Annotated in this window: 108 protein-coding genes and 2 tRNA genes (2 of these 110 running past the window's edge); 49 read left to right on the forward strand and 61 right to left on the reverse strand. The window is 66.8% G+C overall.

Annotated elements, in window-relative coordinates; genetic code table 11:
- From spt to hrpB, 4 genes are all read right to left on the reverse strand, one after another.
- Positions 1 to 834: the 5' portion of a serine palmitoyltransferase gene (gene spt / locus SCLO_RS16655; protein ID WP_066518238.1), read on the reverse strand. The gene continues 399 nt to the left of window position 1, outside the view; 834 of the gene's 1,233 nt are visible here — the first part of the coding sequence; the start codon lies at positions 832 to 834; the stop codon falls past the left edge of the window.
- Between the two features lie 22 nt (positions 835 to 856).
- Entirely contained in the window at positions 857 to 1,102 is a 246-nt protein-coding gene (locus SCLO_RS16660) for an acyl carrier protein (protein WP_066518075.1), read from the reverse strand.
- Between the two features lie 123 nt (positions 1,103 to 1,225).
- Complete coding sequence (locus SCLO_RS16665) at positions 1,226 to 1,504, reverse strand: ETC complex I subunit (protein ID WP_066518240.1); 279 nt, start codon at positions 1,502 to 1,504, stop codon at positions 1,226 to 1,228.
- 130 nt (positions 1,505 to 1,634) lie between these two features.
- A complete protein-coding gene (gene hrpB / locus SCLO_RS16670; protein WP_066518077.1) occupies positions 1,635 to 4,082 on the reverse strand; it encodes an ATP-dependent helicase HrpB in 2,448 nt (815 codons plus the stop codon).
- A gap of 113 nt (positions 4,083 to 4,195) precedes the next feature.
- Between hrpB and SCLO_RS16675 the strand changes: the two genes are divergently transcribed.
- Entirely contained in the window at positions 4,196 to 4,630 is a 435-nt protein-coding gene (locus SCLO_RS16675) for a hypothetical protein (protein WP_066518078.1), read from the forward strand.
- A 1-nt stretch (position 4,631) separates the two neighbouring features.
- Here the strand turns inward: SCLO_RS16675 and SCLO_RS16680 are convergent, their stop codons facing one another.
- The gene (locus SCLO_RS16680) at positions 4,632 to 5,411 is read right to left on the reverse strand and encodes a TSUP family transporter (protein WP_066518080.1); all 780 of its coding nucleotides are present in this window, start codon (positions 5,409 to 5,411) and stop codon (positions 4,632 to 4,634) included.
- Positions 5,412 to 5,451: 40 nt separating this feature from the next.
- The gene (locus tag SCLO_RS16685) at positions 5,452 to 6,480 is read right to left on the reverse strand and encodes a polyprenyl synthetase family protein (protein WP_066518081.1); all 1,029 of its coding nucleotides are present in this window, start codon (positions 6,478 to 6,480) and stop codon (positions 5,452 to 5,454) included.
- Between the two features lie 101 nt (positions 6,481 to 6,581).
- Between SCLO_RS16685 and SCLO_RS16690 the strand changes: the two genes are divergently transcribed.
- The gene (locus tag SCLO_RS16690; protein ID WP_066518082.1) at positions 6,582 to 6,860 is read left to right on the forward strand and encodes a chorismate mutase; all 279 of its coding nucleotides are present in this window, start codon (positions 6,582 to 6,584) and stop codon (positions 6,858 to 6,860) included.
- 14 nt (positions 6,861 to 6,874) lie between these two features.
- Here SCLO_RS16690 and SCLO_RS16695 read toward each other — a convergent pair whose 3' ends face one another.
- From SCLO_RS16695 to rplU, 8 genes are all read right to left on the reverse strand, one after another.
- On the reverse strand, positions 6,875 to 7,804 hold the full coding sequence (locus SCLO_RS16695; protein ID WP_066518084.1) for a cupin-like domain-containing protein: 930 nt from the start codon (positions 7,802 to 7,804) through the stop codon (positions 6,875 to 6,877).
- 54 nt (positions 7,805 to 7,858) lie between these two features.
- A complete protein-coding gene (locus tag SCLO_RS16700; protein WP_066518241.1) occupies positions 7,859 to 8,755 on the reverse strand; it encodes a DMT family transporter in 897 nt (298 codons plus the stop codon).
- 296 nt (positions 8,756 to 9,051) lie between these two features.
- The gene (locus tag SCLO_RS16705; protein ID WP_066518087.1) at positions 9,052 to 9,966 is read right to left on the reverse strand and encodes an NAD-dependent epimerase/dehydratase family protein; all 915 of its coding nucleotides are present in this window, start codon (positions 9,964 to 9,966) and stop codon (positions 9,052 to 9,054) included.
- Positions 9,967 to 9,971: 5 nt separating this feature from the next.
- Positions 9,972 to 11,111 (reverse strand): glutamate 5-kinase, encoded by a 1,140-nt coding sequence (gene proB / locus SCLO_RS16710; protein WP_066518089.1) that lies wholly within the window; start codon positions 11,109 to 11,111, stop codon positions 9,972 to 9,974.
- Positions 11,096 to 12,190, reverse strand: coding sequence for a GTPase ObgE (gene obgE, locus SCLO_RS16715; protein ID WP_066518243.1), 1,095 nt, complete (start codon positions 12,188 to 12,190; stop codon positions 11,096 to 11,098). Before obgE ends, proB begins: the two co-directional genes overlap by 16 nt.
- 205 nt (positions 12,191 to 12,395) lie before the next feature.
- The gene (locus SCLO_RS16720; RefSeq protein WP_066518094.1) at positions 12,396 to 12,971 is read right to left on the reverse strand and encodes a GNAT family N-acetyltransferase; all 576 of its coding nucleotides are present in this window, start codon (positions 12,969 to 12,971) and stop codon (positions 12,396 to 12,398) included.
- A gap of 528 nt (positions 12,972 to 13,499) precedes the next feature.
- Positions 13,500 to 13,769, reverse strand: a complete 270-nt coding sequence (rpmA, locus tag SCLO_RS16725) for a 50S ribosomal protein L27 (protein WP_066518095.1) — start codon at positions 13,767 to 13,769, stop codon at positions 13,500 to 13,502.
- Between the two features lie 34 nt (positions 13,770 to 13,803).
- Positions 13,804 to 14,103: a 50S ribosomal protein L21 gene (gene rplU / locus SCLO_RS16730; protein WP_066518098.1), complete on the reverse strand. Its 300-nt coding sequence runs from the start codon at positions 14,101 to 14,103 to the stop codon at positions 13,804 to 13,806.
- Between the two features lie 180 nt (positions 14,104 to 14,283).
- Between rplU and SCLO_RS16735 the strand changes: the two genes are divergently transcribed.
- From SCLO_RS16735 to ybaL, 3 genes are all read left to right on the forward strand, one after another.
- Positions 14,284 to 14,688: a hypothetical protein gene (locus tag SCLO_RS16735; RefSeq protein WP_066518101.1), complete on the forward strand. Its 405-nt coding sequence runs from the start codon at positions 14,284 to 14,286 to the stop codon at positions 14,686 to 14,688.
- Between the two features lie 71 nt (positions 14,689 to 14,759).
- Entirely contained in the window at positions 14,760 to 14,885 is a 126-nt protein-coding gene (locus SCLO_RS24220) for a hypothetical protein (protein ID WP_255210246.1), read from the forward strand.
- 69 nt (positions 14,886 to 14,954) lie between these two features.
- Positions 14,955 to 16,589, forward strand: coding sequence for a YbaL family putative K(+) efflux transporter (ybaL, locus tag SCLO_RS16740; RefSeq protein ID WP_066518103.1), 1,635 nt, complete (start codon positions 14,955 to 14,957; stop codon positions 16,587 to 16,589).
- A 120-nt stretch (positions 16,590 to 16,709) separates the two neighbouring features.
- Here ybaL and SCLO_RS16745 read toward each other — a convergent pair whose 3' ends face one another.
- The 11 genes from SCLO_RS16745 to SCLO_RS16795 form a co-directional block, all read right to left on the reverse strand.
- Entirely contained in the window at positions 16,710 to 18,446 is a 1,737-nt protein-coding gene (locus SCLO_RS16745; RefSeq protein ID WP_066518105.1) for a DEAD/DEAH box helicase, read from the reverse strand.
- A 259-nt stretch (positions 18,447 to 18,705) separates the two neighbouring features.
- Positions 18,706 to 19,404, reverse strand: coding sequence for a 50S ribosomal protein L1 (rplA, locus tag SCLO_RS16750; RefSeq protein WP_066518106.1), 699 nt, complete (start codon positions 19,402 to 19,404; stop codon positions 18,706 to 18,708).
- 4 nt (positions 19,405 to 19,408) lie between these two features.
- Positions 19,409 to 19,840 (reverse strand): 50S ribosomal protein L11, encoded by a 432-nt coding sequence (gene rplK, locus SCLO_RS16755; RefSeq protein ID WP_021238463.1) that lies wholly within the window; start codon positions 19,838 to 19,840, stop codon positions 19,409 to 19,411.
- Positions 19,841 to 19,960: 120 nt separating this feature from the next.
- Positions 19,961 to 20,497, reverse strand: coding sequence for a transcription termination/antitermination protein NusG (gene nusG, locus SCLO_RS16760; protein ID WP_066518109.1), 537 nt, complete (start codon positions 20,495 to 20,497; stop codon positions 19,961 to 19,963).
- 34 nt (positions 20,498 to 20,531) lie between these two features.
- The gene (gene secE / locus SCLO_RS16765) at positions 20,532 to 20,738 is read right to left on the reverse strand and encodes a preprotein translocase subunit SecE (protein WP_021247338.1); all 207 of its coding nucleotides are present in this window, start codon (positions 20,736 to 20,738) and stop codon (positions 20,532 to 20,534) included.
- 169 nt (positions 20,739 to 20,907) lie between these two features.
- Positions 20,908 to 20,983 (reverse strand) — tRNA-Trp (locus tag SCLO_RS16770).
- 54 nt (positions 20,984 to 21,037) lie between these two features.
- A complete protein-coding gene (locus SCLO_RS16775) occupies positions 21,038 to 21,955 on the reverse strand; it encodes a YihY/virulence factor BrkB family protein (RefSeq protein ID WP_066518111.1) in 918 nt (305 codons plus the stop codon).
- 90 nt (positions 21,956 to 22,045) lie between these two features.
- Positions 22,046 to 23,269: a dihydroorotase gene (locus SCLO_RS16780; protein WP_066518244.1), complete on the reverse strand. Its 1,224-nt coding sequence runs from the start codon at positions 23,267 to 23,269 to the stop codon at positions 22,046 to 22,048.
- Positions 23,266 to 24,261, reverse strand: coding sequence for an aspartate carbamoyltransferase catalytic subunit (locus SCLO_RS16785; RefSeq protein WP_066518113.1), 996 nt, complete (start codon positions 24,259 to 24,261; stop codon positions 23,266 to 23,268). Before SCLO_RS16785 ends, SCLO_RS16780 begins: the two co-directional genes overlap by 4 nt.
- A gap of 64 nt (positions 24,262 to 24,325) precedes the next feature.
- A complete protein-coding gene (locus SCLO_RS16790) occupies positions 24,326 to 25,723 on the reverse strand; it encodes a glycosyltransferase (RefSeq protein ID WP_066518115.1) in 1,398 nt (465 codons plus the stop codon).
- A gap of 152 nt (positions 25,724 to 25,875) precedes the next feature.
- Positions 25,876 to 25,950 (reverse strand) — tRNA-Gln (locus SCLO_RS16795).
- A 126-nt stretch (positions 25,951 to 26,076) separates the two neighbouring features.
- Between SCLO_RS16795 and SCLO_RS16800 the strand changes: the two genes are divergently transcribed.
- The gene (locus SCLO_RS16800; RefSeq protein WP_066518118.1) at positions 26,077 to 26,589 is read left to right on the forward strand and encodes a MarR family winged helix-turn-helix transcriptional regulator; all 513 of its coding nucleotides are present in this window, start codon (positions 26,077 to 26,079) and stop codon (positions 26,587 to 26,589) included.
- Between the two features lie 72 nt (positions 26,590 to 26,661).
- Positions 26,662 to 26,973 carry a hypothetical protein gene (locus SCLO_RS16805; protein WP_066518120.1) on the forward strand — a complete coding sequence of 104 codons (312 nt, stop codon included), beginning with the start codon at positions 26,662 to 26,664 and terminating at the stop codon, positions 26,971 to 26,973.
- Positions 26,974 to 26,976: 3 nt separating this feature from the next.
- Here SCLO_RS16805 and SCLO_RS16810 read toward each other — a convergent pair whose 3' ends face one another.
- On the reverse strand, positions 26,977 to 27,738 hold the full coding sequence (locus tag SCLO_RS16810; RefSeq protein WP_066518122.1) for an enoyl-CoA hydratase: 762 nt from the start codon (positions 27,736 to 27,738) through the stop codon (positions 26,977 to 26,979).
- A 92-nt stretch (positions 27,739 to 27,830) separates the two neighbouring features.
- Here SCLO_RS16810 and SCLO_RS16815 point away from each other — a divergent pair, with 92 nt between their 5' ends.
- The gene (locus SCLO_RS16815) at positions 27,831 to 28,820 is read left to right on the forward strand and encodes a bile acid:sodium symporter family protein (RefSeq protein ID WP_066518125.1); all 990 of its coding nucleotides are present in this window, start codon (positions 27,831 to 27,833) and stop codon (positions 28,818 to 28,820) included.
- 99 nt (positions 28,821 to 28,919) lie between these two features.
- Here the strand turns inward: SCLO_RS16815 and SCLO_RS16820 are convergent, their stop codons facing one another.
- Together SCLO_RS16820 and SCLO_RS16825 are read right to left on the reverse strand one after the other, a co-directional pair.
- On the reverse strand, positions 28,920 to 29,546 hold the full coding sequence (locus SCLO_RS16820) for a peroxiredoxin (RefSeq protein WP_066518132.1): 627 nt from the start codon (positions 29,544 to 29,546) through the stop codon (positions 28,920 to 28,922).
- Between the two features lie 83 nt (positions 29,547 to 29,629).
- Complete coding sequence (locus SCLO_RS16825; RefSeq protein WP_123905533.1) at positions 29,630 to 29,950, reverse strand: hypothetical protein; 321 nt, start codon at positions 29,948 to 29,950, stop codon at positions 29,630 to 29,632.
- 129 nt (positions 29,951 to 30,079) lie between these two features.
- Between SCLO_RS16825 and SCLO_RS16830 the strand changes: the two genes are divergently transcribed.
- Both SCLO_RS16830 and SCLO_RS16835 read left to right on the forward strand, forming a co-directional pair.
- Positions 30,080 to 30,928: a LysR family transcriptional regulator gene (locus SCLO_RS16830; protein WP_066518142.1), complete on the forward strand. Its 849-nt coding sequence runs from the start codon at positions 30,080 to 30,082 to the stop codon at positions 30,926 to 30,928.
- Positions 30,925 to 31,413 carry a DUF6306 domain-containing protein gene (locus SCLO_RS16835; RefSeq protein WP_066518143.1) on the forward strand — a complete coding sequence of 163 codons (489 nt, stop codon included), beginning with the start codon at positions 30,925 to 30,927 and terminating at the stop codon, positions 31,411 to 31,413. The genes SCLO_RS16830 and SCLO_RS16835 overlap by 4 nt, the downstream gene beginning before the upstream one ends.
- Positions 31,414 to 31,462: 49 nt before the next feature.
- On the opposite strand, the gene SCLO_RS16840 is transcribed toward SCLO_RS16835, so the two are convergent.
- From SCLO_RS16840 to SCLO_RS16855, 4 genes are all read right to left on the reverse strand, one after another.
- The gene (locus SCLO_RS16840; protein WP_231923266.1) at positions 31,463 to 32,587 is read right to left on the reverse strand and encodes a BaiN/RdsA family NAD(P)/FAD-dependent oxidoreductase; all 1,125 of its coding nucleotides are present in this window, start codon (positions 32,585 to 32,587) and stop codon (positions 31,463 to 31,465) included.
- 67 nt (positions 32,588 to 32,654) lie between these two features.
- Positions 32,655 to 33,083 carry a TIGR01244 family sulfur transferase gene (locus tag SCLO_RS16845; protein WP_066518155.1) on the reverse strand — a complete coding sequence of 143 codons (429 nt, stop codon included), beginning with the start codon at positions 33,081 to 33,083 and terminating at the stop codon, positions 32,655 to 32,657.
- A gap of 60 nt (positions 33,084 to 33,143) precedes the next feature.
- Positions 33,144 to 34,916: a DNA helicase RecQ gene (gene recQ, locus SCLO_RS16850; protein ID WP_066518157.1), complete on the reverse strand. Its 1,773-nt coding sequence runs from the start codon at positions 34,914 to 34,916 to the stop codon at positions 33,144 to 33,146.
- A gap of 105 nt (positions 34,917 to 35,021) precedes the next feature.
- Complete coding sequence (locus SCLO_RS16855; RefSeq protein WP_066518159.1) at positions 35,022 to 35,339, reverse strand: hypothetical protein; 318 nt, start codon at positions 35,337 to 35,339, stop codon at positions 35,022 to 35,024.
- 126 nt (positions 35,340 to 35,465) lie between these two features.
- On the opposite strand from SCLO_RS16855, the gene SCLO_RS16860 reads away from it, so the two are divergent.
- Positions 35,466 to 36,593, forward strand: coding sequence for a serine hydrolase domain-containing protein (locus tag SCLO_RS16860; RefSeq protein ID WP_066518162.1), 1,128 nt, complete (start codon positions 35,466 to 35,468; stop codon positions 36,591 to 36,593).
- A 3-nt stretch (positions 36,594 to 36,596) separates the two neighbouring features.
- Here SCLO_RS16860 and SCLO_RS16865 read toward each other — a convergent pair whose 3' ends face one another.
- The 6 genes from SCLO_RS16865 to SCLO_RS16890 form a co-directional block, all read right to left on the reverse strand.
- Positions 36,597 to 37,382: a PhzF family phenazine biosynthesis protein gene (locus SCLO_RS16865; RefSeq protein ID WP_066518165.1), complete on the reverse strand. Its 786-nt coding sequence runs from the start codon at positions 37,380 to 37,382 to the stop codon at positions 36,597 to 36,599.
- Positions 37,383 to 37,458: 76 nt separating this feature from the next.
- On the reverse strand, positions 37,459 to 39,240 hold the full coding sequence (locus SCLO_RS16870) for an SLC13 family permease (RefSeq protein ID WP_066518167.1): 1,782 nt from the start codon (positions 39,238 to 39,240) through the stop codon (positions 37,459 to 37,461).
- A gap of 290 nt (positions 39,241 to 39,530) precedes the next feature.
- Positions 39,531 to 40,604 (reverse strand): chorismate synthase, encoded by a 1,074-nt coding sequence (gene aroC, locus SCLO_RS16875; RefSeq protein ID WP_066518169.1) that lies wholly within the window; start codon positions 40,602 to 40,604, stop codon positions 39,531 to 39,533.
- Positions 40,605 to 40,635: 31 nt separating this feature from the next.
- Positions 40,636 to 41,442 (reverse strand): enoyl-ACP reductase FabI, encoded by an 807-nt coding sequence (fabI, locus tag SCLO_RS16880; RefSeq protein WP_066518171.1) that lies wholly within the window; start codon positions 41,440 to 41,442, stop codon positions 40,636 to 40,638.
- A 2-nt stretch (positions 41,443 to 41,444) separates the two neighbouring features.
- Positions 41,445 to 42,398, reverse strand: coding sequence for a YihY/virulence factor BrkB family protein (locus tag SCLO_RS16885; protein WP_066518174.1), 954 nt, complete (start codon positions 42,396 to 42,398; stop codon positions 41,445 to 41,447).
- 197 nt (positions 42,399 to 42,595) lie between these two features.
- Positions 42,596 to 43,519, reverse strand: a complete 924-nt coding sequence (locus SCLO_RS16890) for a DnaJ C-terminal domain-containing protein (RefSeq protein ID WP_066518177.1) — start codon at positions 43,517 to 43,519, stop codon at positions 42,596 to 42,598.
- A gap of 133 nt (positions 43,520 to 43,652) precedes the next feature.
- Here SCLO_RS16890 and pdxH point away from each other — a divergent pair, with 133 nt between their 5' ends.
- Complete coding sequence (gene pdxH, locus SCLO_RS16895) at positions 43,653 to 44,228, forward strand: pyridoxamine 5'-phosphate oxidase (RefSeq protein ID WP_066518179.1); 576 nt, start codon at positions 43,653 to 43,655, stop codon at positions 44,226 to 44,228.
- Between the two features lie 10 nt (positions 44,229 to 44,238).
- Here the strand turns inward: pdxH and queF are convergent, their stop codons facing one another.
- On the reverse strand, positions 44,239 to 44,697 hold the full coding sequence (queF, locus tag SCLO_RS16900; protein ID WP_066518182.1) for a preQ(1) synthase: 459 nt from the start codon (positions 44,695 to 44,697) through the stop codon (positions 44,239 to 44,241).
- A 104-nt stretch (positions 44,698 to 44,801) separates the two neighbouring features.
- On the opposite strand from queF, the gene SCLO_RS23465 reads away from it, so the two are divergent.
- The 7 genes from SCLO_RS23465 (at position 44,802) to SCLO_RS16935 (ending at position 52,681) form a co-directional block, all read left to right on the forward strand.
- Positions 44,802 to 46,106 carry a hypothetical protein gene (locus tag SCLO_RS23465; RefSeq protein ID WP_157080315.1) on the forward strand — a complete coding sequence of 435 codons (1,305 nt, stop codon included), beginning with the start codon at positions 44,802 to 44,804 and terminating at the stop codon, positions 46,104 to 46,106.
- 65 nt (positions 46,107 to 46,171) lie between these two features.
- On the forward strand, positions 46,172 to 47,017 hold the full coding sequence (gene sseA / locus SCLO_RS16910) for a 3-mercaptopyruvate sulfurtransferase (RefSeq protein WP_066518188.1): 846 nt from the start codon (positions 46,172 to 46,174) through the stop codon (positions 47,015 to 47,017).
- A complete protein-coding gene (metC, locus tag SCLO_RS16915; protein WP_066518193.1) occupies positions 46,972 to 48,228 on the forward strand; it encodes a cystathionine beta-lyase in 1,257 nt (418 codons plus the stop codon). Before sseA ends, metC begins: the two co-directional genes overlap by 46 nt.
- The gene (locus tag SCLO_RS16920; protein ID WP_066518195.1) at positions 48,225 to 49,487 is read left to right on the forward strand and encodes a mechanosensitive ion channel family protein; all 1,263 of its coding nucleotides are present in this window, start codon (positions 48,225 to 48,227) and stop codon (positions 49,485 to 49,487) included. Before metC ends, SCLO_RS16920 begins: the two co-directional genes overlap by 4 nt.
- Positions 49,488 to 49,677: 190 nt before the next feature.
- Entirely contained in the window at positions 49,678 to 50,427 is a 750-nt protein-coding gene (locus SCLO_RS16925) for a TorF family putative porin (RefSeq protein WP_066518197.1), read from the forward strand.
- Between the two features lie 327 nt (positions 50,428 to 50,754).
- A complete protein-coding gene (gene lgt / locus SCLO_RS16930; RefSeq protein WP_066518246.1) occupies positions 50,755 to 51,621 on the forward strand; it encodes a prolipoprotein diacylglyceryl transferase in 867 nt (288 codons plus the stop codon).
- Positions 51,611 to 52,681, forward strand: coding sequence for a class I SAM-dependent methyltransferase (locus SCLO_RS16935; RefSeq protein WP_066518199.1), 1,071 nt, complete (start codon positions 51,611 to 51,613; stop codon positions 52,679 to 52,681). The genes lgt and SCLO_RS16935 overlap by 11 nt, the downstream gene beginning before the upstream one ends.
- Positions 52,682 to 52,687: 6 nt before the next feature.
- On the opposite strand, the gene gmk is transcribed toward SCLO_RS16935, so the two are convergent.
- Complete coding sequence (gene gmk / locus SCLO_RS16940; RefSeq protein ID WP_066518205.1) at positions 52,688 to 53,353, reverse strand: guanylate kinase; 666 nt, start codon at positions 53,351 to 53,353, stop codon at positions 52,688 to 52,690.
- A 97-nt stretch (positions 53,354 to 53,450) separates the two neighbouring features.
- Here gmk and SCLO_RS16945 point away from each other — a divergent pair, with 97 nt between their 5' ends.
- Positions 53,451 to 53,984: a DUF2585 domain-containing protein gene (locus SCLO_RS16945; protein WP_231923423.1), complete on the forward strand. Its 534-nt coding sequence runs from the start codon at positions 53,451 to 53,453 to the stop codon at positions 53,982 to 53,984.
- On the opposite strand, the gene SCLO_RS16950 is transcribed toward SCLO_RS16945, so the two are convergent.
- The 4 genes from SCLO_RS16950 to SCLO_RS16965 all read right to left on the reverse strand — a co-directional run bounded on the left by SCLO_RS16950 (position 53,981) and on the right by SCLO_RS16965 (position 57,605).
- The gene (locus SCLO_RS16950; RefSeq protein ID WP_066518210.1) at positions 53,981 to 55,033 is read right to left on the reverse strand and encodes an acyltransferase family protein; all 1,053 of its coding nucleotides are present in this window, start codon (positions 55,031 to 55,033) and stop codon (positions 53,981 to 53,983) included. The two genes, SCLO_RS16945 and SCLO_RS16950, sit on opposite strands and share 4 nt — an antisense overlap.
- 124 nt (positions 55,034 to 55,157) lie before the next feature.
- Entirely contained in the window at positions 55,158 to 55,514 is a 357-nt protein-coding gene (locus SCLO_RS16955; RefSeq protein ID WP_066518212.1) for a hypothetical protein, read from the reverse strand.
- A gap of 49 nt (positions 55,515 to 55,563) precedes the next feature.
- On the reverse strand, positions 55,564 to 56,949 hold the full coding sequence (gene fumC / locus SCLO_RS16960) for a class II fumarate hydratase (RefSeq protein WP_066518214.1): 1,386 nt from the start codon (positions 56,947 to 56,949) through the stop codon (positions 55,564 to 55,566).
- Positions 56,950 to 57,161: 212 nt separating this feature from the next.
- On the reverse strand, positions 57,162 to 57,605 hold the full coding sequence (locus SCLO_RS16965; RefSeq protein WP_066518251.1) for an Rrf2 family transcriptional regulator: 444 nt from the start codon (positions 57,603 to 57,605) through the stop codon (positions 57,162 to 57,164).
- Between the two features lie 243 nt (positions 57,606 to 57,848).
- Between SCLO_RS16965 and SCLO_RS16970 the strand changes: the two genes are divergently transcribed.
- The 8 genes from SCLO_RS16970 (at position 57,849) to fghA (ending at position 65,683) form a co-directional block, all read left to right on the forward strand.
- The gene (locus tag SCLO_RS16970) at positions 57,849 to 59,651 is read left to right on the forward strand and encodes an assimilatory sulfite reductase (NADPH) flavoprotein subunit (RefSeq protein WP_066518216.1); all 1,803 of its coding nucleotides are present in this window, start codon (positions 57,849 to 57,851) and stop codon (positions 59,649 to 59,651) included.
- Between the two features lie 8 nt (positions 59,652 to 59,659).
- A complete protein-coding gene (locus SCLO_RS16975; RefSeq protein ID WP_066518218.1) occupies positions 59,660 to 61,375 on the forward strand; it encodes an NADPH-dependent assimilatory sulfite reductase hemoprotein subunit in 1,716 nt (571 codons plus the stop codon).
- Positions 61,368 to 62,537 carry a cystathionine gamma-synthase gene (gene metB / locus SCLO_RS16980; protein WP_066518221.1) on the forward strand — a complete coding sequence of 390 codons (1,170 nt, stop codon included), beginning with the start codon at positions 61,368 to 61,370 and terminating at the stop codon, positions 62,535 to 62,537. The genes SCLO_RS16975 and metB overlap by 8 nt, the downstream gene beginning before the upstream one ends.
- A 21-nt stretch (positions 62,538 to 62,558) precedes the next feature.
- Complete coding sequence (locus SCLO_RS16985) at positions 62,559 to 62,804, forward strand: hypothetical protein (protein WP_066518224.1); 246 nt, start codon at positions 62,559 to 62,561, stop codon at positions 62,802 to 62,804.
- Positions 62,805 to 62,816: 12 nt separating this feature from the next.
- Positions 62,817 to 63,173, forward strand: coding sequence for a DUF488 domain-containing protein (locus SCLO_RS16990; protein ID WP_066518226.1), 357 nt, complete (start codon positions 62,817 to 62,819; stop codon positions 63,171 to 63,173).
- Positions 63,174 to 63,320: 147 nt separating this feature from the next.
- Entirely contained in the window at positions 63,321 to 64,430 is a 1,110-nt protein-coding gene (locus SCLO_RS16995) for an S-(hydroxymethyl)glutathione dehydrogenase/class III alcohol dehydrogenase (protein WP_066518229.1), read from the forward strand.
- Between the two features lie 14 nt (positions 64,431 to 64,444).
- Positions 64,445 to 64,828: a VOC family protein gene (locus tag SCLO_RS17000; protein ID WP_066518231.1), complete on the forward strand. Its 384-nt coding sequence runs from the start codon at positions 64,445 to 64,447 to the stop codon at positions 64,826 to 64,828.
- Between the two features lie 12 nt (positions 64,829 to 64,840).
- A complete protein-coding gene (fghA, locus tag SCLO_RS17005; RefSeq protein ID WP_066518234.1) occupies positions 64,841 to 65,683 on the forward strand; it encodes an S-formylglutathione hydrolase in 843 nt (280 codons plus the stop codon).
- 31 nt (positions 65,684 to 65,714) lie between these two features.
- Here the strand turns inward: fghA and SCLO_RS17010 are convergent, their stop codons facing one another.
- The 8 genes from SCLO_RS17010 to SCLO_RS17045 all read right to left on the reverse strand — a co-directional run bounded on the left by SCLO_RS17010 (position 65,715) and on the right by SCLO_RS17045 (position 76,876).
- On the reverse strand, positions 65,715 to 66,584 hold the full coding sequence (locus SCLO_RS17010; RefSeq protein WP_066518253.1) for an FAD:protein FMN transferase: 870 nt from the start codon (positions 66,582 to 66,584) through the stop codon (positions 65,715 to 65,717).
- A gap of 415 nt (positions 66,585 to 66,999) precedes the next feature.
- Entirely contained in the window at positions 67,000 to 67,878 is an 879-nt protein-coding gene (locus tag SCLO_RS17015) for a DUF4198 domain-containing protein (protein ID WP_066522133.1), read from the reverse strand.
- Positions 67,879 to 67,889: 11 nt separating this feature from the next.
- Positions 67,890 to 68,426 (reverse strand): DUF2271 domain-containing protein, encoded by a 537-nt coding sequence (locus tag SCLO_RS17020; protein WP_066522131.1) that lies wholly within the window; start codon positions 68,424 to 68,426, stop codon positions 67,890 to 67,892.
- Between the two features lie 17 nt (positions 68,427 to 68,443).
- Entirely contained in the window at positions 68,444 to 69,091 is a 648-nt protein-coding gene (locus tag SCLO_RS17025) for a PepSY-associated TM helix domain-containing protein (protein ID WP_066522124.1), read from the reverse strand.
- Positions 69,092 to 69,295: 204 nt separating this feature from the next.
- On the reverse strand, positions 69,296 to 73,960 hold the full coding sequence (locus SCLO_RS17030) for an NAD-glutamate dehydrogenase (protein ID WP_066522122.1): 4,665 nt from the start codon (positions 73,958 to 73,960) through the stop codon (positions 69,296 to 69,298).
- Positions 73,961 to 74,198: 238 nt separating this feature from the next.
- Complete coding sequence (locus SCLO_RS17035; RefSeq protein WP_096362068.1) at positions 74,199 to 75,158, reverse strand: IS481 family transposase; 960 nt, start codon at positions 75,156 to 75,158, stop codon at positions 74,199 to 74,201.
- A 138-nt stretch (positions 75,159 to 75,296) separates the two neighbouring features.
- Complete coding sequence (locus SCLO_RS17040; protein WP_066514329.1) at positions 75,297 to 75,980, reverse strand: GntR family transcriptional regulator; 684 nt, start codon at positions 75,978 to 75,980, stop codon at positions 75,297 to 75,299.
- 110 nt (positions 75,981 to 76,090) lie between these two features.
- Complete coding sequence (locus SCLO_RS17045; RefSeq protein WP_066514331.1) at positions 76,091 to 76,876, reverse strand: hypothetical protein; 786 nt, start codon at positions 76,874 to 76,876, stop codon at positions 76,091 to 76,093.
- 453 nt (positions 76,877 to 77,329) lie between these two features.
- On the opposite strand from SCLO_RS17045, the gene SCLO_RS17050 reads away from it, so the two are divergent.
- Complete coding sequence (locus SCLO_RS17050; RefSeq protein WP_066514333.1) at positions 77,330 to 78,628, forward strand: helix-turn-helix domain-containing protein; 1,299 nt, start codon at positions 77,330 to 77,332, stop codon at positions 78,626 to 78,628.
- A 75-nt stretch (positions 78,629 to 78,703) separates the two neighbouring features.
- Here SCLO_RS17050 and SCLO_RS17055 read toward each other — a convergent pair whose 3' ends face one another.
- Both SCLO_RS17055 and SCLO_RS17060 read right to left on the reverse strand, forming a co-directional pair.
- Positions 78,704 to 80,251 (reverse strand): alpha/beta hydrolase domain-containing protein, encoded by a 1,548-nt coding sequence (locus SCLO_RS17055; RefSeq protein ID WP_231923268.1) that lies wholly within the window; start codon positions 80,249 to 80,251, stop codon positions 78,704 to 78,706.
- A gap of 1 nt (position 80,252) precedes the next feature.
- Positions 80,253 to 82,625 (reverse strand): TonB-dependent receptor, encoded by a 2,373-nt coding sequence (locus SCLO_RS17060; RefSeq protein ID WP_231923269.1) that lies wholly within the window; start codon positions 82,623 to 82,625, stop codon positions 80,253 to 80,255.
- Positions 82,626 to 83,323: 698 nt separating this feature from the next.
- On the opposite strand from SCLO_RS17060, the gene SCLO_RS17070 reads away from it, so the two are divergent.
- Positions 83,324 to 84,469, forward strand: coding sequence for a cupin domain-containing protein (locus SCLO_RS17070; RefSeq protein WP_066514341.1), 1,146 nt, complete (start codon positions 83,324 to 83,326; stop codon positions 84,467 to 84,469).
- A 9-nt stretch (positions 84,470 to 84,478) separates the two neighbouring features.
- On the opposite strand, the gene SCLO_RS17075 is transcribed toward SCLO_RS17070, so the two are convergent.
- Complete coding sequence (locus SCLO_RS17075; RefSeq protein ID WP_066514344.1) at positions 84,479 to 85,033, reverse strand: pseudouridine synthase; 555 nt, start codon at positions 85,031 to 85,033, stop codon at positions 84,479 to 84,481.
- A 330-nt stretch (positions 85,034 to 85,363) separates the two neighbouring features.
- Between SCLO_RS17075 and SCLO_RS17080 the strand changes: the two genes are divergently transcribed.
- The 6 genes from SCLO_RS17080 (at position 85,364) to SCLO_RS17105 (ending at position 91,715) form a co-directional block, all read left to right on the forward strand.
- Entirely contained in the window at positions 85,364 to 86,074 is a 711-nt protein-coding gene (locus tag SCLO_RS17080; protein WP_066514351.1) for a response regulator transcription factor, read from the forward strand.
- Positions 86,075 to 86,189: 115 nt separating this feature from the next.
- Positions 86,190 to 86,888 (forward strand): carbonic anhydrase, encoded by a 699-nt coding sequence (locus tag SCLO_RS17085; RefSeq protein ID WP_066514352.1) that lies wholly within the window; start codon positions 86,190 to 86,192, stop codon positions 86,886 to 86,888.
- Between the two features lie 3 nt (positions 86,889 to 86,891).
- Positions 86,892 to 88,388, forward strand: a complete 1,497-nt coding sequence (locus SCLO_RS17090; RefSeq protein ID WP_066514353.1) for a SulP family inorganic anion transporter — start codon at positions 86,892 to 86,894, stop codon at positions 88,386 to 88,388.
- A 293-nt stretch (positions 88,389 to 88,681) separates the two neighbouring features.
- Complete coding sequence (locus SCLO_RS17095; RefSeq protein WP_066514356.1) at positions 88,682 to 89,518, forward strand: TorF family putative porin; 837 nt, start codon at positions 88,682 to 88,684, stop codon at positions 89,516 to 89,518.
- Between the two features lie 173 nt (positions 89,519 to 89,691).
- Positions 89,692 to 90,402, forward strand: coding sequence for a response regulator transcription factor (locus SCLO_RS17100; protein WP_066514358.1), 711 nt, complete (start codon positions 89,692 to 89,694; stop codon positions 90,400 to 90,402).
- Positions 90,403 to 90,464: 62 nt separating this feature from the next.
- On the forward strand, positions 90,465 to 91,715 hold the full coding sequence (locus tag SCLO_RS17105; RefSeq protein WP_083948983.1) for an ATP-binding protein: 1,251 nt from the start codon (positions 90,465 to 90,467) through the stop codon (positions 91,713 to 91,715).
- A gap of 13 nt (positions 91,716 to 91,728) precedes the next feature.
- On the opposite strand, the gene SCLO_RS17110 is transcribed toward SCLO_RS17105, so the two are convergent.
- A complete protein-coding gene (locus SCLO_RS17110; RefSeq protein ID WP_066514747.1) occupies positions 91,729 to 93,396 on the reverse strand; it encodes an alkaline phosphatase family protein in 1,668 nt (555 codons plus the stop codon).
- Between the two features lie 76 nt (positions 93,397 to 93,472).
- Between SCLO_RS17110 and SCLO_RS17115 the strand changes: the two genes are divergently transcribed.
- The 9 genes from SCLO_RS17115 (at position 93,473) to SCLO_RS17155 (ending at position 103,286) form a co-directional block, all read left to right on the forward strand.
- Positions 93,473 to 95,500 (forward strand): protein-disulfide reductase DsbD family protein, encoded by a 2,028-nt coding sequence (locus SCLO_RS17115; RefSeq protein ID WP_066514363.1) that lies wholly within the window; start codon positions 93,473 to 93,475, stop codon positions 95,498 to 95,500.
- A complete protein-coding gene (locus SCLO_RS17120) occupies positions 95,500 to 96,240 on the forward strand; it encodes a TlyA family RNA methyltransferase (RefSeq protein ID WP_066514365.1) in 741 nt (246 codons plus the stop codon). Before SCLO_RS17115 ends, SCLO_RS17120 begins: the two co-directional genes overlap by 1 nt.
- Positions 96,241 to 96,308: 68 nt before the next feature.
- Positions 96,309 to 97,355 carry an efflux RND transporter periplasmic adaptor subunit gene (locus tag SCLO_RS17125; RefSeq protein ID WP_066514368.1) on the forward strand — a complete coding sequence of 349 codons (1,047 nt, stop codon included), beginning with the start codon at positions 96,309 to 96,311 and terminating at the stop codon, positions 97,353 to 97,355.
- Between the two features lie 12 nt (positions 97,356 to 97,367).
- Complete coding sequence (locus SCLO_RS17130; RefSeq protein ID WP_066514369.1) at positions 97,368 to 100,472, forward strand: efflux RND transporter permease subunit; 3,105 nt, start codon at positions 97,368 to 97,370, stop codon at positions 100,470 to 100,472.
- Positions 100,473 to 100,495: 23 nt separating this feature from the next.
- On the forward strand, positions 100,496 to 101,044 hold the full coding sequence (locus SCLO_RS17135) for a TspO/MBR family protein (protein WP_066514373.1): 549 nt from the start codon (positions 100,496 to 100,498) through the stop codon (positions 101,042 to 101,044).
- 46 nt (positions 101,045 to 101,090) lie between these two features.
- The gene (locus SCLO_RS17140) at positions 101,091 to 101,390 is read left to right on the forward strand and encodes an accessory factor UbiK family protein (RefSeq protein ID WP_066514375.1); all 300 of its coding nucleotides are present in this window, start codon (positions 101,091 to 101,093) and stop codon (positions 101,388 to 101,390) included.
- Between the two features lie 51 nt (positions 101,391 to 101,441).
- On the forward strand, positions 101,442 to 101,948 hold the full coding sequence (locus tag SCLO_RS17145) for a type III secretion system chaperone family protein (protein ID WP_066514378.1): 507 nt from the start codon (positions 101,442 to 101,444) through the stop codon (positions 101,946 to 101,948).
- A 2-nt stretch (positions 101,949 to 101,950) separates the two neighbouring features.
- Positions 101,951 to 102,766 carry a pyrroline-5-carboxylate reductase gene (gene proC / locus SCLO_RS17150; RefSeq protein ID WP_066514381.1) on the forward strand — a complete coding sequence of 272 codons (816 nt, stop codon included), beginning with the start codon at positions 101,951 to 101,953 and terminating at the stop codon, positions 102,764 to 102,766.
- 19 nt (positions 102,767 to 102,785) lie between these two features.
- Entirely contained in the window at positions 102,786 to 103,286 is a 501-nt protein-coding gene (locus SCLO_RS17155; RefSeq protein ID WP_066514383.1) for an asparaginase domain-containing protein, read from the forward strand.
- Between the two features lie 9 nt (positions 103,287 to 103,295).
- Here the strand turns inward: SCLO_RS17155 and SCLO_RS17160 are convergent, their stop codons facing one another.
- The 5 genes from SCLO_RS17160 to secB form a co-directional block, all read right to left on the reverse strand.
- Positions 103,296 to 103,622: a YnfA family protein gene (locus SCLO_RS17160; protein ID WP_066514385.1), complete on the reverse strand. Its 327-nt coding sequence runs from the start codon at positions 103,620 to 103,622 to the stop codon at positions 103,296 to 103,298.
- A 171-nt stretch (positions 103,623 to 103,793) separates the two neighbouring features.
- Entirely contained in the window at positions 103,794 to 104,444 is a 651-nt protein-coding gene (locus SCLO_RS17165) for a DUF4136 domain-containing protein (RefSeq protein ID WP_066514389.1), read from the reverse strand.
- Between the two features lie 237 nt (positions 104,445 to 104,681).
- Positions 104,682 to 105,686, reverse strand: coding sequence for a tryptophan--tRNA ligase (gene trpS / locus SCLO_RS17170; protein ID WP_066514391.1), 1,005 nt, complete (start codon positions 105,684 to 105,686; stop codon positions 104,682 to 104,684).
- A 7-nt stretch (positions 105,687 to 105,693) separates the two neighbouring features.
- Positions 105,694 to 107,280 carry a murein biosynthesis integral membrane protein MurJ gene (gene murJ / locus SCLO_RS17175; protein ID WP_066514398.1) on the reverse strand — a complete coding sequence of 529 codons (1,587 nt, stop codon included), beginning with the start codon at positions 107,278 to 107,280 and terminating at the stop codon, positions 105,694 to 105,696.
- A gap of 41 nt (positions 107,281 to 107,321) precedes the next feature.
- The gene (secB, locus tag SCLO_RS17180; protein ID WP_066514399.1) at positions 107,322 to 107,822 is read right to left on the reverse strand and encodes a protein-export chaperone SecB; all 501 of its coding nucleotides are present in this window, start codon (positions 107,820 to 107,822) and stop codon (positions 107,322 to 107,324) included.
- A 199-nt stretch (positions 107,823 to 108,021) separates the two neighbouring features.
- Between secB and SCLO_RS17185 the strand changes: the two genes are divergently transcribed.
- The 4 genes from SCLO_RS17185 to SCLO_RS17200 all read left to right on the forward strand — a co-directional run.
- The gene (locus SCLO_RS17185) at positions 108,022 to 108,678 is read left to right on the forward strand and encodes a Tim44/TimA family putative adaptor protein (RefSeq protein ID WP_066514403.1); all 657 of its coding nucleotides are present in this window, start codon (positions 108,022 to 108,024) and stop codon (positions 108,676 to 108,678) included.
- Positions 108,675 to 109,955: a murein transglycosylase A gene (mltA, locus tag SCLO_RS17190; protein WP_066514406.1), complete on the forward strand. Its 1,281-nt coding sequence runs from the start codon at positions 108,675 to 108,677 to the stop codon at positions 109,953 to 109,955. The genes SCLO_RS17185 and mltA overlap by 4 nt, the downstream gene beginning before the upstream one ends.
- A gap of 9 nt (positions 109,956 to 109,964) precedes the next feature.
- Positions 109,965 to 110,501, forward strand: a complete 537-nt coding sequence (locus SCLO_RS17195) for a Smr/MutS family protein (protein ID WP_066514408.1) — start codon at positions 109,965 to 109,967, stop codon at positions 110,499 to 110,501.
- A 98-nt stretch (positions 110,502 to 110,599) separates the two neighbouring features.
- A protein-coding gene (locus SCLO_RS17200) for a putative bifunctional diguanylate cyclase/phosphodiesterase (protein WP_066514409.1) crosses the window boundary here: on the forward strand, positions 110,600 to 112,188 show its 5' portion. It continues 91 nt past the right edge of the window; the window shows 1,589 of its 1,680 coding nt (coding positions 1–1,589); the start codon lies at positions 110,600 to 110,602; the stop codon falls past the right edge of the window.

Below are 112,188 nucleotides of genomic sequence, written 5' to 3' on the forward strand. Positions count from 1 at the left end.
GCAGACCAGCCGCATCACCTCGAACTTGGGATGGTTGGACACGCAGAAGCCACCCACCGTGCCGACCGACTTGGAAAAGGTGCCGACGACGAAATCCACGTCCTTCTCGACGCCCTGCTCCTCATAGACGCCGCGGCCATTGGGGCCGAAAAAGCCCATGCCATGCGCTTCGTCGACCAGGATCATGCAGTTGGGATGCTTGCGCACGGCGGCCACCATGTCGGGCAGCGGCGCGATGTCGCCCAGCATCGAATAGACGCCCTCCAGCACCACCAGCTTCAGCGCGTCGGCGGGCAGGCGGCCCAACCTCTTGTCCAGATCCTCGACGCTGTTGTGGCGGAACCGCACGATTTCCGCGTCGCCCAGGAAGCAGCCGTCATAGATGGACGCATGGCTGTCCGCGTCCAGCACGACATAATCGCCCTTGCCCGCCAGCGTGGAGATCATGCCCAGATTGGCCTGATAGCCCGTCGAAAAGACCATGGCGGACGATGTGCCGTAAAATTCCTTGAGCGCGTCCTCGACTTCCCTGTGGCCCTGATAGGTGCCGTTGAGGACGCGGCTGCCGGTCGTGCCCGCGCCGAACTCGTCCAGCGCCTTCTTGCCCGCCGCGACCACGTCCGGGTCGAAAGTCATGCCCATATAGTTATAGGTGCCGAGCAGGATCGTCTCCTTGCCCTTGATGATCGCGCGGGTAGGGGACAGCACCTCGTCCATCACGATCGAGAAGGGGTCGCGCACGCCCGTCGCCAGCAGCGCCTCGCGCTCCGCGATCAGGGGGTCGAACTTGGAAAACAGGTCGCGCGCATTCTGCGTGGCGGGCGCTTGCGTCATGGTCATGTCCCTCAACCTGAAATCAGGCCGCTTTCAGCTTCGCGACGGCGTCGACCAACTGGCCGACGGTTTCGATTTCCGCCTGCATGTTCATGGTGATGAGGATGTCGAACTCGTCCTCGATCGCGGCGACGAAATCCATCACGGTCAGGCTGTCCCATTCCAGATCGCCCGCGAAGGTGGTGGCTTCGGTCAGCTCCACGCCCTTCTTGTTGAAAGGCGCGATCTGCGCGGCGATGCTGTCGAAAATCTGCTGGCGATCCGTCATTGATCTCTTCAATCCGTCATGAGAAGCCACGGCTATTGCCGCCCCGGCCCGCTCTTTGGCAAGGGAATAAGGCGTCAATCGGGCAGCATCTGGCCCGAAAATATTCCCGCCGGGCGGCGCGCCTTAGCGGAAATTGTCAGCGTAAGCCTGAATTTTCAAAGCCTTGGGTGCCGTCGGAATGACGGTATAGGCGACCCCTTCCCGCTCCGCATAGGCGCGCGCCGCTTCCTCGGAAGGGAAGGTCAGCTTGAGTTGCTGCTTCATGTCGCCCGAACCGGCCCATCCGGTCAGCGGATCGGGCTTCTTCGCTTCGGCGGGGGCATATTCCAGCACCCATTTACGGGTCAGCGCCTTGCCGGATTGCAGGGCGTTCTTCTGGATCTGGTAGATGCGCGCGCTCATCGCGAAAGACTCCGTGAAATCGTGCAGCCGCGTTGCACCAGCGAGCGGCCTTTCGTCAAGGCTTTGGCGATTGCGCGGCTTGCAAACCCGCCGTCCAACGATGGCGGTTTCGCAAGCGACGCAATCCAGGTCAGGGCTTGCCACGCCGCGCATCGGCGCGCTTGGTGCGCAGCGTCGCCGACGCGCCCGCCGGATCGTCGGGCCAGGGATGCCGGGGATAGCGCCCGCGCATCTCCTTGGCGACCGCGCTCCAGCTTCCCGCCCAGAAGCCCGGCAGGTCGCGCGTCGTCTGGATCGGCCGCCCGGCGGGCGAGGTCAGCGACAGCACCAGCGGAATGCGCCCGCTCCCCACCACCGGATGCTCGGCCAGCCCGAACAGCGCCTGCACCCGCAGTTCGACGCGCGGCCCGCCCTCGGCGGCATAGTCGATCTCATGGCTGCTCCCGGCGGGCGAACGGAAGGCGGGCGGGGCGAGCCGGTCGAGCTGCTGCTTCCCCTCCCATCCGATCAGCCCTTCCAGCACGCCCGAAAGCGGCCCCTTGTCGATGTCGGACAAGCGCCGCTTCCCCGCCAGCAGCGGCGGCAGCCAATCGTCCAGCGTCTCCAGCAGCGCCGCGTCCGACAAAGCCTCCACCCCCGCGAACCCCGCCCGCATCCGCAACGACCGCGCCGCCTCCGACCATGGCAGCAGGCTGAGGCCACCCTGCCGCACGCCCTCCACCAGCGCCGCCGTCACCGCCTCCGGATCGGGCCGGTCGTCGGAGCCGGAGGAAAGCCGCACCGCGCCCAGCCGCCGCTCGCGCAGCGCCTCGATTCCGCCATTCTCCGCGCGGAAGCGCACCGTCCGATGCTCCGCCACCCGCCCGCCGAACAGCGCCAGCACGTCGCTCTCGCTCAACGGCGCGGCGGACAGGATGCGCGCGCCCGCCGCGCTGCCCTGCACCGCGCCGACCGCCAGCCATTCCTCCCGCGCCAGCGACGACAGGGGATCGAGACGGAATCCGCGCCCGCCCACGCTCGCCCAGTCGGCTCCGTCGCCCGACCGCCGCTTCGCCACCCGGTCGGGAAAGGCAAGCGCAAGGCACAGGCCGACCGCATGGTCCCCCGCCGCGTTCGAGGGCGCGCCGGACGCCAGCTTCGCCCACCGCTTCGCCAGCGCGCGCGCCGCATCCGCGCGCTTGCCGCTCTCGCGCCGCCAGCGCATCCGCCGCTGCGTAAGGTCGATGTCCTGCCCGCCGATCCCCCGCTCGCCCAGCAGCACGGCGACCTCGGCGGCGACCTCCGCCAGGCCCATCTCCCCCGCGCACACCAGCATATGCCCGATGCGCGGTTCCACCGGCAGCCGCGCCAGCGCCTTGCCATGCGCCGTGATCCGCCCGTCGCCGTCCAGCGCCTCCAGCACCGTCAGCCGCCCCCGCGCTTCCGCCACCGCGGCGGCGGGCGGCGCGTCCAGCCAGCGCAAGGCCCCCGGATCGTTCACCCCCCACAAAGCGCAATCGAGCAGCAGGCTCGACAGATCGCTCTCCAAAATCTCCGGCGGGTCGAAGGGCGGCATCCCCGCCGTCGCCGCCGCTTCCCACAGCCGATAGGCGACGCCCGGCCGCTGCCGCGCCGCGCGGCCCGCGCGCTGGGTCGCCGCCGCCTGACTCGCCCGCTCCGTCACCAGCCGCGTGACGCCTGCCGCCCGGTCATAGCGCGGCCGCCGCGCCAGCCCGCTATCCACCACGATCCGCACGCCGTCGATGGTCAGGCTCGTCTCCGCGATGGAGGTGGCGAGGATCACCTTGCGCCGGCCCGCGCGCGAAGGCCGGATCGCCGCGCGCTGCGCCGCCGGGTCGAGGCTGCCGTGCAGCTTGTGGATTTCCACGCTGAGGCCCTCCAGCCGTTCCGCCGTCCGCTCGATCTCCGCCACGCCGGGGAGGAAGGCGAGCACATCGCCCTCCGCTTCCTCGCCCAGCGCCAGCCGGATCGCCGCCGCCATCCCGTCCTCGATCCGCTTTTCGGTGGCGCGCCCGACATGCCGCAACTCCAGCGGCTGGATGCGCCCCTCGCTCTCGATCACCGGCGCGTCGTTCAGCAGCGCGGCAAAGCGCCCCCCGTCCAGGGTCGCCGACATCGGCACGATCCGCAAATCGGGTCGCAGGGCTCCCTGCGCGTCCAGCGCCAGCGCCAGCCCGAAATCGCTGTCGAGGCTCCGCTCATGCACCTCGTCGAACAGCACGGCCGACACGCCCGACAGCTCCGGATCGTCCTGAATCCGCCGCACGAAAATGCCCTCGGTCAGCACCAGCAGGCACGTCCCGGCCGACTGGCGGCTATCCATCCGCGTCGCATAGCCCACGGTGCCGCCCACATCCTCGCCCATCAGCTCTGCGATCCGCTCCGCCGCCGCCCGCGCCGCCAGCCTGCGCGGCGAGAGCAGCAGCACCTGTCCCTCGCACCACGGCTCGTCCAGCAGGGCAGGGGCCACCGCCGTCGTCTTGCCCGCGCCTGGCGGTGCGACCAGCACGGCATTGCTCCCCGCCCGCAGGGCGGCCAGCAGGTCGGGTAGCACGGCGTCGATAGGCAGATCGGTCATCGCCTGATCCTCTCGCGCCGATTCGTTCGGCCCGCAAGAGTGGCGTGTCGCCTTTCGCTTGTCCGTTCCGCGAATGTGGGGCACTCACCCCCTGTCACAGGGGAGGATGTGGAATGTCGGTTCGGTTCTTGTCATCAGGCGCGGCGCTGCTCCTGGCGCTTTCCCCTATGCCTGCCCACGCCGCCGCCTGCTCCAGCCTTCCTGCCGAGGCGGGAGCGCAAGTGGACGGCTTCTTCGCAAAGCTGAAAGCCGACCGGGCCGAAGCGGCGCTGGACGGAATCCTGCAAACGTCTCCCTTGTGGAACAACCGGGCGGGCGCGAAGGAGCAACTGCTGGCCCAGATGCAGGCGGCGCTCAAGGTGTACGGCGCCGTGACCGGCGTGGAATGCGTGTCCGAGGACAGCCAGGGGACCATGATTGTCCGCCAATATTGGCTGGCCCAGCATAAGGATATGGTGACGCGCTGGGAGTTCGACTTCATGCGCGCCGCGAACGGATGGCAGATCGGCTATTTCGGTTTCAGCGATCAACTGCCGACATGGTTCTGAATCAGCCGAACAGGTAAAGATGGATCGGATTTGCCGGATCGACCAGCATCTTCGCCGTCAGCGCCAGCGACATGACGATCAGCAACGGCCGGATCAGCCTGCTGCCAAAGCGCATCGCCAGCCGCGCCCCGATCTGCGCGCCCACGATATTGGCGGCCGCCATGGCGAGCCCCGCGATCCACAGCACATGCCCGCCCGCCATCATCGTCAGCAGGCCCGCAAGGTTGCTCGCGAAATTCGCCGCCTTGGTCTGCGCCGTCGCCCGCAAGAGGCTGAGCCCACCCAGCGCGAGGAAGACGGTGGTGTAGAAGGCTCCCGCGCCCGGCCCGAAAAAGCCGTCGTAAAATCCGATGCCCCCGATCAGCAGCCCCAGCAATCCCATGCCGACCCGCTGGTGCCGGTCCATCTCGCTCACCTTGGGCGAGAAGGTGAAATAGGCCGCGATGGCGATCAGCAGCGCGGGCATCAGCCCCGCCAGGATCGACGGATCGACCCGCTGCACCAGCCACGCGCCGCCCACCGATCCCGTGAAAGCGGCGATCACCGGCCAGCGATAGCTTTTGAGGTCCATATGCCCCGCCCGCGCATAGGCGACGCACGCCCCGAAAGTGCCGAGCGAGGATTGCAGCTTGTTGGTGGCGACCGCGCCCACCGGCGGCACCCCGGCCGCCATCAGCGCGGGGAGGGTGATAAGGCCCCCACCGCCCGCCATGGCATCGATCAGCCCCGCCATCAATCCGGCGGCCATCAGAAAGGCGATGGTTTCGGGAGACAGGATCATCGGGCCGCACCCCGCCCGTCAGCCAGTCGGGGCCGGCGCCTCAATAGGCCCGCGCGATGGCGAATTCCACCGCCTCCACCAGCGCCGCCTTCGCCTTGCCGCCGTCGAACATGCCGAGCGCGTCGATGGCCCGCTGCCCGTAATGCCGCGCGCGCGCCAGCGTGTCGCCGATGGCGCCCGTCTGCCGCAGCAGCGCCGTCGCATGGGCAAGGTCCTCGTCGCTCACCCGGTGCCCGGCGATGGCGGCTTTCCAGAAGGCGCGGTCTTCCTCCGACCCGCGCGCATAGGCGAGGATCACCGGCAGCGTGACCTTCCCGTCGCGAAAGTCGTCGCCCGCATCCTTGCCCATGGTCGCGCCGTCCGATTCATAATCGAGGGCATCGTCGATCAACTGGAAGGCGATGCCCAGATTGCGGCCATAGACATCCAGCGCCTGCTCCTCCGCTTCGTCGCGCCCGGCGACCACGGCGGAAATGCGGCAGGCGGCGGCGAACAGCGCGGCGGTCTTCGCCACGATGATCTCCAGATATTGCTCTTCGCTGGTATCGATCTTGCGCTGGGCGGTCAGCTGGTTGACCTCGCCCTCCGCGATCACCGCCGACGCGCCGGACAGGATCTTCAGCACCTTGAGCGATTCGGCCTCGACCATCAGTTCGAAGGACCGGGAGAAGAGGAAATCGCCCACCAGCACGCTGGCGCTGTTGCCCCATATGATGTTGGCGGTCTTACGGCCACGGCGCAGCCCCGACCCGTCCACCACATCGTCGTGCAGCAGCGTGGCGGTATGGATGAACTCGACCGCGGCGGCGAGCTTGTAGTGCCGGGTCCCCGCATAGCCCACCAGATCGGCGCAGGCCAGCGTCAGCATCGGCCGCATCCGCTTGCCCCCGCCCGCGATCAGATGGCCGGCCAGTTCGGGGATCAGCGGGATGCGCGACTGCATCCGGTCGAGGATGACGGCGTTCACCTGGTTCATCCCTTCCGCCACCAGCTCCATCATGGGCGTGAGCGAAGGCGCGCTGCTGGCGCGGCCGATGGGATGAACGTTGCCGGAAACAGGTGCAGTCATGACAGGGGCCATGTGGCGGGGCAAAAAGCTAAACGCAAGCGGGAATAGCTTGCGCGACGCCGCGTAAGGCGCAAAAAGCGCCGGATGAACGGAGGAACGGCGTGGACGACACATTGAAGCGGTATCGCGAGAGCATCGACAATATCGACGCGGCGCTGGTGTTCATGCTGGCCGAACGCTTCAAGATCACGCAGGCGGTGGGCCGATACAAGGCGGAGCACAAGCTGCCCCCCGCCGATCCGGGCCGCGAGGACAGCCAGATCGCCCGCCTGCGCCAGTTGGCGCTGGACGCCCATCTGGACCCCGATTTCACCGAGAAATTCCTGCGTTTCATCATCGACGAGGTGATCCGCCACCACGAACGGCTGCGCGAGGGCTGACGGGAAGCGCTTGCCTATCCCGGATAATTTTCATGACCCGCATTGGGCCAGCGGAAATTGGTGTAGGTCAGCATCGCGCTGAAGCTTTCCGACCGCACCTGATGCCACCAGCCGATCGGGATGAACAGCAGGTCGCCCGGCGTCAGCACCAGTTCGTAACGCAGCACGTCCCGCGCCGCCGGATAGGCGTCCAGCCGCCGGGGGTCCGTCACGTCCTGCACGTCGCTGAACACATGGCGGCGATGGGCCAGCCGCCCTGTCTGGGACGGGGGGATGAGGATGATCCGCTTCGTTCCCGTCACCTGCGCCAGCAGATTGTTGGTCAGGTCGAAATGCAGCGGGGTGAAGGCGCCTTCCCCGCCCAGCCACAACATGCCGTGGGCGCGCGTCAGATAGGCGTCCAGATAGCCCAGGTCAGGCTCCAGCCCCTTGAACGCCGCTGCATTGGCCGCGCTGTTATAGGCGGTGATATAGGCGTCGTTGCCGCCGTCGCGCACCAGCTGGATGAATCGGGAAAAGGGGGCGGTGCGCTTGTGCCGGTCCTTCATCAACTCATAATCGGCTGCCGCGTCCCGCCCGCCCTGATATTCCACCATGGCCTCGCCCACCGTCGCGGCCAGATAGTCGGGCGTCCACCTGTCCAGCGCGGGCCAGCCCGTCATCGCGCCCTTGATGATGACCGGCCGTCCCGGCGCATAGAAATGGTGCAGGAAATCGTCGCCGGAGGGATGATCGGCCGTCAGCAGCCCCGCGGCATAGGGCGAAAGCGCGCGCTGCCGCTCCATCACGTCGAGCAGCCATTCGCGCCGCCGCAGGGCCATGCCCGTCTCGTCGTCCCGCGCGGCGGGCATGAAGTTCATCTGGCGCAGGGCCATGCGCATCTGCATGTCGGCCGTCGCCGCCGTGAGGGAAAGGTCGGGAGCGTTCTTGCCTGACTTGCGCATAGACCCCCTTATCGCCGCAAGATGACGAAGATGTTGCAGCCGGGATTTGTCGTTTCAGGCCGGCTCCGCCACCGCGTCCGCGCGCTGTCTGGCGCGCGCCCGGCCCAGCAGCACGCCCCCCAGCGCCAGCGCGAAGCCGGTCAGTTGCACCGGCCCCAGCCTTTCCCCGAAGATCAGCCACGCCTCCACCGCCGCCAGCGGGGGCACGAGCAGCAGCAGCATCGACATCCGCGTCGGCCGCTGATGCCGGACCAGCCACACCAGCAGCGACAGGCCCGCCGCCGACAGCCCCAGCACCGACCAGCCCAGGCCCAGCCACAGCATCGCGCTATTGTCCCAATGCGCTTCGCCCATCAGCAGCGCCGCCGCCACGGCGACCAGCGCGCCGCCCGCATTCTGCACCGCCCCTGAAATCGCGATGCCGTCCCCCGCGATGGCGCCCCGCTGGATCAACGTGCCCATCGCCATGCCCATGATCGAGAGCAGCGCGGCGACGGCCGGCCATAGGGCGATGGAGCCCGCGCCGGTCCGCTCGATCGCCGGCATCAGCACGCAGCCCACGCCCATGATCGCGATGCCCATGCCCGCCCAAGCCCGCGCGGGCAGATGCTCGCGCAGGAACAGGACGCTCGCCGCCGCGACCATCAACGGTTGCAGCGCGCCCAGCAGCGCCATGATCCCGGCGGGCATGCCATGATCGACCGCCCACCAGCTGAGCGTCAGATAGACGCCATGCAGCATTGCTCCCGCCGCCAGATGCAGCGCCAGACGCTTGCCCCGCGGCAAAGCCTGCCGCGCATGGAGCGCCGCCGCGCCGAGCAGCAGCGTCACCAGCGTCAGCCGCACCGCCAGCACCAGTTCGGGCGACCCATGCGGCATCACCGCCCGCGCGACGATGAAGCCGGTGGACCAGATCAGGACGAACAGAAGGGAAGCGAGAAAAGCCAGCATCGGACCGCGCCTTTGGCCCAGCCACGCCCCCATGTCGAGGGCCGCTTGCATGATTCCAGGGCAGATGCCATCATCCTGCGATCCGAAAACCCGCATTCTTATGGCGGGTTGGGGCAGGAGGGGATATCCAATCTCCGCTCGGCCTGAGCTTGTCGAAGAGCTCCACTAAGCAGAGCGAAGTGGCCTCCCTATAGTCGGCCGTGCCCTTCGACTTCGCTCGGGACGAGCGGCGGCTGGCGTCTGGGATCACCCATAATGCAAAGCACGGCCAAGCAGCACGCCGCCCGCACCAAACCCTACAACCATCCCTTCGCCCGATAAGCCTCGACCGTCGCCTTCAACCCGGCCTCAGTCGCCACTTCCGGCGCCCACAGCGCCCTGGGCGGGCATTGCCCCGTCGCCGCCACCCAGTCGGGATGGCAGAAATAGCGCACCCGGTCGGGGGTCAGCTTCGCGCCCTTGCCGCGGAAGAAGCGGTCCATCCGCGCCCCCGCGCCCAGCAGCCATGCGGGCGTCGCCATGGTCCGCACCGGCCGTCCGACCGCGCGCCCGATCGCCTGCCCGAAATCCTGATGGTCCCAGCCGCCCGCCGTCCCGTCATCGACCTCATAGGTCTGCGCCAGGCTCATCTCCGTCTCGCCCGTCAGCGCCAGCAGCAGCCGCGCCAGATCGCTCACCTCGATCACCGACAGCCGTCCTCCCGGAGGCAGCAGCATCACGCCGCGCTTAGCCATGCGGAACAGTTCCAGCATCTCCCGGTCGCCCGGCCCGTAGATCGCCGGCGGCCGCACGATCGTCCAGTCGAGCCCGCTCGCCTTCACATGCCGCTCGGCCAGTTCCTTGGACCAGCCATAGTCCGACAGCCCCGGCTCCCGCGCGGCGAGCGACGACACATGCACCAGCCGCCGCACGCCCCGCTTGCGCATCGCATCCACGACCGCCATCGTCCCGCGCGCGTTCCCCGCCTCGAACCCCTCGCGGTCGGGCGCGTTCACCACGCCCGCGATGTGGATCACCGCATCGGCGTCGCGCACCAGCGTATCGAGCGCGGCGGCATCGTCCAGCGCCCCCGGCACCCATTTGAGGCGCGCGCGCGGCGGCTGCGCCCGGCGGGTGAGGGCGCTCACCCCATGCCCCGCCGCCAGGGCCCGCTCCAACGTCTCGGCGCCCACGAATCCCGTCGCGCCCGTTATCGCAATCCGCAAGGCCATGGCGCTCAGACCATCGCCAGATGATCGCGGTGGACCAGCACCGACCGGGGCAGGTGGCCCAGCAGCGCGGCGATGTCCTCGCTCCGCTTGCCCGCGATCCGCGCCGCTTCCTCGCTGTCATATTCGACGAGGCCGCGCGCGATCACGCGCCCGTCCTCCGCCAATATGTCGACCACGTCGCCCCGCGCGAAGACGCCTTCGATCTTCGCCACGCCCGCGGGCAGCAGGCTGTTGCCGCGCCCCAGCGCCTTCTCCGCGCCCGCGTCCACGAAGATCCGCCCGCGCACCGTCAGCCGTCCCGCCAGCCACCCCTTGCGCGCCCGCCTGGCCGGAGCGGCGAGGAAGATCGACCCGCGCCCGCCCTTCGCCCAATGGGATAGCGGCGCCTCCACCTTGCCCGAAATGATGGCGAGATGCGCGCCCGCGCCCGTCGCGATCCGCGCCGCCTCGATCTTGGAAGTCATCCCTCCCGACCCCATGCCCGAAGCGGAATCCCCATCGGCCATGGCCGCGATGCGCGCGTCGATGCGCTCGATTGTCTCTATCAGCATGGCGCTCGCATCGGCATGCGGGTTGGCGGTGTAAAGCCCGTCCACGTCCGAAAGCAGCACAACCGCGTCAGCCCGTGCCGCCTGTCCGATGCGCGCCGCCAGCCGGTCATTGTCGCCGAAGCGGATTTCCGCCGTCGCCACGCTGTCATTCTCGTTGACCACCGGCACGACGTTTAGCTGCATCAGCCGCTCCAGCGTCGCCGAGGCATTGAGATAGCGCCGCCGGTTCTCCAGATCGTCCAGCGTCACCAGCATCTGCGCGGCGGTGATGCCCTTTTCGTGCAGCAGTCCCGCCCAGCATTGCGACAGCGCGATCTGCCCGGCCGCCGCCGCCGCCTGCGCGTCCTCAAGGCTGCCGCGCCCGCCCTTGGGCAGCTTCAGCCGCCGCGCGCCCAGCGCGATCGCGCCCGACGACACGATGATGATCTGCTGCCCCGCCGCGCGCCGCTCCGCCACGTCGGCGACCAGCGTGCGCAGCCAATGCTCACGCACCTGGCCCTGCGGATCGACCAGCAGCGCCGATCCGATCTTGATGACCAGGCGGCGGATCTGGGCGGGAGGAAAGCCGGGAAGGGGCGCTACAGCGGCGACCATGTCCCGTCGCCTTCCGCTTCGCCCGCCTCCGCCTCATCCGCCGCGGGCTGGTCCAGCAACGGCAGCACCGCGTCCAGCAGCGCGCCCACGCCCTCGCCGGTCGCGCCGGAGATCAGGAACACATCCTCCACGCCCGCCTCGTCGCGAAGCTGCGCGGCGATGTCCTCCATCAACTCCTGCCCCAGCAGGTCGCCCTTGTTGAGCGCAACCAGCTGCGGCTTCTCGTCCAGCCCCGCGCCATAGGCGGCCAGCTCATCCTGCACGATGCGGAACTGCTCGACCGGATCGTCCCCCGTCGCGTCGATCAGGTGGATCAGCACGCCGCACCGCTCCACATGCCCCAGAAAGCGGTCGCCGATCCCCGCGCCTTCCGCCGCGCCTTCGATCAGGCCCGGAATGTCGGCCAGCACGAACTCCCGGTCGCGGTGCAGCACCACGCCCAGTTGCGGCTTGGTGGTGGTGAAGGCATAGGCCCCGACCTTCGCCTTGGTATTCGTGACCTGGTTGATGAAGGTCGACTTGCCCGCATTGGGCATCCCCACCAGCCCCACATCGGCCAGCAGCTTGAGGCGCAGCCACACCCACATTTCCTGCCCCGGCCATCCGGTGCCATGCTGGCGCGGCGCGCGGTTGGTGCTGGTCTTGTAGGACAGGTTGCCCCGGCCCCCGTCGCCCCCGCGCAGCAGCACGATGCGCTGCCCGACCTGCGTGAAGTCGGCCAGCACCTCCTGCTCATATTCCATGCTGCCGTCCTCGTCCTCCGTGCCCTCCACGGGCGTGGGATCGGACAGGATCTGCGTGCCCACCGGCACCTTGATGACAAGGTCCTCGCCACCCGCGCCATAGCGGTTCTTGCCCATGCCGGGCATGCCGCGCTGCGCCTTGAAATGCTGGGTATAGCGAAAGTCGATCAGCGTGTTGAGGCCCGCGACCGCTTCGAAGATGATGTCGCCGCCCTTGCCGCCATTGCCGCCGTCCGGCCCGCCATATTCGACATATTTTTCGCGCCGGAAACTGACCGCGCCGGGACCGCCCCAGCCGGACTTGATGAAAATCTTGGCCTGATCGAGAAAATGCATCGCGCGCCCATAGAGCATTTCGGGTCGGGTGTAATCACCTGACGCCCCGAAAATGCGAAAAGCGAAGAAAAGCCCGGCACCGCTTCATCGCGGCGGACGAAGCCCGATCGCTCATGCGGGAGGATGAAAGCGGCGGGGTAGCGTTGCCGCATGGGGTGGGACCGGGAGGCGGAGGGAGAAGCGCCTCCCGGTCCGGGGCGCGCCTCTACGCCGCCAGGGCGGGCAGGGCGTCGCCATAGATGTCGAGCGCCGGGTCCACCGGCATGAGCGCGCCTTCGCCTTCTTCGAAGACCAGGCAGTCGGCGGCGTTGTCGCGGCCGGGGCTGCGCCGCTTTTCGATGCGCCCGGTGAAATGGAACCCCAGCTTCCGCAGCACATGGCCCGAAGCGGGATTGTCCGCGAAATGGGCGGCGCGCAGGTGGCGCAGGCCGTTGGCGCGCGCCATGCCCAGCAGCGCGCGGGTCGCTTCCGTCGCGAAGCCCAGCCCCCAATAGGGGCGGGCGATCCAATAGCCCAGTTCGGGCGCATCGTCGGCGGCGCTGTGGATTCCGCATCCGCCGACCAGACGCGGCGCGCCTTGGGTGCGGGCGAAGATCAGCAGGCGCGGCTGGCGCGAATCCTGCGGCATCGACAGGAAGGATTCGGCATCCTGCGGGCCATAGGGGCTGGGCGCGCGGGTCAGGTTCCGCAGGATGGCGGCATCGCCGATGGCGTGGGCCAGGGCGGGCGCATCCTCCTTCCAGCCGGGCCTCAGCAGCAGGCGGGGGGTACGGGCGAACATGATAGGTCTCTCCTCGATTCTGGACATGCCCTTGGCCGATGAAAGTTACGACTTGGCGACGGTCTCGGCTGGCTGCCCCGGTTGCGCGATGGACGCACGAAAATGTCTTTGGTTCCAGCGCTTTGACGGAAAAATATGGCGATGGCGCAACAGGCGAATCCGCCGTCCAGCGATGGCGGGTTTCGGCCAGGGGCGGACATTCCTCCATCCGTTTCGGCTGAGCGAAGTCGAAGCCTTCCACTGAGCGGAGCGAAGTGGCCTCCCTACGGTCGGCCGTGCCCTTCGACTTTGCTCAGAGCGAACGGAATGAGGAAAGCGGACCGTCACCAATCCACCCAAACCGTCCTCCGGCGCTGCCTCCGCAAACTCCGCTATCTCCAAACCAACCGGGGGAAACCCCACAAACGAAACAAGGGGCGCTCCCGGATGGGGCGCCCCTTGTTTCCCTCGAAACACCGGCAGTCCGCCTGATGGCTTTCTACCGGGAGGATCGCCCCTGCGAAGGACGATCCGTCATCGATCGTCCGATTATTCGGCGGCTTCCGCCATGGCGTCGACCGACACATATTTGCGGCCGAGCTTGCCGGTGTGGAATACCACGCGGCCTTCGCCGAGCGCGAACAGCGTATGGTCCTTGCCCATGCCGACATTGCGGCCCGGATAGACGCGCGTGCCGCGCTGGCGGATGATGATGTTGCCGCCGATCACGTCCTGACCGCCGAACTTCTTCACGCCAAGGCGCTTGGATTCCGAATCGCGACCGTTGCGCGACGAACCGCCAGCTTTCTTATGTGCCATGACCTAACTCCTTGAAATCTTTTGCTGCTGGGGCTCAGGCGCCGATCGACACGATCTTCAGGATCGTGTGGTTCTGGCGGTGGCCGTTCTTGCGGCGGTAATTGTGGCGGCGGCGCTTCTTGAAGACGATGACCTTCTCGCCCTTCGCCTGCGCGATGATCTCGGCGGCGACGGTCAGCTTTCCGGCGTCCTGCGCCTTGCCGCCTTCACCGGCGAACAGGACATCGTCCAGCGTCACCTTGTCGCCGGCCTCGCCGGCCAGCTTTTCGACGACGATCTTGTCTCCGGCGGCGACGCGATACTGCTTGCCGCCCGTGCGCACGACTGCGAACATGGCTTTTCTCTTCTCGTTCAAATCTGCTTTACGCAGATCATCAAGGACGAACGTCCTGCCGACCCGCGCGGGAATGTGGCCCGGTAAGGGAATGACTCGCCGATGTCAACCGATATGGGCGGGAATCGAAACTGGCATTCGGCGCTTATACCTCCTATTTGCGGTAGAGAAAGGAAGCGCATGCCGCAGCGACGCCACAGCCGGGGATCAGGGAAGGGCCGTCCGCTCTTCCTCGCGACCCTGTGGATGGCGATCTGCGTCGCGCTGCTCTGCGCCATCGCGCCGCTGGGCCTTCCTTCCAGCAAGCTGACCGGATCGGCCTTCAATCCCGCCACCACCAGCGTGGTGCTCAAGGCCCGCTCCCCCGCCGCCCCCCAGGCCAAGCGCCTTGCAGGCCCGGACGGGGCGGGCCTCGTCCCGCTCCCCATTCCCAATCCCTTTCACTTCGCCATCTCGTTCATGGTTTTGCCGGTCCTGTGCTGGCGCCTTCGCGCCGCCGCCGCGCCTTTGTCTTCTATCGCCCGGGCGGTCCTCTCCGTCGCTCCCGCCCATCTTCCGCCCGCCAGGGCCCCGCCGCGCATCTGACGGAAAGCTTGCAGCCGGTTCGCGTCGCCAACGCCGGCCGGTCCGTTTCTTCCCGAACAAGGAGTGCGCTCATGTCCCGCAGAAGAGCGCGGCGCGGCGACCGCCGTCCGCCCTGGTGGTTCATGCCTGCCGTCATGTCCGGCCTTGGCGCGGCGGCGGCTCTTTTGTCCGCCGCCTTGCTGACGGCTATCGAATAAAGCGATCATCCTGCCGGTGGAAGCGGCGGCTTCGCCGCTCTCCGCCGGCAGGCGTAACAAAGGATTTCTATGCCCCACCACACGCCGCTGATCGGCACCATCGTTGCAGGTCTTGTCGTCGCGTTCATCCTGGGCGCCCTCGCCCATCGTCTCAAGCTTTCCCCGCTCGTCGGCTATCTGCTCGCGGGCATCATGGTCGGCCCGTTCACGCCCGGTTTCGTCGCGGACGCCAATCTGGCGAACGAACTGGCGGAGATCGGCGTCATCCTGCTGATGTTCGGCGTCGGGCTCCACTTCTCCCTGCGCGACCTGCTGTCGGTCCGGAAGATCGCGGTGCCCGGCGCCATAGGCCAGATCGCGGTCGCCACGCTGCTCGGCATGGCCCTTGCCTGGACGCAGGGCTGGTCGATCATGGGCGGCCTCGTCTTCGGCCTGGCCTTGTCGGTCGCCAGCACGGTCGTCCTGCTGCGGGCGTTGCAAGGCGCGAACCTGATCGAAACCCGGCGCGGGCGCATAGCGGTGGGCTGGCTGATCGTCGAGGATCTGGTGATGGTGCTGGCGCTCGTCATGCTTCCGGCTCTGGCGGGGGTGATGAACAGCGCCGAAGCGGGCGTCGGCATGGAAGCATTGCTGGCGCCGCTTCTGGGCACGATGCTGAAGGTCCTGGGTTTCGTCGCGCTGATGCTGATCGTCGGTCGTCGGGTCATTCCATGGGCGCTGCACTGGGTCGTCCACACCGGATCGCGCGAGCTGTTCCGTCTCGCCGTCCTTGCCATAGCGCTCGGCGTCGCCTTCGGCGCGGCCGTGGCGTTCGACGTGTCCTTCGCGCTGGGCGCGTTCTTTGCGGGCATGATCCTGGGCGAAACCCCCCTCAGCCGCCGCGCGACGGAGGAAACCCTGCCGCTTCGCGATGCCTTCGCCGTGCTGTTCTTCGTGTCGGTGGGGATGCTGTTCAATCCCGCCGTGCTGGTGCAGCAGCCCCTGCTTTTGCTCGCGACCGTCGCGATCATCATCGTGGGCAAGACGATCGCGGCCTTCTTCATCGTGCGCGCCTTCGGCCATCCGACGGACACGGCGCTCACCATTTCGGCGAGTCTCGCGCAGATCGGCGAATTTTCTTTCATCCTGGCGTCGCTCGGCACCGGCCTTGGCGTCCTGCCGGCGGAAGGACGCGACCTGATCCTCGCGGGTGCGATCGTGTCGATCCTGCTCAATCCGATCATCTTCTCGCTGGTCGTGCGCGCCCGCAGGGAAGAGGAAGGGGAGGAGAAGGAGGAGCCGGCCACCGAAAAGCCCCGGATGGGCCATGTCATTCTGGTCGGCTATGGCCGGGTAGGCAAGATGATCGCCTCGCGCCTCAAGGAACGCAATGTGCATTTCGTCGTGATCGAAGGGGATGCGGAGCGGGCGGAGGAGGCTGAGGAAGCTGGCCTGTCCGTGGTGCGCGGCAGCGCGCTGGAGGACCGGCATCTGATCGCCGCGGGTATCGGCAAGGCGCGCCGCCTGCTCATCGCCGTGCCGGAAGGCTTCGAATGCGGCGCGATCCATCAACATGCGCGCAACCTCAATCCCGACATCCAGGTCATCGCGCGCGCCCACAGCGATGCCGAAGTGGCTCATCTGGAAGGGCTGGGCGTTCCTTATGTCGTCATGGGCGAGCGGGAGCTGGCGTCGCGCATGTTGATGCTCTGCGGCGCAGGGTGACCGGCTTCAGGACGCCGGCGGGATCGGGGTCCGATCCGGCCAGTTGTCCTGTCCCGGTTCCATGCCATCATCGATCATCGATCCGTCCATGACGAACCGATGATGGAGAGGTGTGCGTGACTACCCGCGCGGCTTGCGTGGGGCGGGACGTTTTGGCCCTTTGAACGGACGTGCGCTATGCGGCGCTCCGCTGCGGGGGCGGTCGCCATTGCCGGGCCGTCCGCCAGCTTTGCGATGTTCGCGCGCCTGTTCGCGCGGCTTGCCCTCGATCTGCTCGATGGCAACGTCCGCGCCCTCATCGCTTGCCTGCCCCGTCCGTTTCACCGCCGCCATGAAGCGCGAGGCGATGGCGGAGGGAATCTCGAACAGTGTTTCGTTGGCGGCGATGCGGATCGCGCCGATCTCGCCCCGGCTGACATGGCCTCGGCGGCAGATCAGAGGCAATATCCAGCGCGGATCGGCATTTTGCCGCCGCCCGATGTTCATCTGGAACCAGGTCGTATCCTCGAAGCCGGGGCGCGGCCCGTCCCGTCGTGGCGGCGCTTCGCTGGCGTCGAGCAATTCCTCCGGCGCGGGGAGCGAGGAGCGGGCGCTCCGCACCAGCATCGCCGCGATTTCCTTCGCGCTCTTTTCCGCCAGCAGTTCCGCACCCAGCGCCCAGTCCGCTTCGTCCAGTTCGGCCCGTGCCATCAGCGTGGCCCGCAGACGCGCATTATCCTGTTCCTGAATGGCCTCCCGGCTGGGCGGCGTGCCCCATTCCACGGGGATCTTCGCGCCGCGCAGCATGGATTCGACGCGGCGGCGTCGCGGATAGGGGACGATCAGCACCGCCGTCCCCTTCTTCCCTGCCCGCCCGGTGCGACCCGACCGGTGCTGCATCGTTTCGGCATCGCGCGGCAACTCGACATGGATGACGAGGCTGAGGTTCGGCAGGTCGATACCGCGCGCCGCCACGTCCGTCGCTACGCACACCCGCGCCCGTTTGTCGCGTAGCGCCTGAAGCGCGTGATTGCGCTCATTCTGGCTATGTTCGCCCGACAGCGCCACGGCGGCAAAGCCCCGTTCGGTCAGGCTCGCGTGGAGATGCCGCACATTGTCGCGCGTCGCGCAGAACAGGATCGCCGTCTCCGCCTCATGAAACCGCAGCAGGTTCACCACGGCATTTTCGATGTCGGCGGGTGCGACCGTCACCGCCTGATAGCTGATGTCGCCATGGCCGCGATCTTCGCCGACGGTGGAAATTCGCAGCGCATCCTTCTGGTAGCGCCGGGCGAGCGCCACGATGGGCTTGGGCATGGTCGCGGAGAACAGCAAGGTCCGCCGCTCCGCCGGCGTCGCGTCGAGAATCTCCTCCAGATCCTCGCGAAAGCCCATGTCGAGCATCTCGTCGGCTTCATCCAGCACGACCGTGCGCAGGTTCGACAGGTCGAGCGCCCCACGCTCCAGATGGTCGCGCAGGCGTCCCGGCGTGCCGACGACGATATGCGCGCCGTGGGAAAGCGCCCGTCGTTCCTTGGCTGCGTCCATGCCGCCTACGCAGGTAGCGATCCGCGCCCGCGCAGCCCCATAGAGCCATTCCAGTTCCCGGCTGACCTGCAACGCCAGTTCGCGTGTCGGCGCGATCGCCAGCGCCAGCGGAAGGCCCGGGACAGGCAGCTTTCCCGCCTCGCCCAGCAATTCGCCCGCCATGGCAAGGCCGAAAGCCACGGTCTTGCCCGATCCGGTCTGCGCCGAAACGATCAGGTCGCGGCCTTCCGCTTCGGCCTGCGTCACTTCGGCCTGGACCGGGGTCAGGCCCTCATAGCCCTTCTTGGCGAGCGCGTCGGCGAGCAGGGGAGGGAGGTGTTCGAATGTCATTTATGTTCCATCGGATAAAAGCGACCCGCCCTTGTCCGACGGTTCCCTGTGAGAGGCTTCGTCCCGCCTCATGAATCCGTTCGTTCTGAACCTGCGCCTTTGTAGCAAGGCGCGGGGCCTCGACATTTGGATGAGACGAGCGGCTCGTCCAAACAGCCGAACGGTTGATGGCGGATAGCGCTGGGCCACCGCCAAAAAGCGAAAGCCTCCTTCCCCCGCGCGGAGGAAGGAGGCTCCCCTATACATTATACGCGTCCGGTCAGGCGGCAGCGACTTCCGCCACGTCGACCTTCACGCCCGGACCCATGGAGGAGGACAGGGCGATCTTGCGGACATATTTGCCCTTGGCGCCGGCGGGCTTCGCCTTGACGATCGCATCGACGAAGGCGTCGAAATTCTTGCGCAGATCGTCCTGGCTGAAGCTGGCCTTGCCCAGGCCCGCATGGATGATCCCCGCCTTTTCGACGCGGAACTCGATCTGGCCGCCCTTGGCGGCCTTGACCGCTTCGGCGACGTTCGGGGTCACGGTGCCCAGCTTCGGGTTCGGCATCAGGCCCTTGGGGCCCAGCACCTTGCCGAGGCGGCCGACCAGACCCATCATGTCCGGGGTCGCGATCACGCGCTGGAAGTCGATATTGCCGGCCTGGATCGATTCCAGCAGGTCTTCGGCGCCCACCACGTCGGCGCCAGCGGCGGTCGCAGCCTCAGCCTTGTCGCCACGGGCGAACACCGCGACGCGCACGGTCTTGCCAGTGCCCGCGGGCAGGGTGACGACGCCACGGACCATCTGGTCGGCGTGACGCGGATCAACGCCCAGGTTGATCGCGATCTCGACGCTTTCGTCGAACTTGGCGGTCGCGTGGGTCTTGATGAGGCCCAGCGCCTCGTCGACGCCGTGCAGCTTGTCCCTGTCGACGGCAGCGGCCAGGGTCTTCGCCTTCTTCGTCAGCTTTGCCATGGTCTTAGCCCTCCACCACTTCGAGGCCCATCGCGCGGGCGGAGCCTTCGATGATCTTCGTCGCCGCGTCGATGTCGTTCGCGTTGAGGTCGGCCATCTTGGCCTGCGCGATCTCGGCGAGCTGCGAGCGCTTGATCGTTCCGGCGGTGACCTTGCCCGGCTCCTTCGAACCGGACTTCAAATTCACGGCCTTCTTGATGAGATAGGTGGCGGGCGGCTGCTTCGTCACGAAGCTGAAAGAACGGTCCGCATAGACGGTAATGATGGTCGGCAGCGGCGTGCCCTTTTCCATCTTTTCCGTCGAGGCGTTGAATGCCTTGCAGAATTCCATGATGTTCACACCGCGCTGACCCAGCGCCGGACCGATCGGCGGCGAGGGGTTGGCGGCTCCAGCGGGCACCTGGAGCTTGATATAGCCCGTAATCTTCTTGGCCATTGTTACTCACTCTGTTGCTGGGAGATAAGGCAAGCCCGTCTCCCGGTTCAAGTTTAGCGGTCTTGACGGATCGCCGAAGCGACCCTCCCGCAACATTTCCGGGCCAGAGCCCGAAAATCCTTACTTCGACAGTTCGACCTGTTCGAAATCCAGTTCGACCGGCGTGGCGCGGCCGAAAATCGACACCGACACCTTGACCCGGTTCTTCTCGAAATCCAGTTCCTCGACCACGCCATTGAAGCTGGCGAAGGGACCGTCCAGCACCTTGACGCTGTCGCCGATCTCATAGTCGACATTGACCTGATGCTTGGGCGCGGCGGCGGCTTCCTGCTGCGCGCCGAAATAGCGGGCGGCCTCCGATTCGCTGATCGCCTGAGGCTTGCCGCTAGCGCCCAGAAAACCCGTCACCTTGGGCGTGTTGCGGATCAGATGGTAGATGTCGTCATTCAGGCTGAGCTTGGCGAGGACATAGCCGGGCATGAACTTGCGCTCGACCTGCACCTTCTTGCCGCGCTTCACCTCGGTGATCGTCTCGGTGGGCACCTCGACCTGCTCGACCAGTTGGGAGAGGCCCATGCGCTCGGCTTCGGAGAGGATCGATTCCTTCACCTTGTTCTCGAAGCCCGAATAGGCGTGGATGATGTACCAGCGCGCCATGTTACCGTCTCAAACTCCCAAAAAAGCCGAAAGCTCAGCCCTGACCCGATGCGAAGCCCAGCAGCCACTGGACGATCGCGCCGAAGAAGGTGTCGATGCCGAAGAAGAAAAGGCCCAGCAGCGTCGTCATGATGACGACCATGACCGCCGTCATCACCGTTTCGCGGCCGGTGGGCCATACGATCTTCGACGCTTCGGTCTTCACCTGATTGACGAATTCGCCCGGGGAAACCTTCGCCATCGCCTGCCTCAAAACCTTCGTGTCAACGCCAATTCGCGAAGCAACAGTCCGCCCTCCGGACCCCGCCATATCAGCGTCCCGGGGTGCGGCCGCCGCTCCGCGACCCAATTCTTCACCCGCGCACCTAATCGCAATTCCCTGTAAAAACAAGGAACGACGGCGGTTCGCATGGCAGGAGTGGAGGGACTCGAACCCCCGGCATTCGGTTTTGGAGACCGACGCTCTACCAGCTGAGCTACACTCCTGTACTGGCGAAGGAGGGCGCTTTAGCGTGGGCAGGCGGGCAGGGCAAGCGGGATTTAAGCCGCTTGCTCCATCGGTTCGCCCACGCCGGTTTCCGCGCTGGTCTGCCGTTCGGCCTCCGCATTGATCTGCGCGCCCAGCAGCACCACGAAGGCGGAGACGAACAGCCAGAGTTGCAGCACGACCACCGCGCCGAGTGAGCCATAGGTCTCGTTATAATTGCCGAATTGCGAGACATAGATCGATACCGCCAGCGTCGCGCCCAGCCAGCACAGCGTCGCGGCCACCGATCCCACCGTCAGCCATTGCCATTGCACCTGCCTGCGATTGGGGCCGAAGCGGTAGATGAGGCCGAAGATCAGGCTGGCGAGCAGCCCGGCGGAAATCCACGTCACCGCCTTGATCGCGAACAGCACGCCCGGCCCCCATCCAGTGAGCAGCTTTTGCAGGAGGCCGATGATCGTCGCCGTAAAGACGCCTGCGACGACGACCAGCACGGCAGAAAAGGTGATCCCCATCGATACGCGGTAGAAGGAGAAGAAACCGCGCCCTTCCTTCTCTCCATAAACGACGTTCAGCGCCTCCATCACCGCGGAAGCCGCGCGCGTGGCGCCATAGATCGCCAGCGCGAGGGCTACGGCAAGGCCGATGCCCGCCACGCCCTTGGCGGTGGAAACGACGCCCAGCAACTGATCGTTGATGAGCGAGGCGGCGTCGGCCGGAACCACGGTGATGATCGCCTGCATGTGGCGGCTCACCAGCTGCGGATCGCCGAACAGGCCATAGGTCATGACGACGGCCGCCAGCAGCGGCGCGAGGCTGAGGAAGGCATAATAAGCGACGCCCGCCGCCAGCAGCGAAAGATGATTGCCCGATATCGCGGCATAGACGCGTTTCAGGATTTCCCACCAGGCGCGGGGCGGAATCTTCCACGGCGCATCGACATGGACTTGCTGCGCGACCTGTTCTCTCATCGGCTCCCCCTTCTTGTGGCCCTCACAGGCAAGCGCGCGAGAAGCGCAGGGAGTTCCATCCGCACCGTCGAAAGGACGGCAAGCGAAGGTTTACAGAAAAGTCCCGCCCTTCATGATCCGCCGCACCCGACCTTGCACCGGCATTCGGTCGAAGGGCGTGTTGCCTGCCTGCGCCGCCATCTTGCCGGAATCCACGATCCATGGCGCATCGGGGTCGACAAAGATGAGGTCCGCCGCGCTTCCCGTGGAGAACCCGCCCGCATCCACGCCCAGAATCCGGGCAGGATTGGCGCTGAGCAGCGTCATCAGCCGGTTGATGGATAGCAATCCGTCGCGCACCAGGTTGAGCGACAACGCCAGCAGGGTTTCCGCGCCTGCCATGCCCGGCGCGGCATCGGCGAAGGGCAGGCGCTTGTCCTCCGGCCCGCGCGGGTCGTGGCTGGAGGTGATGACGTCCACCGTTCCGTCGCGCACCGCGTCGAGCGCCGCCTTGCGGTCGTCCTCCGCGCGCAGCGGGGGAGACAGCCGCGCGAAGGTGCGGAAATCCGTCACGGCCTGATCGTTGAGGAAGAGATAGGCGGGGCTGATCCCGCATGTCACCTTCAACCCCTCCGCCTTGGCCGCGCGGATGAGGTCGAAGCCCGCTTTCGTCGTCACCAGCCGGAAATGCAGCGCGGCGCTCGTTTCCCGCGCCAGCATGATGTCGCGCACGATCGCCAGCGCCTCGGCGCAGGCCGGTGCATGGGGCAGGCCCAGCCGCGTCGCCGTTTCTCCGCTGGTCGCGACCGCCTTCCCGGCCAGCCCGCCATCCTCTGCATGGCTGATCACCGTCAGCCCCAGCCCCGATGCATAGGACAGCACCCGCAGCATCATCCCCGAATCCGCGATCCACTGACGTCCGGTGCCCACGGCTTTCGCGCCCGCCGCCTGCATCATGCCGATCTCGGCCAGTTCCGCGCCCTTGAGGCCGCGCGTCGCCGCCGCGATGGGGTGGACCCAGAAATCGGGTTTGCCCGCTCGCGTCGCCTGCTGGATCAGACCCACATCGTCGAGCGGCGAGGACTGGTCCGGCATCAGCGCCGCCCGCGTGATCCCGCCGAAATGGAAAGCAGGCTTGTCCGTTGCAAAGACGCCGAGATCGACAAGCCCCGGCGCGACCACCAAGCTCTTGGCATCGACTGTCTCGGCATCCTTCGGCACCGCGACGTCGCCCGCCGCCACGATCCGGTCGCCTTCGATCAGGATCGTGCCGGCAACAAGGTCAGATCCAGCCGGATCGGCCAGCTTCCCGTTGACGATGGCGAGTTTGCTCATGCCCATCCCTCCATGCCGCGCGCGCTTCGCGTCAGCACGTCCAGGCAGGCCATCCGCACCGCCACGCCCATTTCCACCTGTTCGGTGATCGCCGAACGATCGGGATCGTCCGCGACATTGCTGGAAATCTCCACGCCCCTGTTCATGGGACCGGGATGCATCACCAGCGCGTCGGGCTTCGCGATCGCGAGCCGTTCCGGCGTCAGCCCGTAAAGCATGTGATATTCGCGCGGGGAGGGGATGAAGGCTCCATCCATCCGCTCATTCTGGAGCCGCAGCATCATCACCACGTCCGCGCCGTCCAGCCCCTCATCCATGCGGTAACAGGGTGTCGCGCCCAGCATCTCGACCTCCGGCGGCATCAGGGTCGGCGGAGCGACAGCCCGCACCTGCGCGCCCAGCGCGGCAAGGCTCAGCATGTTGGAGCGCGCCACGCGGCTATGGAGAATGTCGCCGCAGATCGCGACGATCAGCCCTTCGAACCCGCCCTTTCGCCGCCGGATGGTGAGCGCGTCGAGCAGCGCCTGCGTGGGATGCTGGTGCCATCCATCGCCTGCGTTCAGCACCGGGCAGTCCACTTTGTCCGCGATCAGCGCCACCGCGCCCGAACTGGCATGGCGGATCACGATCACGTCGGCGGCCATGGCGTTCAAGGTCATCGCCGTGTCGATCAGCGTCTCTCCCTTCTTCACGCTGGATTGGCCCGCATGCATATTCACCACGTCCGCGCCCAGCCGCTTGCCCGCGATCTCGAACGACAGCAGCGTGCGGGTGGAGTTTTCGAAAAAGGCGTTGATCTGCGTCATGCCCGCCAACCGGCCGTCATGCTTGCGCGCATTGCCGCGATTGGCCTTGGCCCATTGCTCGGCCTCGTCCAGCAGGAAACGGATTTCCCAGGGTTTGAGGTCCGCGATGGAGAGCAGATGGCGATGCGGAAACAACGCCCGGCCGGTCAGTTCGGACGATGCGGAAGGAATAGTGGCTTCGGGCATGAGCCGATGCTTTAGGCGCGGGAAGATAAGAGGGCAAGGCGCTCCTGCGCGCCGTGGATCGCAATCAACTGGAAGGGGGAAAGGCGATGATGTTATCAGCCGCCGGAGCGTTGGCCCCGCTATTCCGTTTCGCTGAAGCCATGCGGAACCATCGCGGCTCGTCGGCGAAGGCGATGCCGTCTTCCGTCAGGGCGCGCGCTTCTTGCTTCTTCAGCCTTCTCCGCATCCGTCTTTCCCGATAGTTGCGGAAAAACCCGCCCGGGAACCGCCCTTGTTCCTGCCGCACCCTCTCATAGATGCCCAGCATCGCCTCTACATTGTCCGACCATTCGTAAAGCCGGGCCACTCGCGCGCGCCCCGCCTCGCCCAGCTTTGCCCGCAAGGCGGGGGCCGCGGCAAGCTGGCGCAGCCGCTCGCCCAGGGCGGCCGGGTCGTCGCGGGGAATGACGAAGCCCGTCACCTCCTGCTCGACGACTTCGGGAAGCCCTCCGGCATCGGAGACCACGACCGGCAAGCCGCAGGCGCTCGCTTCAATGATGGCGACGCCGAAGCTTTCGCTATCGTCTCTGCTGAGCGCCGCATAAATGTCGAACCCATGGAGGGTGGCGGGAACATCCCTATGCCTGATCGGGCCAAGGAAGGTGACCCGATTGCCGATTCCCAGGCACTTCGCCAGCAGTTCATAGCTTTGCCGTTCGGGTCCGCCGCCCGCGATCCGCAGTTCCGGATCGAGCGCCAGGAAGGCGGGATCATGCAGCGCGCCGGCGAAGCCGCGGATGAGCGTATCGATGCCATATTTGCGCTTGAGGGTCTTGACCGTTCCCACGACGAACCGACCGTCTCTTTTCGCGCGGGGCTGGAACGTCCCGGTGTCCACGCCGAATGGCACGACATCTATTGGCGTGGATACCCCTAGCCGCTTCACCTGCGTCTTCATCACATGGCTGGTGGAGGTGATGCGGCTGGCTCTCCCCAGCGCGCCGATGACGGCCATGCGATGCAGCCGGCTTCGGAAGGGCACTTCATAAACGTCCCCGCCCCATACGGAAATCAGCGGCCGGGTGACACCGGACAGCCAGACCGTCGCGCCATATCCGCCCGCATAATGCACATGCAGGAAGTCCGCGCCCGATCGGTGATAGAACCAGCGCACGAACGGCGCATTGAACAGATAGGCGAGGCGGCCTCGAAACGGCAGAAGCGCGAAATGCACGGCAGGGTGATAGTCACCCGGCAATGGTGGCTGCTGCGTGATCACCAGAATATCCAGCCCCCGTTCCGCCAGCGCATTGATCCAGCGAATCGCATGGATATTGCTGGCCACCGTCAGGATGGCGATCTTCATGCGGGCTTGTGCTTCATCCTTCATGGGACGCCCGCCGATCATGTGCAGGCCGTTTGCGTCGATACGGGGGATGGCCGGATCCTGCCCTCCTCCAAACAGATCGGGAATATATTGCATCCGTCCCTCCGCGCCCGATGCCCGCAAGGGGGAAGCTAGGCAGTTTTGGGACAAACCGGAATCCGCCGATCAGCATAACCCTTATGGCTTGTCATAAAGGCGGTAACGGCATGAAAAGTGCGGAACGCGTCGTGGACAAGTCCGCTAAGTCCTGGCTGGGGCGGCAGGATTCGAACCTGCGCATGGCGGTACCAAAAACCGCTGCCTTACCGCTTGGCTACGCCCCATCGGATCGCCGGAAATGGCTGATGCGGATCGCATATAACGCCTGATCCGCGAAAGGAAAGCCTAGTCATGGCGATCATTGCGCGGCAAGATGACGGGACCGAACGAGCCCGAGGAAATCGCTGGCCATGCCCGCAAACAACAGCCTGACCGCATCGCAGATTTCCCCGGCATCCCCGCTTTTCCTGCGCGAGGATGAGATACGGCGCGGCATCGAGATGCTCTATTTCGGCTATTCCGCGCTGACCCGATCCATCGATGAAGGGTTGGCGGCGCAGGGACTGGGGCGCGCGCATCATCGGGCGCTTTATTTCATCTCCCGACAGCCGGACCTGACCGTCAAGGATCTGCTTCGGCTGCTGGCGATCACGAAACAGTCGCTCGGGCGTGTGCTCACCGACCTGATCGAGCGTGGCTATATCGAAACGCGGCAGGGCGCGAGCGACAGGCGGCAAAAGCTGTTGCGGCTCAGTCCGGCGGGCGCGGCGCTGGAGGCGGAACTGTTCCGCGCGCTGCGGGAGAAGATGGCGACCGCCTATGCGCAGGCGGGGCAGGGATCGGTCACGGGCTTCTGGCGCGTGCTGGAAGGGTTGATCCCTGATGAGGACAAATCCATGGTTCTGGGGCTGCGAAGCCGCTGAACCTTTCCGCGCGCAACCTTCTGGCGGCTGATGCGCTTATTACCGGTTCATGGGTGAAACGAGGGAGAGATCATGAGGAAATCCTTTCTGGCGGTTGCCGCCATCATGTCCGTCGCGGGCTTGTCGGCCTGTTCGGAGAAGGCGCAGGACAGTCTGGAGAATAGCGGTTCCGCGATCGGGAATGACATCAGCAGTTCCATGGAAAGCGCGGGCGACCGGATCGACAATGGGCTGGACCGCGCGGGGCGCGCCATCGATGAAGGCTCCGACAAGGTCGGCGCGGCGGCCGACAACGCCGCCCGTGATGCGCGCCGCGAAGCGGGCGAGGCGAAACGGGACGTGGGTGAATCGCTGGAAAAAGCGGGCAATGATTTGAAGAAGTGACCGTCAGGACGGTCGGCGGAAGACCGGGGCGCGCTTTTCGAAGAAGGCCGTGAAAGCCTCCTGCGCCTCGGCGGATTGCATGGCTTCCATGAACAGGCGGCCTTCTTCGTCGATGCGGGCGCGTAGTCCGTCGAGATCGCCTTTTAGCAGGCGGCGGGTGGCCGCGAGCGCCTGAGGCGGCTTTGACGTCAGGGCGGCGGCCTTCTTCCGCGCATGGTCGAGAAGGACGTCATTCGGAACGACGGCGCTGACCAGTCCCGCCCGGTCCGCCGCTTCGGCATCCATGGGTTCGCCCAGCAGCAGCATGGCGGCGGCCTTGGCGTGGCCCATGATCGCGGGCGCCAGCAGGCTGGAGCCGGCTTCGGGCACGATCCCCAGATTGACGAAGGGCATGATGAAGCGGGCGTCGGGCGCGGCGTAGATCAGGTCGCAATGGAACAGCATGGTGGTGCCGACGCCCACCGCCAGACCCTGCACCGCCGCGACGACGGGCTTGTCGAAGACCGCGATGGCGCGGATGAATGCGAAAGCCGCTTCGCCGCCCTGCGGGCCTGCCAGGAAATCCTTGAGGTCGTTCCCGGCGCAGAAATCGCTTCCCTTCCCGGCGATCAGGACCGCGCCCACATCGGAGCGGCGGGAGGCATCGGCCAGCGCGGCGGTCATGGCGTGGTACATGGCGGCGGTGAGCGCGTTCTTCTTGTCGGGGCGGTCGATGTGGATTTCGATGACGCCTTCGCTCTCCGCCAGATTGATGCCTTCGCTCACGATCCTGCTCCCTGAAACGGCCAAGCCGGATTGTTGGCCGATGACGGCCTTCCCGTCTATCCTTTGCCGTCTCTTTTCAGCACATAGGCTGCATGAGTCGGCTGAGATTGATCCTGGACCCCTTCCTGCTGCTGTTGATCGCCATGGTGGTGCTGGCGTCGCTGGCCCCGGCGCATGGACGGGGCGCGCGGGTGGTGGACATGGCGGCGGATGTGGGCATCGTGCTGCTCTTCTTCCTCCATGGCGCGAAGCTGTCGCGGGAGGCGATCTGGAACGGGGCGCGGGCGTGGAAGCTGCATCTGGCGACGCTGGGAACGACCTTCGCCGCCTTCCCGCTGCTGGGGCTGGCGGCGCAGCAGATCGGGGCGCTGCCCGCGACGATGCGGGCGGGATTGCTGTTCCTGACATTGCTGCCTTCGACGGTGCAATCGTCCATCGCCTTCACCGCCATCGCGCGGGGCAATGTGGCGGCGGCGGTGGTGAGCGCGTCCTTTTCGAACCTGCTGGGCATATTCCTGACCCCGGTGCTGGTCGCGCTGCTGATGGGGAGCGGCGGGACGGCGGGGATGATCTCGCTCCATTCGATCGAGGGGATCGTGCTGCAATTGCTGCTGCCCTTTGTGGTGGGGCATTTGCTGCGGCCGTGGATCGGGGGCTTTGTCGGGCGGCACCGGACGATGCTGGGGCGGGTGGACCGGACGTCGATCCTGCTGATCGTCTATTCCGCTTTCAGCGCGGCGGTGGTGGAGGGGCTGTGGCACAAGATGTCGCGGGCGGAACTGGCGCTGCTGGCGGGGGTGTGCGTCGCGATGCTGGTCGTGGTGCTGCTGTTCACATGGGTGCTGGGACGGGCGCTGGGCCTGGCGCGGGAGGATGCGATCGTGCTGCAATTCTGCGGGTCGAAGAAAAGCCTGGCGTCGGGCGTGCCGATCGCGGGCGTGCTGTTTCCGGCGAGCGTGGTGGGGCCCTTGATCCTGCCGCTGATGCTGTTCCACCAGATGCAGCTGATCGCCTGCGCCCTGCTGGCGCGGCACTATGGGGCGGAGGGGGAAGGCGAAACCATGAAGGAGATGGCGAAGTGAACGCGTTCCGGATTTTCGTTTCGATATTGTAACGAAATTGGCGCGAGGATCATGGGGGGAGGAGGAGGCGCCGGACGGGCCTCCTCCTCCGCGTGCGCCTTACAGGTCGACCAGCCGGAGATAGGGCTTCAACGTCCTGTAGCCCTGCGGGAACTGGCGGTTGGCCTCCTCTTCCGACAATTTGGGGGAGATCACCACGGACTGGCCCGGTTCCCAGTTGACGGGCGTGGCGATGCTGCGCGCGTCGGTCAGTTGCAGGCTGTCGATGGCGCGCAGCACCTCCGCGAAATTGCGGCCCGTGCTGGGCGGATAGGTGAGGACCAGACGGACCTTCTTCTGCGGATCGATGACGAAGACGGAGCGCACGGTGACGGTCGGATCGCTTTCCGGGTGGATCATGCCGTAGAGGCCCGACACGCGCCCGTCGGGGTCGGCCAGCATCGGGAAATCGAGCTTGTGCTTCTGCGTTTCCTCTATGTCGAGTTCCCATTTGCGATGGGCTTCCACCGGGTCCACCGACAGACCGATGGGCTTCACGCCGCGCTTGTCCCATTCGGGACGCAGGCGCGCGACTTCGCCCAGTTCGGTGGTGCAGACGGGCGTGAAATTCTTCGGATGGCTGAACAATATGCCCCAGCTCGATCCCAGCCAGTCGTGGAAGCGGATGGGGCCGTGGGTGCTGTCCTGTTCGAAATCGGGCGCGATCTGCCCAAGCTGGATGGTCATGGGAACTCCTTCATGCAGACGCGCCTACTGTGCGGCAGTCTCCATCCATGAACAAACGAATGTTATAGAGAGTTCAGCGCATTTTATTTGCTGTTATTCCGCCCCTTGCCGCGCCGCTTGCGCCGGTTGTCGGGCCGGGGCGGCCAGACGGAGGCGATGTCGGGGGGCGGCGGCACTTCGTGCCAGGGCGGCGGCTCCACGTCGATGAGGATGAGATAGCCCATCGGGATCGCGATGACGAGCATGAGCAGGGGATAAAGCGTCTGCGCGGTGATCGTGCCGGCCATGAACAGGCCGAGGAGCAGCGTCGCCAGCGCCATGGCGACCGCGCCGGGCCAGAAGCTGGCCGGGCGGCGGTTCGGGCCCCGCGGCGGCTCCGCCTTCCATGGGTCCATGGGCTTCATGGCGTGGGACCGCTTCGGGTTTCGGCATCGTCGGACATGGGCGCTCTCCCTTGCGAGGGCATCATCCGTCCGCTATGATGCAACAAGCAAATGAATATAATTGTTATTTGAAATGAAAGAATTTTATTGATGGATATTAGCGTCGCGCGGACTTTCCTGGAGGTCGTGAAGACCGGCAGCTTCGTGAGCGCGGCGGCCAACCTCAACCTGACGCAGACGGCGGTGAGCGCGCGCATCCGGGTGCTGGAGGAGCAGCTCGACCGGCCCGTCTTCATCCGCAACAAGGCGGGGGCGAAGCTGACCCCGGCGGGCGAGCAGTTCCTGCGCTTCGCCACCACCATGGTGCAGGTGTGGGAAAGGGCGCGCCGCGCCGTGGCGCTGCCGCCGGGACGCGAGACGGTGGTGACGGTGGGCGCGGAGCTCAGCCTGTGGAGCCCGCTGCTGCGCCACTGGCTGCTGTGGATGCGGCGCGAATGTCCCGAAATCGCGGTGGCGACGCAGATCGCGGCGTCGGACCGGCTGATGGAGCAGGTGCAGGACGGATCGTTGGACGTGGCCATCCTCTATGCCGCGCCCAGCCGCCCCGGCGTGATCGCGGAACTGCTGTTCGAGGAGAAGCTGGTGCTGGTGCGGACGACGCCCGCCAACCGCCCGCTCGGCCCGGAGGACCATGTGCAGATCGACTGGGGCGAGGAGTTCGCGGCAAGCTATCAGGCGGCCTTTCCCGACCAGCCCAATGCGGTGGTGTCGATCGGCTATGGGCCGCTGGCGCTGGACTATATCCTGGCGGCGGGAGGCAGCGGCTATTTCCGCAAGGGGTTCATCCGATCCTATCTGGAGGAGGGGCGGCTGGCGCTGGTGCCCGACAGCCCGGAATTCTCCTATTCCGCCTATGTGGTCCATTCGACCAAGGCCGATCCGGGCGTGATGGACCGGATACGCAGCGGGTTGCGGGCGGCGGCGGCGATTTCGGCATGACGCACGAGCCTGCCTCGCCGCCTTGCTATGCCGCCGGGGTCGACGGGGCCTATATGGGCCATGCCGGGCGGGCGGAGATCGTGGCGGCGCTCGACGAATTGCTGGAGGCGGAACGGGCGGGCGCGCGCGTGGCGCTGGCATCGGCGAAACAGGGGCCCGCGCCGGATTATGGGACGCTGATGGGCGACGTGCGCGCGGACGAGGCGCGATGGTGCGCGATGTTGTCGCGGCATCTCAGGCGGCTGGAGGCCGCGCCGTCGCGCCGGACCGGGGCCTTTTACGGCAAGGCGATGGCGATCGCGGAGCCCTGGGAACGGCTCGCCTTCCTCAATCGGGGGCAGGCGTGGGTGGTCCGCAAGCTGGAGACGCTGACGCCGCGCGTGCGGGATGAGAGGCTGCATGCCGACTTGAAGGCGATGCTGGAGAGCCACCGGGAGAATATCGCGCGGGCGGCGGCGTTGCTGGAGAGGGAAGGCGGGCGCTGATGCCGGCGGCGTGCGCCCACCCTCTCCCGCAGCGCCGCCGCCGTTCCGATCAGACGGCCTGACCGGCCGCGACGCCGCTGGCCCAGGCCCATTGGAAATTATAGCCGCCGAGCCAGCCGGTGACATCCACCGCTTCGCCGATGGCGTAGAGGCCGGGGGCGTGGCGCGCTTCCATGGTGCGGGAGGACAGGCCGTCGGTGGCGATGCCGCCGGAGGTGACTTCCGCCTTGGCATAGCCTTCGGTGCCGTTGGGGAGGAAGGTCCAGCCGGAGAGGCGGCGTTCGGCTTCGGCGAGTGTCCTGTCGGGAAGGTTGCCGAGATCGCCGGAGAGCGCGAGGCGGTCGGCCAGCGCGTCGGCGAGGCGGTCGGGAAGGTGGGCGCGCAGCGTCTGGGCCAGCGTGGCGCGGGGCTTGTGGCGCTTGGCTTCGATCAGCCAGCCTTGCGGGTGATCGGGGAAGAAGTCGAGGTCGATGGGCTGGCCGTGCCGCCAATAGGAGGAGATTTGCAGGATGGCGGGGCCGGACAGGCCGCGATGGGTCAGCAATGCGGCTTCGCGAAAAGCGGTCTTGCCGGTGCGGGCGATCACTTCGGCGGAGACGCCGGAGAGGGAGCGGAAGAGGAGGTCTTCGCCGCCCAGCGTCAGCGGCACGAGCGCGGGGCGCGGCTCCACGACCTTGAGGCCGAAACGGCGGGCGAGGTCATAGGCGAAGCCGGTCGCGCCCATTTTGGGGATGGAAGGCCCACCGGTCGCGATCGCCAGCGCCGGGGCGCGGGCGATGCGGTCGCCATGGGTGACGCGATAGTGGGCGTCGGCATGGTCGACGGCGGCGATCGCGTGGCCGAGGCGGATGTCGACGCCGCCCGCCGCGCATTCGTCCAGCAGCATGGCGACGATCTGGCGCGCGGAGCCGTCGCAGAATAGCTGGCCGAGGGTCTTTTCATGCCAGGCGATCTTGTGGCGCTCCACCAGCGCGAGGAAATCGGACGGGGTGTAGCGGCCCAGCGCCGACTTGGCGAAATGGGGATTGGCGGAAATATAGCGGTCCGGCGCGGTGTGGATGTTGGTGAAGTTGCAGCGGCCTCCGCCAGAGATGACGATCTTCTTTCCCGCTTCGGGGGCGTGGTCGATCACCAGCACGCGCTTGCCGCGTTGCCCTGCGGTGGCGGCGCCCATCAGCCCGGCGCCGCCTGCGCCGAGGACGATCAGGTCGTAAAGGTCGCGATCGTGGGAAATCGGTCGGTCAGCCTGCGGCGAGGGCGTCCATGATCTGGCGCACCGGCGTCACGTCATAGCCTGCATTGGCGGCCTGTTCGGTCAGCGCAGCGGGATGGTCCCCGGCGCGCGCGCGGGTGAGCGCCCAAAGGAGCGTGCTGCGCGTGCCGGAGCGGCAATAGGCGAGCACCTTACCCTCCCTTGCCTGCGCGAGGGCGGCGGCCATGCCGTCGAGCTGCCATGGGGCAAAGCCGCCATGGGCGACGGGGACGGCGGCATAGGCGATGCCGGCGGCGGTCGCGGCGGCTTCGATTTCGGGGCCGTTCACCTGACCCGGTTCCTCGTCATCGGGGCGGTTGTTGATGATGACGGTGATGCCCTGCGCCTTGGCCTGTTCGACGTCCGCCACGCTGATCTGCGGCGACACGAGGATGTGAGGGGTAAGCTGGCGGAACATGGGCGTCTCCTTCTGCGGCCCTCCTTGCGCTCTGGACGGGCGGGATTCAAGGGGGAAGGATCAAGCGAAGGGCCGGATCGCGGCGAGGAAGGCGTCGCCCCAAGCGTCTAGCTTGCGCTGGCCGATGCCGCTGATGTGCCCGAGTTCGGCGAGGGTCGTGGGGCGCTGCTCCGCCATCTCGCGCAGGGTGGAATCGTGGAAGATGACATAGGGCGGCACCCCCGCCTCCTGCGCCAGTTCGCGGCGGCAGGCGCGCAGGGCCTCGAACAGCGGATCGCCGACGGGGTTGGCTTCGCTGCCGGTGCGGGCGCCCCGCTTGCGGCGCTCGCGGCGGGGCGGGAGGACGATGCGGACTTCCTCCTCGCCGCGCAGGATCGGGCGGGCGTGGGGGCCGAGCATCAGGCCGCCATGCTCGGTGGTTTCGAGCGCGTCGCGGACGAGCAGCGCGCGGGAGACGGGGCGGAGGAGCGCGGTTTCCTCTCCGTCGACGATGCCGTAGACGGAGATTTTGTCATGGCCGCGCTCGCGGATCTTGTCGGTGACCGCGCCGGTCAGGACCGATTCGATGTGGCCCGCGCCGAAGCTCTGGCCGGTGCGGTAGACGGCGGAGAGGAATTTCCGCGCCGTCTGCGTCGCGTCGAGGCTGGCGGGCGGAGCCAGGCAATTGTCGCAATTGCCGCAGGTGGCGGGCGGGTCTTCCCCGAAATGGCGGAGCAGGATGGCGCGGCGGCAGGTGCCGGTTTCGACCAGCGCGCCCAGCGCCGCGATGCGGGCGCGCTCGCCCTGCTGGCGGGCGGGGTCGAGTTCGGCGATGCGCTGGCGGGCGCGGGCGAAATCCTCCGCGCCCCAGTAGAGATGCGCCTGCGCCGGTTCGCCGTCGCGGCCCGCGCGGCCCGATTCCTGATAATAGCCCTCGATCGACTTGGGCAGGCCCGCATGGGCGACGAAGCGCACGTCCGGCTTGTCGATGCCCATGCCGAAGGCGATGGTGGCGATCATCACCATGTCCTCGCTGGCGATGAAGGCGGCCTGGTTGGCGGCGCGGACCCTGGGGTCGAGGCCGGCATGGTAGATGCTGACCGGCCGGCCGGCGCGGGAGAGGCTTTCGGCCAGTTTCTCGGTCGCGGCGCGGGTGGGGGCGTAGACGATGCCCGGGCCGGGATTGGCGGCGACGAGATCGGCCAGCTGACGCGGCAGGCCGTCGCGGGGGTGGACGGCGTAGCGGATATTGGGGCGGTCGAATCCCGCGATGATCATGCCTTCGCGCGGGATGCCGAGCTGGACGAGGATGTCCTCGCGGGTGTGGGCGTCGGCCGTGGCGGTGAGGGCGAGGCGGGGAACCTGGGGAAATTCGTCGAGCAGGGGGCGGAGCAGGCGATAGTCGGGGCGGAAGTCGTGGCCCCATTCGGAGACGCAATGCGCCTCGTCTATGGCGAAGAGGGCGACGTTCGCGGAGCGCAGGAGGCTGCGGAAGCCTTCGCCCGTGGCGCGCTCCGGGGCGACGTAGAGGAGGTCGAGATCGCCGCCCCGCAGGCGGTCCTGCGTCTCGCGCCAGTCGGTGTCGACGCTGGTGAGGCTGGCGGCGCGGATGCCGACGGCCTGCGCGGCGCGAAGCTGGTCGTGCATCAGGGCGATGAGCGGCGAGATGACGACGCAACAACCCTCCAGCGCGACGGAAGGCAATTGGTAGCAGAGCGACTTGCCCGCGCCGGTCGGCATGATGGCGAGCGTCGCCTGCCCCTCCATGATACGGCCGACCACCTGGTCCTGCACGCCGCGAAAGCCGGGGAAGCCGAATATGTCGTGCAGCAGCGCGGGGATGTCGGGACGCATGGGGACTGCCTTAGCGGGCGGGGGCGCGCAGGCAAGGAGGGAATGCGGCATTTTTCGGTGCGCCGACGCCCCTGCGCAGGCAGGGAGGCAAGGACAGCGGCCCGTTCAAGGCCGGTCGAGCAGGCAGCCCCAGCCGGGGCGGTAGCGGGCGGTGCGGGTGGCGATGAGGGGGACGCTGGCGCTGACGGCGCGCGCTTCGGGGCGGTCGGTCAGGCTGACGATGCCCATGCCCGGTTCCTTGTCGGTCTGGCAGGCCTGGAGGGGGCGTCCTTCGACATAGCGGCAGGAACAGGCGATGCGCGCGCCATAGGCCGCGCCGAGCGCCGCGCGGGCGTGGAGCGAGCGCCAGTGCCACGCCAGCAGGGCGAGCAGCACCACCAGCAGCGCGGTCAGTCCGTAAAACCATTTGCGGCGTGTGGACATGCTCCCCTTTCCCGACAGCCGATGCAGGGCATTTGCCGGCCGACCCGTCGCGGGTGGCGATTCGGAAAATGCGCAAAAAAAATCAGAGCATTTTCACCGCGCGGGAAAAGGCTCTATGCGCGGCTTATGAAGCTCTGTGGGATCAGCGTAAAGCGCCTTGGCGCGGGGGTGGCCTTTTTGTTGCTGGCGGGCGCGGCGGGGGCCTGGGCCGTGCATGCGCAGAATGAGGACGCGCCGGTCTATCGCGTCGCCAGCGATGGCGATGTGAGCGAAAGCGCGGTCCGCGCCGCCGTCGATCCGCTGTTCGAGGATGCGGCGATGGGCGAGACGCGGGCGCTGGTGGTGATGCACCGGGGGCGGATCGTGGCGGAACGCTATGCGCCCGGCTTCGGGCCGGAGACGAAGCTGCTGAGCTGGTCCATCGCCAAGAGCGTGACGGCGGTGCTGGTGGGCCTCATGGTGTCGGACGGGCGGCTGGGCCTCGATTCGCCGGTGCCGGTCGATGCGTGGAGTCAGCCGGGCGACCCGCGCGGGCGGATCACGCTGCGGCAATTGCTGACCATGACGGCGGGACTCGACCATGTGGAGGAGATGAAGCCGGTCGAGCGCGGCGACACGGCGCGGATGCTGTTCACCGACGGGGCGCGGGACATGGCCGCCTATGCCGAGGCGAAGCCGCTGGCCCATGCGCCGGGTTCGGTTTTCTCCTACAGCACGGGCAGCACCATGATCCTGTCGGAACTGATGGCGCGGCAATTGACCAACAGCCACGATCCCGACGCGCGGCGGCGGGCGATGCAGATGTTCATCGACGGCCGGCTGAAGGCCCCCGCGCGGCTGGACAGCCTGACCGTCGAATATGATGCGGCGGGGACGATGGCGGGGGGCAGCTTCCTGCATATGACGGCGCGGGATTATGCGCGCTTCGGGGAGCTGCTGCGCCAGCGGGGGCGCTCGCCCAACGGGCACCAGATCGTGCCGGAGAAATGGATCGACTTCATGCGCACGCCCTCGCCGCGCAACCCGGCCTATGGCGCGCATCTGTGGCTGAACCGGGCGAGCGAGGAAAGCGCCCTGATGCCGGGGATGGCGCCGCAAAGCCTGTTCGGCTGCGTCGGGCATAACGGGCAATATGTGCTCGTGTCGCCGGGGCAGAAGCTGACGGTGGTGCGGATCGGCATGTCCCCGCGCAAGGAACAGCGCGAGGCGCTGAAGGCCGGGCTGGCGCGGTTGATGGGGGCGTTTCCGGGTTAGAGGCTAGAGGAAATAGCGGCCCTCGATCACCGTGCGGCACGCGCCGGTGAGCGTCACCCGGTCGCCTTCCAGCGCGCAGCCGATGCGCCCGCCGCGTGCCGACGCCTGGAAGGCCGTGATGCGGTTCCGGCCCAGACGCTTCGCCCAGAAGGGGGTGAGAAGGCCATGCGCCGATCCGGTCACGGGGTCTTCATCCACGCCGCCGCCGGGCACGAAGACGCGGCTGACGATATCGCTGTCCTCGCCGGGAGCGGTGGCGATCAGCATGATGTCGCCCAGCGTCTTCAATTGCGCGAAATCGGGGGAGAGCGCCCGCACGGCGGCGGCGTCGGGAAAGAGGAAAAGACTGTAGCCGCCGTCGCGCCAGTGGCTTTCGGCCGGCGCGCCGCCAAGGCCCGCCGCCAGATCCGGGAGCGGGCGCGGCTCCATGGTCCAGGCCGGAAGCGAAAGGGCATAGCCCTCCGCCGCGCGCGTGACGGTGAGGACCCCGGCATGGCGGGTGCGGAAGCGGACGGCGCCGCGTTCCATCAGCACATGGCCGCTCGCCAGCGTCGCGTGGCCGCAAAGCTTCACCTCGACCGTTGGGGTGAACCAGCGCAGGGCGTAATCGGCGTCCGGATCGTCGGGCGTCGGCACGGTGAAGGCGGTTTCGGACAGGTTGTTTTCCGCCGCGATCCCCTGAAGCACGTCGTCGGGCAGCCATTGGCCGAGCGGCAGCACGGCGGCGGGATTGCCGGTGAAGGGCGCGTCGGCAAAGGCGTCGACCTGAACGAAGGGCAGGGTGGTCATGGGCGTTCTCCTTGCCCACGGCCTTGCCCGAGCGCGGCGCGGCGGGACAGGGCCGACCGGCGGAGATTGGCCGTGCTCAGTTCAGCAGCACCAGCGTGGTGCACACCGCCAACCCCACGGTGATGTTGAGCGGCACGCCGATGCGGACGAAATCGGCGAAGCGATAGTCGCCCGCGGCATAGACCAGCGCATTGGTCTGATAGCCGATGGGCGTCGCGAAACAGGCCGACGCGCCGATCATCAGCGCGATCACCAGCGGCAGCGGATCGACGCCCAGTTGCCGGGCCAGCGCGATGGTGATCGGCGTCATCAGCGCCGCCACCGCATTGTTGCTGAGCAGTTCGGAGAGCAGCAGCGCGAAGAAATAGATGACGAACACCAGCGACCAGGTGGGCGCGACTTGCAGCAGCGGGGTGATCCACCCGACCATCAGCGCGACGCTGCCCGCCTGTTCGAGCGCGAGGCCCACGGCCAGCATCGCGAAGATCAGCACCAGCACGTCGCCGTCGATGGCGCTCCATGCCTCCTCCGCGTCGATGCAGCGGGTGACGAGGATGACGCCCACGCCCAGAAAGGCGGCCAGGCCGATGCTGATGACGTCGAGCGCGGCGAGGATCACCGCGGCGGCCATGGCGAGGATCGCGATCCACGCCTTGTTGCGGCGGAAGGCGCGGGTGCGGCTGATGTCCACGCCCATCAGGTGCGGATGGTTGCGCAGGGACCGGACCGCGTCGTCGCTGCCCGCGATCAACAGGCGGTCCGCGCCCCGGATGCGGGCATCCGTCAGATCGGGGCCGGGCAGATGGCGGGCGCGGTGCATCCCGATGATGCGGACGCGCAACGCATGGAGGAAGGGAATGTCCATCAGCCGGTCGCCGGTCGCCGGGTGGCTGGGCGCGACCATCGCCTCGATCACCGTGCCTTCGTGCGAGGAGGTTTCGGAATCGGCCGCGATGCCCAGTTCGAAGCGGCCCGATTCGCGCAGGGTCATGATCGCGGTGCCGTCCGCGCGGACGATCAGGCGGTCGCCCGCCTTCAACTCTTCCTCGTCCAGATCGGCGCGCCGGATCTCCCCGGTGCGCTTGAGGCCGAGCAGGACGATGGAACGGCCGAACAGGCTGAGCGATCCGATCTCCCGCCCGATCAGGTCGCTTTCGTGCGGGACCACCAGTTCGGTCAGATATTCCTGCACCGTGCCGCCGTCCTCGCCGCCGATGGCGGGTTCGTCGCTGGGCAGGAGGAAGGACAGGCAGGCCAGCGTCACGATCCCCGCCAGCGTGCCCGCTATGCCATAGGGGGTGATGGTGAAGATGCCGATCGGGTCCATGCCCTGTTCCGTCGCGATGCCCGCGACGATCAGGTTGGTGGACGTGCCGATCAGCGTGATGCAGCCGCTCATCACCGCGACGGCGTTCATGGGGATGAGCAGCTTCTTGACCGGGATGGCGGTCGCCTGCGCCAGCTTGAAGACGATGGGGATCAGGAGGACCACCACCGGCGTGTTGTTGAGGAAGCAGGAAATGACGATGGTGCCCGCCGTCACTTCGGCCAGGGCGAGCCGGGGATGCTGCTTCGCGCGGGTCATGATGATGTCGGCTACGCGGTTGATCGTGCCGGTGCGGATCAGCGCGCCCGACAGCACCAGCATCGCCGCCACCGTCAGCGGCGCGGGATTGGCGAAGACGGAGAAGAGGCTTTTTTCGTCGAGCAGGCCCAGCACCGCATAGGCGCAGGCCCCCAGCACCGCGACGACGCTGGCGGGATAGCGTTCCCGCAGGAACGCGACGAACATGCAGGCGAGGATGACGAGGCCGATCTCCGCGCGATAGACGCCCAAAAGCGCCGTCACCATGTGCATATGAAGGCCAGTCCCCTGTTGCTCGCGCGGTCGCGTCGCTTCGCGGTCTTTAGGGGGTGAAAACGAAATGGGCCAGCCATGGTTGCATGGCTGGCCCGTGGTTCGCGGCTTGAGGGGACGTTTTATCGTCATGCCCGCGCAATGCGGAGACCTTCCCCATGCTTACGCTCTGCCGCTCGCCCTCCCGCGGGCGATCCGTAAGGGAAGTGTAACGCAGATTGCGCGAGTCGTCTTGCCTTATGTGCGGCTTTATCGGCTAAATCGCGCCGTTCGCCGCTGGAAAAGGGGTTTCAGCGTGCCCCGCACTGGGCACGGTCGAGCAGATACTGGTCGGCCAGCACCAGCGCCATCATCGCCTCCACCACCGGGACGCCCCGGATGCCGACGCAGGGGTCGTGGCGGCCCTTGGTCACGATGTCGGACGCGGCGCCTTCGCGGGTCACGGTTTCGACCGGGATCAGGATGGAACTGGTCGGCTTGAAGGCGACGCGCAGCCTGACCGGCTGGCCGGTGGAAATGCCGCCCGCGATGCCGCCCGCATGGTTGGCGAGGAATTGCGGGCCATCCGCGCCGGGGCGCATCGGGTCGGCATTCTGCTCGCCGCGCAGGCGCGCCGCGTCGAAACCGTCGCCGATCTCCACGCCCTTGACCGCATTGATGCTCATCATCGCGGCGGCGAGCTCGCTGTCGAGCTTGGCATAGAGCGGCGCGCCCCAGCCGGCCGGGACGCCCGCCGCCACGCATTCGACCACCGCGCCGAGCGAGGAGCCGTCGAGCCGGGCTTCGTCGACCAGCTTTTCCCAGCGCTTCGCGGCTTCGGGATCGGGACAGAAGAAGGGATTGTTGTCGATTTCTGCCGCGTCGAAGCGGGCGGGGTCGATGGCGTCGCCGCCGATCTCGCTCACCCAGGCGAAGATGTCGACATCGGGGATGACGAGCCGCGCCACCGCGCCCGCCGCCACGCGGCTCGCGGTTTCACGCGCGGAGGAACGCCCGCCGCCGCGATAGTCGCGCAAGCCATATTTGGCGTCATAGGCATAGTCGGCATGGCCGGGGCGGTAGGATTGGGCGACTTGCGAATAATCCTTCGACCGCTGATCGGTGTTTTCGATCATCAGGCTGATCGGCGTGCCGGTGGTCTTTCCCTCGAACAGGCCGGAGAGGATGCGCACCTCATCCGGTTCGCGGCGCTGGGTGGTGAATTTCGACGTGCCGGGCCTGCGCTTGTCGAGGAAGGGCTGGATGTCCGCTTCGCTGAGCGGCAGGCCGGGCGGGCAGCCGTCCACCACCGCGCCGATGGCGGGCCCGTGGCTTTCCCCCCAGGTGGTGAAGCGGAAAACGCGGCCGAATGTGTTGAAGCTCATTGTCCGTTCCTGTCCGGCCGCGTCCCGCCGGTCACTTTTCGAGGGCGATGTCGGGCGCGTCTTCGGCCTTCATGCCGATGACATTATAGCCCGCGTCGACATGGTGGATTTCGCCGGTCACGCCCGAGGCGAGGTCGGAGAGGAGGTAGAGGCCCGCGCCGCCCACATCCTCGATCGTGACGTTGCGGCGGAGGGGGGAGTTCAGCTCGTTCCACTTCATGATGTAGCGGAAATCGCCGATGCCGCTGGCCGCCAGGGTCTTGATCGGGCCGGCGGAGATGGCGTTGACGCGGATATTTTCCGGTCCCAGGTCCATCGCCAGATATTTGACGCTGGTTTCCAGCGCCGCCTTGGCGACGCCCATGACGTTATAGTGCGGGATCACCTTTTCCGCGCCATAATAGCTCAATGTCAGCAGACTGCCGCCTTCGGCCATCAGTTCGCGGGCCCGCCTGGCCACGGCGACGAAGCTGTAGGCGGAGATGTTCATCGTCATCAGGAAATTTTCGAGGCTGGTGTCGACATACAGGCCGCGCAGCTCGTTCTTGTCCGAAAAGCCGATGGCGTGGACGACGAAATCCAGCCTGTCCCAGCGCGCCTTCAGTTCGGCGAAGGCAGCGTCCAGCTTGTCCATGTCGGACACGTCGCATTCGATCAGGAAATCCGACCCAAGTTCCTCGGCCAGCGGCCTCACGCGCTTGGCCAGCGCCTCGCCCTGATAGGAGAAAGCCAGTTCCGCTCCTTGTGCGCGCAGGGCTTTCGAAATGCCCCAGGCCAGCGACTTGTCGTTCGCAAGGCCCATGATGAGGCCGCGCTTTCCTGCCATCAACCCGTTCATTCTTATGTCCCGTTCCCTTTGCCGTCGGGCGCCTCTTCCTCATCCGGAAATTCGGCGAGCGCCGCGTTGAGTTCCGCGCCAATTACCACGCCAAGCCCGACGAGGAAGAAAAAAATGAGGGTAATCATCACGCCCGCCAGACTGCCATAGGTGCGGTCGTAGCTGCCGAGCAGCCCGAGCGTGGGCGGCAGCAGCAGCGTCACCGCATACCACCAGAGCGTCGTCGCCGCCGCGCCGGGCCATTTGGGGAAGCGCGCGTCCTTGTAGAGGCTGGGGGTCAGCGACCAGTAAAGCGACCAGAGTGAAATGAAGAGGATGGCGCTGGGCACCAGCTTGGTGAGGGTGAGGATGCGGATGGCTTCGTCGGCGAAGGGGAAGAGGCGGTGGATGAGCTGGTCGATGGCCGTCACCGCGACCTGAAGCGAGAAGGAGAACATCACCGCCAGCACGCTCGCCAGCGTGATGCCGATGGCGGTCATGCGGTAATGCAGGAAGGATTTCGTGCTTTTCGTGCCATAGGCGCGGCGCAATATGTCGCGGATGGTTTCGATGAGGCTGCCCACGGTCCACAGGCCCACCAGCGCGCCGAGCCAGAGCAGCGGGCCGGTGCGGGCGGCGAGCACGTCGGCGATGGGCTGGCGGATCACGTCCGAGACGCCGCGCGGCAGATTGTCGAGGAAGGCGCCCACCGCCGCCAGCCCGTCCTGCGAGCGGCCAAAGATGCTGGCCACCGCCGCGGCCACGATGAAGAAGGGGAAGAGCGCCACCAGCGAGAGATAGGCGAGGTTCCCGGCATGGATGAAGCCGTCGCTATAGGTGCCGACGGCGACGCGCTTCATGACTTCGAAGGCGTGGCTGCCGGGGCGGACGCGATCGATATGGCGGTTGAGGCGGCTGCGCGCCTGACGCGCGACATGGCGGCGCGATTCAGGGGAAAGGGGGGAAGGCTGCGGCATCGGTCCCTCTTAGAGACTGTTTCCGCTGGATTGAAGCGCCATGGGCATCGGGACGGTTTTCCATCCTCCCCTTTAAGGGGAGGTGGGCCGAAAGATCAGACGGAGGGGTGATCTCCCCATCGAGAGGGCCGTTACCCCTCCACCACCGCTGCGCGGCGGTCCCCCTCCCCTTGGAGGGGAGGAGGGAGGGTCTTGTCTCAGACGCCCAGATGGGAGCGGACGGCGCGACTGTCCTGCCAGTTCTCGATGAAAGCCTTGAGCGCCGGATCGTCGGCGGGCAGGTCGATCTGGAGCGTGACGAGCTGGTCGCCGCGCTTGCCGCCCTTGGCCGTGAAGCCCTTGCCGCGCAGGCGCAGCGTCTTGCCGGAACTGGAACCGGCGGGCACGCCCAGCATCACCGGGCCGTCGACGGTCGGCACCTTGACCTTGCCGCCCTTCACCGCCTCGTCGAGGGTGATGGGCAGGTCGAGCAGCACATGGTCGCCGTCCCGCTTGAAGAAGGGATGCGGCTTCACGTCGATGGTGACGATGGCGTCGCCCGCGCCGCCGGGACCGGGCTGGCCCTTGCCGGAAAGGCGCATCTGCGTGCCCGTCTCCACGCCGGGCGACAGTTTGAGGTCGATGGTCTTGCCGTCCTGGAGCGTGATGCGCTGCGGGGCGAGCGTCGCCGCGTCGACGAAGGACACGGCGAGGCGATAGGCGACGTTCGCGCCCTTTTGCGGGGGCGCGTTGCGGCCGAAGCCGAAACCGCCGCCTCCACCGCCCGCGCGCCGTCCGCCGCCGGCGCCGCCGAACAATCCTTCGAAGATGTCGCCGAAATCCGCGCCGCCGCCGTTGAATTCGAAGCCGCCGGCCTGTCCGCCGCCCGCGCCGCCGCCGAAGCCGAAGGGCGCGGTCGGATTGCCGTCCGCGTCGATCTCCCCCCGGTCGAAACGGGCGCGCTTGTCCTTGTCGGACAGCAGGTCATAGGCGCTGGTGACGGTGGAGAATTTCTCCGCCGCCTTGGGATTGTCCTTGTTCCGGTCGGGATGCAGTTCCTTGGCGAGCTTGCGATAGGCGGACTTGATCTCCGCCTCGCTCGCGCCCCGTGCGACGCCCAATGTGGAATAGGGATCGGCCATTTACGTCGTGCTGCCTTTGTCTTTGGATCGTGAAAAGGGAATGTGCCCCTCTATGTGGAGAAAAGCGCCGCCGCGTTCAAGTTGCGGTTGGCCCGTATCGACAGCGGACGCGCTTCTTCATAAGGTCGGCGGCATGACAGACCCCTTTGCCCTGTTCGACGACTGGTATGGCGAGGCCCGCCAGAGCGAGATCAATGACAGCAACGCCATGGCGCTGGCCACCGCCGACGAACGCGGGCGGCCTTCGGTGCGGATGGTGCTGCTGAAAGGCCATGGGCCGGACGGCTTCATCTTCTACACCAATTTCGAAGGGCGCAAGGCGGGGGAGCTGCTGGACAATCCCCATGCGGCGCTGCTGTTCCACTGGAAGTCGCTGCGGCGGCAGATCCGGATCGAAGGGCCGGTGGGGCGCGTCGACGACGCCACCGCCGACGCCTATTTCGCGACGCGCAGCCGGGACAGCCAGTTGGGGGCCTGGGCTTCGGATCAGTCGCAGCCGCTGGAATCGCGGGAAACGTTCATGGCCCGCTATGAGGAGGCGCGGCTGCGGTTCGAGGGCGGGCCGGTGCCGCGTCCGCCGCACTGGTCGGGCTTTCGCGTGAAGCCGCAGCGGATCGAGTTCTGGCAGGACCGGGAGCATCGGCTGCATGAGCGCCGCCTGTTCACGCGGCATGGGGATCATTGGCATGAAGGGATGCTTTACCCCTGAGGGCACAGGTTCAGCCCCGGCCGCGATAGCCCGGCACGTCCTGCGGGGGGAGCCATAGCCCGGCGGGCGGATCACCCGACTGCCAGAACACGTCGATGGGGATGCCGCCGCGCGGATACCAGTAGCCGCCGATGCGGAGCCAGAGCGGCTCCATCTCGGTGAAGAGCCGCTCGCCGATGCCGACGGTGCAATCCTCATGGAAGGCGGCATGGTTGCGGAAGGCGCCGAGGAAGAGCTTCAGCGACTTCGATTCGACGATGGTCGCGGCGGGCGCATAGTCGATCACCAGATGGGCGAAGTCGGGCTGGCCCGTCACCGGGCAGAGCGAGGTGAATTCCGGCGCGGTGAAGCGCACCAGATAGGGCTTTCCCGGACGGGGATTGGGAACATAGTCGAGGACGGCCTCTTCCGGGCGCTGCGGCAGCGCGCTGGTCTGGCCGAGGTGGATCGGGGGGGGCATGTCGGTCATGGCGGCCCATCTACGCGATCGCACGCATAAAGTCATGGGGTCGATCCGTTCATCTGCCGTTCAGGTGCGGCGTTGCCTTGGCTGCCCCCATGGGGCCTTATCGCTTGATCCTTTCCATGCTGCCGCTGCTGCTGCTGGCGTCGCCTGCCTTCGCCCAGCAGCAGGATAATGGCGGCCCGGTCATCAACCTGCCGCGCGGCAACAGCCAGCGCGCGCCCGACAACCGGCAGGGGCCGGAGCTGGACGTTTTCCGCGATCCGGTGACGCCCACGATCACGCCGCCGCCTCCCGTGGCGCTGCCGCCGGTGGTGACGCCCACCGCTCCGCCGACCGCCACGCCGACGCCCGCGACCCGGACCCCCGCGCCGCGCCGGGAAACGCCGCCGGCCGAGACGCGGACCGAACAGACGGCCCCGGCCACCGAGCGGAGCGAGCGGCGGCAGGCGGAAACGGCTGCGCCTGAACAAGGCGAGCCGGAGGCGCGCGGGAACGGGGCGGAGGAGACTCATCCTCCGGCCGCGACGCCCGCGCCCGCGCCGCGGAATGAGGCCGTTCCGCGGAACGAGGCCGACAACGCCGCGAGCGCGCCCGCCGAACCGGCCCCGGTGGCGGAGGCTTCGGCCGGACGCCCGCCATGGCCGTGGATCGCCGGGGGTTTTGCGCTGCTGGCGGGGATCGCTTTCTTCTTCCTGCGGCGCAGGCGGGATGCGGACGAGGCGGAGGACGATTTTGCCCCCGCCCCGGTCGAGCCGGTCGCGGATGCATTTCCGGTCGCGGAGACGCCGCCGCCGCCCGCGCCCCGGCCGGTCGCCGCTCCGCCGCTGCCTGTTCCACCGCCCGCTCCCGCGCCCGCTCCGGCGCCCGCTCCGGCGCCCGATGCCGTGGCGGCGCGCGCGCGGATCGACCTGTCGCTGGAAATCACCGGCGCGCGCAATTCGCTGATGGGACTGACGGTCGGTTATGCGCTGACGCTCACCAACCGGGGCGAGCGGGCGGCGCAGGACGTGCTGGTGCGCGGGCTGCTCGGCAATGCGGGCGGGGATCAGCATGCGCTGCTCCAGCAGTTCGTGGGCGGGCAGACCGGTTTGCCGCTCCATTCGACGGTTGCGATCGCGCCGGGGGAAAGCCAGCATCTGACCGGCGAATTGCGGATGACGGCGGACCAGTTCGCGCCGGTGCCGATGGGCGAGCTGCTGCTGCTGATCCCGCTCGCGGCGTTCGATGCGCAGTATCGCTGGGGCGAGGACAGCGCCGATCCGGCGGGCACGGGGCGCACCGGCGGGGCGTTCATCATCGGACAGGAACAGGACCCGCCCGCCGAGCGGCTCGCGCCCTTCCGCCTCGACCTGGGGCCGCGCCAGTATAAACGGCCCGGCGCGCGGGTGGCGGGACAGTTCGGGCGAAACTGACAGCCCCCTTTGCAGCGCCGCCCGCCCCGCTTAAGGTCGGACGCGGCAGATGGATGGGGTGACGCATGGACATATTGGTTTCGACCGACTGGCTGGCCGGGGAACTGGGCAAGGACGACCTTCGGATCGTCGACGCCAGCCTGTTCCTGCCCGGCGCGCCCCGCGATCCCCGCGCGGAGTTCGAGCAGGCGCATATTCCGGGCGCGGCCTTCCTCGACCTGCCGACGCTGGCCGATCCCGACGATCCCCGGCCCGGCATGTTGCCGACCGACGCCTTCATGGAGGAAAGATGCCGGGCGCTGGGCATCGACGCGGACAGCCGCATCATCGTCTATGACAACAGCCCGACGCACAGCGCGGCGCGGGGGTGGTGGATGATGCGGCTCTATGGCGTGGGCCGGGGCGCGGCGATCCTGGACGGGGGCCTGCCCAAATGGGTGGCGGAGGGCCGTCCGGTCGAAAGCGGCGCGGTGACGCCTGCGCCGGGCAACGCCGTGGCGCGGCGCGCGGCGGGGCAGGTGCGGACGATGGACGAACTGATCGCCAATGTGCAGAGCCGCGCCGAGCAAGTGATCGACGCGCGCGGGGCGGCGCGCTTCACCGGCGAGGAGAAGGAGCCGCGCCCCGGCATGGCTTCGGGCCATATTCCGGGGTCGCGCAACCTGCCCTCCTCCGCCCTGTTCAACGCCGACAACAGCATGAAGACGGGGGATGAGTTGCGCCGGCTGTTCGATCGGGCGGGGCTGGACATGAGCCGCCCGGCCGTCACAACCTGCGGCAGCGGGGTGACGGCGGCGATCCTGCTGGCGGGGCTGGAACTGCTGGGGAAGAGGGACGTGACGCTCTATGACGGAAGCTGGTCCGAATGGGGGCTCGATCCCGCCACGCCCAAGGCGACGGGCGTGGCATGAGCGGGACGGAGGACGACCGCAAGCCGCTGACCAGGCTGGCGCAGGCGGGGCGCAAGGCGGAATGGACCGGGATGCCGGGGCAGCCGGGCGGCATCGTCAGCCCGCCGGTGTGGCGCGCCTCCACTATCCTGTATGACGATGTGGCGCATCTGCGCCGCGCCGCCGGGTCGAGCACGCATGAGCGGTTGTTCTACGGGCGCAAGGGGACGCCGACCGCCTGGTCCCTCGCCGACGCGCTGACGGAGATGGAGCCGGGCGCGGAAGGGACGATGCTCTTTCCGTCGGGCGTGGCGGCGCTTTCCTGCGCGTTGATGGCGGTGCTGCGGCCCGGTGACCGGCTGCTGATGGTGGACAGCGCCTATGATCCGACGCGCGCCTTTTGCGAGCAGGTGCTGAAGCCCTTCGGGGTGGAGACGGTCTATTATGATCCGCTGATCGGCGCGGGCATCGCGGACCTGCTGACGGAACGGACCCGCGCCATCTTCCTGGAAAGCCCCGGCAGTTTGACCTTCGAGGTGCAGGACGTGCCCGCCATCGTCGCGGCGGCGAAGGAGAGGGGCGTCGTCACGCTGATCGACAACACATGGGCGACGCCGCTTTTCTTCCCGGCGCTGGGACATGGGGTCGATATATCGATCCTGGCCTGCACCAAATATATCGTCGGGCATAGCGACGTGATGATCGGGTCCGTCACGGCCAATGATGCGTGGTTTCCGAAGGTGCGGCAGATGGCCTATCTGTTCGGGCAGATGACCAGTCCGGATGACGCATGGCTGGCTTCGCGGGGGCTGCGGACGCTGGGGGTGCGGTTGCGGCAGCATCAGGAAGGGGCGCTGGCGGTGGCCCGCTGGCTGAAGGAGCAGCCTGATGTGGCGCGGGTGCTGCATCCGGCCCTGCCCGATTGTCCGGGGCATGCATTATGGGCGCGGGATTTCGCCGGTTCTTCCGGGCTGTTCGGTTTCGTGCTGAAAGGCGGGGACGAGGCGGCGCGGGCGGCGCTGATCGACGGCCTTAGGCATTTCGGCATCGGCTATAGCTGGGGCGGGTTCGAGAGCCTGGCCCTGCCGGTCGATCCGGCGCGCTATCGCAGCGCGACGAGGTGGGAGGCGGAGGGGCCGCTGGTGCGCCTGCATATCGGGCTGGAGGACCCGGCCGACCTGATCGCCGACCTCGACGCGGGCCTCGCCCGGTTCCGGGCGGCGCGGGGGTGATCCCGGATTTCTCCTCCCTGCTGGCGTTGGTGCCGGGCAATGCGGAAATCGTCCAGCCGCTGATCGCGCTGGGCATCGCGCTGCTGCTGCATCTGGCGGCGACGGCGGCGGCGCGCGTCATCGCGCCGCGATTGCGGGAGAAGGCGGCGATATTGAGCGAGGCGCTGGCGGGGCGGCTGCGCGCCATGCTGCGCTATGCGCTGTCGGCGCTGTTCATCGGCTTCACGACGGCGCTCTGGCCGGTCGATACGACGCCGCATCTGGTGCTGGGGATCGCGCTGGGCCTGTCGGTCGCGCTGCTGGCGGCGCATTGCCTGCGGGCGCTGGCGATCCCGGTGTGGGCGGTCGCGCCGCTGGCGCTGCTGCTGTTCCTCACCACCGTGTCGGGCACCAATGGCGGGCTGACGCCGGTGGGGACGATGCTGGACGCGATCGGCATCGACCTGGGCAAGCGGCGGGTGACGCTGCTGGGCCTCATCACCATGGCGGCGATCTGCGTGGCGCTGTTCGCCATGGTGCGGCTGGCCAACCGGCTGATCGGGGGCAGCATTTCGCGCGCGGACGGCTTCGACGCGACGCAGAAGCTGCTGGCGCAGAAGCTGGCCGCCATCGCGGTGGTGGTCGCCGCCTTCTTCATCGGCGTCGACCTGCTGGGGATCGACCTTACCGCCTTTGCCGTCTTTTCCGGCGCGCTGGGGCTGGCGGTCGGTTTCGGCCTGCAAAAGACCTTCGGCAATCTGATCGCCGGGATCATCCTGCTGATGGACCGCTCCATCAAGCCGGGCGACGTGATCGTGGTGGGCGACAGTTTCGGATGGGTGAACAAGATCGGCGTGCGCGCCGTCAGCGTCATCACCCGCGACGGCAAGGAACATCTGATCCCGAACGAGAACCTCATGACGCAGGAGGTGGAGAACTGGTCCTATTCCGACCGCAATGTCCGCGTCCGCATCGCCGTGGGCGTAGGTTTCGACAGCGACCTGCCGCTGGCGCAGAAGCTGATGTTGCAGGCCGCGCAGGAAAGCGACCGCGTGCTCGACATGCCCAGCCCCACCGTGCGCCTCACCGCCTTCGGCGAGAACCGCGTCGAGCATGAGATATTGGTGTGGATCAGCGACCCGGAAGAGGGTGTCGGCAATGTGCGGTCGGACGTTCTCAACCGGCTGTGGCGGCTGTTCCGCGACCATGGCGTCACCATCCCCTATCCGCAGCGCGTCATCCATGCGGTGCGCGAGGATGCGCTCCCGCCCGCGCCCTGATCCCGTCATTGTTGCAGGGCAGCAACATTTCGTCCGCAAATGACATGATGCAGCAATAAATCCTTGTGCGGCGCAACAGGGAAGCGCATTCCTTCGGGGTCGAGGCACCCGGCCCATCCCCTTGGCGGGACAAAGAGGCAGGGGTCTCCACGCAGGTGGGACGATCGCATAACCATCAAGGGGTTTTATCATGCGTCAGTCCATTCCCGGCCTTCTGGCCGTTGCTCTTGCCGCGCTTTCCGCTCCCGCTTTCGCCCAGGACGAACCCACGCCGGAACTGACCGTTTCCGGCACAGCCGCCGTCGTCACCGACTATCGTTTCCGCGGCGTGTCCCAGACCGACAAGCGGTTCGCCGTTCAGGGCGGCATCACGCTCACCCACTCTTCGGGCTTCTATGTGTCGACCTGGGGTTCCTCCATCGACGATTATGTCGCCAATGGCAGCGACCAGGAAATCGACCTGATCGCGGGCTTCTCCAAGACGGTGGGCGCGGCGACCTTCGACCTGGGCGTGCTCTATTATTATTATCCCGGCTCGCATGGCGCGAACACGGATTTCGTCGAGCCTTATGCGTCGGTGAAGGGCACTTTCGGTCCCGCCACCGCGAAGCTGACCGTCAACTATGCGCCCAAGACCAAGGCGCTGACGCTGGACGGCATCCACAAGGAGGATAATCTCTACGTCGCGGGCGACCTGTCGGCCAGCATCCCCAACACGCCGCTGGGCGTGTCGGCGCATCTGGGCCATAGCTGGGGTCCGAGCTACCTCATCATCGGCAGCGGCAAGGAATATACCGACTGGAGCGTCGGCGCGACCTATACATGGGATCACCTGACCTTCGGCGTCAGCTATGTCGACACGAACAAGGACGCCTATTCGCCGGGCGGGCGGAATATCAGCAAGGCCGGGGTCGTGGGGTCGGTCACCGCGTCGTTCTGAGGCTTTGGGGGAGGCCGCTGGTTGTGGACGAGCGGCTTCCCCATGAGGCGGAGTTGGGTGGTTAGCGGACGGTTTGCTTTCCTAACTCCGTTCGCCCTGAGCGAAGTCGAAGGGCACGGCCGACCGTAGGGAGGCCACTTCGCTCCGTTCAGTGGAGGGCCCTTCGGCAAGCTCAGCCCGAACGGGGTGAAGGAACGGCAACAACTGCCCGAAAGCCGTCACCGCCGCCTCTTCACGCATCATCGTGGAACCAACCGTCCCTACCCCCTTGGCCCTGGGCGGCGCTTGCTCTATGGCAGCGGCATATTTCCCAAGGGGAACCGCATCTTGATCCTCGACCTTGCCGCTGCCGCCGCCCATGCCCTCCGTTTCGACGATCTGGGGCTCAGCCCCGTGGCGCTCGACCTGGGTTTCTTCACGCTGAAATGGTATAGCCTCGCCTATCTGGCGGGCATCCTGATCGGCTACTGGTATCTGCTCAAGCTGGTGGCGCAGCCGGGGTCGCCGATGGCGCGGCGCCATGCGGACGACATGATCTTCTATGCGACGCTGGGCATCATCATCGGCGGGCGGCTGGCCTATGTGGTCTTCTACCAGCCGGAAATCCTGCGCCATCCGCTCGACATATTGAAGCTGTGGAACGGCGGCATGTCCTTCCATGGCGGGGTGGTCGGCGTGTCGCTCGGCATCCTCTATCTGGCGCGCAAGGAGGGGCTGAGCTGGCTGCGGGTGCACGATTACGTCGCCTGCTGCGTCCCCTTCGGCCTGTTCTTCGGGCGGCTCGCCAATTTCGTGAACGGGGAGTTGTGGGGCAAGGAAACCGACGTGCCCTGGGCGATGATCTTCCCGACCGGCGGCCCCTTCCCCCGCCATCCGAGCCAGCTTTACGAGGCGCTGCTGGAAGGCGTGGTGCTGTTCGCCATCCTCGCCTTCGCCTTCTGGAAGACGAAAGCGCGCTACAAGCCGGGGATGCTGGTGGGGCTGTTCCTCTTCTTCTACGGCCTGTTCCGGTTCAGCGTGGAATTCTTTCGCGAGGCGGACGCGCAGCTCATGGAATTCGCGGCGCGCACGGGCCTCCATATGGGCCAGTGGCTGTGCGTCCCGATGATCCTGGGCGGCCTCTACCTGATCGTCACCGCCAAGGGCCGCCGCGTGCGCGTGGAGCCCATAGCGGGCAGCGCGAGTGTCAGTTGACGACCTGCCCCTGAGCGAAAGGCTCGCCCGGCAGATCGAGGCGGGCGGGCCGATCTCCGTCGCGCATTTCATGGGCGAGGCGAACCAGCATTATTACGCCACCCGCGACCCGCTGGGGATGGAGGGCGACTTCACCACCGCGCCGGAAATCAGTCAGATGTTCGGGGAACTGATCGGGCTGTGCCTCGCGGATGTGTGGATGCGGTCGGGCAGGCGGCCGGAAGCTTTCTATGCGGAATTGGGGCCGGGGCGCGGGACGCTGGCCGCCGACGCCCTACGCGCGATGGAGCGGGCCGCTTTCGCGCCGCGCCTGCATTTCGTGGAGACGAGCCCGGTGCTGCGCGAACGGCAGAGGGCGCTGCTGCCCCATGTCGTCCATCATGACCGGATCGAGGCTTTGCCGGAAGCCGGGCCGCTGCTGGTGGTCGCCAACGAGTTTTTCGACGCCCTGCCGGTGCGCCAATGCATTCGCGTCAACGGCGAATGGCGCGAGCGGGTGGTGCTGGCAAGCCGGGGGGAGGACGGCATCCGCTTCGTTCCGGCCGTGGGGTATCGGCGCATCGAGTCGGGCCTGCCCGCCATTGCCGCGAGCGCGGATGACGGGCATATCGTCGAAACGCCGCTGGCCGGGGCGGAGGCCGCCTATGCGCTTGCCCACCGCATCGCGAAGCAGGGGGGCGCGGCGATCATTGTCGACTATGGCTATGAGGGGCCGGCCATCGGCGACACCTTGCAGGCGGTGCGCGATCATCGGTTTGCCGATCCCTTCGCCGATCCGGGCGAGGTGGACCTTACCACCCATGTCGATTTCACCATGATAGGAAATATGGCGCGGCAGGCGGGCCTGCGGGTGCTGGGGCCGGTGGGGCAGGGCGTGTTCCTGGGAGAACTGGGCATCGACGCCCGCGCCGCGCAACTGGCGCAGACCAGCCCGGAGCGCGCCGATGAGGTGGAAGCAGCCCGCTTGCGGCTGACCTCGCCCGACGCCATGGGGACGTTGTTCAAGGCGATGGCATGGGTGCATCCCGACTGGGCCGACCCGGCGGGATTTGGGGTTTAGCCCCGCTCAATCTTCCTGATGATAGCGGCTCAGGCGGCGGATGAAGCCGATGAGGCCGGTCTGGCGGCTGCGCTTCATGCGTTCGGCGTGGAGGATGGTCTGCACCCGCGCGAAACATTCCTCCGCATCGACATTGCAGAGCACATAATCATAGCCGTCCCAGTGGGCGATCTCTCCCGCCGCGCGCGCCATGCGGCCCGCGATCACTTCCTCGCTGTCGGTGGCGCGGCCGCGCAGGCGGCGCTCCAGCTCCGCCATGGAGGGGGGCAGGATGAAGACGCGCACCACGTCGCCGCCCGCGATCTGGTGCAATTGCTGCGCGCCCTGCCAGTCGATGTCGAACAATACGTCGCGCCCACTCTTGAGCATCGCTTCGACAGGCGCGCGGGGCGTGCCGTAGCGCTGGCCGAAGACATGCGCCCATTCGAGGAATTCCTGATCCGCCGTCATCCGGCGAAATTCCTCCAGGTCGACGAAATGATAATCCTTGCCATCCACTTCGCCGGGCCGCATCGGGCGGGTGGTGGCGGACACCGACATCGCAAGGTCGGGCTCGGCCGCCAGCAATTTGCGCGCGATGGTGGACTTGCCCGCGCCCGAAGGCGATGAGAGGACGAAAAGAACGCCACGGCGCTTGAAATCGGGCGTTTCGGTCGGAATGTCGTCGGCCATGGCCGCTAGTGCCGCCGGAAGCGGCGATTTGCAAGAGGGCAAGAGGGGGAAAGACCGGGTGTCGAGACGCAGGAGGAGCCGGAATCGCCGGGGCTATATGCTGGCGGGGCTGATCGTGCTGGCGGCCGGCGCGCTGCTGTTCCTGATGGGACGGCCCCCGATCTGCGATTGCGGCACGGTGGAATTGTGGCATGGCGCGATCGACAGCGGCAACAGCCAGCATCTCTCCGACTGGTACAGCCTCAGCCACATCATCCACGGTTTCCTCTTCTATGGGGCGGCATGGGCGCTGATGCGGCGGCAGCCGGTGGGGATGCGGCTGGCGGCGGCGGTGGCGGTCGAATCGCTGTGGGAGATATTGGAGAACTCGCCGATCATCATCGACCGGTATCGCACCGCGACCATCGCGCTGGGCTATTCGGGCGACAGCATCCTCAATTCGATGAGCGATGTCGGCATGATGGCGCTGGGCTTCGCCTTCGCGGCGCGGGCGCCGGTGTGGGTGACGATAGCGGTCGGGATCGGGTTCGAGCTGCTGGCGCTGTGGGTGATCCGGGACAATCTGACGCTCAACGTGCTGATGCTGGCATGGCCGGTCGAGGCGGTGAAAGCGTGGCAGTCGGCCCTTTAGACGAAGGCCAGCCGCTTCTCGACCGCCTGCAACGCGCCCACCACGCGCTGCGGCGGGGCGGGGGCGACGAAGAGCAGGTCCACGATCCGGCTCGCCCGCGCGGCGAGGGCCAGCAGCAGCCCGGCCAGCAGGGCCAGCGGAAAGGCGATGAGGGTCGCCGCCTCCGCCGCCTCCACGCCCAGGGCGCGGCACAGGCCCATGACGAGGTAGATGGCCGGGAAATGGGAGACGTAGAAGATCAGCGAATTCTGGCCCATGAAGATCAACGGCGCGCAGCCGCGCGCGCTTTCGATACGGCAGGCGGTGGCGCTGACCGCGACGATGAAGCAGAGCGCGGGCACGGCATAGAGCGGGCCGTAGCGCAACTGCCACAGGACCGCCGCCGCCGAAGACAAGGCGATGACGATCCACCCCAGCAGCGCCGCTCGGGACCGCACGATGCGCATCCACAGCGCCCAATGGCCGCCCGCCCATGATCCCAGGAAGAAGAAGGCCATGAGGTAGAAGAGCCGCTCGCCATTCTTGCTGCCGTCCGGGGCGAGGATCGCGATGCCGAAGGCGGCGGCGGCGACCAGCAGGGGCGGAAGGCGGCGGAGCGGGATGGCGGCGAGATAGTAGAAGAGGATGAAGGTCAGGAACCAGAGATAGGACTGGCCGGACAGATATTTGAGCAATTGGGCCGGGCCGTCCACCGGCGGCCCGACGATCGCCGAATAGATGAGCGACCAGAGGAGCAGCGGCCAGAAGATCCGCCGCCCCTTCCCCAGGAGGTAGAGCACGATCCCCTTGCCGAACGATCCCGACAGCAGCAGGCCGGACAGGAACACCAGCGTCGGCATCCGGTAGAGCACGAACAACTGGTTGAAGTCGCGCATCCATGGCGGGACCGCATAGCTGTGCCGCTCCAGGATAGTCACCGAATGGAAGGCGATGACGAGCAGGATCGCCAGACCGCGCAGCAGGTCCATCCATAGCTGCCTTTCCCGCTTCGGCCGGGCGGCATCGGCGGGCAGGGGCAGGCTTTGCGCCGGGGCGTGAGGATCGGTCACTGAAGGGGCTCTCCGCGGGAAGGCGCATCATGCTGCGCTGCGGAACCCTATGGCCTGCGGATGAAGGAAAAAAGTCCGTCCCGGTCGCGCCGCGCCGAAACCGGCACGGGTCGCCGCAAGCGGTTCAGCCCTTGACGCGGCGGGACCGGGCCTCGTCGATCAGGATCGGTTCGCCGCGCTGGTCCGGCAGCGCCTTGATGGCGCGCTTGCGGTCCATCTCGCGCTTGGCTTCATAGAGGCGGCCCGCCAGATAGGCGCCGGTCACGACCATCGCGCCCACGGGGTAGCGCATGATGAGGCGCCTGGCGCCCATGCCCGCGATCAGGCCGACCACGCCCTTCTTGCCGGTTTCGGCGGCGACGCGGGTTCCCACCAGGACAGCGCCGGCGCGCGCCGCCTTCCGCAGCAGGCCGGGCTTGCGGGGAGAGGAGGCCGGGGCTTTCTGAGCGGCCGGTTTGGCGGGGGCGGCTTTCTTCTTCATATCGCATCAATGTATCGGAACGCCGTCCGTTCCGCCATGTCGATCTGAATCAGACCATATTTTCAGGACGGACGAGCCGATCGAAGGTCGCTTCGTCGACGAGGCCGAGGGCAAGGCCGGCTTCCCTGAGCGTAAGCCCTTCGGCATGGGCATGTTTCGCGATCTTCGCCGCATTGTCATAGCCGATCTCCGGCGCGAGGGCCGTCACCAGCATCAGCGAGCGGTCGACCAGTTCGGCGATGCGCTTCTCATTGGCCTCCAGCCCCTCGACGCAGCGCTGCGCGAAACTCTCCATGCCGACGGCGAGCAGGTGGATGGAGCGCAGCACCGCCGCGCCGATCAGCGGCTTGAACACGTTGAGTTCCAGATGGCCTTGCAGGCCGCCGACCGTCACCGCCTGATGATTGCCGATCACCTGCGCGGCGACCATGGTCAGCATCTCGCACTGGGTCGGGTTGACCTTGCCCGGCATGATGGAGCTGCCCGGCTCATTGGCGGGGAGGTCGATTTCGCCCAGCCCTGAGCGCGGCCCGCTGCCCAGCAGGCGGATGTCGTTCGCGATCTTCGTCACCGCGACGGCGATGCTGTTGAGGCGGCCGGAGAAATCGACCAGCGTGTCATGGCTCGCCAGCGCCTCGAACTTGTTGGGCGCGGTTTCGAAGGGCAGGCCGGTGAGGGACGCGATCTGCGCCGCCACATCCTCCGCGAAGCCGGGGGGCGTGTTGAGGCCGGTGCCGACCGCCGTGCCGCCCTGCGCCAGCTTGGTGAGGCCATGCTCGACCAGCGGCATGGTGCGGGTGCGGGCCAGGCGGAGCTGGGCGACATAGCCGGAAAATTCCTGCCCCAGCGTCAGCGGCGTCGCGTCCTGCAAATGGGTGCGGCCGATCTTGACGATGCCGTCCCACGCCTTCGCCTTGTCGAGCAGCGCACCTTCCAGCCGTTCGAGCGCGGGGAGCAGATGGCGGGTCGCGGCCAGCGCGGCGGCGATGTGCATGGCGGTGGGGAAGCTGTCGTTGGACGACTGGCTCATATTGACATGATCGTTCGGGTGGACCGGGGACTTGCCGCCGCGCTGGCCGGTCAGGATTTCATTGGCGCGGCCGGCGATCACCTCGTTGACGTTCATGTTCGACTGGGTGCCGCTGCCGGTCTGCCAGATGACGAGCGGGAACTGGTCGTCATGCCGGCCTGCCGCGACTTCGGCGGCGGCGGCGTCGATGGCGTCGGCGATGGCGGCGTCGAGGCCATGCTTGCGGTTCACCCGCGCCGCCGCCTGCTTCACGATGGCGAGCGCGTGGATGAGGCCGATGGGCATGCGTTCGGTGTCGCCGAAGGGGAAATTCTCGATGCTCCGCTGGGTTTGCGCGCCCCAATAGGCGGCGGCGGGCACGTCGATCGCGCCAAGGGAATCGGTTTCGGTGCGGGTGTCGGCCATGCTCGCGGCTCCGTGATGAGAATCAATCGCAATAATAGGATGGATGTAGGGTGCGAGCGGGAAAAGCCAAGCGGGATTTTTGGGAAGCGTGTCTGTCGGCTTTGGGTGGATTGGCGACAGTCCGCTTTCCTCATTCCGTTCGCCTGAGCGAAGTCGAAGGGCTCAGCCCGAACGGAGATTGAATGTCCGCCTTTGTCCGATACCGCCGCTGCCTAGTCCAGTTCCACAGCGAGCGGGGACTGGCCGTTCGTCATGCGGCGCATCGCGGCGCGGTCGGTGAGCAGGTCGGCGATGGTATAGGCGTCGAATACCGCCAGCATGGCCCGCACTCCTTTGGAAAGCACGCCCGTCAGGCCGCAGGCGGGGGAGAGCGAGCAGCTGGGACAGTCGGCAAGCTGGAAGCCTTCCTCCGTGCGGCGGACGACTTCGCCCACGCCGATCCGGTGCGCCGGGCGGGCAAGACGCATCCCGCCGCCGCGGCCGCGCAGGGTTTCCACGAAGCCGTCATGGGCGAGTGCGTTCACCACCTTCATCAGATGATTGTGGGAAATGCCATAGGCGCGCGAAATCTCGCCGATGGAGCAGAGCCGCTCCTCGTGCAGGGCGAGGTGGATGAGCACCCGCAGGGAATAGTCGGTATAGCGCGTCAGCCGCATGGCCATGTTCTAGCGGGTTTGCGCATCGAATACATGTATAATGATGGCACCTCTTGCCTTGTCACCGCATTGATATGAAAAATATTCTGTTCAAGATCAAATAATAGTCATTTGCCTTATTTTATTCCAGCGCCCAGATTGGCCTTCTGAGTGAAGGATGCTTCATGACATCGGCGCCCGGGGAGGATTCTGCGCAGGCAGGCCGGAGCGCGGGAGGGAGCGGAACGCCGGGGATAAGCGCGAATGACGACATCGGAAATTCCGGGGAGTGCCTTGACCCCGGAGCAGTGGCGACTGGCAGAGCAGCTTTCGCGGTCGCTGGACCCGATGCAGGCGCGCTGGATCAGCGGCTATTTCGCCGGGTTTGACGCGGCGCTGCGCCATCCCCAACCGCAGCCCGCGTCATTCGCGCCTGCCCCTGCGCGGTCGCTGACGATCCTGTACGGCACGGAAACCGGCAACGCGGCCGAACTGGCGCGGACGCTGGAGGCGGCGGCCAAGGCGGCGGGACTGACATGCGCGCTGGCCGACATGGCCGATTACAAGGTGCGGCAATTGGGGCAGGAACAGGACCTGCTGGTCATCGTCAGCACCTATGGCGAGGGCGATCCGCCGCAACCCGCGACCGGCTTCTTCGAATTTGCCGAAGGGCGCAAGGCGCCGAAGCTGGAAGGCGCGCGCTTTGCCGTGCTGGCGCTGGGCGATTCCACCTATGAATATTTCTGCCAGGCGGGCAAGCGGATCGACAAGCGGTTCGAGGAACTGGGAGCGCAAAGGATCGCGCCGCGCGTCGATTGCGATGTGGATTATGAGGAACCGGCGGCGGAATGGATCGAGGCCATCGTCGCGCAACTGGCGAGCGAGGCGGAGGCCGCGCCCGGACCGGCTGTTGCGACCGTGTCCGGCGCAGGCGTCGCTCCGGCTTCGGCTTATGACAAGCGCAATCCCTTTCCGGCGCAGATCGTGGACAATATAGCCATCGTCGGGCGCGGATCGGACAAGGAGACGCGCCATATCGAATTCTCGCTGGCGGGGTCGGGGCTGCATTATGAGCCGGGCGACGCCATGGGGATCGCCGTGTCCAACGATCCGCAGGTGGTGGCGGCGCTGCTCGATGCGCTGGGCCTGCCGCCCGATGCGGCGTTCGAGTGGAAGGAGCAGGCGCTTACCATCGGGGAGGCGCTGACTCATCGGTTCGAGATCACCGCCGCGACGCCGCGTTTCCTGGATTATTGGGCGTTGCTGAGCGATGCGGCGGCCTTGAAGCAGTTGCAGCAGGAGGATCGCGCGGGCGAGCGGTCCGTGTTCCTGCGGACGCATCATATCGTCGATATCGTGCGCCGCTTCCCAGTGGGGGAGGTGATGCCGCAGGGCTTCGTGTCGGCGCTGCGGCCGCTCCAGCCGCGGCTCTATTCGCTGGCGTCCAGCCTGTCCGCCGCGCCGGAGGAGGCGCATCTGACGGTTTCGCCGGTGCGCTATGCGCTGCATGGGGAGGCGCGGCATGGGGTCGCGTCCTGCCTGCTGGCGGATCGCGCGCCGCCCGATACGACGCTGCCGGTCTATATCCAGAGCAATCCGCATTTCCGCCTGCCGGGCGACGACAAGCCGATCGTCATGATCGGGGCGGGAACGGGCGTCGCGCCCTATCGCGCCTTCATGCAGGAGCGGGAGGCGCGGGGCGCGGAGGGCAAGAGCTGGCTGTTCTTCGGGGAGCGGCGGTTCCGCACGGATTTCCTCTATCAGACCGAATGGCAGGGCTGGCTGAAGGACGGGACGCTGAACCGGATGGATGTCGCCTTCTCCCGCGACGGGGAACAGAAGGTTTATGTCCAGCATCGGATGAAGGAGCAGGCGCGCGACCTGTTCGGATGGCTGGAGGACGGCGCGCATGTCTATGTGTGCGGCGATGCGGCGAATCTCGCGCCGGACGTGCATCGGGCGCTGATCGACATCGTGGCGCAGGAATCGCGCACCAGCCATGAGGCGGCGGAGGATTATGTGCGCTCGCTCCAGGCCGACCACCGTTACCAGCGCGACGTGTATTGAGGGACGCCATGACCAGCATGACCATCGACCGCAGCCATGACCTGTCCCAGCCGCTCGACCGGCTGAGCGCCGACGAACGGATGAAGGACGCCAGCGATTTCCTGCGCGGGACCATCGCGACGGGATTGCTGGACCGGATCACCGGGGCGGTGCCTTCGGCCGACGACGTGAAGCTGATGAAGTTCCACGGCATATACCAGCAGGACGACCGCGACGTGCGCGACGAGCGGCGGCGGCAGAAGCTGGAGCCTGCCTATCAGTTCATGATCCGGGTGAGGCTGCCCGGCGGGGTGTGCACGGCGGCGCAATGGCTGAAGCTGGACGAGCTGGCGCGGGCGCATGGCGGGCAGACGCTGCGGATCACGACGCGGCAGACGTTCCAGTTCCATTGGGTGCTGAAGGATAGCTTGCGGCCGATCATTCAAGGATTGCACGAGACGCTGCTGGATACCGTCGCGGCCTGCGGCGACGACAGCCGCGGGGTCATGTGCACCGTCGATCCGCAAAGCTCCCGCTTCCATGCCGAGGTCGCGGCGATGGCGAAGCGGGTGAGCGACCATGTGATCCCCAAGACCCGCGCCTATCATGAAATCTGGTATGGCGACGAGCGGGTGGCGTCGTCCGAGCCGGAGGAGCCTTTTTACGGGCGCACCTACATGCCCCGGAAGTTCAAGATCGGCTTCGCGCTGCCGCCGTCCAACGACATAGATGTCTATGCGCAGGATCTGGGCTTCATCGCCATCGAAGGGCCAGACGGGCTGGCGGGGTTCAACGTCGCCATCGGCGGGGGCATGGGGCGCACCGATCAGGCGCCGCACACCTATCCGCGCCTGGCGAGCGTGATCGGCTATGTGCCCGCCGACCGGGTGATCGCCTGCGCGGACGCAGTGATGACGGTGCAGCGCGACTATGGCGACCGCAAGGACCGGCAGCGGGCGCGCTTCAAATATACGATCGACGACAAGGGGCTGGACTGGATCAAGGGCGCAATCGAGCGGGTGATGGGCGAGCCTTTCGAGGAGGCGCGGCCTTTCCTGTTCACGTCCAACGGCGACAGCTTCGGGTGGAACGAGACGCCTGACGGCCGCCTGCATCGGACCGTCTATGTGCAGAACGGGCGGCTGGACCTGAAGCTGCTGGACGCCTTCCGCGACATCGCGCGGGTCCATCGCGGCACGTTCCGCATGACGCCCAACCAGAATGTCATCGTCGCGGGCGTGAAGGCGGAGGATCGGGCGGCCATCGACGCGCTGCTGGCGGAGCATGGGCTGGAGGAGGAAAGTGCGTCGCCGCTGCGGCGCAACGCCATCGCCTGCGTGGCGCTGCCGACCTGCGGCCTCGCCATGGCGGAGAGCGAGCGCTATCTGCCGGACCTGCTGGGCAGGATCGAGGAGATGATGGACCGGCACGGCCTTTCCGGCGAACCGATCACCGTGCGGATGAGCGGTTGTCCCAATGGCTGTTCGCGGCCCTATATCGCGGAGATCGGCTTCACCGGGCGCGCGCCGGGCAAATATAATCTCTATCTGGGCGGCGGCTTCCATGGCGAGCGGCTCAACCGCATGGTGCGGGAGAATGTGGGCGAGGCGGCCATGCTGGAAGTGCTGGACGACGCGCTGGGGCGCTATGCCCGCGAGCGGGAACCGGGCGAGCCTTTCGGCGATTTCACCATAAGGGCCGGGATCGTGCGCGAGGTGACGGAAGGGCGCTATTTCAATGACTGAACGGGATCGCCCTCTTCCTGACGTGGAGACGATCGCGGCGGCCTATGGGGTCGCGGCGGACCCGGCTTTCGGAGCGGTGGCGCCGCCGCTCTATCTGTCCAGCACCTATGAGTTCGCCGGTTATGAGCGGCCGCGCGTCTATGATTATGGCCGGGCGGGCAATCCGACGCGGGACATGCTGGCGGACGCCCTGGCGGAGCTGGAGGGCGGGGCGGGCGCGGTCGTCACGTCGAGCGGCATGGCGGCGCTCGACCTGCTGGCGGGCGGGCTGCGCGTGGGCGCCCTCGTGGTGGCGCCGCATGATTGCTATGGCGGGACGATGCGCCTGCTGAAAGCACGGGCGGAGCGGGGGCAGATCGGCCTGCGACTGGTGGATCAGGGGGACGCGGCGGCGCTCGACGCGGCGCTGGAAGCATCGCCCGCGCTGGTGCTGATCGAAACGCCGAGCAATCCGCTGATGCGGGTGGTCGACATCGCCGCGCTCGCCGGCCGGGCGAAGGCGGCGGGGGCGGAGGTGGCGGTCGACAATACCTTCCTGTCGCCCGCCATCCAGAGGCCGATCCTGCTGGGGGCCGACTATGTCATCCATTCGACCACCAAATATCTGAACGGCCATTCCGACGTGATCGGCGGCGCGGTGGTGGCGGCGGATCGGGGGAAGGCGGAGCAGTTGCGGCAATGGGCCAATGTCGTGGGGAGCGCGGGCGCGCCCTTCGATGCGTGGCTGACCTTGCGCGGGCTGCGGACGCTGTTCGCGCGGCTGGAACGGCAGCAGGCCAATGCGATGGCGGTCGCCCAGTATCTCGAAAGCCATCGGGCGGTGGCGAAGGTGCATTATCCGGGCCTGCGGTCGCATCCGGGGCATGGCGTCGCGAGCCGCCAGCAGCGGGGGTTCGGCGCGATGCTGAGCTTCGAACTGGCGGGCGGCGTGGAGGCGGTGCGGCGCTTCCTGCCGGCGGTGCGCTTCTTCACGCTGGCGGAGTCGCTGGGGGGCGTCGAGAGCCTCGTCGCCCATCCCGCGACGATGACGCACGCCGATATGGGTGACGAAGCGCGGGCCGTGGCGGGAATAAGCGACGGGCTGCTGCGCTTTTCCATCGGTCTGGAGGCGGAGAAGGACCTGATCGCGGGGCTGGAAGAGGGGTTGGCGGCATGTGCCTGATCCGCCTGGAGGAGAGGTGACATGCCCGTCCATGTGTGGGTCATCGATCTGTTCGGGGTCGCGCTGCTGATCGTCGGCTTCACCATGGCATTCCGGCAGGATGTGGCGCGGCGGATCATCGGCAAGCCGCATACCCCCGCGGCATCGGCCGCGGCGAAGGAGGAGGGGGGCGATCCGCTGACCTATATCCTGCGGATCGCGGGCGTCATGCTGATGGTTTTCGGTTTCGCGATCGGATTGATGTTCACGCTGTTCAATCTGTCTTAGGATGCGAATGTCATGGGCAAGATCGGCATCAAGCGCATTTACGAACCGGCTGACCGGGCGGACGGACAGAGGATATTGGTGGACCGCCTCTGGCCGCGCGGCGTTTCCAAGAAGGAAGCCGAGCTGACGGAGTGGTGCAAGGACATCGCGCCTTCCCCCGCCCTGCGGAAATGGTTCGGCCATGATCCGGCCCGTTTCGACGAGTTTCGCGACCGTTATCGCAAGGAACTGGACGGGAATGGAGAGGCCGTCGCGGCGCTGTGCGACCGGGCGGCGAAGGGCGACCTGACCCTGCTGTACGGCGCGCATGACGAGACATGCAATCATGCGGTGGTGCTGGCGCAATATTTGCGGGCGCATTGCCGATAGGCAGCCTCTTCGCTTCCCTGTAACAGGGGGAGCCGAATCCTCCTGTGAACGGATCGTCCGCGAGGCGGCCGCCGCTGTCCCCCGGGGGTTTCCTTGGCGGGCAATTGTCCTAAAGAGGGGCCTTCGCATGGAATCGGGAGTTTGCGCATGAAAACCAGAGCCGCCGTCGCGTTCGAGGCGAAGAAGCCTCTCGAAATCGTGGAGGTCGATCTGGAAGGTCCCAAGGCGGGCGAAGTGCTGGTGGAGATCATGGCGACCGGCATCTGCCATACGGATGCCTATACGCTGGACGGGTTCGACAGCGAAGGCATCTTCCCGTCCATATTGGGCCATGAAGGCGCGGGCATCGTGCGGGAAGTGGGGCCGGGCGTCACTTCGGTGAAGCCGGGCGACCATGTGATCCCGCTCTACACGCCCGAATGCCGCCAGTGCAAAAGCTGCCTTTCGGGCAAGACCAACCTGTGCACCGCGATCCGCGCCACGCAGGGCAAGGGACTGATGCCGGACGGGACGACCCGCTTTTCCTACAAGGGACAGCCGATCTTTCATTATATGGGCTGTTCGACCTTCTCCAACTTCACGGTGCTGCCGGAGATCGCCGTCGCGAAGATCCGCGAGGACGCGCCGTTCGACAAGAGCTGCTATATCGGCTGCGGCGTCACCACCGGCGTCGGCGCGGTGGTGAAGACCGCCAAGGTGACGCCCGGCTCCAATGTCATCGTCTTTGGCCTGGGCGGCATCGGCCTCAACGTCATCCAGGGCGCGAGGCTGGTGGGCGCGGACATGATCGTGGGCGTGGACATCAATGACGACAAGGAGGAATGGGGCCGCCGCTTCGGCATGACCCATTTCGTCAATCCGGCCAAGGTCGAGGGCGACATCGTGCAGCATCTGGTGGAATTGACCGACGGCGGCGCGGATTATACGTTCGATTGCACCGGCAATACGGGCGTGATGCGGACCGCGCTGGAAGCCTGCCATCGCGGCTGGGGCGAAAGCATCATCATCGGCGTCGCCGAAGCGGGGAAGGAGATTTCCACCCGTCCGTTCCAGCTCGTCACCGGCCGCGTCTGGAAGGGCAGCGCTTTCGGCGGGGCCAAGGGCCGGACCGACGTGCCGAAGATCGTGGACTGGTACATGAACGGCAAGATCGAGATTGACGCGATGATCACCCATGTGCTCGATCTGGAAGAGATCAACAAGGGCTTCGACCTGATGCACGCGGGAGAAAGCATCCGGTCCGTTGTCGTTTACTGAGAGGAGAGAATGCGATGTTCAGCCATGTGACGGTCGGGGCGGACGATCTGGAAAAGTCCCGGACATTCTACGACGCCCTGCTGGGTTCGATCGGCTACGGTCCGGGCGTGCCGTTGAAGGAGGACCGCTACGCCTATCTGTCGGACAACGGGGCCTTCATGATCGTCCGTCCCATCGACGGGAAGGAAGCGACGCACGCCAATGGCGGCACGATCGGCTTTGCCTGCGATTCGCCGGAGAAGGTGGAGGCATGGCACGAAGCGGGCCTCGCTCATGGCGGCACCTCCATCGAAGACCCGCCGGGCGTGCGCGCCATGCCGTTCGGCAATCTGTATCTCGCCTATCTGCGCGATCCCTATGGCAACAAGCTTTGCGCCATGCATCGGATGGCGGGCTGAACCGGGGCGGAGATGGAAACGCTCTCGACCCATCGGGCCCATGGCGGCGCGCAGGGCGTGCATCGCCATGCGTCGGCGGCGACGGGGACGGAGATGACCTTTTCCGTCTTCGTGCCGCCCCATGCGGAAGGCGCGCGGCTGCCGGTGGTCTGGTATCTGTCCGGCCTGACCTGCACCCATGCGAATGTGACCGAAAAGGGCGAGTTCCGCCGCGCCTGCGCCGAGCTTGGTCTGATCTTCGTCGCGCCCGACACCAGCCCCAGGGGCGAAGGCGTGGCGGACGATCCCGAAGGTGCCTATGATTTCGGGCTGGGCGCGGGCTTCTATGTCGATGCGACCCAGCCGCCCTTCGCGGCCCATTATCGCATGTGGTCCTATGTGACGGAGGAACTGCCCGCCCTGATCGCGGCGCATTTCCCTGCCGACATGGCGCGTCAGTCGATCATGGGGCACAGCATGGGCGGGCATGGCGCGCTGACCATCGGGCTGACGTTCCCGGATCGCTTCAGGGCGGTGTCGGCCTTCGCGCCGATCGCCGCGCCCGCCCGGGTTCCGTGGGGGGAAAAGGCGCTGGCCGGTTATCTGGGGGACGACCGGACGGCCTGGCGCGCGCATGATGCCGTCGCGTTGATCGAGGATGGAGCGCGGCTGCCCGACCTGCTGGTGGATCAGGGCGATGCCGATCCGTTCCTGGAAGAACAGCTCCGGACGCCATTGCTGGAAGAAGCCTGCCGTGCGGCCGGGCAGAAGGCGACGATCCGCATGCAGCCGGGCTATGACCACAGCTATTATTTCATCTCCACCTTCATGGATGAGCATCTGCGGTGGCATGCCGACCGGCTGCGCGCGGCCTGAGCGGCGGGCCGTGACGGATTGAAGCGGGCGATCACCCGTCCAGCATCGCGGCGAGGGCAGGCGTCATATATTCCCGCGCGCGGTCGCCCTCGCGCCGGACGAGGCGGATGGCGAGGCCGTGGCGGGTGGCGAGGGCCATGCCGCGATCATGACCGAGGACGGTGACGGCGGTCGCCCATGCGTCGGCCAGCATGGCGCTTTCATGCAGCACGGTGACGGCGGCTACATCATGCGCGATGGGCGCACCGGTCGCCGGATCGATGCTGTGGGAAAGGCGCTGGCCGCCTTCCATGCGGAAGCGGCGATAGTCGCCGGAGGTGGCCACGGACAGGCCGCAAAGCGCGATGCGAAGCGTGGGGATGGACAGGCCGGGCGGGGAATCCGCGTCGACCCACCATGGCTGGAGGTCGGGCCTCACGCCCGCGCCATGGAGTTCGCCGCCGATCTCGATCAGGAAATGGTGGAGGGATCGCGCCTTCAACGCCTGCGCCACGGCGTCGACGGCATGGCCTTTGGCGATGCCCGAGAAGTCGAGCGTTACGTCGGCGAGGCGTCGGGCGCGGGAGCCGTCGACTTCTATCGCCTGCCATGGCGGAGAGGCGGCGGCGGGCGTGCCTGCTCCGCTTCCGGGGCCGAAACCCCAGTGGGCGACCATGTGGCCGATGGCGGGGTCGAAGGCTCCGCCGGAGAGGCGCGCCATGTCCAGCCCGGCGCGCAGGACCGTCATCATCTCGTCGGGAAGGGTCATCCATTGGCCGGGGGGCAGGCGGTTGAAGCGGCTGATGTCGGAATCCGCCTCCCAATTGCTCATCTGCGCGATGATGCGGGCAAGGATGGTTTCGATCAGCGCCGCGCAGTCCGCGGGCGCGTCGACGATGCGGGCGGACCAGCTCGTGCCCATGGTGGGACCGCCCAAGTCCGCGATCCGGCCCGCGCGGTTGCGGCCCTTGAACGAGTCGGGCGAGAGGTCGGGCGGGATGGCGATGCGCAGGGCGGGGGGCATGGATGGTCGTTCCTTTGCTGGTCCCGGCCTGAATCAAGAGGGAGGGCGATTATGTCCTTTGCAAACCCGGTATGGAAGGCGGCTTTGGATGGGGAGCGGACAGTCTGCTTTCCTAACTCCGTTCGCCCTGAGCGAAGTCGAAGGGCACGGCCGACCGTAGGGAGGCCCCTTCGCTCCGCTCAGTGGAGAGCTTCGACTGCATTGGAGATGCAGTTTATCCTGAGCGACTGCTGCAAGCAGTCAGTCGAAGGGCTCAGCCCGAACGGAGATTGAATCTCCGCAAATGGCCGGAAGCCGCCCAGGAACGCCTGGTTCAGGGGGCCAGCACTTCCAGCGTGGTGATGTAGGAAGCGCGGCGCGGCGGAGGGCCGGCGGGGACGGGCGGCGGCGACTTCGGCGCGGCTGCGCCCTGCGCTTCGCCCATGCCGCCGCCGGGGCCGCCTTCGCGCTCGCTGGCGAGGCTGACGTTCATCCAGTACATGCCCGGCTGCGGCCAGTTGACCGACACCTTGCCGTCCGCGCCCGTGCTGAGGTCCATCTGGCCCAGCGAATCCCGGTAACGGATCCCGCCGGGGATCACCGTGACCTTGAGGCCCGAGGCGGGCTTGCCGTCCAGCAGGAACTGGAAGGTCGCGCTTTCGCCCGAAACAAGGTCGTTGGGATGGGTGACCGGCACCATCTCGATGCCCTGGCCGGTCGGCTTGAAGAGATCGCTGGTGGGCGCGCCCAGCGTCACGAAAATCTCGTTGCGGCTGATGGATTCGGCCGTCTGCACATCCGTCGCCCCGGCGGGGAGCGCGGTGGCGAGCGTGTCCTTCGTCGTGCCGCGCGGCAGGCGTTCGCGCTTGCCGTTCAGCATGTAGCTGCCCATCAGGCCGCTCGACACATTGGCGATGCGATAGGTGCCCGGCTGGGTCAGATGCACGTCGAAGGTCGAGCGATAGCGGCCCTTGGCGGCGTTTTCGATCCTGCCCGCCGAACCGTCCGGCTGCGTGACGGCGATCTGGTCGGTCGCCATCGGGAAATGCTCGAAATAGAAAAGGTCGTTGGAGATGGCGGCGTCCACCGTCACCCAGCTATCCGTGCCGGACAGCACGGTGGAGGAGGGCATCATCCACTGGCGGTGCGCCTGCGCCGCGCCGGAGAGGGTGAGGGCGGCAAGCGCGCCCGCGATCAGAAATCTGGCCTTCATTGGACTTCCCCTTATTTCCCGATGCTGAGGCTGACCGCCCCCAATTCCGTCGATCCCTTGGCGCGCAGCACCGCGCCGGGCTTTTGCGGCCAGGCGAAGGGCACGCGCACGACTTCGCGGCCGCCGACTTCGCGCGCGGCTTCCACGATCAGCGTGTAATTGCCCGGCGCAAGCTGGCCCAGCGGCCCCTTGCCGGTGGCGAAGCTGACCTTCTGGTCGCCCGGCGCGCGGGTCGCGCCGGTGACGCCATCGGCGGGGAAGGTCATCGTCCGGCCGGAAGCGCGCCACCATTGCCGCACGTCGCGCAGCCATTTGGTGCCTTCGCCATTCTTCATGTCATAATCATACCAGACCGACAGGGTGCGCGGCGCCGCGCCTTCCTTTTCCAGCCAGATGGCGACATAGGGGCGGTGATATTCGGCCACCGACAGGCGCGGAATATTGACGGTGAGGTTCAGCGTTTCCGCCTGCGCGGGCATGGCGGCGAGCGCGCCGGTCGCGCCCAGCGCGGCCCCGCCGGTCAGCAGCAGTCTGTGGCTGATCTGCATGGTTGTTCTTTTCCCTGTCAGTGGATGAAGACGATGGCGAGGATCGCCGGGATGGCGAGGCCGATGGCGACCAGCGGCCATGTGCTGGGCCGCTTGGCCGCGTGGAGTTGCAGCAGCAGCAGGCCGGTCAGAGCGAAGAGGAAGCAGGCGACGGAGAAGATGTCGATGAACCATTTCCATACCGTGCCGGTGTTGCGGCCCTTGTGCAGGTCGTTGAGATAGCTGATCCAGCCGCGGCTGGTCGCTTCGCTGGTGACTGCGCCGCTGTGCCGGTCGATCGCGACCCAGCCGTCGCCGCCCGGGCGGGGCAGGGGCAGATAGACTTCATCGGCCGACCATTCCGCCTCGCCGGTGCCGCGCTGGCCGATTTCCTTCTGGACCCATTGGGCGATGTCGGCGGGCAGCGGCTTCTTGCTGTCGGGCTTGTCGTCGGGCGCGACCTGTTTCAGCAGGGCGGGGGGCAGGGTCGCGGCCTTCTCCACCGTCTGCGGCGCGCCTTCGACATCGGCGGCATGGTTGAGCGTGATGCCGGTGAAGGCGAAGAGCAACAGGCCGATCAGGCTGACCGCCGAGCTGATCCAGTGCCAGGCGTGAAGCTGCTTCAGCCAGAAAGCCTTGGGGCTTTTCTTCTTCCTCTTGGGCTGAAGTTGAGCGGGAGCGTGCATCGGAAAAGCGGCGAATCCTGAGAATAGCAAGGCGGACCGAATAACGCGAACGACTCGCAATTGCAAACCTGCGAGGGAGGGAAATTGTATCAAAATGTAAGCGGGATCATCCCTTCCCGGTGGGGAGGGGTAGCATCCTTTCCATAGGACGATACCCCTCCGTCAGGCCTTCGGCCTGCCCCGTCCCCTTGCAGGGGAGGATTTTTAGCGGCCCAGCAACCCGCGTGCCTGTCCCGCGATTTCCGCGAGCATGGCGACATTGGGCGCGGCCGCCGCGCGGGCGCGCTGGACGAGGGTGCGGAACTGGCGGATGCGGGGGTCTTTTTCCTTCAGCCAGTTTTCGACATGGGCGGCGATGTCCTTGCTCTTCGCCTGGGCGAGGAGGTCGAGCCGCACCTGCTGCATGTCGCGGGCGATGCCGGAAATGAGCAGCCGTTCCCATGGATCGGTCGGCTCCATGCGGGCGGCGGCGGACTGGACCCAGTCGATGCCGACCGCTTCGCCCAGATGGGTGAAGGCGCGGGTGAGGGCGACTTCTTCCACGCCCAGCTTTTCGGCCAGCATGGCGATGCCGACCGCACCGTCCAGCTTGAACAGGCCCGCGGTGCGATGGACCAGTTTTTCCGGCGCGCCCAAGGAGAGGAGGTGATCGGTGACGGCGGCGGTGCGGCGAAGCGCTTCGCTGGTGAGGAGGTCGTCGACCTTGCTTGCGAGCTTGCCGACGCCCTTGGCGAGCAGGGCGTGGCCCGCTTCCGGCAGGGTGCCGGTGGGGACGGAGCGCAGGATGTCCGCGATCTGGGCGCGCATGCCGCCGGCGATATGGCCGAACAGGGCGAGACGGGCCGCTTCGGACATGTCCGCCGCGTCGATGTCGTCCCACAGCTTGTGGATGTCGTAGAGCCGTTCGGCGATCAGGAAGGCGCTGGCGAGGTCGCCCGTCGAGCAGCCTTCCTCCTCCGCCAGTTCGAGCGGGTGGATGAGGCCAAGGCGGTTGACGATGCGGTTCGCGACCTTGGTGGCGATGATCTCTTTCCGAAGGGCGTGGACGGCGATGGCGTCCGCTTCCTTCTTCTGCATCTGCGGCGGGAAGGCGGCCATGAGTTCGCCGGTCATGGAAGGATCGGTGGCGAGGGCGCTTTGCTCGATCGCGTCCTGCAAGGCCAGCTTCGCGGTGGAAAGCAGCACGGCGAGTTCGGGACGGGTGAGGCCCATGCCGTCCTGTCCCCGGCGCAGGAGCTGGTCGTTCGCGGCGAGCCCCTCCACCTGCCGGTCGAGCCTGCCCGCTTCCTCGAAGGTTTCGATGAGGCGGACATAGCTGGCAAGGTCCGCCGCGCCGCCGCTTTCCGCGATGGAGAGGCCGAGCGCCTGCAAGCGGTTGTCCTCCAGCACGAGGTCCGCGACCGCATCGGTCATGCTTTCGAGCAGCGCGTTGCGCGCGTCGAAGGCGAGGCGGCCTTCGGCCATTTCCTTGTTGAGCGCGATCTTGATGTTGACTTCATTGTCGGAGCAATCGACGCCCGCGCTATTGTCGATGAAGTCGGTGTTGATGCGCCCGCCGCGTAGCGAGAAGGCGATGCGCGCGGCCTGGGTGACTCCCAGGTTCGCGCCTTCGCCCACGACCTTGACGCGCAAGTCCTCCGCATTGACGCGGAGGCGGTCGTTGGCGGGGTCGCCGACATCGGTCTGGCTTTGCGCGGCGGCCTTCACATAGGTGCCGATGCCGCCGAACCAGAGCAGGTCGTTGGGGCTTTTGAGGATGGCGGAGATGAGGGCGGTCGGCTCCATTTCCGTGGCGTCGACGCCGAGGACCGCCTGCATTTCCGGGGTGAGGGGGATGCTCTTGAGCGAACGGGGGAATATGCCGCCGCCCCTGGAGATGAGCGCCTTGTCATAATCCTCCCAGCTTGAGCGGGGGAGGTTGAAGAGGCGCTGCCGTTCCGCCCAGCTTGCCGCCGGGTCGGGATCGGGGTCGATGAAGATGTGACGGTGGTCGAAGGCGGCGACCAGCTTGATCGCCTGCGAGAGCAGCATGCCGTTGCCGAACACGTCGCCCGACATGTCGCCGCAGCCGACGACCGTGACCGGCTCGCTTTGCACGTCCACACCCATTTCGGCGAAGTGGCGGCGCACGCTGATCCATGCGCCGCGCGCGGTGATGCCCATCGCCTTGTGGTCGTAGCCATGGCTGCCGCCGCTGGCGAAGGCGTCGCCCAGCCAGAAGTCGCGATCCAGCGCGATGGCGTTGGCAACATCGGAGAAGGTCGCCGTGCCCTTGTCCGCCGCGACGACGAAATAGGGGTCGTTGCCGTCATGGATGACGACCTGCGCGGGGTGCTTGACCTTGCCCTTGACGATATTGTCGGTGACGGAAAGCAAGGCGCGGATGAAGATGCGGTAGCTTTCCGTGCCCTCCGCCATCCATGCGTCGCGGTCGACCTGCGGGTTGGGAAGCTGTTTCGGGTAGAAGCCGCCTTTCGCGCCGGTGGGGACGATGACGGCGTTCTTCACGCGCTGCGCTTTCATGAGGCCGAGGATTTCGGTGCGGAAATCGTCGCGGCGGTCGGACCAGCGCAGCCCTCCGCGCGCCACCGGACCGGCGCGCAGGTGAATGCCCTCCACGCGAGGGGAATAGACCCAGATCTCGCGCCAGGGCAGCGGGGCGGGAAGGCCCGGCACCTGCGCGCTGTCCAGTTTGAACGCGAGCGCTTCGGTCGAGGCGGGAGCGAAGAAATTGGTGCGCAGCGTTGCGGCGATGACGGCGCGCAGCAGGCGCAGCACGCGGTCCTCGTCGATGGCCGTGACTTTTTCGAGGCCGGTTTCGATGGCGGCCTGCGCGGCGGCGGCGCGGGCTTCGCCCTCTTTCGCGGCGGGATCGTGGAGCGCGATGAACAGTTCGACCAACTGATGCGCCACATCCTTTTCCCGACGCAGCGTATTGGCGACGGTGGCCCGGCTATAGGCCATGCCGGTCTGGCGCAGATAGCTGAACAGGGCGCGGAACAGCACGACCGCGCGCGGCGAAAGGCCCGCCGTCACGATCAGTTCGTTGAGGCTGTCATCCTCCGCCACGCCCTCGATCACCTGCGCTATGGCTTCGGTGACGACATCGGCGCGGGCAACCACGGCTTCGGCATCGCCGCCTGCGGGCAGTTCCAGCACGAAGCGCTGCACATGGCCGAGCGCGCCGCCGTCGATGGCGGTCGTCATCTCGTCGATCACGCGGAACCCGAAATTCTCGAAGGCGGGGACGACTTCGGACAGGGCGATGGCGTCATGGCTGTAGAGCTTGAGGCGCAGGCGTTCCGCGCTGTCCTCCGCATTGCGGTAGATGCGGATCGACTTGTCGCCGGGGCCGGACAGGCCATGGATCAGGCGGATGTCGATGGCCGCTTCCGCCGGGCCCGCGCCGTTGCGATAGGCCATCGGGAAACCGTTGGCGAAACGCTGGGCGAGTGCGGCGGCGCGGCCCGGCTCCTCGGTTTCGGCGAGCGATTCCTCGACGGCGGGAAGCCAGCCGCGCACCATCTTGCGCAGGCGTTCGTCCAGTTCCGCGTCGTCGGGCACCACGCCGCCGTCGCGCAGGTCGAGCGTGATGCGCAGCAGGGCGAGGCCCCCTTCCTCCAGCGCGATCGACCAGCTGAGCACCGCGGCACCATTGGCGGCCTGCGACAGCATATCCTGAATGGAGACGCGGCGGGCGGTCGAAAGCTCTTCGCGGGGGAGCCAGACGAAGGCGTAGAGATGGCGGGCGAGCGCGCTGGTGGCAAGCGCCAGCTTCGGGCGCGGGCGGTCGGCCAGCGACATGAAGGTGAGCGCCAGCCGCTCCAGCGTCTCGCGGTCGAAGCCGATCAATATGTCGTGCGGCAAGGCGGTCAGCGCATGAACCAGCGTCTTGCCCGCATGGCCAACCGGATCGAAGCCGAATTTCTCCATCAGCAGCGACAGGGCGGAACGCAGCAGGGGCACCTTGTCCGGCGGCGCGGCGAGGGCGGAGCTGGTCCACATGCCCGCGTGGATGGAGAGGGCGACCACCTCCTTGCCCTGCCGCACCGGCACGATGATGAGGTCGAGCAGCACATGGCGATGCACGCGCGAGGTGATGTTGGATTTGATGATGAGGGGGACGCGCTTGCCCTCCTCGAACCAGGCGAAGGCGGCTTTGCGGGAGGCGGGGGCGATCAACGGCTTGTCGCGCAGGGCGCAGATGCCGATGCCGTCCCGCGCCTTGCCGTCGCGGCCGCAGATTTCATGCCCGGTCTGCGTGAAATGGCGCGAGAGGAACCAGCGGAGCAGCGCCGCGCCTTCCTCGTCGGGGATGGCGTCGGCATCGGCGGCCATCGCTTCCTGCATCCGTGGCCAGTCGGCGACGGCGGCGCGCACGTCGGCCAGCGTGTCGCGCAGGTCCTTCTCCAGCGCGCGGCGGACCTTCGCGTCGGCGCGGTCGGCCTCGATATAGATCATCGATTCGCGGCGGGCGCCCGATGTTTCATCGTCAAGGATCGCCTTCAGCGCCCCCTTGGCGTCGCGGCTGACCGACAGGACGGGATGGAGCAGGCGGTGGATGGTGATGTCCTCCGCCGCCAGCGTGTGCGCGATGGAATCGACCAGGAAAGGCATGTCGTCGTTGACGAGGGCGATCCGCATGAAGCGGGCCGACACGCTTTCGCCCAGCGTTTCGATGGCGATGGCGGGCTGACCGGGCGCGCGGCTGCCGGCGGTGCCGGCGAGGAAGGCGGCGGCGTCGGCCAGGGCGGCTTCATCGAACCCTTCGCTCTCGCCGGGCAGCGCGCCGCGGGCCAGCGCGTCTTCCAGCGCCTGGCGGATGGAAAGGTCGACTTCCTTGATCTTTGGCTCAGCCGCGGCCGTCATGCGTACACCTCATCCTCGCGGGATTGCCCGCTTATTTCCCAGAATGGAGGAGGCGTTGGATCGCGATCCGACGACTCCCCGGCTCGCAACCCACTATGCGCCGGAGAGCCGTGTGGCTCAAGCAGGAATGAGAAACAATGTTTCTTGATTTTGAAATATTACACCGAAAGGGCGCCTCTCGAGGGAAGCGCTGGCCGGTCCTCGTGGCGGCGCCCGTCGGCCCCGGCGCCATATGTGCCTAGTTGTTCAGTCCCGGCATCTGGTGGATTGGGTTGACGATGAACCGTTCTGGCTCTGACGTCCAGATCTTGGCGATGTATTCGTAGGGTGTGAGCCCGCTGAGCGTTTTGAGCCTTCGGGCGAAGTTGTAGGCGGCCATGAAGTCAGCGAGGTGCGTCCGGAGTTGCTGATGGCTGTCGTAGTGGAAGCGTTTGACGGTCGCCTCCTTGATGGTCCGGTTCATCCGCTCGACCTGGCCGTTGGTCCACGGGTGGTTCGGTTTGGTGAGACGATGCTCGATGTCGTTTGCCTCGCAGATCATGTCGAAGCGCATCTGGCGTGACCATGCGGTGTTACGGTTGCGCGGCTGCTCGGCGAACTGGATGCCATTGTCCGTCAGGATCGTGTGGATGCGGTAGGGCACCGCTTTCAGCAGGTGTTCGAGGAACTCCCACGCCGTTCGGCGATCCGCCTTGTCGACGAGTTGCGTGACGGCGAACTTGCTGGTGCGGTCGATGCCGACGAACAGGTACAGCTTGCCTTCTGCAGTTTGCACTTCGGCAATATCGATGTGGAAGAAGCCGATCGGATAGCGTTTGAAGCGTTGTCGCTTTGGCTTGTCACCTTCGATGTCGGGCAGGCGAGAGATGCCGTGTCGCTGCAGGCACCGATGCAGCGCCGATCGTGTCAGGTGCGGGATCGATGGTTGCAGGGCATAAAGACAGTCATCGAGCGGCAGCAACGTGTGTCGACGGAACGCCACAACCATTGCCTCCTCGGCCTCGGACAGGGTGGTGGAATGAGGGGCCTTCGGCCCGGTCTTCAAATCCTCGACCGTCGCCCGCTTGCGCCACTTCGCCACCGTCTTCGGGTTGATCCCCAAATCCCGGCTCAGCGTCGCGAGCGAAGCTTGCGATCGCTGTATTGCTGCTCGGACGGCGTGCGTGGTCGTGGCGCTCCCGTGACGTACCTGTCCCATAAGGCTTCCTTCCATTCCAACGAAAGGATCGCACCATCAAACCGTGGGATCAAACAACTAGGGGGTAGGGGAATGGCTGTGGCCCTCCCCGCACATCGGGGGGGGCGTGGCCGCAGTCAGCCGTCCGGCGGGAAAGCATCAAAGATTATAGGCAATCCTGATTTCCGCCGAAGAAGCGGTCATCAGCCGCAGCGCTTCATCCACATTCTGGTTCAGTATCGCCACCAGAATTTCTTCATGATAGGCGATCCATTTATAGGGATCGGAATTGAGGGTCATGATCTGCGCGGGGTAGCAGAAGATCAGGGATTGCAGCCTGCCGCGCGTTTCCCACAGAAACGGGTTGTCGACCACGGACGCGATCGAATCCCAGAAGCGTATATTTTCCTCGCTATACTTGATCACCCGCCGTTCATTGCCGGCCGCTTTCGCAAAAGCCTTCGCTTCTTTCAGATTCTTTTCGAGGATCGATTTGACCTTCGGCTCCTTCGCGCTCTCGGTCGCGCGCCGGATGGCGAGCGAGGTCAGGGTGTCGAGCACATCGAAAATGCAGGATATATCCTGCGGCGTCAGCTTGCGCACGGCCGCGCCGCGGTTTTTCTCGATCGTGACGAGGCCTTCGACTTCCAGCCGCTGCAATGCCGATCGAACCTGACGCTGGGATGCGCCGAATTCGGTGATGAGGTCGATCTCTACGAGCCGCTGCCCCGGCACATATTTGCCGTTATGGATGCCTTCGCGCAATTGTATTTCGAGATGTTTCGCGGCGTCCTCCTCCGCGACCTTCTTTTTCCTGGCGGGCGACTTTGCAGTGGTCTTCATGTCAATCCTCAGATCCGGAAGGCAGCCACCGGTAGAAGCTTCTCGTTTCCGTTATTTTCTCTCTGTGGGACTTGGAAAATTTTCATGGGATGTCAAGCGTCAATCCCGCCTCATAGGCCCTGCTTGCGGCCATGGCGGTGCAGGCGGACCAGAAGCGGAAGCACCATGACAAGCGTCAGCGCATACAGGCCGATGCCGAGCCACAGGACGTGCGAATAATCATTCTGCGCGACGATCAGCGCCGCCAGGGCCGGCCCTGCCGCGGTGCCCAGCATCTGGGCGGCTATGCCATGTGCGAGGATGCCGCCGGTCTTGTCGATCTTGGACAGGAAGGACAGCAGCAGCGGATGCATGAAGTTCCAGAAGAAGCAATAGGCACCCGCGGCCACCGCAAAGGCCAGCGACGAAAACGGACCCAGAAGGAAGACGAGCGACACAATACTGCCCGCCACGGCCCCGGCGGTTGGAATGATCCTGCCGAATTTCAGGCCGATCAACGTGAAGCTGAGCGACACGAAAACGCCGGACCCAAGCCCGGCCAGCCCCCGAACGATCAGGGACAGGGGAAGGGATTGCTGAAGAGGCGCGATGGTGCCGTGAAGGAAATTCGCGGCGGCGATGACGAGCGCGGCCAGCGCCATCATCGCGCGCCAGTTGAAGCGATGCAGGACGAAACCCATCACCAGCGTCGTGACGGCGATGCCCCACATTTCCGCCGACGCGATATATCCGGCTTGCTGATCGTTGAAACCATAGCCGGCGACGAGGCCATGGACAAAACCGGGCTGCACGATGAAAACCGCTGGCCCGATGACGCTGATATACAGGATCGCCAGCAATATGATCGGCCTGTTCACATCCCGCGACCCGTCCCGTGAAGCCCGGTCGATGTTCATCGGCATTTTCCTTCGCTACCCGATGCGCCGGTCCGCGGGGGCATCCGACCCGCTCTGCTTCGTGCCCGCGTGGGGCATCTCGGCGGTCATCGGGAGATAGGTGTTCACACGGCGGTTGTTGATATCTGGAGCTTGATGATGTAGCAATATATTATGCGAAATAAAATGCAGGACACGGCGAGCCCCGGCCGGTTCATGGACTCATACCCGGTCGAATGGGGGAAATTCCGGCGGTTGCTTCAGGCTTTCGGGCAGTCGCGGGCCTCCTTAGACGCCCGCTCTCCGTCAGTTTCGGGTGGAGGGACGGCCGCGCTCCCGTCCCAAATGTCGCCCCGGTCCTGCGTAAACTTCTGGCCGGTGTAGGGAAAGCCAGTATGCATGGAGGGTTCCGCTGATGTCCGCCATCGGGCAGGAGGGAGGCGAGCCAGGTGATCTTAGCCCGAAGGACTGCATATGGAAGATGCGGATTGGAAGTCTCGGCTCAGGGAAGAGGCGGAACGTATCCGGCTCGGCAAGAGGCTCGGCAAGTCGGCGCAGATCAATCGGCTGTTCGATTATCTTGTCGAGCGCTCTCTCATGGGGACCGCCACCAAGGAAATCGAAGTGGCGCGGGAAGTCTTCGGATGGTCGGCGGATTCCAACGCCGGGCTGGATGCGACCGTGCGCACGCATGTCCATCGGCTGCGCAAGAAGCTGGATGAACTGGCGGCGGAAAGCGACGGAGATCATCTTGCCCTTCCGCGCGGCGAATATCGGCTGGTGCTGGTTCCGCAGGAGCATGATGGCGGCCGGGGTATATTGTTCGACCGGCCGGGCCGATCAGCCGCCTCCATCAGCATCCGGGGCAGGCACCTGTTCTGGATTGCCGCGGGCCTTTTCGGTCTGGCGCTGGCGGGCTGGCTCGGCTGGATCGCGCATGCGGGCTATCATCCTGCCGATCGCCGGGCGGCTTCCGCCTTCTGGAAGCCGCTGACGACCAGCCGTTTCCCGACATTGATGGTCATGGGTGACGACTATACGTTCGGCGAATTCAACGATCATGGAGCCGTCGCGCGGCTGATCCGTGATCCCGCCATCAATACGCGCCAGGATCTGGATCGGGAAAAGCTTCTGGTCGGCGGCGCCAGCAAGGGTTTTGTCGACCTCGACTATCACACTCTGCCCGAAGCGATGGGACCGGCGCTGACCATGGTGGCGCCCATCGTCCACGCGGCGACGGGCGACCCGGAAAGACCGGCGGTTGTCGGCATATCGCGCTTCCCGACCGAAATGCTGGGCCGCAACAATATCGTCTATGTCGGCTTGCTCGGCGGACTTCGCCTGTTGGCCGCTCCCCTGTTCGAAGGATCGCGTTTCTCGGTTTCCGACGATGGAGACAGCATCCTCGATCGGGAGACGAAGCGACGCTTCGAGTCGGATTGGGCCGACCCGGCGGAGGACAGGCTGCTTCGCCATGATTATGCCTATATCTCCAGCAGGCCGGGGCCGATCGGCAACTGGATATTGGTGATTTCCGGGACGCGCGATCCGGCGCTGAAGGAAGCCGCGCAAATCGTGTCGAGCCGCGCGAAACTCGATCAGCTTGCCAGGATCGCCGGCAATGGCCCGTTCGAGGCAGTCTACGAAGTGCGCACCTATGGGCCGTCCAACTATACCAGCCGGCCGATCATCGTGCGGCCCATCCCTGCTGGCGCACGCGTACCCGGCGCCGATCCGGCCAAAGCCCAGTCGCGCCGCCAGCCGTCCCCGTGAGAATTTCGGCCCCTCGACCCGGAGCGCGCAGGATAGACGCTCCGGGCGAACTCGTTCCCGTGACCGGGGGATCGTTCAACGCCGGGGAAGGGGAACGTCCCGCTCGAAATCCTCGGGACTGGCGATGGGTTTGAGCGTTGCGGCGTCTTCCGGCAGCAGATAGCCCTCCTTCACCGAACGCTGCTTGGCTTCCTCGAAACGGCGCGCGTAATCGGCGTAGCTGCCATACATCTTCTTCAGGCGCCTGGCGGAATAGGGCAGCTTGCTGTCATAGACCACGCCGCAGCCGGTTTCGAAGTCGGTCCAATATTCCGCGCTCGGCACCGTGATCCACGGGGGACGAACGCCGCCCACGATGTTGCCGGTCTTCGCGTCGCGCACGACCGTCTTGCCCCGGCGCACCACGCGCGGCGCCATCGGCATGGGAGTGCCGTTGCGAACCCAGCGATCCATCGCATCGAGAAGCGCCGAAAAGGGAAGCTCGGCCGGTTCGTCGTAGATGAACTGGCAGCGCGGGTCATTGGGCTTGCCCCGCTCGTTCGGCCAGGGTTCCACTTCGTTGGTGCCGAGGTCGGCTTCGCGCAGATGGGGGGTGCCCATCACCTCGTAATAGCGCAGCTCGGGCTTGTCCGTATCCGCCGGCAACCTGATGCCCTCCAGCACGTCGTGCAGGGTTTCCGACTGGCTGTATACCGTCACGAATGGGACGTTTTCGGGCATTTTCCGGGGAATGCGAATGGCGTCGCCCGCCACCTCGCCATAGGCGAACCTGCCCGTCATATAGGCGTCGATCAGCGGGCGTCCATCGGGCAGGCGCCATTGCTGGTGACGGCCCTGGTCGAGATAGTCGAACCATATCTGCGCCGTGACGGCCCAACTGTTCACATAGACGCGCTCCACCTTCAGCCCGGCCATGGGGCCCGAGGGAAGGTTGGACTTCAGCATCAGCGCCAGTTGCGCGCCGATTCCCTGGGATTGCGGCACGAACGGATCGGGCGCGCCGCCCCGCTGGAATCGCGTCTCGTCATAATAGCTGCCCAGCGGCGCATAGCGCGCATAGTCGAAATCCCGCATGAACTCGAAATTGACGATATCGCCATAATGGTTGATGCCGTCGCCCGGCGACGCGGGATCGGCGTCGCTCGGCGGAAATTTGGGATCGTTCTTCGGCTGGTTGATGTTGAGCGTGTAGCCGACGAACGCATATCCCTTGCGCAGCAGATATTCGCGCGTGAGGATCCAGCCCGCCGCCCGTTCGCCGAACCAGGTGAACGGCTCGATTACCACCGTCCCGTTGAACCGGGCGGCATCCTTCGGTTTGCGGACGAGGATGCGCGTCACATAGGGAGCCTGCGCCACCGTCTGCCCGCTCGCCGTAATGGCTGGCGCTATGCCCGAAAGATAATATTCCTCTTCGACATAACCCGCCTTTTTCAGGTCCACATATTCCGTGCCCTTGCGCGCCGCCGACGACAGCGGGATATTCCCGCTGTCGGGGACCGGCGTGACAATCGGCATCGGCGGGGTTTCGGCGCGGGCAGGGGCTGCCTGCGCCGTTATGGAAGCGACGAGGATCATACCGCCCAGTCGCAGAACGGTCGCCGCAGCCCTTGCAATTTTCATGTCAGAAATTGACCCTGTATTGGACGCCGATCTGGCGTGGACGGCTCACCGCGGCACGCGGCAGGCGTTGGGACGACCCATCGGGAAGCATCTCCGAAGGCTCGAAGCCGGCGGTGTAGAGATCACCCATGTTGAGCCGCTTGTCGAGCAGGTTCTTGCCATAGATGAGCAACTGCGAATTCCCGAAACGGACACCCAGCGTGGCGTTGACCATGTTGAAGGGCTGACGGGTCAGGAAGCCGCCGGCGCTGTTCGCGACCTTGACCGGTCCGGTATAGCTGTAGTCGGCGCTGGCGGTGAGCGAGAGGCTGTCGGTCAACGGAGCTTCATAGTTGCCGGAGATCGACCCGGTCCATTTCGGGGTCTGTGCGAGCCGGGTGTTGGGCAGCTGCTGGGTCAGGCCCGGATCCTTGAGGACGCCGTCCGTATAGCCCAGGCCGAGCTGGATCGTCAGCGGCACGTCGGCGATCGGGCGACCCGAGATTTCCAGCTCGCCGCCGCGAATCCGCGCCTTGCCCGCATTGGCGATGAAGCTGAAGGTGCAGGTCGAATCGGTCATGACCTGCTGCTGGATATCCGACCAGTCGATCTGGAAAGCGGCGGCCGATACGCTGATCCGCCTGTCGGCGAACTGTCCCTTCGCCCCGACCTCGTAGCTCCACAGGGAGTCGGACTTGAACTGCTGGATCCCGTCCCTGGTGAGGCCGAGCCTCTCCACGGCGCCTTCGCAGAAATCGGGGAGCCTGCCCTGCGATCCGCCGATGCGGAAGCCCTTCGCCGCGGAAACATAGACCGTGCCCTCGTTCGGCAAGGCATAGGACAGGACGAACTTCGGCACGATCCCGGTTTGCTTCGACGACCGCGCGGGCGTGAAGTCGCCGCCCGGCGCACTGAAGATGCCCTTGGACAGCGTTTCGTCGTTCTTCTGGCCGATCCAGTATTTGCGCAGCCCGACCGTGAGGGTCAGCTTGGGAACCGCCTCATAATAGAGTTCGCCGAAGATCGCGGTGTTGTTGTCATGCGCGGGGAAGGCCTGATCGGCAACATAGGGCGTTTGGCCCGCCTCGCCCAGTTCGGGCACGAGGACCGGGGGCTGGATGAAGTTGTTGTCGCGATGCTGGTGGAACACCCCGACGATGCCGGAGAGGTTCGGCAGGAGCGTGCCTTCATCGAAGGACAGGCGGTTTTCCGAGGTGAAGCGCTTGTCCTTGGAAATGTTGAGGGACCAGAGCGCTGGATGCCCGATATCGCCGATACCGCTATCGCTGCTCTCGAAATATTCGTTGTTCCCCTCGGTCACATCTTCCAGTTCCCTGGTGCGGCGGGCGAAATAGCTGGTCGACGACACGATCGAGAAGCCTTCTCCCGAATAGCGCAGCACCAGCGAGGCGAGGCCCCAGCGGTCCTTGGAATATTCCTGGACATCGCGATCGCGGTTCAGCGTGTAGGACACCGGCTTGTAGGCGGGCAGGGGCACATAGGCGGCCGGGAATCCATGCAGATTGGATATCTGGCCGATGCCGCTGAGCGATGCTTCCAGGCTGTCGGTCAGCTTGACGCGCAGAGTCGCCGAAGCGGAGTAGGCGTCGTTGCGGCCTTGACCGCCCCTGCGGAGAAGTTTGCTGGTGTCGGGATAATTGGCCGGAAAGCTGCGCACCAGGAAGCCGGATTCCCGCAAATAGCCCCCCGCAATGTTGAGCGACACGCGATCCGGCACCAGAACGATGTCCGCGCGCGCGTTACCGTCGAAATCGAAGCCGCCATCCTTTGTGCCACCACCCTGCACCTGGACCGCGTAGCTGTTTTCCGTGAAGGACGGCTGACGCGTGATGAAGCGGAGGTTGCCGCCCATCGAGCTTGCGCCGAACAGCGTGCCCTGGGGGCCTTTCAGCACCTCGATCCGGTCAAGGTTGAGCACTTGGGGGCTGATCGACGCGGGGACCGGCGTATCGTTGATGTAATAGGCGGTGGTGTTTGCGCCCGCGACGCCCCGGACGGTCGTTTGACGGCCTCCCACGAAGCCGACCGAAGAGAAATCCGTGCCCTGACCATATTGGAAGGTCAGGTTCGGAATCTTCGTCGCATAATCGGTAAAGCTCTGGATGTTCTGCTTTTGCAGAAAGTCCGAATTATATGCCGTGATGGACGCGGGCACCTCGGTCAGGGATTCGTCCCTGCGCCGCGCGGACACGATGATTTCCACCGAGGATTCCGATCTGGCCTTGTTCCCCGCCGGGGACCGGGCGTCTGCCGTCTCCTGCGCGGAAGCGGGCGCGATCCCGGCACTCGATAACGCTAGCAGGATGGCCAGATGCGAAATCGTGCCCAGCTGGCGGCTGCGAAAAGATTCCTGTTCCCTTATGTGCCCCATCATTGTTTTTCTCCCTCATTGTTTGATTATTGAGCCCGGCGGTTGAGCCGGGCCGTCCCCCGTCCCCTGACCTGTTCTTATCGTGTCAGGTTTGTTCCCATCATGTCGGGCTTGCCCATTGGCATACCCGCCCTGGCGCACCTGCGGCCCGCCGTGGCATAGGGTTGGCCCCAGACTTCATTGGACTCGCCAAATGCCATGAAAGGGTGGCGAGCGGCCGTCGCGGTGAGGCGAGGGCAAAGGCCAGCGATCTGGAAAAATGGAGCTTCAAAGCTCAGCTGCCTCCCCCCTTTGCGCATAGGCGGCGCGCTGCCGATGCGTTTCTGAAACATGTAGCAAAAGGCTCGATTGCCTGATTTTTGGGTTCAGCTTTGCTTATATGACCGGTTTGGCCGAGGATAGCGCTGCACCGGCGGAAGGGACCGTTCTGAACGGTGCGGGAGACGGATTTCCGGGCATCCCGACATCATTTGTCGAACGGTTGCGCACCGTTGCACGGTCCATTGACGCTGCGTTAACGGAATCGCCATGCGGCCGTCAGGCCGTGGAGGCCGTGCCGCCGGAGCCTTTGGGAGCGGACCGCCCGTCTCCCTGGGCATGTCGGATGCGCGTTGCGCCGCATCGGCGGTTTCCCGGTTCGCGCCTTGTCATTCCCCCGGCGCGCTGCCATAGCCGCCGCGGCATCCGGGAACGGCAGGGCTATGCAATTCGCAAAATTCGACATTGGCCTTTTCCTGCGCGAACATTGGCAGCGCAAGCCGCTGTTGATCCGCAATCCATGGACGGACTGGACCAATCCCCTCGAACCCGACGAACTCGCCGGGCTGGCCTGCGAAAGCGCCGTCGAATCGCGCCTCGTCCTGCGCGCCGGCGACGGCTGGTCGCTCGAACATGGCCCTGTCCCCGAAGCGCGCTTCGCTACGCTGGGGGCGGAGCCATGGACGCTGCTGGTGCAGGCCGTCGACCATCATGCCGCCGACGTGACCGCGCTGATCGAACCGTTCCGCTTCATCCCGAACTGGCGCATCGACGATGTGATGGTGAGCTACGCGACCGACGGCGGCGGCGTGGGGCCGCATTTCGATCAATATGACGTGTTCCTGATCCAGGGGCTGGGCCGCCGCCGCTGGCGGGTGGGCGCGGTCTGCGACGAAGAAACGCAGCTGCTGCCCCATGACGATCTGCGCCTGCTCGACCATTTCGAGGCGACGGAGGAATGGGTGCTGGAGCCGGGCGACATCCTCTATCTGCCGCCGCGTTTCGCGCATGACGGCGTGGCGGTGGGCGACGATTGCATGACCTATTCGATCGGCTTCCGCGCGCCCTCGCGCAGCGAGCTGATCGCGGCGTGGTGCGACGATGCGCTGGCCGATCTTCCCGAAGACGACCGCTATGCCGATCCCGGCCTGCCTTTGCAGGACAATCCTGGAGAGATTTCCGCGCAGGCGCTGGACCGTCTTCACGCGATGATCGCCGAGCGGCTTATGGACCGCGAAGCCTTTGCGCGGACCTTCGGCAGGCATAGCAGCACCCGGCGCTATCCCGATATCGACTGGCGGCCCGACGAACCCATGGAGATCGCCGAACTGCGCGCCCGGCTGGAACAAGGCGCGGCCTTGTCGCGCAATCCCGCCAGCCGCTTTTCCTTCGTCGCCCATGCGGCCGATGCGCTGTCGCTGTTCGTCGACGGCCAATGCTTCGAATGCCGCGGGGATGCCGCCGCTTTCGCCCGGAGCCTGTGCGCGGCGGATCGCGTGGAAGCCGGTCCGGACCTGACGGACGACGCGCTGGCGACGATCCGCGCGCTCTGCAATCAGGGCAGCATCGCCTTCGACGAGGAGGATTGAGGCAGCCGTCTATCGGGGGACGGGGGCTTCCCGCCACTCTCCCGGCGCCAGGCCTTCCACGCTCCAGCCGCCGACGCTCCATCGCACCAGCCGCAGCGTGGGCAGGCCGACCGCGGCGGTCATGCGGCGCACCTGCCGGTTGCGGCCCTCCCGGATCGTCAGCCTGATCCAATGGTCGGGCACGCTCTTGCGGAACCGCACCGGGGGATCGCGCGGCCAGAGGGCGGGCGGCTCGATGGCTTCGGCCATGGCGGGCTGCGTCGGGCCGTCCTTCAGGCGCACGCCTTGCCTCAGCCGGTCCAGCGCGGTCTCGTCGGGCGCGCCTTCGACCTGCACCAGATAGGTTTTCGGCAGCTTGAAACGGGGATCGGCGATCCGGGCCTGCAACCGGCCGTCATCGGTGAGCAGCAGCAACCCCTCGCTGTCGCGGTCGAGCCGTCCCGCCGGATAGACGCCGGGCGCGTCGATGAAGGCGGATAGGGTCGGGCGCGCCGTTTCCGCGCCGCGATCCGTGAATTGCGAGAGCACGTCATAGGGCTTGTTGAACAATATCAGCCGCGGCATGCCTTCTCCGGTGTCGATCCTGCCGCGTCTCTCTAGCGGCGGGCCGCGGCTTCGCAAAGCGCCGCATGATGCGCATGGAGCAGTATGCAGGGGGATGACAATCGAATCCCACCCCGGCTTTTTTCCCGGATCGTCAGGCGTATCCATCAGGACATGTTCCGCGCCTCCGGCAATATTTTGTTACGTTCTGCATATCCGGCAGACATGTGGTCCGGCTAGAGGGTGGGCGATCCGGCGTGACGGCCGCGAGTAGGGAGAAGCCTCCATGTCTTTCGCCATGGCACGGGACGCCGCCTCGCTCCTTTCCTGCCCCGCGTCCATGGGGACGGGATGAGCCATCCGCTGGTCCTTGTCGCCGAACAGCAACGGGAATTGCGTCACGACCTGCGCGCCTTTCTGGAGCAGAGCGGGTTCCGGGCGCTGCCCGTTTCCTCCGAAAGCGGCATATGGGACGCGATCGCCACGGAGCCGGTCGATGCGCTGGTGCTGGACGCGGGGCTGCGCGGCGCCGATGGCAGCGGCCTGTGCGGCGGCGTGCGGGCGCGCAGCGACGTGCCGATCATCCTGGTCGGCGCGGACAGCACGGAGGTCGACCGGATCGTGGGACTGGAACTGGGCGCGGACGATTTCATCGCCAAGCCCTATTCGACGCGGGAAGTCGCCGCCCGCCTGCGCGCTGTATTGCGACGCAGCAAGACTGCCTCCATGCCGGGCGAACGCCGCCGGAACGAAGCGCGTTTCGACGGCTGGATCGTCGACTTCGCGCGGCGCGAGGTGATCGACCCGGACGGCGCGCCGGTCGATTTGACGGCGGCCGAATTTGCCTTGCTCTCCCTGTTCCTGGACAATGCCCGTTCGATCGTCCCTCGTGACAACTTGCTGAAACTGAATGGAAGGAAGGGCAATCCTTCATCGCCCCGCAGCGTGGACGTGCTGGTCAGCCGTCTGCGGCGCAAGCTCGACCATCCCTCCCGCGCCGCGCCGATCGTGACGGTGCGCGGCCTCGGCTATATGTTCAGCGCGATCGTCGAGCGGCACTGAAATCCAGACATAGTTTTTAACAGAAGCGCTGCGCCGCAGCAAAACGGCATCTTTATTCTTCCTGTCAAAGCCGGTCCTCCCCGACCGGCGCACACAGACAGGAAGGATAACCGACATGAACGAGCTTATCGGTCGAGTCTTCAGTTTCGAAAGCCATGTCTTTCCGAACCAGAGCGCGCTCTACAACCGGCTGGCCAGCGACGGGCAGAGTCCCAAGGCGCTGATGATTTCCTGCGCCGATTCCCGCATCGTCCCCGAACATATCATGCAGGCCGACCCCGGCGACCTGTTCGTGTGCCGCAACGCCGGCAATATCGTGCCGCCCTTCGCCACGCAGAATGGCGGCGTATCCTCGACCGTGGAGTTCGCGGTCATGGCGCTGGGCGTGCGCGACATCATCGTGTGCGGACATAGCGACTGCGGCGCGATGAAGGCGCTGGTACATGACGAGTTGCTGGCGCCCATGCCCAATGTCGCGGCCTGGCTGCGCCATTCCCACGCCGCGCAGAAGGTGGCGCGCGACAGCTATCCCGCCGATCTGAGCGATAGGGAAAAGATTCGCGCGGTGACGCTGGAGAATATCGTGGTCCAGCTCGCCCATCTGCGGACCCATCCTTCGGTGGCGTCGGGCATCGCGCGGGGCGAGATCGCGCTGCACGGCTGGTTCGTGGACATCCATGCGGGGCAGATTCTGGGCCTCGATGGCGAAACGGGCCGTTTCCTGCCGCTGCGCGAAGGGTCGCCGCTGCCCGTCGCGCTTCCCCATGCGCGCCGTCTCGCCGCTGAACCATTCTACGCGCAAGCCGCGGAGTAAGCCATGCTGAAAGCCTTTTCGGGCGGCACGTTCAGCCGCGACTTCACCGCGTCCATCGTCGTCTTCCTGGTGGCGATGCCCCTCTGCATGGGGATCGCCATCGCGTCCGGCGTGCCGCCGGAAAAGGGACTCATCACCGGCATCATCGGCGGCATCGTCGTCGGCCTGCTGGCGGGGTCGCCGCTTCAGGTGAGCGGCCCGGCGGCGGGCCTGGCCGTCATCGTCTTCGAAATCGTCCGGGAACAGGGTCTTTCGGCGCTCGGCCCGATCCTGATCCTCGCGGGCGCGATCCAGGTGGTCGCCGGCCTGTTGCGGGTCGGCGGATGGTTTCGTGCCATTTCGCCCGCTGTCGTGCATGGCATGCTGGCGGGCATCGGCGTGCTGATCGTCGTCGGCCAGTTCCATGTCCTCTTCGACGACAAGCCGCTGTCGAGCGGCCTCGCCAATCTCATCGCCATGCCGGGCCAGTTGCTGGGTCTCGCCAATCAGAACGCCGCGATGGCCTTTGCCGTTGGTCTCGTCACCATCGGCGGCATGATCGGCTGGGAAAAGATCCGACCCGCATCGCTCAAGCTGTTGCCGGGCGCTCTGGTCGGCGTGGTGCTGGCGACGCTGGTGGCCTTCTTCCTCGGCCTGCCGGTGGCCCGCGTGGCCGTGCCTGAATCGATCATGGCGGCGGTCTCCTTGCCGGAGGGCAATCTCCTCGCGCAGATGATGACGCCCGCCGTCATCACCACCGCCATCGCCATCGCCTTCATCGCCAGCGCGGAAACGCTGCTGTCGGCGGCGGCGGTGGACCGGATGCATGACGGGGTTCGCACCAATTACAACAAGGAACTGAGCGCGCAGGGCGTGGGCAACCTGCTCTGCGGCTTTGCCGGGGCACTGCCGATGACGGGCGTGATCGTCCGCAGCTCCGCCAATGTGCAGGCGGGCGGCAAGACCCGCTTGTCCACCATCCTGCACGGCATCTGGATATTGGGCTTCGTCGCGCTGCTGCCCTGGCTGCTGCGGGAAATCCCGATGGCGGCGCTGGCGGGCATATTGGTGGTGACGGGCGTGCGCCTCGTCAGCCTCGACCATGCGAAGCATCTGCTGCACCGTTACGGTCCGCTGCCGGCGCTGGTCTGGGCCGTGACGCTGGTGACGGTGGTCGCGACCGATCTGCTGACGGGCGTGCTGCTCGGCATCGGCCTGTCGCTGATCGAACTGATCCCGCATGTTCGCCGTCTTGGCCTCAGGATCGACGAGACGAGCCGGGAAGACAGCCATGAAGTCGCGCTCGGCGGCACGGCCAGCTTCTTCAGCCTGCCGGGTCTCTCCGCCCGGCTGGAGGCGCTGCCCGCCGGTGGTCTGGTCGTCCTCAATGTCGAGCGGCTGGGCCATATCGACCATACCTGCGCGGAAATGCTGCGCGAATGGATCGACCGCCGGCGGGGGACGGGGACGCCTGTCGAACTGTCCGGCGCGACGGGCAGGTTGCGCCAGCTCGCCGCCTGATCGCCCCGCCCGATCTCTCCCTCGCCGCCGCGCCAGTCCCCCTCTGGCGCGGCGGCTTTTTTGTCTGGCGTGAATCTCTCTGGCAATGAAATGGAAACATCGGTTGCCGACCGGGAAAAGAACCGTGTCCCCGGCGTCACGCTTTGCGCGCCGCCTTTCGCACTTGCACAAAATACGGTTTGTAGGACGGGCCGGGCGGCATAGCCCTGTGTCTGTCCCCATGCACCGAAGGCGTTAAGAGAAGAGACCTTAGGGCTGGGAACGCAGGATGGAACATTCTTTCGAAAAGGGGAATGTTCATGAAAAAATACCAGATCGCCTGTGCCACCGTCGCGCTGATGTCCGCAGCGCCCGCCTTCGCGCAGGAGGAACCCGCCGCCCCCGTCACCGTTTCCGGCAGCGTGGCGCTTGTTTCGGACTACCGCTTCCGCGGCGTGTCGCAATCCGACAAGGGCATGGCCGTGCAGGGCGGCGTCACGCTGACCCATGAAAGCGGCCTTTATGCGGGGACCTGGGGGTCCAGCCTGTCCGGCTGGGGCACGTTCGGCGGTTCCAACATGGAACTGGACCTGTTCGCGGGCTATGCCATTCCGCTGGGCGGCGCGACGCTGGATGTCGGCCTGACCTGGTATATGTATCCCAGCGGCGCGGACACGACCGATTTCGCCGAACCCTATATCAAATTGTCGGGCGATGTGGGTCCTGTCTCCGCCCTGGTCGGCGTCGCCTATGCGCCCAAGCAGAAGGCGCTGGGCAAGGTCTATGACAGCGCGGCGTCGGTCCTGCCGGACCATCCGGGCAAGAAGAACGACAATCTCTATGTCTGGAGCGACATCAGCGGATCGATCCCCCAAACGCCCGTGACGCTCAAGGCGCATCTCGGCTGGTCGAAAGGCAATTCGGGCCTTGGTCCCAACGGCACCAGCCTGGCGCCCACCGGCCAATATCTCGACTGGATGGTGGGCGCGGACGTGGCCATTCCGGGCACGCCTCTGACCGCCGGCATCGCCTATGTCGATACCGACATCGCGCGGGTGGAGGAAAATTACATCCGCCCGAACTTCTCGGACTCGGACGGTTCGTCCATCGCGCGCGGACGGGTGGTATTCTCCCTTTCGGCCGCCTTCTAGGGGAAGGCAGGGGCCGGTCATCCGGCCCCTGCGACCTTCGATCATGTCCCTCCCATGACAAAATGTTGCTGGGAGGGCGCCATGCCGCCATGGCCCGGACCTTCGGTTGACCGTCGGCGGGCACGGTCCTATCTCCGCCCTATGATCCGCCTTTCCCGCCCGAAGCCGCTGCGATGACGGCCCCCACCATCGTCCTGGTGGAAGACGATCCGCCGCTTCGGATGCTGACCGCGCGCGCCTTGCAGGAGCATGGCTATCAGGTCCGGCCGGCATCGTCCGGGCCGGAAATGTGGGTGGCCTTCGACGCGGGGCCGGTCGATCTCGTCGTGCTCGACGTGATGCTGCCGGGGACCAACGGCATGGACCTGTGCCGCCAGATCCGCCGCAAGAGCGACGTGCCCATCATCTTCATCAGCGCCCGGGGCAGCGAGACCGACCGCATCGTCGGGCTGGAACTGGGTGCGGACGATTATCTGCCCAAGCCCTTCGGCACGCGCGAACTGATCGCCCGCATCCGCGCCATCCTGCGCCGCGCCGGCGTCGAGCGCGGCCCGGACGAGCATCGCGACAATGAAGCGCGGTTCGATGGCTGGGTCGTCAACTTCCCCCGCCGCGAACTGCGATCCCCGACCGGCGCCATCGTCGAGCTGACCGGGGCGGAATTCGACCTGCTCGGTTCCTTCCTCAGCCACCCGCAGCGCGTCATCGCGCGCGAACGGCTGATCGAACTGTCCCGCACCCGCATGGGCGACAGCAGCGACCGCAGCATCGACGTGCTGGTCAGCCGCCTGCGCCGCAAGCTATCCACGCAGGACAAGGGGGCGCCCATCACCACCGTGCGCGGCGTCGGCTATATGTTCAATGCAGAGGTCAGCCGCGCTTGAAGGGCGGCGCGAAGCGGCCGCTGGGCCTGGTCGGGCGGATTTTCGCCATATTGCTGCTGACGATGGTGCTGGAATTCGCGGTCGGCACGCTGATCTACGAGCGTTCCAGCCATTTGTCGCTTCAGGACGACGAAGCGCGCCGCCTGGCCGAACATCTCATCATCGCGCGCAAGCTGCTGGACGAACAGCCCGCCGACGCCCGGCGCTCGCTGGCGGTGCGGCTCACCACCGACCGTTACGACATCCACTGGACGCCCGCTTCCCCACCGCCGCCGCCGCTAGCGCCCGAACTGGAGCGGATGCGGCGGCAGATCGTCGCCTGGGAACCGTCGCTGGAACAATCCCGCCTCTGGCTGCGCCTGACCTCGCCGGGGCGCGTGTCGCAGATCAACGGCGGACTGCTGCTCTCGGACGGCAGCTGGCTCTATTTCGGGATGCATCATACGGGGTCGAAATGGGAATTCACCATTGGCCGCGTCGGGCTGGCGATCATTCCCGTGCTGGCGCTGCTGATCGTCGGTGGCCTGCTGATCCGCCGGACGCTGGCCCCCTTGCGCGAACTGACGCTGGCGACCGAACGCATCGGCCTCAGCGACGAAGTCGTCGTGGCGGAGGGGGGCGGCAGCGACGTGCGCGACCTGATCCGCGCCTTCAACGCCATGCAGAAGCGCATTCACCGGCTCATCACCGAACGGACGGAGACGCTGGCGGCCGTGGGTCACGATCTGCGGACGCCGCTCGCCCGCCTGCAACTGCGCCTGGAGACCGTGCCGGACGGCGAAGCGCGCGAAGCGATGGAGGACGACCTTGCCGAAATGCGCGGGATGATCGAATCCCTGCTCGCATTCCTGGGCGGAGAGAAGAATGTGGAACCGCCCGAACGCGCCGATCTGGCGGTCATGCTGGCGACGATCGCCGACGCCTTCCAGGATCAGGGGCGCGATGTGATCTATGAAGGTCCGGACCATCTGGAGCTGAAGGCGCGTCCGCTCTCCCTGCGCCGCGCCATCGGCAATCTGGTGGAAAATGCCCTGCATTACGGCCAGCGCGCGCGGATCGGCCTGTCGTCGCGGGATGGCGAGGTGCTGGTTCGCGTCGACGATGACGGTCCCGGCATCCCGCCGGACCGGCTGGAGGACGTGCTGATGCCCTTCGCCCGCCTCGACCAGGCGCGCCAGCGCAATACGCGCGGCCTTGGCCTTGGCCTCGCCATCGTCGCCAAGGCGGTGGAACGCGAAGGCGGGGATTTGTCGCTCACCAACCGCCCCGAAGGCGGCCTGCGCGCCGAAATCCGCCTGCGCGCCTCGCAATAGCCCGCGAATTATCTTATCGCGCGCCCGCGCAGCTATCCCCTTCGCCCGCGATCAGGTCCAGGCAACGCCCGTCGATCTCGCCCTTGGGCACCGGCAGGCCGATGAGCGCGGCGAGCGTGGGCAATATGTCCGCCGTCTCCACGCCCAGCGGCTGCTCGAAATGCCGCAGCCCCTTGCGCCAGAACAGGATGGGCACGCGCCGGTCGGTGTCCCACGGACTGCCATGGGTCGCGACATAGCCTTTGGTGGGATCGACGATGGGCGTGATCCGGGGCTTGAGCAGCAGCAGCAGGTCGCCCGACCGTTCCGCATCGAAGCTCGCCCGCGCCATCTGCAACAGGCTCCAGCTTTCCGGCGGGCCGGAGGGGGAAGGGGTGGCCGCGATCTGCGCCTTGGTGAACACCGTCTCCACCTGCGGATGGGCGCGCAGGATCTTCAGCGTCTCGGCCTCCACGGCGGCCCGCTGCTTCGGGGTCAGCGACAGGTCGAAATAAAGGTCGCCCATCGGCCCGTCGCCCCAGATCAGCTTGCGCCCGGACAGCCCCGTCTTGGCGCCCACGGCCGCCGACAGCGCCTTGGGCGTCAGCGCCTCGTCCACACGGCTTTCCATCGGCATGGCGTTCTGCCGGTGCCGCTCGGGCAGGTCATGGCCGCCATGGTCGGCGGTCAGCACCACCACATAGTCGATGCCGCTCTTGTCCAGCTTGTCGAAGAAAGCGCCCAGTTCCCGGTCCAGTCGCTCCACCTGGATGCAGCTTTCGGTCCCTTCGGTGCCATAGGTGTGGCCGACATAATCGGTCGCGGACAGGCCGATGGAGATGATGTCGGTCTGCGCCTGCCGCCCCAGCGCCATGTCGTCGATGACCGCCGCCGCCAGCGCCAGCGTCAGCGCGTCCTGCTCCGGCGAGGCGCGGAAGACCTTGTAATCGCCAGCTTCGCGCGCGAACCGCCCCGTTCCCACCGTCTTGCCCCCGCCGACGGCGACCGGGAAGTCCTTCGCCGCGCATTGCGGCGGCAGGTCGAAGCCCGCGCTCGGCTGCGCCAGCCTTTGCGCGAACACGTCATTGACCTTCGCGATCAGCGGCGGCACCGCCACGCCCTTGTAGCTCACATAGCCTTTCGAGGTCAGCCACCAGACCTGATCGGCGGTCGGCCCGCCCATCATGATCGCCGCCCGGTCCTTGCCCGCGACCGACACCACGCGGGTCGCGGGATGGGCCGCCTTCATCCGCCCGCCCAGCGTCGGCACGCGCAGATGGACGGGGGATGCGACATAATCGCCGCTGTTCGTGCCCGGCTGCGTCTCATCCTCGGCGCAATAGACCGCCTTGTCCTGCCGCCCGGTCTTGAGGTCGAACCATGTGTTCGCGATGATGCCGGTGCGCGACGGGCGGCTGCCGGTCAGGATGGTGCTGTGGCCGGGGCAGGTTTCGGTCGCCGCATGGGATTGATAACCGCGCGGGAATGAAACGCCGTCGGCAGCCAGCCGCTTGAGCCCGCCTTCATAATAGGGCCGGTATTCGCTGAAAAGATCGCCGGAAAACTGGTCGACGGAAATCGCCACGATCAGTCTGGGCGGCGTCGCGGGCGCGCTTTGCGGGGCAGGGGCCGGGCCGGGCTGGGCGGCGGCGGGCAACGCGCAACTCGCGAGCAGCAATGCGGCGGTGGCTTTCCTCAACATCATGCGCAGGCCTTCTCATCTTGACGAGGGGTAGCTGCGGACCTAGCCCGCTGGAAGCCACCCGACCAGAGGCCCGATGCGGATATTTCATGTCATTCTCGTGACCATGGCGTTGCTGCTGACGCCGTGGGTCGCGCATGCGCAGGGCGCGTTCGGATCGGGCGCGCCGCATATCGCCGCGCGCCTCCTGCCCGAAAGCGCCGCCCCCGCGCCCGGCAAGGGCACGACCATCGCCTTCGCCATGACGCCGGAGGCAGGCTGGCACGGCTATTGGGAAAATCCGGGCGACGCAGGCCTTGGCATGACCGTCAAATGGACGCTGCCCAGGGGGGTGACCATCGGCGCGCTGCGTTATCCGGTGCCCGAAACGCTGATGATCTCGGGGCTGATGAACCATGTCTATGAAGGCCCCTATGCGATCCTCGCGCCGCTGACGATCGCGCCGGGCGTGCCCATGGGCACCCGCCTGCCGATCCGCGCGCGGGCCGAATGGCTGGCCTGCACCGACAAGATCTGCGTGCCCGAAGGCGCGGACCTCGCCATCGACCTCGTGGTGGGCGGGGGGCAGGTCCAGCCCGCCGATCAGGGCCGCTTCGACCAGTGGCGCGCCCATCTGCCCCGGCCTCTGGGCGCGCAGGCCAGTTATGCGGTGACGGATGGCCGCCTGCGCATCGCCATCCCCTTCCCGGCGGGCGCGCAGGCCAGCGACGTGCATCTCTTCCCGCTGGCGGAAGGTTTCGCCCGCTACGCCGCGCCCCAGAAAATCCAGCGCGACGGCGACCGCCTGCTCGTGGAAACCGAAGCCGGTCGGGACTTCAAGGGCGGTCCGGCACAGGCGGTGTTGCGGACGGGCGACCATCTCGGCTTCCTCCTCTCCACCGCGCCCGGCCCCGTGCCCGCGCTCCCAAGCGGCGGCGGCGCGCAAACCATCCTCATCGCGCTGGGCGGAGCGATCCTTGGCGGCCTGCTGCTCAACGTCATGCCCTGCGTTTTCCCGATCCTTGGCCTCAAGGCGCTCAGCCTCGCCCGCGCGGGCGGCGATGAAAGGGACGTGCGCCGCGAAGCCCTCGCCTATGCGGCGGGCGTCATCGCCGCCTGCCTGTTGCTGGGCGGCGCGCTGCTGGCGCTCCGGGCGGCGGGCGCGGCGGTGGGCTGGGCCTTCCAGTTGCAGGACCCGCGCATCATCCTGCTGCTCCTCCTGCTGGTGACCGCCATCGCCTTCAACCTTGCGGGCCTGTTTGATTTGCGCGCTTTCGGCGGCGGCGATCGCCTCGCCGCGAAGGGCGGCGCGGCCGGCAGCTTCTGGACCGGCGCGCTGGTGGCTTTCGTCGCCACGCCCTGCACCGGCCCCTTCATGGGCGCGGCGATGGGCGCGGCGCTGGTGCTTCCTGTCGCCGCATCGCTCGCGATCTTCGCGGGGCTGGGCCTTGGCCTCGCGCTGCCTTTCGTCCTGCTCGCCTGGCTGCCCGCCCTTCGCAGCCGCCTGCCGCGCCCCGGCCCGTGGATGGGGCGGCTCCAGCGCATCTTCTCCATCCCCCTGTTCCTGACCGCGCTCGGCCTTGCATGGTTGCTTGGCCAGCAGAGGGGCGTCCCGGCCATGACCCTCGGCTTTGGCGCGGCGTTGCTGCTCTCGCTCTTGCTCTGGTGGCTCGGTCGCCGCCAGCATCGCGGCAAGAGCGGCGGCCTCATCGTCCTCATCGGCGCGCTGGCGCTGCTGGGCGGCGGCATCGTCCTGCTTCCCACAAAAGCGCCCGCCGCCGCCGCGCAAGCCTCCGGCGCCATCCCTTTCGACGAAGCCCGGCTCGCCAGCCTGCGCGCGCAGGGCAAGCCCGTTTTCCTCTATTTCACCGCCGACTGGTGCCTCACCTGCAAGGCGAACGAAGCCGCCGCCATCGACCGCGCCGAAACCCGCGCCGCCTTCGACAAGGGGGGCGTCGCCGTCATGGTCGGCGACTGGACCAATGCCGATCCCGCCATCACCCGCTTCCTCGAAGGGCAGGGCCGGTCGGGCGTCCCGCTCTACCTCTGGTATGCGCCGGGCAAGGAAGCGCACACGCTGCCCCAGCTTCTCACCCCCTCCACCCTGGCCGTTCTGGCGCGCTGATGGCGAAGATCCGCGCCGACCAGCTTCTCGTCGATCTCGGCCTCGCCGAAAGCCGCGCCCGCGCGCAGGCGCTCATCCTCGCGGGCCATGTCTATCTCGGCGAAAAGAAGGTGGAGAAGGCCGGGCAGCAGGTCGCTCCCGACGCCCCTATCGACGTGCGCGGCCGCGATCATCCCTGGGTATCTCGCGGCGGCATCAAGCTTGCCCATGCGCTCGACCATTTCGCCATCGACGCGACGGGCCTCACCGCCATTGACGTGGGCAGTTCCACTGGCGGCTTCACCGATGTCCTTCTCACCAGGGGCGCGGCAAAGGTCTATGCCGTCGACAGCGGCACCAACCAGCTTGCGTGGAAGCTCCGCTCCGACCCCCGCGTCATCGTGCATGAACAGACCAGCGCGCGCATCCTGACGGCGGATCATATTCCCGAACCCGTCCAGATCATCGTTTGCGACGCCAGCTTCATCTCGCTCGCCAAGGTCCTGGAAAGGCCCATGTCCTTCGCCGCGTCCGGCGCGATCCTCGTCGCCCTCATCAAGCCGCAGTTCGAAGCGGGCCGCGAGGAAGTGGGCAAGGGCGGCGTCGTTCGCGACCCCGCCGTGCATGAACGCGTCTGCGCCGAAGTCCGCCACTGGATCGCCGCGCAGGGCTGGCATGTCGAAGGCGTGACGCCCAGCCCGATCACCGGCCCGCAGGGCAATGTCGAGTTCCTCCTCCATGCCCGCAAAGGCCCATTATGACCGGCGGATACATTTTGCGACAAAAGCATCTGTTGTGCCGTGCTTGCAGGCCCGTTAGCCCGTCTTCCATGCGCCTTCCCCTCGCCCTGTTCCTGTGTCTTTCCCTTGGCTTGACCGGCTGCGGCAAGGAGCAGGAGGCCAAGCCGCGCCCCGCCGCGCTGGTCGAGGCGTCGCCCATCGCCATCGCCACCTTCTCCGACGATGTGAGCGCGGTCGGCACCGCCCTCGCCAATGAGCAGGTCGTGCTGTCCGCCCCGGTGACGCAGCGCATCACCTCGCTGAACTTTGCGGACGGCGGCTATGTGAAGCAGGGACAGGTCATCGCCACGCTGGCGCAGGGGCAGGAAAAGGCGCAACTCGCCGCCGCGCAGGCGCAGGCGCTGGAAGCCCGCCAGCAACTCGACCGGATCAAGTCGCTGAAGGCGCGCGGCTTCGCCACCACCGCGACCTATGACCAGCAGGTCGCCGCCGCCAACGCCGCGCTCGCCAATGCCGAACTGGCGAAGGCGTCCATCGGCGACCGCGTGATCCGCGCGCCCTTCTCCGGCTGGGCGAGCCTGCGGACCGTGTCGGTCGGTGCGATCGTCTCGGCGGGGACGCCCATCGCCACGATCAGCGACATCTCACGCATCAAGCTCGACTTCACCGTACCCGAAACCCAGTTGTCGCTGATCCGCCAGGGCCAGCCGATCCGGGCGGTGTCCGCCGCATGGCCCGACCGGCCCTTCACCGGGACCATCGCCACCATCGACCCCGTGGTCGATCCCGCCACCCGCGCGGTCAAGGTGCGCGCGATCCTGCCCAATCCCGACCGGGCGCTCAAGCCGGGGATGCTGCTGACCGTCAGCGTCACCGCCCGCCAGCACCAGTCGCTCGCCGCCCCCGAACTGGCGGTCGTGGGCGATGGCGAGCAGCGGTCCATCTTCGTCGTGCAGGACGGCAAGGCGAAGCGCACCGATGTCCGGACCGGCCTGCGCCAGAACGGCCTTGTCGAGATCGTGGACGGCGTGAAGGCGGGGCAGGTCGTGGTGACGGACGGCGTCGTCAAGCTGACCGACGGCGTCCCCGTCCGGGTCGAGGGCGGCCAGGCCCGGCCCGCGACTCCGGCGCGCTGACGGGCCGGGACGATGCAGCTTTCCGACCTTTCCGTCCGCCGCCCGGTCTTTGCCGCGGTCGTCGCGGTGCTGCTCTGCATCGTCGGGCTGGTCGGCTATCTCAGCCTTTCGGTGCGCGAATATCCCGACACCGATCCGCCCATCGTCTCGGTCGAGACCACCTATACCGGCGCGGCGGCTTCGGTGGTGGAAAACCGCATCACCCAGCTGCTCGAAGATTCCATCGCGGGCGTGCAGGGCATCCAGACGATCACATCCTCCTCGCAGGACGGCCGGTCGGACATCAACATCGAATTCAGCCCTTCGCGCGACATCGATTCCGCCGCCAATGACGTGCGCGACCGCGTCGGCGCGGCGGTGGAGGATTTGCCGGAGGACGCGCTCGCCCCCGAAATCCGCAAGGTCGACGCGGATTCCCGGCCCATCCTCTATCTCGCCTTCTCGCGTCCCGGCTGGAGCCGCATCCAGATCAGCGATTATGTCGACCGCAATATTTCCGACCGCTTCTCCGCCATCGACGGCGTCGCGCGCGTGTTCATCAGCGGGGAGGCGCGGCCGTCCACCCGCATCTGGCTCAATGCGGAAAGGCTGGCCGCGTTCGGCCTGACCCCCGCCGATGTCGAAAATGCGCTGCGGGCGCAGAATGTGGAGCTTCCCGCCGGCCGCTTCGAATCGAAGGACCAGAACCAGACCCTGCGCGTCGAACGCCCCTTCGTCACGCCCGCCCAGTTCGACCGGCTTGTCGTCGGGCGTGGCGACGATGGCTATCAGGTGAAGCTGGGCGATGTGGCCCGGATCGAAACCGGCGCGGAAGATCCCTATACCATGTTCCGCTCCAATGGCGGCAACGCCGTGGGACTCGGCATCGTCCGCCAGTCGGGCGCGAACACGCTGGAGGTCGCGGAACGGGCCAAGGCCCTCATCAGGGATCTTGAGCCGACCTTGCCGCAGGGGATGCGGATCGCCATCGGCTCCGACGAATCCCAGTTCATCAGCCGCGCCATCGCCAATGTCTACGACACGCTGATCGAAGCGGCGCTGCTGGTCGTGCTCGTCATCTTCCTGTTCCTGGGATCGGTGCGCGCCACGCTCATTCCCGCGGTCACCGTGCCGATCTGCCTGCTCGCCACCTGCGCGGTGATGTGGCTGGGCGGCCTGTCGATCAACCTGTTGACGCTGCTGGCCTTCGTCCTCGCCATCGGCCTCGTCGTGGACGACGCCATCGTCGTGCTGGAAAATGTCTATCACTGCATCGAGCAGGGCGACGATCCGCTGGTCGCCGCCTATCTCGGCACGCGGCAGGTGGGTTTCGCGATCATCTCCACCACGCTGGTGGTCTGCGCCGTGTTCGTGCCGGTCATGTTCCTGGCCGGACAGACGGGCCTGCTGTTCCGCGAACTTGCCATCGCGATGGTCGCTGCCATCGCCTTTTCCGGCTTCATCTCCTTGAGCCTCGCGCCCATGCTCTGTTCCAAGCTGCTCAAGACGGCGGAGCGCGGGCGGCTGGCGCGCTGGATCGACGCCCGCTTCCAGCGGCTGGAGGCAGGCTATGCCGGATGGCTCGACCATGTGCTGCGCAAGCCCCTGCTGCCGCTTCTGGGCGTGGCGCTGTTCTTGGGGGTGGCGGGCGCGGCCTTCACCCTGCTCCCCAACGAACTCGCGCCCGCCGAGGATACCGGCGTGGTCGACGGGCAGGTCAGCGCCGCGGAGGGCACCGGCTTCGACCGCATGACCGCCTATATGGAGCGGATCGAAAAGGACCTGATGCCGCTCGTGAAGGATGGCACGCTCCAGCAGCTCATCGTTCGCGCGCCGGCCGGTTTCGGGTCCAGCGACGACTTCAACAGCGGCAATGTCGTCGCCTTCCTCCGTCCATGGGAGGATCGCAGCATCACCACCGCGCAGGTCGCCGACGCGATCAACAAGGTGATCGCCCAGCAGCCCGGCGTGCGCGGCAACGCCGCCGCCCGTTCCGGCCTTGGACGCGGGCGCGGCCTGCCCGTCAACCTCGTCATCGCGGGCGCGACCTATGAAGGGCTGGCCGCCGCGCGCGACCGGATCATGGCGGCGGCGGCTTCCAATCCGGGCCTCATCAACCTCGATTCCGACTATAAGGAAACCAAGCCGCAGATGCGGATCGAGGTGAACCAGCAGCGTGCCGGCGACCTGGGCGTCTCCCTCAACGACATCAGCCAGGCGTTGCAGAGCCTTCTGGGTTCCCGCCGCGTCACCACCTATGTCGACCGGGGCGAGGAATATCGCGTACTGGTGCAGGCGGAGCGGGAAGGGCGCCAGACGCTCGCCGACCTCGAACGCATCCAGGTCCGCTCCCGCAGCGGCGCGCTCGTCCCCATGTCCGCCGTGGTGACGGTCCGCGAGGTCGCGGGCCCCCGCCAACTCAACCGCTACAACAAGCTGCGCGCCATCACCCTCACCGCCGCCCTCGCGCCCGGCACCTCTCTGGGCGAGGCGCTGGCATGGCTGGAGGGGCAGGCGCGCCAGTCGCCCGAGGTGCTCGCCATCGGCTATCGCGGCGAAAGCCAGTCCCTGCGCGAAACCGGCGGGTCGATCTGGCTGGTCTTCGGCCTCACCATCCTCATCGTCTACCTGCTGCTCGCCGCCCAGTTCGAAAGCTTCATCCATCCCGGCGTCATCATCGCCACGGTGCCGCTCGCCGTGGCGGGCGGGGTGCTGGGCCTGCTGCTGACCGCGGGGTCGATCAACCTCTACAGCCAGATCGGCATCGTCATGCTGGTCGGCCTCGCCGCCAAGAACGGCATCCTGATCGTCGAGTTCGCCAACCAGCTCCGCGACGAAGGGCTGGAGGTAGCCGCCGCCATCCGGCAGGCCGCCGCCCGCCGCCTGCGTCCCATCCTCATGACCTCCATCGCCACGGTGATCGGCGCGGTGCCGCTCGTCATCCGGGGCGGGGCAGGGGCGGCGGCGCGGCACAGCATCGGCACCGTCGTCGTCTTCGGCGTGTCGCTGGCGACGCTCATCACGCTTTTCCTGATCCCGATCTTCTATTCGCGGGTTGCGGGACGAACCGTTTCACCGCAAACCGTAGGGCGACGGCTGGATTCGGCGCTCAAGGATTCGCCCGACGCCGCCGAATGAGAGGGCAGGGAGAAGAGGTGCAGATGAACCAGATCGCGTCCCCCGGACAGTTGCGCCTCGCCTATCTGCGCTGGGCGCTGGTGACGGTTCCCGCGATCCTGTTCCTCGGTTTCCTGTCCGGCTGGATCGCCAATAGCGGCTACGGCAATCGCTGGTTCGCCGCCCTTGCCAAGCCCGACCTGATGCCGCCCGGCTGGACGTTCGGCGCGGCCTGGACGCTGCTCTACATATTGATGGCGCTGGCCTTCGCGATGGTGCTCCATGCGCGCGGGGCGAAGGGACGGGGCGTCGCCATCGTCCTCTTCCTGGTCCAGCTTGCGCTCAACCTCCTCTGGTCGCCCCTATTCTTCCGTGCGCATCAGGTCGGCGACGCGCTTGCGCTGATCCTCGTCCTCATCCTGCTGGTGGCGCTCACCACGGCGCTTTTCTGGCGTATCCGCCGCGCCGCCGGACTGTTTCTGCTGCCCTATCTGCTCTGGCTGGCCTTCGCCGCCTACCTCAATTATGAGGTCGGCCGCCTGAACCCGGACGCGGAGACCCTTGTCGTCCCGGCGCTGCGCACCCAGATATGATGTTTGCCGCCCGACAGGGGCGGCGCGACGTGAGGACAACAGGATCATGCAAAGCGAAAACCGCTTTTTCGACGACTTCGCCAAGCTGGTGAACGGCGCCGCCGGGACCGTCGCGGGCATGAGCCGCGAGTTCGAAGCCAATGCCCGCGAAAAGGCGAAGCAGTGGATCGGCAGCATGGATTTCGTCAGCCGCGAGGAATTCGATGCCGTCAAGGCCCTCGCTGCCGCCGCCCGCGAGGAGGTGGAGCTTCTCAAGGCCCGTCTCGACGCGCTGGAAGGCCGCGCCCCCGAACCCGTGACCAAGACGGTCCGGGCGGGCAAGGGCAAGGCCGGCGGCACGGAATAAGCGGCGCTTTCGCGTCTGTCTTTTCCCTGCCGCCGATGTTAAGGCCCGTCCATGATGGACAGCGACGAATATGAGAATGGCGGTCAGGAGGCGGCTCCGATCGACATGCTGGCCGCCTGGTTCGAGGCGAACGGCTGGACCTACGAGCAGATGGGCGAGGATGAGATCGTCGCCAGCACGCAGGGGTCGTGGGCGCAATATGAACTGCGCGGCATCTGGCGCGACGAGGATCAGGTGCTCCAGCTTCTCGCTTTGCCCGACATCCGCGTGTCGGAGGAAAAGCGCCCCGCCATCCATGAAACGCTGGCCCTCATCAACGAACAGCTCTGGCTCGGCCATTTCGAACTCTGGTCGTCCAGCGGCATCGTCCTCTTCCGCCACGGCGCGCTACTGGGGGCGGGGGGCACGCTGACGCTGGATCAGGCGCAGATCCTCGTCGAAACCGCCATCGACGAATGCGAGCGCTTCTATCCCGTCTTCCAGTTCGTCCTCTGGGGCGGCAAGACGCCGTCCGAAGCCATTTCCGCCAGCCTTATCGAAACCCGTGGAGAGGCTTGAACATGACGGCGACCCTCTGGCCCGATCACCTGTTCCTCGTCGGCTGCGGCAATATGGCGGGGCAGATGCTGGCCCGCTGGCTGGACTGCGGCCTCGACCCCGCGCGCGTCGCCGTGCTGCGCCCCAGCGGCAAGCCCATCGCTGAAGGCGTGCGCGTCATGAGCGCCTATCCCGATGCGCTGCCTGCCGGAACCACCGTCCTGCTGGGCATGAAACCCTATCAGATCGCCGATGTCGCCGCTTCGCTCGCCCCTCTTTGCGGTGAGGATACGCGCATCGTCTCGATTCTCGCGGGCACGCCGCTCGCGGACCTGCGCGCCCGTTTCCCCGCCGCCCGCGCCGTGGTGCGCGCCATGCCGAACCTGCCGGTCGGCATAGGGCAGGGCGTGACCGGGCTCTACACCGATGCGGCCACCGCCGCGCAGGCCCGCGACGCCATCGGCTCGCTCATCGCGCCGCTCGGCCTTGTCGAATGGATCGCCGATGAAGGGCGCTTCAACGAAGTGACCGCGCTCTCCGGCTGCGGCCCCGCCTTCCTGTTCCGCTTCATCGACGCGCTGGCGCGGGCCGGGGAGGCGCTGGGCCTTCCCGCCGATCAGGCCGCCCGCATGGCGCTCGCCACGGTGGAGGGGGCCGCCAGCATGGCCGCGCGCGCCAGCGACAGCCCCGGTACGCTCGCCGATCGCGTCGCCAGCCCCGGCGGCATGACGCGGGAGGGGCTCAACGTGCTGGATGCCGACGACCGGCTGCTCAGCCTATTGACCGACACGCTTGCCGCCGCCCGCGACCGGGGCGAGGCGATGGCGCGCGGCGGCTGATCCTTCTCCGGAGCCGATCATGCTGCCCCCCGACACGCCCATCCTCCTCCTCACCACCGGCGGCACGATCGACAAGATCTATTTTGACGCGCTGTCCGACTATCAGGTGGGTGAAACCGTGGTGGCGAAGCTGCTGGAGATCGCCCGCGTCCGGCGCCCCTTCCGCATCGAGGAAGTGACCCGCAAGGACAGCCTGGAACTGGACGATGCCGACCGCGCCCTGATCCGCGCCCGCGTGGCCGCCGCCCGCGAAAGCCATATCGTCATCACCCACGGCACCGACACGATGACGCAAACCGCCAAGGTGCTGGCCGACATTCCCGGCAAGACGGTGGTGCTGGTCGGCGCGCTTGCCCCGGCGCGCTTCGGCGAGAGCGACGCCAGCTTCAACCTCGGCATGGCCTTCGCCTGCGTGCAGGTCGCGCAGCCGGGCGTCTACATCACCATGAGCGGCTCCGTCTTCCCCGCCGCCCATGTGGTCAAGGACCGCGACAAGGGCGCTTTCGTGCCGGTGGAATAAAGGCGCGCTTCAGGCTCGATGCGGCCCCAGCAGGATCACCGCCGCCCCGGCAAGGCAGAGCGCGACGCCCCCCATATCCCAGCGATCCGGCCGCACTCCTTCCGCTGCCCACAGCCACAGCAGCGCCGACATGATGTAGATGCCGCCATAGGCCGCATAGGCCCGCCCCGCATGGCTCGTATCCACCAGCGTCAGAAGCCATGCGAAAAGGACGAGGGAAAGACAGCCGGGAACCAGCCACAAGGGCGACTTTCCCATCCGCAGCCATGCCCAGAAGGCGAAGCAACCCCCGATTTCGGCCAGCGCCGCCCCGATATAGATGAAAGCCGTGCTCATGCCTTACCTATGCGCGGGCAACGTCCCGTTTGCCAATCCCGAACTGGCAACCGCCGGGGCCGGGTCGGGACGAGGCATGGCTTCCCGCCCGCTCCCAAAAAGAAGCCCGGCGATCATCGACCGCCGGGCGAAACGGGCCTTGGCTGGGAGCCGCCCTTGGTAGGATCGTGCTCAGCCCTTCTTTTCGGGCGGCAGGGTGATCTTCACATTCTCGCCGCTCTGTCCCGGAAAGCCGGTGAACATCGCGTCGATCAGGTTCGGCACCAGATAGGTGAGCTTGTTCGACAGCGACTGCGCGCTTGCCTTGCCTTCGAACAGGCGGCGATTGTCCGCCGCGCGGTCGATCTTCATGGTGAGGTCGCTGGTATAGACGGTGTAGCTCGTCACGTCGGCATAGCCGCCGCCGGGGCCGAACAGCCACGGATCGTAGAAGCCATAGCCCCAGGGCCGCGCCCAGCGCCCGCGCCAGCCCCAACCGCCATAGAAGAAGGGATCGGGCGCGAAGCCGGTCGAGCGTACCCGCTCGCGGCCGTTGTCGACATCATAGGCCACCCGGACGACCAGATCCGCGCGCGCCGGATCGTTGGCCGGCCTGTAGCCGACCTGCGTCAGGCGCTGGCCGACCAGATCGGCATAATGGCCGAATTCCAGCCCGCCCGCGAGCCGGGGATCGTCGGAGACGATGGTGAAGCTCTGCCCGGCGGGGGCTGGCAGCTGCTGGAAGCGGGCGACATCCGCCTTGAACGAGGAAGCGCAACCCGAAAGCGCCACCAGCGCCAGAGCGGGCGCCGCAAACATGCCGATCTTCTTGAAACGGGTCATTTTCTTCTGTCCTTACCGAGCCGTAACGGCTCGCCAATCATCTTTGCGCCCTGCCATAGCAAAACGCAACTGAACATCGTTTGAACGCGCGAGAGAGGCAAGCGGGCGCAAACCATGCTCCGTCAATCTCAAGACGGCACGGACGGAAATGTTCCGTCATTCGGGTCGGGAAAGCTGCGGGACCATGGAGCGGACCGGCATTCCGCTCCTGATGGCTTGCGCAGGGCCAATTCAGGCCTACCGCATCAGCCCCATCGCGTCATAGGCCGCCCGCAGGGTCGGTTCCGCCGCCGCCGAAGCCTTGGCCGCGCCCTTCTCCAGAATCGCGTCCAGCGCGGCGTCGTCCGTCCGCAATGCCATGAACCGCTCGCGAATCGGCCGCAGCGTTTCGACCAGCAATTCCCCCAGCGCGGGCTTGAACGCGCCGAAGCCCTGGCCCGCGAACGCGGCGCAGACGGCATCGGCCGTCTGGTTCGACAAGGTGGCGTAGATGCCGACCAGATTCCCCGCCTCCGGCCGCCCGGCCAGCCCTTCGGCCGTTTCGGGCAGCGGTTCGGGATCGGTCTTGGCCTTCCTCACCTTCTGCATGATCGCGTCGTCATCGTCGGTCAGGTTGATGCGGCTCATGTCGCTGGGGTCGGATTTCGACATTTTCGCCGTGCCGTCGCGCAGCGACATGATGCGCGCCGATTCCTTCGGGATGATCGGATCGGGCAGGGTGAACAGCTCCACGCCGAAATCGGTGTTGAACTTGGTGGCAATGTCGCGCGCCAGTTCCAGATGCTGCTTCTGGTCCTCGCCCACCGGCACATGGGTGGCGTTGTAGACGAGGATGTCGGCGGCTTGCAGCACGGGATAGACGAACAGGCCGACCGAAGCGCCTTCCCGGTCCTTGCCCGCCTTGTCCTTGAACTGGGTCATGCGGTTGAGCCAGCCGATCCGCGCCGTGCCATTGAGCAACCAGCACAATTCCGCATGGGCGGGCACCCGCGCCTGGTTGAACAGCACCGACCGGTCCGGGTCGATCCCCGCCGCCACCAGCGCCGCCGCCATGTCGCGGACGTTGCGAATGCGCTGCTCGCGGCCTTCATGGATCGTGATCGAATGCATGTCGGCAAGGAAGAAGAAGCACTGGCTTCCCGGCTCCATCTCGTCCTGCATCCGCACCCAGTTGCGGATCGCGCCCAGATAATTGCCAAGGTGCAGATTGCCGGTGGGCTGGATGCCGGAAAGGACGCGCATTGTCTTTTTAGCTCGCTTTGGGCGGGCGGCGCAGGGCCGCGCGCAGTTCTGGAATGGTATAGGCCCTGAAGATCAGGGACGCCGCCCCATAGACCAGACCGCCGATCCCGCACAACAGGCCAAGCGCGACGATGCGCTCCATCAGCCCCCTGGCCATATAGGGATCGAACAGGGGGTTCATGAACCACAACGCCACGCCCATCAGCGCGCTCGCCGCGACGATCCGCACGGCCTTCGCCCGGAAACGGGCATCCATCCGCAAATGGTCGCGCCGGTGCAGCAGCCAGTAGAGCGCGGCCACGTTCACCCACGCCGCGATCGCGGTGGAGATCGCCACGCCCACATGGCCGAAGGGCCAGATCAGCGTCAGGTTGCCCACCAGATTGAACAGCATGGAAAAGACCGCGACCCTGACCGGCGTCTTGGTGTCCTGCCGCGCATAGAAGCCGGGCGTCAGCACCTTGATGAGCACATAGGCCGGCACCCCGACCGAAAAGGCCGCCAGCGCGCCCGCCGCCCCGATGGTGTCGGCGGGCGTGAAGGCGCCATGCTGCAACAGCCCCCGGATCAGCGGCGTCGCCGACACGCAAAGCGCCACGGCGGCGGGCAGCGCCAGGAACAGCGACAATTCCATCGCCCGGTTCTGGGTATGGCTCGCCGCCTCCTCATGGCCCGACCCGATCTGGCGGGAAAGGGCGGGGAGGATCGCCGTGCCCACGCCGATGCCGATCAGGCCCAGCGGCAACTGATTGAGCCGGTCGGCATAATAAAGATAGCTCACCGCTCCCTGCGGCAGGAAGCGTGCGGCAAGGCTGGTGGAGATGAGCAGGTTGAACTGCACCGCCCCCGCGCCCAGCGCCGCCGGACCGATCAGCGCCAGCATCCGCTTCACCTGCGGCGACAGGCGCGGCAGGCCGAGCCTCAGCCTCACCCCCGCCCGGCGGCAGGAAATCGTCAGCCACGCCAGTTGCATCACGCCGGAGACGGTGACGGCGATGGCCTGCGTATAGGCGGTCTCCACCGCCGTATCGCCATGGAAGAAGAGGATCGCCACGATCATGCAGATGTTGAGCAGCACCGGCGCGGCGGCGTTCACCCAGAAGCGGTCCAGCGAATTGAGGATGCCCCCCAGCAGCGACACGATGCTGATGAGCGCCAGATAGGGAAAGGTGATCTGCGTCAGCCGGACGGCAAGGTCGAACTTTTCCGGCCCGCCATCGGGAAAGCCGCCGGTCATCGCCCAGACGACCGGCCCCGCCAGCACCATCATCAGCCCGGTGAAGACCAGCAGCACCGGGAACAGCACCGACAGCACCTGTCCCGCGAAGGCGACCGCCGCCGCCTTGCCGCTGCCCGGATCGTCGCGGTCATGTTCCGCCATGGTCCGGTTGAACATCGGCACGAAGACGGCGGAAAAGGCCCCTTCCGCGAACAGTGCGCGGAAGAGGTTGGGCAGCCGCCAGGCGATCAGGAAGGCGTCCGACGCCAGCCCCGCGCCCAGGAACCGCGCCACCAGCATGTCGCGCACCATGCCCAGCACGCGGCTCACCAGCGTCAGTCCGCCGATGGTGGAGGTGGCTCGGATCAGGCCCATGGGGTCAGCCGCCCTTCACCCGTGGGGAAGGGCGCACCGGATCAGGCGTGGCCCGCCGGTTCGCCGGCCGTCTGCGCCATGGCCTGCGCCTGTTGCAGATAGAGCCCGCCGAAATCGATGGGATCGAGCAGCAGCGGCGGGAATCCGCCGTCGCGGATCGCATCGGCCAGCACGCGGCGCGCGAAGGGAAAGAGCAGACGGGGTGCTTCGGCCAGCAGGAAAGGCTGGGCCTGGTCCTCCGGCACGTTCCGCATCCCGAACAGCCCGGCATACAGCAGGTCGACGGCAAAGGCGGTGCCCTGCGGCGCGACGGCCTTCACCTCGATCTTCAGGGAGACTTCGACGACTTCCTCGCCCACCTTGTCGGCGCCGATGTTGAACTGCACGTCGATCTGCGGCTGGTCGGGCCATTGATAGACGGCGGGCGCGTTCGGATTCTCGAAGGACAGGTCCTTGATATACTGGCTGATGAGCGCGATCTGCGGCCCTTCGTCCACGCCGTTGGGCTGGTTGGTGTCGATGATGTCGGCGTCCTCGGCCATATGCTGTCCCCGCTGGTGATGTGAGTGCGGGGCGCGCCCGCGCGCGCCCGTTCGAAACGATTGACCCGCGCGCTTAGCAGGGGGCGCGGGGCAGGGCAATGGCGGCGCGCGCCCGACATGGCGTCGCGGCATTTGAAGTTGCGGCCAAACATGCCTATGTAGGCGGGAACCATTGTTGCGAAAAAGGGTATTTGCCCCCGTGTATGTGATTGTCATCCTCGCCATGATCGCCGGTTTCCTGGCGTTGCGGCTCTATTCCGTGCTGGGCAAGCGTACCGGCCACGAACAGGAGCCCGCGCTGCGTCCGGCGGAGGAACGCGCCAAGGTGACGATCCTGCAACCCCGGCCCGCGCCGGAAATGGGCGGCGATTCGGTCCGCCTGTCGGAAGGGTTGCTCGCGCCCGGCGCTGAAAACGGCGTCCGCGCCCTGATCGCCGCCGACCGCAGCTTCGACGTCCCGCAATTCGTCGAAGGCGCCAAGAGCGCCTACAGGATGGTGCTGGAAGCTTTCTGGCGCGGCGACCGCGACGAACTGGCATGGCTGTGCGACAGCGACGTGTTCGCGTCCTTCCAGGAAGCGATCGCCGCGCGCGAGGCGGAAGGGCATGTGCTCGACAACCGCCTCGTCCGCATCGAAAAGGCGCAGATCGTCGAAGCCTCCGTCAATGGCGGCACCGCCGAAGTCGCGCTGCGGTTCGAAGCGGACATCGCCGCCGTTACGCGCGACAAGGACGGGCATGTCGTCGCCGGGTCGCTGACCGACGCGGTCGGCACCAACGACATCTGGACCTTCACCCGCGACATCCGCAGCGCGGACCCCAACTGGAAGCTCAGCGAGACCGACGAGGCCGCATGAGCCTGCGCCAGTCGGGGGGTGCGCTGGCTGCGGCGCTGCTGCTGTCCGCCTGCGCGGGTGGTTTGATTCCGCCTTCCGCCGGTGGGCCGGGGCCGTCGCCGGAACGGCCTTCGACCGGCCGCCCATCCTCTTCCGGCGGAGAGGCCGCGACCCGGCCCCAGCCGTCCACGCCGCGCCCGACCCTGCCGCCCACGCCGCCGCCGACTCAGCCCGCGGACCAGCAGGGCACCGCCGTCGCGGCCGGAATCACGCGCGGCCCCGACATCGCCAGCCTCATTCCCTCTGGCGAGCGTTCCCGCGCCGCCTTGCAGGCCTTTCGCATCTCCTGCCCGACGCTGATGCGCCGCACGGACCAGAGCGGCCTGACGCGCGGGTCCGACTGGAACAACGCCTGCGCCGCCGCGTCGAGCTGGCCCGAAGCCAGCGCGTCCGAATTTTTCTCCCGCTATTTCGAAGCGGTGCAGGTGGGCGACGGCACGGCCTTCGTCACCGGCTATTACGAACCGGAAATCTCCGGCTCGCGCACCCGGCAGCGCGGCTATGAAGTGCCGATCTACCGCCGCCCGCCCGACCTGATCGATGTCGACCTCGGCCAGTTCAGCGACACCCTCAAGGGCAAGTCCATTCGGGGCAAGGTGAACGGCACGAAATTCGTCCCCTATGACGAGCGCGCCCAGATCGTCAGCGGATCGCTCGCCGGGCGCGGGCTGGAACTGGCATGGGCCGCCGATCCGGTGGAATTCTTCTTCCTGCAGGTGCAGGGCAGCGGACGGCTGCTGCTGCCCGACGGCGGCGTGATGCGGATCGGCTATGACGGGCAGAATGGCCGCGACTATACCGGCATCGGCAAGCTGATGAAGGATCGCGGTCTCATCCAGGCCGGGTCGATGCAGGACATCATGCAATATCTGCGCGCCTATCCGGCCGAGGGCGCCGCGATCATGAATGAGAATAAGAGCTTCGTCTTCTTCCGCGAACTGACCGGCGCCGGGCCGGTCGGCGCCCTGGGCGTCGCGGTGACGCCCGAAGCCACCGTCGCCGCCGATCCCAAATATGTGCCTTTGGGCGCGCCAGTCCTGTTATCGCTCGATCGGGCGGAACCCAATGGCGTCTGGATCGCGCAGGATACCGGCGGCGCGATCAAGGGCGCGAACCGTTTCGACAGCTTCTGGGGCGCGGGCGCGAAGGCGCGCGGCGTCGCGGGCGGCATGTCGGCGCGGGGCAGCGCGCTGGTCCTGCTGCCCATCGGCTCCTATGCGCGGCTGAGCGGCCAGTGACGCCTCGCCATGGCCCGGCGTTCGCTTTCTCCTGAAGAGCAGGCGCTCTGGGCGGCGCTCACCCGTTCGGTCAAGCCCATCCGCGCGGCGCCCCGCCTGCCGGTCCCCGCCGCCGCGCCCATGAAACAGCCGGTCGAGCCAAGACGGTTAACGCCGTCCCCCGACTTGCCGTTCGTCCCGCAGGCCGCACGGTCCCCCGCAACCATTCTGGATTCCGGTTGGGAACGCCGGATCCGTAGCGGCAATCTGGTCCCTGACATGACCATCGACCTGCATGGCCACACGCTCGCGTCGGCTCATGCGCGGTTGGGGCAGGCACTGGCGCTGGGGCTCGCGCAGGGCGCGCGCATCCTCCTCGTCATTACCGGAAAACCTCCGAAAACCAGGGCTTCCGGCGGCACGCCGCGTCGCGGCGCGATCCGGGGAGAGATCGGCCACTGGCTCGAAACCGGCGCCCATGCGGACCGGATCGCCAGCGTCCGCGCCGCGCATCCGCGCCATGGCGGCGACGGCGCGCTTTATGTGATCCTGCGGCGGTCGCGGTAACGCTTTTTTCTGCTCCGCACTGACCATTTCTTAACCACCGTCCTTCATATCCGGATGATCCATTCGTTCATCCGGGGCGCATCAGCATAGAGAGGCACATGCAGGGCATGACGATGACCAGCCGCGCGACGGCCTTTGCCTGCGCCGCCGGGGCTCTGGTCTTCATTCTTTCGCTGCTTCCGGGACCGGGGCAGGGCCGGCAATTGGCCGATATCGGCCGCTCGCTGATCCTCGCCATCTTGTGCGGCACGTTGAGCTGGGCCTGCGCCCGCCGCGCCATCGCGACCATCGCCGCTGCGCTCGACCGCGCCACCGACCGCCTGCTTGCTGCGGCGCATGGCGACCTGCAATCGCCCGTGCCGCCCGAAGCGCGCCGGGAATTGCCGGACCTCTCCGTCGCGATGGAAAGCCTGTTCAGCCAGGTCCGCACCAATCTCGACCATGTGCAGGCGCTGGCGCTGTTCGATCAGGTGACGGGCCTCGCCAACCGCGCCAGCTTCTGCCGCCAGGTGGAGCGGCTGCTGGCCGAGCGCCCGGCGGGCGGCATCGCCGCCCTGTTCTTCATCGACCTCGACGGCTTCAAGAATGTGAACGACACGCTGGGCCATGCGGCGGGCGACCAGTTGCTGGCCCGTGTCGCCGGACGGCTGCGCGAAGTCGTGATGGCGCAGGTCAGCGCGGGGACGGGCGATGCGGTGATCGGCCGTCTGGCGGGCGACGAATTCACCCTCTTCTTCCCCAGCCTCTCCAGCCGCGACTCCGCGTTGAAGGTCGCGCGCGCCGTCCAGTTCGCGCTGGGCGAGCGGTTCGATCTCGGCAGCCAGCATGTCGATCTGGGCGCGTCCATCGGCATCGCCTGCTGCCCGGACGATGGCGACACGCTGACCGCCTTGCTGCGCGCCGCCGACATCGCCATGTATCATGCGAAGAGCGAGGGGCGCGGCCGGACCGAGATGTTCACCGCCGAACTGGCGCTCAAGGCCGCCGACCGCGCCGAACTGGAACGCGACCTCCTCCGCGCGCTGGAGCGGGAGGAGTTCCTGCTGGAATTCCAGCCCCAGATCGAAGCGCCCAGCGGCCAGCCGGTGGCCGCCGAAGCGCTCCTGCGCTGGGCGCATCCGCAACGCGATCTCGTCATGCCCGCCCTTTTCGTGCCGGTGGCGGAGGAAAGCGGGGTCATCGTCGCGCTGGGCGACTGGGTGATGAGCCGGGTCTGCGAGACCGCGGCCCGCTGGGCGCGGGCGGGGATCGGGCAGCGCATCGCGATCAACATCTCCAGCCGTGAACTGGAGCAGCCCGATTTCTTCCTGCGCCTGCGCCACGCCATGACGACCCACGGCACGCCGCCCGCCATGCTGGAACTGGAGATCAGCGAATCGCTGACGATGGGCATGGACGCCCGCCTGCTGGAGCAACTGGATGCGCTGCGCCGCGAAGGCGTCCGCATGGCGATCGGCGGTTTCGGCACCGGCTATTCCAACCTGTCGCGGCTGAAGGAACTGCCTGTCGACCGGATCAAGATCGACCGCAGCCTGGTGCGCGACATCGTCGTTTCGGCGGAGGCGCGGACGATATGCAGCGCCATCGTCGGCCTGATCCAGGGGCTAGGCCTGGAAGTGGTGGTCGAGGGCGTCGAGAATCAGGCCCAGATGGACATGTTGCGCGTCATCGGCTGCACGCTGTTCCA

Origin of the sequence: Sphingobium cloacae (assembly GCF_002355855.1) — a bacterium.
In the GTDB taxonomy this organism is placed as follows: Bacteria; Pseudomonadota; Alphaproteobacteria; order Sphingomonadales; family Sphingomonadaceae; genus Sphingobium; species Sphingobium cloacae.

Coding starts and splice junctions, on each gene's coding strand:
- SCLO_RS16660 (WP_066518075.1), bottom strand. CDS start 1,102: ATGACGGATCGCCAGCAGATTTTCGACAGCATCGCCGCGCAGATCGCG.
- SCLO_RS16665 (WP_066518240.1), bottom strand. CDS start 1,504: ATGAGCGCGCGCATCTACCAGATCCAGAAGAACGCCCTGCAATCCGGC.
- hrpB (WP_066518077.1), bottom strand. CDS start 4,082: ATGACCGATCTGCCTATCGACGCCGTGCTACCCGACCTGCTGGCCGCC.
- SCLO_RS16675 (WP_066518078.1), top strand. CDS start 4,196: ATGTCGGTTCGGTTCTTGTCATCAGGCGCGGCGCTGCTCCTGGCGCTT.
- SCLO_RS16680 (WP_066518080.1), bottom strand. CDS start 5,411: ATGATCCTGTCTCCCGAAACCATCGCCTTTCTGATGGCCGCCGGATTG.
- SCLO_RS16685 (WP_066518081.1), bottom strand. CDS start 6,480: ATGACTGCACCTGTTTCCGGCAACGTTCATCCCATCGGCCGCGCCAGC.
- SCLO_RS16695 (WP_066518084.1), bottom strand. CDS start 7,804: ATGCGCAAGTCAGGCAAGAACGCTCCCGACCTTTCCCTCACGGCGGCG.
- SCLO_RS16700 (WP_066518241.1), bottom strand. CDS start 8,755: ATGCTGGCTTTTCTCGCTTCCCTTCTGTTCGTCCTGATCTGGTCCACC.
- SCLO_RS16705 (WP_066518087.1), bottom strand. CDS start 9,966: ATGGCCTTGCGGATTGCGATAACGGGCGCGACGGGATTCGTGGGCGCC.
- proB (WP_066518089.1), bottom strand. CDS start 11,111: ATGGTCGCCGCTGTAGCGCCCCTTCCCGGCTTTCCTCCCGCCCAGATC.
- obgE (WP_066518243.1), bottom strand. CDS start 12,190: ATGCATTTTCTCGATCAGGCCAAGATTTTCATCAAGTCCGGCTGGGGC.
- SCLO_RS16720 (WP_066518094.1), bottom strand. CDS start 12,971: ATGTTCGCCCGTACCCCCCGCCTGCTGCTGAGGCCCGGCTGGAAGGAG.
- rpmA (WP_066518095.1), bottom strand. CDS start 13,769: ATGGCACATAAGAAAGCTGGCGGTTCGTCGCGCAACGGTCGCGATTCG.
- rplU (WP_066518098.1), bottom strand. CDS start 14,103: ATGTTCGCAGTCGTGCGCACGGGCGGCAAGCAGTATCGCGTCGCCGCC.
- SCLO_RS16735 (WP_066518101.1), top strand. CDS start 14,284: ATGCCGCAGCGACGCCACAGCCGGGGATCAGGGAAGGGCCGTCCGCTC.
- SCLO_RS24220 (WP_255210246.1), top strand. CDS start 14,760: ATGTCCCGCAGAAGAGCGCGGCGCGGCGACCGCCGTCCGCCCTGGTGG.
- ybaL (WP_066518103.1), top strand. CDS start 14,955: ATGCCCCACCACACGCCGCTGATCGGCACCATCGTTGCAGGTCTTGTC.
- SCLO_RS16745 (WP_066518105.1), bottom strand. CDS start 18,446: ATGACATTCGAACACCTCCCTCCCCTGCTCGCCGACGCGCTCGCCAAG.
- rplA (WP_066518106.1), bottom strand. CDS start 19,404: ATGGCAAAGCTGACGAAGAAGGCGAAGACCCTGGCCGCTGCCGTCGAC.
- rplK (WP_021238463.1), bottom strand. CDS start 19,840: ATGGCCAAGAAGATTACGGGCTATATCAAGCTCCAGGTGCCCGCTGGA.
- nusG (WP_066518109.1), bottom strand. CDS start 20,497: ATGGCGCGCTGGTACATCATCCACGCCTATTCGGGCTTCGAGAACAAG.
- secE (WP_021247338.1), bottom strand. CDS start 20,738: ATGGCGAAGGTTTCCCCGGGCGAATTCGTCAATCAGGTGAAGACCGAA.
- SCLO_RS16775 (WP_066518111.1), bottom strand. CDS start 21,955: ATGAGAGAACAGGTCGCGCAGCAAGTCCATGTCGATGCGCCGTGGAAG.
- SCLO_RS16780 (WP_066518244.1), bottom strand. CDS start 23,269: ATGAGCAAACTCGCCATCGTCAACGGGAAGCTGGCCGATCCGGCTGGA.
- SCLO_RS16785 (WP_066518113.1), bottom strand. CDS start 24,261: ATGCCCGAAGCCACTATTCCTTCCGCATCGTCCGAACTGACCGGCCGG.
- SCLO_RS16790 (WP_066518115.1), bottom strand. CDS start 25,723: ATGCAATATATTCCCGATCTGTTTGGAGGAGGGCAGGATCCGGCCATC.
- SCLO_RS16800 (WP_066518118.1), top strand. CDS start 26,077: ATGCCCGCAAACAACAGCCTGACCGCATCGCAGATTTCCCCGGCATCC.
- SCLO_RS16805 (WP_066518120.1), top strand. CDS start 26,662: ATGAGGAAATCCTTTCTGGCGGTTGCCGCCATCATGTCCGTCGCGGGC.
- SCLO_RS16815 (WP_066518125.1), top strand. CDS start 27,831: ATGAGTCGGCTGAGATTGATCCTGGACCCCTTCCTGCTGCTGTTGATC.
- SCLO_RS16820 (WP_066518132.1), bottom strand. CDS start 29,546: ATGACCATCCAGCTTGGGCAGATCGCGCCCGATTTCGAACAGGACAGC.
- SCLO_RS16825 (WP_123905533.1), bottom strand. CDS start 29,950: ATGAAGCCCATGGACCCATGGAAGGCGGAGCCGCCGCGGGGCCCGAAC.
- SCLO_RS16830 (WP_066518142.1), top strand. CDS start 30,080: ATGGATATTAGCGTCGCGCGGACTTTCCTGGAGGTCGTGAAGACCGGC.
- SCLO_RS16835 (WP_066518143.1), top strand. CDS start 30,925: ATGACGCACGAGCCTGCCTCGCCGCCTTGCTATGCCGCCGGGGTCGAC.
- SCLO_RS16840 (WP_231923266.1), bottom strand. CDS start 32,587: ATGGGCGCCGCCACCGCAGGGCAACGCGGCAAGCGCGTGCTGGTGATC.
- SCLO_RS16845 (WP_066518155.1), bottom strand. CDS start 33,083: ATGTTCCGCCAGCTTACCCCTCACATCCTCGTGTCGCCGCAGATCAGC.
- recQ (WP_066518157.1), bottom strand. CDS start 34,916: ATGCGTCCCGACATCCCCGCGCTGCTGCACGACATATTCGGCTTCCCC.
- SCLO_RS16855 (WP_066518159.1), bottom strand. CDS start 35,339: ATGTCCACACGCCGCAAATGGTTTTACGGACTGACCGCGCTGCTGGTG.
- SCLO_RS16860 (WP_066518162.1), top strand. CDS start 35,466: ATGAAGCTCTGTGGGATCAGCGTAAAGCGCCTTGGCGCGGGGGTGGCC.
- SCLO_RS16865 (WP_066518165.1), bottom strand. CDS start 37,382: ATGACCACCCTGCCCTTCGTTCAGGTCGACGCCTTTGCCGACGCGCCC.
- SCLO_RS16870 (WP_066518167.1), bottom strand. CDS start 39,240: ATGCACATGGTGACGGCGCTTTTGGGCGTCTATCGCGCGGAGATCGGC.
- aroC (WP_066518169.1), bottom strand. CDS start 40,604: ATGAGCTTCAACACATTCGGCCGCGTTTTCCGCTTCACCACCTGGGGG.
- fabI (WP_066518171.1), bottom strand. CDS start 41,442: ATGAACGGGTTGATGGCAGGAAAGCGCGGCCTCATCATGGGCCTTGCG.
- SCLO_RS16885 (WP_066518174.1), bottom strand. CDS start 42,398: ATGCCGCAGCCTTCCCCCCTTTCCCCTGAATCGCGCCGCCATGTCGCG.
- SCLO_RS16890 (WP_066518177.1), bottom strand. CDS start 43,519: ATGGCCGATCCCTATTCCACATTGGGCGTCGCACGGGGCGCGAGCGAG.
- pdxH (WP_066518179.1), top strand. CDS start 43,653: ATGACAGACCCCTTTGCCCTGTTCGACGACTGGTATGGCGAGGCCCGC.
- queF (WP_066518182.1), bottom strand. CDS start 44,697: ATGACCGACATGCCCCCCCCGATCCACCTCGGCCAGACCAGCGCGCTG.
- sseA (WP_066518188.1), top strand. CDS start 46,172: ATGGACATATTGGTTTCGACCGACTGGCTGGCCGGGGAACTGGGCAAG.
- metC (WP_066518193.1), top strand. CDS start 46,972: ATGGGGGCTCGATCCCGCCACGCCCAAGGCGACGGGCGTGGCATGAGC.
- SCLO_RS16925 (WP_066518197.1), top strand. CDS start 49,678: ATGCGTCAGTCCATTCCCGGCCTTCTGGCCGTTGCTCTTGCCGCGCTT.
- gmk (WP_066518205.1), bottom strand. CDS start 53,353: ATGGCCGACGACATTCCGACCGAAACGCCCGATTTCAAGCGCCGTGGC.
- SCLO_RS16945 (WP_231923423.1), top strand. CDS start 53,451: ATGCTGGCGGGGCTGATCGTGCTGGCGGCCGGCGCGCTGCTGTTCCTG.
- SCLO_RS16955 (WP_066518212.1), bottom strand. CDS start 55,514: ATGAAGAAGAAAGCCGCCCCCGCCAAACCGGCCGCTCAGAAAGCCCCG.
- fumC (WP_066518214.1), bottom strand. CDS start 56,949: ATGGCCGACACCCGCACCGAAACCGATTCCCTTGGCGCGATCGACGTG.
- SCLO_RS16965 (WP_066518251.1), bottom strand. CDS start 57,605: ATGCGGCTGACGCGCTATACCGACTATTCCCTGCGGGTGCTCATCCAC.
- SCLO_RS16970 (WP_066518216.1), top strand. CDS start 57,849: ATGACGACATCGGAAATTCCGGGGAGTGCCTTGACCCCGGAGCAGTGG.
- SCLO_RS16975 (WP_066518218.1), top strand. CDS start 59,660: ATGACCAGCATGACCATCGACCGCAGCCATGACCTGTCCCAGCCGCTC.
- metB (WP_066518221.1), top strand. CDS start 61,368: ATGACTGAACGGGATCGCCCTCTTCCTGACGTGGAGACGATCGCGGCG.
- SCLO_RS16985 (WP_066518224.1), top strand. CDS start 62,559: ATGCCCGTCCATGTGTGGGTCATCGATCTGTTCGGGGTCGCGCTGCTG.
- SCLO_RS16990 (WP_066518226.1), top strand. CDS start 62,817: ATGGGCAAGATCGGCATCAAGCGCATTTACGAACCGGCTGACCGGGCG.
- SCLO_RS16995 (WP_066518229.1), top strand. CDS start 63,321: ATGAAAACCAGAGCCGCCGTCGCGTTCGAGGCGAAGAAGCCTCTCGAA.
- SCLO_RS17000 (WP_066518231.1), top strand. CDS start 64,445: ATGTTCAGCCATGTGACGGTCGGGGCGGACGATCTGGAAAAGTCCCGG.
- fghA (WP_066518234.1), top strand. CDS start 64,841: ATGGAAACGCTCTCGACCCATCGGGCCCATGGCGGCGCGCAGGGCGTG.
- SCLO_RS17010 (WP_066518253.1), bottom strand. CDS start 66,584: ATGGGCACGAGCTGGTCCGCCCGCATCGTCGACGCGCCCGCGGACTGC.
- SCLO_RS17015 (WP_066522133.1), bottom strand. CDS start 67,878: ATGAAGGCCAGATTTCTGATCGCGGGCGCGCTTGCCGCCCTCACCCTC.
- SCLO_RS17020 (WP_066522131.1), bottom strand. CDS start 68,426: ATGCAGATCAGCCACAGACTGCTGCTGACCGGCGGGGCCGCGCTGGGC.
- SCLO_RS17025 (WP_066522124.1), bottom strand. CDS start 69,091: ATGCACGCTCCCGCTCAACTTCAGCCCAAGAGGAAGAAGAAAAGCCCC.
- SCLO_RS17030 (WP_066522122.1), bottom strand. CDS start 73,960: ATGACGGCCGCGGCTGAGCCAAAGATCAAGGAAGTCGACCTTTCCATC.
- SCLO_RS17035 (WP_096362068.1), bottom strand. CDS start 75,158: ATGGGACAGGTACGTCACGGGAGCGCCACGACCACGCACGCCGTCCGA.
- SCLO_RS17040 (WP_066514329.1), bottom strand. CDS start 75,980: ATGAAGACCACTGCAAAGTCGCCCGCCAGGAAAAAGAAGGTCGCGGAG.
- SCLO_RS17045 (WP_066514331.1), bottom strand. CDS start 76,876: ATGAACATCGACCGGGCTTCACGGGACGGGTCGCGGGATGTGAACAGG.
- SCLO_RS17050 (WP_066514333.1), top strand. CDS start 77,330: ATGGAAGATGCGGATTGGAAGTCTCGGCTCAGGGAAGAGGCGGAACGT.
- SCLO_RS17055 (WP_231923268.1), bottom strand. CDS start 80,251: ATGAAAATTGCAAGGGCTGCGGCGACCGTTCTGCGACTGGGCGGTATG.
- SCLO_RS17060 (WP_231923269.1), bottom strand. CDS start 82,625: ATGATGGGGCACATAAGGGAACAGGAATCTTTTCGCAGCCGCCAGCTG.
- SCLO_RS17070 (WP_066514341.1), top strand. CDS start 83,324: ATGCAATTCGCAAAATTCGACATTGGCCTTTTCCTGCGCGAACATTGG.
- SCLO_RS17075 (WP_066514344.1), bottom strand. CDS start 85,033: ATGCCGCGGCTGATATTGTTCAACAAGCCCTATGACGTGCTCTCGCAA.
- SCLO_RS17080 (WP_066514351.1), top strand. CDS start 85,364: ATGAGCCATCCGCTGGTCCTTGTCGCCGAACAGCAACGGGAATTGCGT.
- SCLO_RS17085 (WP_066514352.1), top strand. CDS start 86,190: ATGAACGAGCTTATCGGTCGAGTCTTCAGTTTCGAAAGCCATGTCTTT.
- SCLO_RS17090 (WP_066514353.1), top strand. CDS start 86,892: ATGCTGAAAGCCTTTTCGGGCGGCACGTTCAGCCGCGACTTCACCGCG.
- SCLO_RS17095 (WP_066514356.1), top strand. CDS start 88,682: ATGTTCATGAAAAAATACCAGATCGCCTGTGCCACCGTCGCGCTGATG.
- SCLO_RS17100 (WP_066514358.1), top strand. CDS start 89,692: ATGACGGCCCCCACCATCGTCCTGGTGGAAGACGATCCGCCGCTTCGG.
- SCLO_RS17105 (WP_083948983.1), top strand. CDS start 90,465: ATGGTGCTGGAATTCGCGGTCGGCACGCTGATCTACGAGCGTTCCAGC.
- SCLO_RS17110 (WP_066514747.1), bottom strand. CDS start 93,396: ATGTTGAGGAAAGCCACCGCCGCATTGCTGCTCGCGAGTTGCGCGTTG.
- SCLO_RS17115 (WP_066514363.1), top strand. CDS start 93,473: ATGCGGATATTTCATGTCATTCTCGTGACCATGGCGTTGCTGCTGACG.
- SCLO_RS17120 (WP_066514365.1), top strand. CDS start 95,500: ATGGCGAAGATCCGCGCCGACCAGCTTCTCGTCGATCTCGGCCTCGCC.
- SCLO_RS17125 (WP_066514368.1), top strand. CDS start 96,309: ATGCGCCTTCCCCTCGCCCTGTTCCTGTGTCTTTCCCTTGGCTTGACC.
- SCLO_RS17130 (WP_066514369.1), top strand. CDS start 97,368: ATGCAGCTTTCCGACCTTTCCGTCCGCCGCCCGGTCTTTGCCGCGGTC.
- SCLO_RS17135 (WP_066514373.1), top strand. CDS start 100,496: ATGAACCAGATCGCGTCCCCCGGACAGTTGCGCCTCGCCTATCTGCGC.
- SCLO_RS17140 (WP_066514375.1), top strand. CDS start 101,091: ATGCAAAGCGAAAACCGCTTTTTCGACGACTTCGCCAAGCTGGTGAAC.
- SCLO_RS17145 (WP_066514378.1), top strand. CDS start 101,442: ATGATGGACAGCGACGAATATGAGAATGGCGGTCAGGAGGCGGCTCCG.
- proC (WP_066514381.1), top strand. CDS start 101,951: ATGACGGCGACCCTCTGGCCCGATCACCTGTTCCTCGTCGGCTGCGGC.
- SCLO_RS17155 (WP_066514383.1), top strand. CDS start 102,786: ATGCTGCCCCCCGACACGCCCATCCTCCTCCTCACCACCGGCGGCACG.
- SCLO_RS17160 (WP_066514385.1), bottom strand. CDS start 103,622: ATGAGCACGGCTTTCATCTATATCGGGGCGGCGCTGGCCGAAATCGGG.
- SCLO_RS17165 (WP_066514389.1), bottom strand. CDS start 104,444: ATGACCCGTTTCAAGAAGATCGGCATGTTTGCGGCGCCCGCTCTGGCG.
- trpS (WP_066514391.1), bottom strand. CDS start 105,686: ATGCGCGTCCTTTCCGGCATCCAGCCCACCGGCAATCTGCACCTTGGC.
- murJ (WP_066514398.1), bottom strand. CDS start 107,280: ATGGGCCTGATCCGAGCCACCTCCACCATCGGCGGACTGACGCTGGTG.
- secB (WP_066514399.1), bottom strand. CDS start 107,822: ATGGCCGAGGACGCCGACATCATCGACACCAACCAGCCCAACGGCGTG.
- mltA (WP_066514406.1), top strand. CDS start 108,675: ATGAGCCTGCGCCAGTCGGGGGGTGCGCTGGCTGCGGCGCTGCTGCTG.
- SCLO_RS17195 (WP_066514408.1), top strand. CDS start 109,965: ATGGCCCGGCGTTCGCTTTCTCCTGAAGAGCAGGCGCTCTGGGCGGCG.